We start from the raw sequence: 111,245 nt of genomic DNA, 5'->3' as shown, positions 1-111,245 counted from the left end.
ACGGAGGAGGCGGTGGTCAGCCACTCGGACGCGGTGCGGGCCGCTTCCCGGCCCGGCAGCGGTTCCGGCAGCTCGACGGCGGCCCGCAGGCCGTCCCGGCGTACGACCTCGGCGAGGAAGGCCACCGCGCGCGGCAGGACACCCAGTTCCTCCGCGATCAGCGCGGCGGCGACCGCGCCGTCACCGAAGAGCGCGGTGCGGTGGGCACCGCCGAGCGTCAGGCCGTAGCGGAGCAGCAGGGGAACGTCGAGGGAGCTCAGTTCCGCGTCGGTCGTCCTGTCCGGGGGCATGCGGGGCGTCACTCCTTCACCGTGATGTGGAAGACGGTCTCCGGGCCCTTCTTGCCCGCCTTCGCGGCCTTCTCCTCCTCGCCACCGCACGCGAAGCAGTTCCTGCGCACATGTACCTCGGTGCTGCCCTCGCTCTTCGCGCGGTAGTCGAGGAAGAGGTAGCCGTGCGAGCCCATCCGTTCCGGGGAGTCCGCCTCTTCCCGCTGCCCCGTCTTGACGACGACGGCGCTGTCGGGTTGCGGGTCGGCGAGTTCCCAGTCGTATCCGGCGCCGGGATTGATGCGGATCTTCAGTGAGAAGGTCTCGCCGGGTGCCACCTCGACGTCGGTGTGCTTGGCGTCGAACACCGTCTCCGGGGTGGGCGACGGTGTGGGGGAGGAGGCGGAGGCCGGGCCGGAGGCGGCCGGGGTGGGCGAAGGCGTGGGAGGGCCACCGTCGCCGCCGTCGGCATCGCTGTCGTCGGTTCCGCCGCAGGCGGTGAGGGCCAGCAGCAGTGCGACGGCAACGGCAGCCGGGCCGGTGCGCCGTGCGGGGGTGGGTGTCATGGGCGGACTGCCTGCTTCTGCTCGGGGAGCCGGATGTCGGTGGGCGTGGGGTACTTCTCGCTCGACGCGCCGCCCATGGTGCCGTTGACGAAGTCGTCCTCGCTGACCCAGGTGGTGAAGCCCCAGGGGTTGTAGATCTGCAGTTTGCCGCCGTCCTGGCCGATGATCATCATCTGATGACCGAACTCGTCGCCCTGCCGGGCGCCGAAGGGCACGGGCTGGCCGCTGTCGACCGCTTCACGGATCTTGGGCAGGACTTCCTCCCGGGACTCCTTGGTCCGGGTGGCGATGGCCTCGTAGTCGGTGCCGGTGTGCGAGCCGATCTCGTCGTCCGCGACCATTTCACTCTCCAGGCCGTTCATACCTCTCTTGTCGCCTTCGCGCCGGTCGTAGACCCTGGTCTCCTCGGCCCTCAGACGCTCCTCGAAGGCTGCGCCGTTGTCATGGTCCGGGTCTCCGGGGTGTCCGCCGGTGGTCAGTTCCAGGGCGTACACCGGGTCGCTCTGGGCGTGCATGGTGACCGTGGAGAGAGCCACGCATGTGTCGCCCTTCTGCCGCCACTGGTATCCGTCGAACGTCACCTTCTGGGAGTGGTCTCCCTCCCGCCGGGAGTCGTCCGGGCGGTTGACGATGGGCGTCAGATGCTGCTGGAGCCAGGCCGGCTTGTCGCCGTACGGGTGGATCTTGCGGGCGAAGGTCTGTATACGCGCCATCGGATAGCCGGCGGCCAGTGCCTTGACCAGATACGCGCGCTCCTGCGGTGACTTGGCGCCGTCCAGCAGCTTGTCGTAGGCGGTACGGTCCTTGGCGTCGAGACTGTTCAGGCGCGTGCTGGAGCGTTCCAGGTCGCGGTTGGTGAGAATTTCGTTGTCCGCTGGGTCCCCGCCGTGTGCGGCCGCGTCTGCGAGGACGACCCGGTCCGCGTCCGACAGATGCCTGGTGTCCAGCCTGCCGGAACGGACATCGGCGGCCAGCTCGTTCAGCTTCCGTTCGGCCCGCTCCCCCGCCGCCTCGGCGGCTTCCACGCCGGACTCCAGATATCCGATACCGTCCAGCGCCGCCCGGCGCGCCCGGTCGGCATCCACGGCAGCGGCGAAGTACGCACTGTCTCCTTCGGGGAGCATGCCCCGGGCAGCGCGCAGCGCGTCGAGACCGAAGCCGTGCTTGCGCTGCGCGGTGCCGATGCCCTCGGCCAGCAGGGTCAGTTCCCTGGCCGCCGTACCGAACGTTTCCGACATGTGTTCCGCGTTCCGCGCGGCGGCTTTGGTCACCTCGCTCGCCTTGGAGCCCGCCTCCCCCACCCAGGTGTCGGGCAGGCCGGCGGTGGCGACGGCCCGCACTCCTCCCCGGATCTCGTCGGCCAATCCGGCGGCCCCGCGGTAGTCGGCGGCCTTGCCCTCGACCTCGTCCGGGGAGCCCTCGGGGGCGGGAAAGCCCAGGGCGTCGTCGATGAGTTCCGCGAGCACGAGGTTCGTCTTGTCGCCGTCGAGTCCACCCTTCCCCTCGAAGTGGAGCGCTTCCAACCTGCGTCGCAGCCGCCTCAGCTCCCCCTTGCGGCGTCGGCCCGGCCCGGTCACCGCTCCTTCTCCTCGGGTTCGGAGAGGGCGGAGAGGGAGTCGAGCTTGCTGCGCACGTCGTGGTCGGTGTTCCCGCTCAGAGTGACGCCGTCCCCGATCCTGCGGTGGATCTCCCGCAGCGCCCCGGCGAGGATCTCGATCTCCTTGTGCCACGCCTGGGCGAAGGAGGTGAACGCCTGCTGACCGCCGTACTCGCCGAAGGCAGCGCCGCCGAAAGGATTCAGCACCCATGACGGGAGCTGGGCCCACGGCTCGGCGCCGCCCACCGACTTGCCCATTCCGTCGAGTGCCCGTGCAGCCTCGTCCAGCCGCTCGCCCTGGGTGAGTGTGGGTTGGCGCTGCAGCCCCAGATCCGGCGTTCGCTCCACCACGGCCTACTCCGCCTCCCCGACCCATCTGCCCACCAGGTGCACGTCAAATGGCGGTCATCATAACGAGCCGGGGCAGCGGGCCACGCCGCGGCTGCCCTTCCGCGACCGGTGGCAGACCGCCGATCAGCAACTCACCGGACGGAAGACCCTCCGCGACAGGCTCACGGAGGGCGAGCGGGGCGCGAGCGGGGGGCGGACGATGCGGTCAGTTGATGGGGACGAAGTTGCGCGTGCCGGTTTCCGGGTCGGGTGCACCGAGGTACCGCTGGTCGACGACGCGGTCACTCTTTTCCCCCGCCGTGGCCTCGAGGCCGATGGGGATTCCGTCGATGGTGAACTTTCCGCCCAGTTTCAGTTCGGATGCCCTCCCCCTGTAGGAGACGGCGCTGACCTGCCCGCGATCGTGTGCCAGCCGAGAGAAGAGATCCCCGTCCGGAGCGGGCGGATCGGTAGGGATGGCGGGGCCGGCCAGGGCGGCGGGGGGTGGCGCGCTCAGCCACTTCCGGGCGGCGGCCTGTTCCTCGGACTTCGCACCGATCGGCACATTCACCGTCACCACGTGGGTGTTGGTGCGTCCTTCTTTGTAGCTTCCGGAGACGCCTGCCTTGGCGCCGCCGAGCTCACCGCCGAAGGTTCCACCGAGTTTTCCCTCCACCGTCTGGATGAGCCGAACCGTGGTGATGTTGGTGTTGGGGTCCGGGTTGTTCTTGTCCCGGACGACCTGGATCGTGCCGTTGACGACCGCGCCGAAATCCGCCTTCACCACTTTCCCCCGGGTGAGCGAGGGCTCCACAACGAAGTCCCTGCTCAGGGTCACCGAGGGCCGCTGGGGGTTCAGCGTGCTGGTGATGCGCGAGAGGTTACCGCCGAACTTGATTCCCGGAGTGGCGTTTCCGACGCCGATCGACCCGTCCACCTCCACACCCACCGTCGCGGTTGTGATCTTCGGCTCGCCGATCCGCTTCAGCACGTCCGGGAGCCGCGCCTTGGCAAAGATGACGCCGATGAGGTTCGTGCCGTTCAGCTGACGGTGCAGAAAGTACGCCTCGTCGATGTCCTTCTGCAGCTTCTCCGCCTCGGCCTTGTTCTTGAACACCCAGGTGTCGCCGAGCTCGAATTTCACCGTGCCGCCGATCGATATCCCCTTCTTGTCGGGTCTGGCGGCCTTGGCTCCGACCTGCTCGTTGTCGATCATGGTGACGCGGTAGGTGCCGTCGTTCATCTGCTCGGTGCGCAGTGCGTAGCCGTCACCGATCTCGAAGATACCGATCGAGAGCTTGGTGCCACCCGCGCTCTCGTGGCTGGAAGTCTTGTAGGGCACCACCTTGAAGTAGGCGAGCTGGGTGGCCTGCTGCAGTACATCCGCGGGAAGCCCTTTGAGCGTTTGCAGCGCCTCGGGCTTCAGATACAGATACTGCTCGCGCTGCGCGGGCTTCAGCCCTGCCCACCATTTGGCGATCGCCTGCTCGCCCGCGTTGGGCTTCGGTACGGCGTTGAGGTCGACCAGATCGGCGGCGAGCAGGGCACCCGCATCCAGCTTGACGGAGGACGGAGCTGCCCGCCGGACCTGCTCCAGCCGATCGCACCGGGCCCGGATGTCGGCCGCGGTCTGTCTCAGAAACGGATCGACGGAGCCCGGCAGCGGTCCGCCAGCGAGTGCCTCGCCTTGCGTCCTGGGACCCGGAAGGTAGCCCGTCGGGATCCCGTACACCTTGGCGATCGGAATCCCGCCCGTGGCCATCGGCACTCCCGGGTTGTCCACCAATGGCTGGAGTTCCGGGCTCGTACTCGCCTGCTGCGGCGCCATGTCAGCGACTGCCGCCTCCAGGATCTGTGACAGCTGACGGTGCATCGGCACGATGGAGCCCGCCACCGAGTCCAGATGCCCGGCCAACTCCCGTACTCGTGCCGGGTCGAAGCCTTGGAAGCCACCCATCAGTCACCTCCGGCCGGGGCTGCCGCGGCCTCCCGGTCGAGCAGTTCGGCCTCCTGGTCCCAGCGGTTGGCGGCGGCGCGCACCCCGTCCGCCAAGCCCTCCAGCTCACGCTGACGTCGGCGCAGCTCCCCCGTGACACGCTCGGCGTACGGGCCCAACCACACGTCCTCGGCGGTCGCCTTGGCCACCCCCGTGTCCAGCGTGGAACCCAACGAACCCGCCAGACTGCGTGCCTGCGCCGCGCGCTGCCGCAGCCGCCCCGCCCGTGCCCGCGCCTGCTCCGGCGTCTCCCCCGGCCTCATCGCCCCCACGTCCCCGGTCTTCGACGCACGCGACCGCGTGCGCCTCCGCAGCGCACTCACGTCCGCTGCAGACGGTCCGAACACTGCTCATTCTTGTTCGGACCCCTGCTGCAACGCGTTAGCACAGAGCGACAAGTTGGCCCGCCTTCACACCTCCGCATCCGGGCGCACCCGAAGGAGCCCGCGGCTACGCCCGCTGCGGGATGTGCTCTAACGGCCCTGGAGCGCCTTGACGTTGTCGCCGAACGTCCAGTTCTTCGAGCCGTCCCAGTTCAAGGACCAGGTCATCAGGCCCTTGAGACTGCCGTCGTAGTGGTTCCAGGCCTGGGCGACCAGGGAGGGTGACATATGGCCGCCGCCGGCGCCGGGCTGGGCGGGGAGGCCGGGTACCTGTTTGTCGTAGGGCACGCGGATCGTGGTGCCCTGGACGACCAGGCCCTTGTTGAGGCAGTCGGTCTGGGCGATGAAGCCCTGGACGGTGCCCGCGGAGTACGAGTCGCCGCTGCACCCGTACATGCTGCCGTTGTAGTACTGCATGTTCAGCCACCACAGGCGGCCGTTGTCGGCGTACTTCTTGATGATCGGGAGATAGGCGCCCCAGATCGAACCGTAGACGACGCTGCCGCCCGTGACGTACGCGGTCTCGGGCGCCATCGTCAGGCCGAACTGCGGCGGCATCTGGGCGAGGACGCCGTCGATGATGTGGACGAGGTTGGCCTGCGAGGTCGAGAGCTGGTTGATGTTGCCGCTGCCGACGAGGCCGGTCTCGATGTCGATGTCGATGCCGTCGAAGTTGTACTTCTTCAGGATCGGCACGATGGTATCGATGAACCGGTCGGCGACCGCGCGTGAGCTGAGGTCGATGCCCGCCGTCGCGCCACCGATCGACATCAGGAGGGTCTGCCCCTGGGCCTTGGCCTCGCACATCTCGGCCGGGGTCGCGACCTTGACGGTGGAGTCCATGCCGTCCTCCCACAGCACCGTGCCGTCCGAACGGATCACGGGAAAGGCCGCGTTGAGGACGTTGTAGCCGTGGGCGCGGATGCGGGTGTCGGTGATGGGGGTCCAGCCGAAGGGCGGGTGGACGCCGTTGGCGGCGCCGTCCCAGTTCTCCCAGTAGCCCTGGAGGACCTTTCCGGCCGGCTTGCCCTGCACCGGGCAGGTCTCGGCGGCCTCGGAGGACGGGGCCGCCGCGGTGCGCGGGCGTTCCACCGCCTGCGGGGCTGTCGCGGTGAGGAGCTGGACGACGCACGCCAGCACCACGCCGATACCGAGCAAGTACCAGGGTCGTCGTCTTCGAGCGGACGTTCCGTGCATGCCGTGTCCCTCCGCCTGTGTGTGGGGTCGCTGAGAGCGTTCTGTGGTCCGGACCTCTCGTCAATAGGTCTGGACCAAATCAGTCGCTCGGTGCCCCCGCGGACGCGGCAGCTGTCTCACCCGGCAGTGCGCAACGCTTCCGCGATCTCCTTGTCCGCAACGGCCATGGCGGCCTCGGCGCGGACGTACCAGACCTCGCGTCGCGCCGGGGAAAGCCCCGCCCAAGGGTGACGCTCCGCGCTGAACCCAAGGGTGCTGTACAGGGCCACGGCGTACCGCTCGCGCCGCTCGTCCTCACTCATACGGTTCTCTTCCTTCGGGTCTTCCGGGGCTTTCGGGGCTTTCGGGTCTTTCATGGGTGCCGAGTCATGCCACGTGCTGCACCGGCGCTCGACCGTACGGCCTCGCCACCGCCCCGCCGCACGGGGGCCGCCGAGAGGTGTCCTCAGGACGGCCCAGGGCGGTGCCTCAAAATAATTGCCCTCTTCCAGCTCTCCGTGACGACCTGCCCAATGCGTTCGCACGCTCTCGGCCCCTCACGCCGGGGTGCTTGATCACTGGTGGACCGAAGCGGTGAGGCGGCGCAGCGCGGCGTGGGCGGGTGGGCCCCAGGTGGCCTTGCCTCCGGGGCGGCCGTGGACCCCGGCGTATCCGATGTGGATGCCGACGAGGGCACGCAGCACCGCCCACCCGCGGGCGCGGCGCAGGGTCGCGGCGTCCGGGCTCGGCTCGTAGCACTCGTGGAAGCGGTCGATGGCACCGTCCGGCAGCAGGACCCAAGCGGCGGCGAGGTCGCAGGCCGGATCGCCGGCGAAGAGGTCGCCGAAGTCGATCACCCCGCAGAAGGCACCGTTCGAGGTCAGGATGTTGGCCGGGTGCAGATCGCCGTGCAGCCACAGGCGTGGGCCTTCCCATTCGGGCGCGGCGGCGGCGTCCTCCCAGACCGTGCGGACAGCATCGGGGTCATGCACCAGTCCCAGTTCGATGGCCGAGTCGAGCCCTCGGGTGAAATGGTCAGCCATGTCGGCCAGCGGGTCACCGCGGTCTCGGCCCGCCGGTGCCTCGTCGGGGGCGGGACGGTGGAGGGCGGTCAGGAAGGCGGCCAGGGCGACGGCCGCCTCCTCGGGGCACCTCGCGGGAGCGCGATCGGCGGGCTCACCCGGGACCCAGGTGGTGACGAGCCAGGGCCGCGGGAATCGCACGGAGGGCTCACCAAGGCGCTGCGGGACGGGGGTCCGCAGAGGAAGGTGCGGGGCGAGGAGAGGCAGCCAGGCGTGCTCCTTGCGCAGCAGCGCATCCGCCGACGCCGTCGCCCAGGGCAGCCGGACCGCGAGGTCGTCGCCGAGCCGCCACACTTGGTTGTCCCAGCCGAGCGCTCCGAGCGCAAGGGGACGATCCGCGAGGTCGGGGTGCTGCTCGTGCAGCAGATCCCGGATCAGGTCCTCGGTGATGTCCGTCTCGCAAGCTGTCATATGGAGCAACGGTAGTCGGGTAGCAGCGCGCCGGGCCTCCAGCCAGGCCGTAGCGGCAGAACGCCACGGCGCCGGCGCGCTTCTCGGTGCAACGGCGCCGGCACGCCACGCGAACACGGCAGGCTTCGCTCCGGACTCGGTTCATGGCCGGGCAGCGCAGAACGGGCTACGCCTCCAGGTTGAGGGCGGGGTTCATGATTGAGCAGGCCCGGCGCAACAGCGCGGACGGTTCGCCCGGTGTGCAGTCGGGCAGCCAGTCGTCAAGGGCGCAGCGCCAGGCGGCCACGAAGAACTCGATGAGGAGTCGCAGTTCGAGAGAGTTCTGTGCGTCGAGTCGACGCGCGATCTCGGCCTCGACTTCGGCACAGTGCCGCAGCGTGTACCCGTCGAGTGCGGGCGAGTCGGCGATCAACTGGAGGGTCAGCGGGAAGCGCCGGTACCAGTCCTCGTCCATGCGCTCCAGGGTGGTCAACATGGCGGCGAGGAAGACATCGGCCAGCGGCCCGGTCTTCTCGATCCGGGCCGGGCCGTGTTCGAGTTCATCGTGCAGGCCCTGATGCCCTGGTGCCCTGATCCGGGCAAAGGTACTGAGTCCTCGCCGACGGCCGTGCCCCCGGCCGGACGGCTCGCCACTCCTCGCGTCGAGGGCGTCCGGAAACCCTCGCGCGGCTCGCACCCGCAGCGGTGGTCTCGCGGCGCGCCCGGGATGTGGACCACGCCGGGGGCGCACTACGAATCATGCTTTCCAGTGCGTTTACGGTCAACTGCTGGTGAGTGCCATGAAAGGAGGACGAAACTCGCCCTGTTTCGCCCGGGCTTTCGCCAGGGCGTCGGATCCCACGAGAGGACCTCGCTGATGCCCACTGTCCGACGCACCCTGATCAGCGCCACGGCACTTCTCGGTCTCGCCCTGACGGGCATGGCCACCACCAACGCGACCGCAGCCGGCTCCGCCGAACAGGCACAGCCCGATCAGACCGTGATCATCCACTCCGCCAAGAACCCTCGTCTCGTTCTCGACGTCAAGGACAACTCCACACAGGACGGCGCCCCGATCATCCTCTACAACCGGCACGGTGGCGCCAACCAGCGGTTCGAGGTGTTGCCCGTCCAAGGCGACTGGTTCCAACTGCGCAGCGTCAGGAGCGGCAAGTGCCTGGTCAACGGGTACCACAGCGTGGCCAACGGCCACCAGCTACGGCAGTACGGCTGCAACAGGAACTACGAGGACCAGCTGTGGGCCCGCGTACCGGTGGACAACAGCAACAGGTTCACCCTCGTCAACAAGTACAGCGGCAAATGTGCCGACCAGACGACCGACGGCCGTTCGCTCACCAACGTCATCCAGTGGACCTGTCACGGTTTGCCCCACCAGCAGTGGACGTTCGAAACCACGGCTCGGTGACGGCCCTACGGCCTCACCGGTAACGACGTCGTCGCCCCGCCCCGTCAGCGGCGGGGCGACCCCCTCCACTTGCGGCCCAGGATCGCGTGGCGGCGCCGCCACGGCCCTGCTGCGGCGGAACACAGTGATCCGCCGACGTCCGAGGAGTTCACGGGCGGACGCGAAGGCCGTCCATCACGAGGTCCAGCAAGCGGGTGGCTCGGGCGTAGGCGCCTTCCTGTGCGCCGACGTGCCACAGGCCGGTGATGGCGAGCAGAAAGTCCTCGGTCCGCACACCGGGGCGGATCGTACCGGCCTTCTCGTTGGCGCTCAGCAGTCGGTCGGCCGCCCGGGCCACCGGGACAGGTGCCGGTTTCGCCGGGTCGCCCGGTGCGCTGGTGGCCTCGCGGAGCGCGTCGGACAGGCCCGCCTTTGTCGAGGCGAACCGGGCCAGGTGGTCCATCCACGCGCGCAGCGCCTGCTCCGGTCCCCGGCAGCGCAGCAGCAACTCGTCCGCGCTGTCGGCCACCTGCTGCAACTCGTGCCGGTAGACCTCCAGAAGAAGCGCCTCCCGGTTGGGGAAGTTGCGGTAGAACGTGCCCTGTCCGACGCCCGCCTTCCTGGCGATCCGGCTCAGCGGGGCGTCGGCGTCGCAGGTGAGTTCGGCCAGGGCCGCCTCCAGGAGGCGCTTGCGGTTGCGCTGGGCGTCGCAACGGCGGGGCACACCGGGCGGGCCGGGAACGTCCTTCTGCGTCTGCACTGGTCCTCCTCTTCTCCGACTGCGCGGAGTGCGGGGAGCTCGACGCCGAGCGCAGAATGCTCGGCGCGGAGCATGGAACGCCGCCCGCACGGAACACCCCCACACGGAACGCCGGATGCCGGGGGATGCCACCCGGGCAAGCCCCCCCGGGGCCTATCGAAGGTGCCCCGTGTCATTGAGCAGCCGCACCGATGCGCGCCCGTCAGGGTGGTACGTCACCGCAGACAGCGACGCCGCAGCCAGCTCCATCCGGAACAGCGACTCGGCCGGCGCGCCCAGCGCCATCCGCACCAGCGTCCTCAGCGGGCCGACGTGCGAGACCACCAGCACCGCTCCCCCGGTGTGCCGCGCCAGCAGCACGTCCCGCACCGCCGCCACCCGCCGCGCCACCGCCTCGAACGGCTCGCCACCGCCCGGGGGCGCCACCGCTGCCGACCTCAGCCAGGCCGCCAGGTCGTCCGCGTAGCGCTCGCGCACCTGCGCGAAGGTGAGCCCCTCCCACGCTCCGAAGTCGGCCTCCCGCAGGTCCTCCTCGACATGTGTGCGCAGGCCCAGCCGCGCGGCAACTGCCTGTGCCGTCTCCCGGCAGCGCCGCAGCGGTGAGGTGGCGACCGCCCGTACGCCGCCGCGGGCGGCCAGCAGCGCCGCGGTGGCCTCGGCCTGCCGCCGCCCGGCATCCGACAGCGACGGGTCCGAGCCGCCGCTGCCGGAGAACCGCTTCTCCCGCGTCAGCGGCGTCTCACCGTGCCGCAGCAGCAGGAGTGTCGTCGGCGTGCCGCTGACGGCCGGTCGGCCGGGGGCCGAGCTCACCAGCCGACTATGTTCTTCGCAGTGCGAAATGGTCCCGCACCGAGTCGGCCTGGTTCTCCATCATGCCGATGATCCGCTCGACGACCTCTGGGTCGGCGTCGTCGGCGATCGTCAACTCGCGTGACCACTCGAAGTAGCTGCGATCCCTTTCGTTGGTTATCGGCCGGACGCGAATCGTGGCGACATAGCCGCTGACGCCTGTTGCGGGTGCGACGGCCCGGTAGGTGGAGGACCGCTCCATCTCGTTGCGTCCGGCGACCTCCTGCTGGACGAGTCCGTCGCAGAACGCGAGCGTGAAGTCGTATCGCGAAGGCACCCGCTCGGGTGCGCCGCCTTCTGCCCAGTGCACGTTCTTCGCCGCGGCTCCGGACACGATCTTCACCACCTTCATGGGGTCGCGGACCTCGGCCCATACGGTGTCCGGATCGGCGTCGACGATCGTCGAGTGGTACATCGTGTGCTTCCGCTTGATCTCCACGAGCACTCCTCGTCAGTACTCGATGCGATCGGGCTTGGCCAGCCACGCGTCGAACGGCGCCGTACGGTTCGGCAGGTCCAGCTGCTCGACCGACATCGGCCACATCGACTCGGGCTTCTTTTCGAACAGGTCGTAGAACTTGCGGTCGTCGAAGCCGGCCACGGCCGCGTCGTGCCGATCGGCGGAGTAGACGAGCCGGTCGACCCGGGCCCACAGCGCGGAGGAAAGGCACATCGGGCACGGCTCACACGAAGTGATCAGGACGCAGCCCTCGAGCGAGAAGGTGTCCAGTTCCTTGCAGGCGGCGCGCATCGCGGTCACCTCGGCGTGCGCCACCGGGTCGAGGGTCGCGGTGACCTGGTTGTTCCCGATCGCGACGACTTCGCCGTTCTTGGCGACCAGCGCGCCGAACGGACCGCCGCCGTTCGCCACGCTGTCGGTGGCCAGCGTGATCGCCTTTTCCATCCAGGCGCGCTCGGAGTCCTGGACGCTGGTTTCTTGGATGTGCGTGGTCATGGTCGTTCCTTTTCGGAGAGGTGGGGGATTTCCGGGTGCTGCTCTGCCCGTGCGGGGCTCCGCACCCGGGTGGCACGTGGCGCCCCGCGGGCGCCGCCTTCAGCTCGGCGCTGTCCGGCGGCGCCCGCGGGAGACCGTCACGACTGGACGCCGCAGAGCTGGTCCGGCGCGACCGGAGTGTGGGTCAGCTCCAGTCCCGTCGCGTTGCGGATGGCGTTCACGATCGCCGGGGTGGCGGAGATGGTGGGCGGTTCGCCGACGCCGCGCACACCGTAGGGCGAGTTCGGATCGGCCTTCTCGATGACGTCCACGGCCATCGGCGGCATGTCCAAGATGGTGGGGATCAGATAGTCGGTGAACGACGCGTTGCGGATCTGGCCGTCCGTGACCTTGATCTCCTCCATCACGGCCAGGCCGAGCCCCTGTGCGGAACCGCCGTGGATCTGCCCGACGACGGCATCCGGGTTGATGGCCTTGCCGACGTCCTGCGCACAGTCCAGCTGCACGACCTTGACCAGGCCGAGCTCGGTGTCCACGTCCACCACCGCCCGGTGCGCGGAGAAGGCGTGCTGGACGTGCACCCGCCGGCTCTGCCCGGTCACCGGGTCCATCTCGTATGTCCGCAGGTGGTGGTACTCCCTGGTTTCCTCGATCACGTCGTCGCCGAGCACCTCGACGAGATCGACGATGAATCCGGTGGCCGCGGAAACCACCTTGCCGCCGGAGAGCGACAGGTCAGCGGCCTGCTCACCGAACCGCTGGGCGACCCGCTCGAAGAGCACCTCGCGGACGGCCTCGCACGCGTTCTTGACGGCACCGCCGGTGATGTAGGTCTGCCGGGACGCCGAGCTCGACCCCGCGTCACCGACGTTGGTGTCGTTCGGGTGGATGTTCACCCGTTCCACGCCGAGTTCGCTCCGGGCGATCTGCTGCTGCACGGTGATCAGGCCCTGCCCGACCTCGGCCGCCGCCGTGTGCACCATCGCAACCGGCTCGCCACCGATCACCTGCAGCCGCACCCGCGCCGTGGAGTAGTCGTCGGCACCTTCCGCGTAGGAGACGTTCTTGATGATCACGCTGTAGCCGACGCCCCGCACCACGCCCTCGCCGTGCGTCGTGTTGGACAGCCCGCCCGGCAGGCCCCGGATGTCCATGGGGGTGGAGTGGTCCTCCTGCGGCAGCGGGATCCTTTCGAGCCGTTCCAGCAGCTCGGCGACCGGCGCGGGGTAGTCCAGCACCTGCCCGGTGGGCGTGGTCGAGCCCTCCTCGATGGCGTTGAGCTGGCGCAGCCGTACCGGGTCCATGCCCAACGCCTTGGCGAGCTTGTCCATCTGCAACTCGTAGGCGAACGCCGGCTGCACGGCGCCGAGACCACGCATCGCGCCGCACGGCGGATTGTTCGTGTACAGGCCCCAACCCTCGATCTTGACGTTGGGCACCTCGTACGGTCCCACGCCCAGCGAAGTGGCGTTGCTGACCACGACGGGGGTCTTGGAGGCGTACGCGCCGCCGTCGAAGTACATCTTCGCCTTGACGTAGACGAGCTTGCCGTCCTTGGTCGCGCCGTGCTCGTAGTACATCTTCGCCGGGTGCCGGTGCACATGGCCGTAGAAGGATTCCTCCCGGTTGTAGACCATCTTGACCGGTTTGCCGGTGTGCAGCGCCAACATGCAGCCGTGGATCTGCATGGACAGGTCCTCACGGCCGCCGAAGGCGCCGCCGACACCGGACATGGTGAAGCGCACCTTCTCGACCGGCAGCCCGAGCGCCCGTGCCGTCTGCTTCTGGTCCACATGCAGCCACTGGGTGGCGATGAACAGATCGACGCCGCCGTCCTCGGCGGGGATGGCCAAACCGGACTCCGGCCCGAGGAACGCCTGGTCCTGCATGCCCAGCGTGTACACGTCGGAGACCACGACGTCGGCCTCGGCTTCGGGGTCGCCGCTGGTGATCGGCTGATAGCGCACCACGTTGCCCCCGGGGTGCAGCTTGGGCAGCGTGTCGTCGTGCGCCGCCTGCTCCGGGTCGGTGATCGGCTCCAACACCTCGTAGTCGACCACGATCTTCTCCAGCGCGCGCCGGGCGGTCTCCGGGTGATCGGCGGCGACCAAGGCAACCGGCTCGCCCTTGTAGCGCACGACGTCCTCGGCGAGCACCGGGGTGTCGGCGACCTTCAGGCCGTAGATGTTCTCGCCGGGGACGTCCTCGTGGGTCAGCACCGCGTGGACGCCGGGGTGCTTGAGCGCGGGGCCGACGTCGATGGAGTTGATCCGCGCATAGGGGTGCGGGCTGCGCAATGTCGCGCCCCACAGCATGTCCTCCGCCCACAGGTCCGACGAGTAGGCGTACTCCCCCCGTACCTTGAGCGTTCCGTCCGGCCGCAGCGGGCTGTCACCGATCCCGCCGGTGATCAACTCATTGAGTTCCTGCGGGGTGCGGGCGGGAGAAGTCTGGTTGGGAGCCTGGTTGGCCATCAGAAAGCCTCCACCTTTGTGACGAGACAGTTGCCGAGCATGAGGTGATCGATCTCCGTTCCGAGGAAACAGTTCAGCGCGTCGGCCGGGGTGCATACGATCGGCTCCCCTGCGACGTTGAACGAGGTATTGATCAGGCAGGGGATGTCGGTGAGTGCGGTGAACCGGCGCAGCAGAGCTGCCAACCGCGGAGTGTCCTGATCAGTGATCGTCTGCACTCTGGAGGTACCGTCCACATGGGTCGCGCCCGGGATCACCTCACGGAACTCCGGCCGCACCGGGAAGACGAAGGTCATGTACGGCGAACGCGTTTTGCGTCCCATTTCGAAGACCTTCGGCGCGTCCGATTCGAGCACGAGCGGTGCGAACGGGCGGAAAGGTTCGCGGTGTTTGACCTTGGTGTTGATGAAGTCCTTGATATCCGGGAACCAGGGGTTCGCCAGGATGCTGCGGTGCCCCAAGGCCCGGGGGCCGTGTTCGATCCGCCCCTCGTACCAGCCGATGACGACCTTCTCGGTGAGCAGTTCCGCCACCTCGGCGACGACCTCGTCATCGCTGAGTCTTCTCCACACCACTCGATCGCTGAACTCCCGCAGGGTCTGCTCGACCGTGGCATCGTCGTACTCCGGCCCGAGGTATGGAGTCACAGAAGGAGCGAGCTTCTTCCTGCCGGCACTGTCGGAATGGCCGACCCACGCGTGGACGGCGGCGCCGATGGCGATGCCCGTATCGCTGGCGCCGAAACCGACGTACATGTCGTCGAAACGCGAACTCTCGAAAAGCGGGGTGTTGTTGAGGCAGTTCAGTGCCACGCCACCTTCGAACAGCACATGGTCGAGGTCCGTTCTGGATTCCAGTGCGCGGAGCTGATGGCTTGTGACGACGGTCAGCATCTCCTGTGCCGCGGCAGCCACCCGGGCCTTGTACTCAAGGGCGTCCTGCGCGGGGCCGAAGTACTGCTGGAACAGTGGGTCGAAACTGCGGGGATCGTCCGTCTCAAGGGGTCTGCAGAAGGTGTAGCGCCCGTCCTCGTGCAGTTCGACGATGTGCTCGAGGAACGGGTTCGGGCTCGGTGGCTCGGCGTATCCCGACAGGCCCATGACCTTGTACTCGTCGTTGTTGGGCACGAATCCCAGATATCGCGTGACGGCGGAGAACAGCAGCCCGATCGAATGGTGCGCACCGATGGTCGACGCGTCGAAGACGCGGACCCGGCCGTCGCGGATCTCCCCGGTCAGCGACGAGAATCGCTCAGCGCGGCCGTCACTGACGAGGAAAGCGGCGTCCTTCATACCCGCCATGTAGTAGCCGGTCATCGCATGGGCGAGATGGTGCGGTACGAACACCACCTTGTCCGGATCCGGGGTGTAGCCCGTGCGTTCGGCGAAATCGGCGAGGATCGCTTCGTGGCTGACAGCCCCGGTGAACAGTTCGCCGATTCCGCTTATGAGACCGAGTTTCGCCGTAGGCGACACAGAGGTGGACGTGATGTCGAGCAGCATCCCGTCCAGGACCTCCGCGGAGAAGTCCCACGGCACGGCAACAAGGTCGATGTCGGAGAATTGCAGCCCTGCGTGCTCGAGGCACCATTTCACCGCGTTGACCGGAAAGTCGGAGGTCTTCTTATGCCGGTTCAGCCGCTCTTCCTCCACAGCAGCGACCAGTTCGCCGTCCACCAGCAGTGACGCGCCCGCGTCGTGACCGAGGAGGTAGTGCCTTTCGGTACCGACCGCGCCGAAGTGTTCGGCGAAGATTTCCGAGACGCGAGTGAAACCGTTGCACCCCAGGACAATCATGACAGTTTCAGCTTCCTTCTCTTTTCGAGACCTGCGCCGCCTTCACCCTCACGAAGGCGGCGGCTCCGTGACCGTGGGCGGAGGTCGGCCGGGCGGCAGGTCGCAGGGCGGCTCGGTCCTGGGTCATTCGGCGGCCACGAGGTCGCGGACGATCTCTCCGGCTGCGGGTGCTTGGCACAGTCCCTGACCGGAGAATCCCGCCGCGTAGAAGAAAGGGCGGGAGGGGTGCCGACCGATGAAGGCGGTCCCGTTCGGACTGCCGTCGAAGGCCCCGCTCCACCCGCGGTGCAGGCGGATGCCGTCGAGGGCCGGGTAGACGGTGCTGAGCTGGTGCGACACCCGCTGGAGCCACGCCCTGCGCGGCTCGTCCGGGTCGGGGCGGCCCATTCCGACGAGGATGCGGTCCATCCAGGCCCGGATCCGCAGGCCGGAGGAGGCGTGCAGGGTCATCGGCAGGGTGGTGGCCGGGGCCGCATCGGGAAATCCCGCGCGTGAGCGGAGCCGAACGCTCGGGGAAGGGTCGGTCAGAAGCAGTTCGATGGGGTACGTGGTCACGGGCAGGTCGATGTCGGCCATGGAGGCAACCGTTCTCGACCAGGGGCCGGCCGCGCAGACGAGGGTGTCGGCGAGGATGCTGCCCGTGGGGGTGTGGACCTGCCCGTCGGGGTCGAGGCCGGTGACGGGTGTGTCCGTGCACAGCACGGCACCGGCTTCCTGGGCGGCTGCGGCGTAGCCGCGCACGATCGCGGCCGGGTCGCAGACGTAAGCCTCCGGCGCCCAGGCTGCCGCGAGGACGGCGCGCTCGCTGAGCAGCGGGTTGAGCCGCACCGCTTCGGACGCGGTCACGAGTTCGACGTCCACTCCGGCGGCCTGCTGGGCGGCTTGAGTACGCCGGAAGTCCGCCACCTGTCGGTCGTCGTTGAAGACCACCAGGAAGCCGACCCGCTCCAGCCCGAGCGGGGTGCCGGTCCGTTCGGCGAAGGCGTGATACGCCGCCATGCTGCGTACGGCAAGGCGGCCGGTGTGGGGGTCGCCGGGAAAGTACGGCCGCAGCACACCCGCGGTGGCGCCGGACGCCCCCGAACCGAGCGTGCCGCGCTCCAGCAGGACGGTGTCGACACCGGATTCGGCGAGTTGGCACGCTATCGAGGTGCCGATGACTCCCCCGCCGATGACCAGGGCGTCCGCGCGTGCGGGCAGAGCACTCATGACTGCCGGCTCACTTCGGCGGGGCGCTGTTGGCGCAGCTGGTCCCCGGTGTCCCACGGGAACAGCTGCAGGTTCCAGCCGCCCAAGCAGTTGATGTAGAGGGCCAGCTGGCTCACGACGGCCTGGAAGTCGTCGCGGTCGAGGTGGTCGAGGCAGGCCAGGAACCGCTGGGTGAAGGCCCACAGTCGCTCCAGACCGCAGTAGCCCAGGAACTCGGCCGGGGTACCGACCAACAGGCGGGCCATCTGGCGCAGAGAATCCAGCGGCATGCCATCGACCACGGCCCGGACCAGACCGCCGTAGCTCGCGTATCCCAACGGGCGCGTCTCCCCGTTGACGAACAACAGGGTGGGCAGCACCGTCTCGAAACTCCCCGCCCCGGAGGGGATCCACCCCCGGTGCAGATCAGCGAGCTCGGGTGGTTCGGACAGCCAGCTCCGCTCGGTCTCCGCGTGCACGTCGCCGACCAGGCGGTTCACCTCGGGGTCGGCGGCGGTCAGACGGGGGATGCGGTGGCCGCCTCCCCGTCCTGCCTTGCGGACCTCCACGAGGACCGGTTTCTTCGTGGAATAGACCGAGTCCCACACCGCCTGCCCGGCCTCGGCCAGACCCGCCATGTCCTCCGGCCGGACCTGGCCCACGGGGGACGCCGGCATCGGCTCGGTCAGCGTGCCGTACTTGATGCCCAGGTGCTGCAGCGCAGAACAGAAAACCGTCCCGTCGGGTGCCTCACGTCTGTCGAACCGAGTGGTCGCGGGCAGATACAGCAGCGAGGGCATCGGTGCCACGTGGTACAGATGACTGCCCGCCACCAGCGCGTGTCCCTGCAGGCTCTGGTAGGGCAACGCCTCCCACAGCGCATCAGCCAGCACGGCGTTGCGAGCGTCGAGTTCAGCGGTGACGGTGATGCCCAGATCGGGCCAGGCGATCTCAACATGCCGACCGGACAGCGTCGCAGCCAAGGCTCTCTCCTTCGTTCGGCCACATGTCAGGGGGCGAGCAGAGTGGTCGACCGACGGTGGTCCATGATGAACTCGACCATCACGCCGATACCGCCCGCGATCGGCGTCGCGACCGGATGCTGGGCCGTTACGGCCAGCGCTTCCCCCACGGGGCATGTCGGAGGAAGTCCACGGCACTCATCTCTTGCCTCGTCACAGCGTGGTTGCCGCGTTCGTGGTTGCCGCGTTGTGACTTGCTGAGGAGTACACAGCCAACGGCGTGGGAACAGCTAGGAGTGGAAGACATGAAAGCCCCGGCAGACTGAGACCGGGTCTTTGTGGATTCCTACGAATGCCGGTCCGGCCCCCGGCATGAGGAATCTCCTAGTGCCTCCGTCGGGCTCCCACGTTCACCCTGGTCAACGGCTTGGCGACGGCAACCGGTGGCCTTGCGGGCAAGCCGCCCCGGCTTGCGCACCGTCGTCCGTGCCATCTTTGTGACCCGAGTCCGGAATCGGACTCGAATCCCTTTCATCCCCATCCGGCCACCGCGATCGGCTACCGCGCAGGCGGCTGGCTGTACGACGCGCCGCCTCTTCCCCGGGCTCACCGCCCGAGTCCACGCGGATATCTCCGAAGGCCGCTCAAGTGCGCCGGAGCGTGGCGGTGGCCGGAAACTCCCGCGGGCCCCTCACCGTCACGACGCTGTTGCACCGTGCGCCTGCGCGTCGTGCGACGTCACCTTCTCGGCCACGTGCTCGCGGGTTGCGGCTATCCACCTCCGGACGTCTGCCGCCGTCCCGGCACCGGCGGCCTCGGCCTGGCACGTCTTGCTGGAGACGGCTATGTGGTGGCGGATCATGCGCAGGACCTCGGGATCGGTGCAGTAGGAGGTGTGCACCAGTGCCTTGCCGGAGACGCTCAGCTGTTGGCCTGCGGCGATTCCGGGCAGCCGGGTGCCGTTCATGGCCGCGCGAGCGATCATTTGGCGCACCTCCAGGCCGAGCAACCCGGCGTGCGCCATGGCGTTCCTCTCCAGCGCCGCGTCGATGCGGTCCGGCAGCCCGACAGCACCCGCGTCGATCGGCACGGGCCACGTCGAGACATGGACGAGGTCGGTGTACGGGACGTCACACCCCTGCCCGGTACGGAGCAGCCGCTTGGCCAGTGCTGCGTTGACACCCGGCATGAACCACTTGTTGACGCGGCCGTAGGCGTCCTCGGTCAACGTGGAGCCGGTGAAGTGGTACCCGTAGCCCATCGAGACCTGTGGAGCGAGCGCGACATGCTTCAGCGGAGCGTTCAAACGCAGCAGCGTGGGCACGCGAGGCCACTGAGCGGTCGGCGTCCGCGGTACCCCGCGCTGTGCGGGCGGTACGGACAACTGGGCGTAGCCGGGCGCTTCGGGCGGGCACAGCGCCCGAAGTCCGGTGATCGCTTCGTCCGTCGCGGCGTACAGGCCCAGCCATCGTGAGGAAAAGCGTGCGAACGCGGACCGGGCGAGCCTGGCGCGGGTCGTCAGCGCGTGGGTGACATCTCCACGCACCACGACCTTGAGTGTGTACTTCAGCCCCGCGATCGCCAGCACCAGCCATACCAGGCGGATGATCCACGACAGCTCGAACCAGGAGACAGCGAGCGACAACAGCAGGCTCGGACCGAACACCCCGAGCATGTAGGTGAGAGCGAGCGGGGCGGTCCAGCGCGGGGCTTTGAAGTCCCGAGGACGCACCTCGCCTGCCAAGGAGAACTTTGCGTCCCGCCACCCTCTGGCCAGCAGACCGCCTTGCGGCAGATGGCACAGGAAAGGGGTTCCGAGTGTCGTCCAACTCCGCAGTCGGCCGAGTTCCAGCTCGCTGCTCACCGCCTGGTACTTGCGGGCGAGGGAGCGGTTTCCGACTGCGCCGGAGCCGGATTCGTCATAGGAGAGGACCCCGCGCCGCACGAGTGCGTGGTACAGATGGTCGGCCAGCATGCCCCCGCGCCGAAGAACCTGGCTGGTCAGGAGGGCTTCCCAGATGACCGAGCCACCATGGCTGTGGCCGACCAGGTGGTACGCGCGGCCCTTCCGTTCGAGCTCGACGAGAAGCGCCAACAGCTCCATGGATGCGGACAGCCGCGCCGACTGCGTGTTCGCGCCGCTCCAGTGGAACAGCCTGCCGTCCTGCGGGAGGCTCACTCCTGGCGGCAGGTTGTCCTCCAGCCACCTCCATGTGTCGCTGCCGCGTTGCCACCAGCGGTGTCCCTCGTCGTTGCCGTCCTTGTCACCGGCGAAGGTGCCGTGCACAAGGATCACGATCTCGTCCTGGACCAGCGAGTCCGCACCTGAATCCGTCACCCGTACATCATGGAGCCACGGTCGAACACGCTGTGGCCCGTTCGGCGGCATCGGTCGCCAACCTCCCGCCGGAAGCGGGGGTCGGCACCGCGCCATGGGACTCTCCCGTTCGTCCCCGCAACTACGTGTCCCACCGCCCTCCGCGTGCTAGGAAGAAACCATGCCCGCACGCGAGCGCTATGACGCCGTCATCGTCGGTGGCGGCCACAACGGTCTGGTCGCCGCCGCCTACCTCGCCCGGGCGGGCCGCACCGTGCTGGTGCTGGAACGCCTGGACAGCACGGGCGGCGCCGCCGTCTCCACACGCCCCTTCGCCGGGGTGGACGCCCGTCTGTCCCGCTACTCGTATCTGGTGAGCCTGCTCCCACGGAAGATCGTCCGAGAGCTGGGGCTGAACTTCACCCTCCGTAAGCGCACGGTGTCGTCCTACACCCCGGCCCACCGTGAGGGCCGCCCGACGGGCCTGTTCGTAGGCGGTGGCCCGGACCGTACGCGGGAGTCGTTCGAGCGGCTCACCGGCGGGACCGCCGAGTACACCGCCTGGGAGGCCTTCTACGGCATGACCGGGCGCGTGGCCGAGCGCGTCTTCCCGACCCTGACGGAGCCGCTGCCCACCCGGGACGAACTGCGCCGCCGCATCGACGACGACGCGGCTTGGCGCATGCTCTTCGAAGAACCCGTCGGCGCCGCGATCGAGGCGCACTTCAGCGACGACCTGGTCCGCGGTGTCGTTCTCACGGACGCGCTCATCGGCACTTTCGCCGAGGCCCACGACCCGTCCCTGAGACAGAACCGGTGCTTCCTCTACCACGTGATCGGCAACGGCACCGGTGACTGGGACGTGCCGGTCGGCGGAATGGGAGCGTTCACGGAGGCCTTGACCGCCGCCGCGCGGTCGGCTGGGGCGGAGATCGCCACGGGCCACGAGGTGACCCGCGTCGAGACCGACGGACGGCAGCACGCCGACGTGACGTACCGGACACCGGAGGCCGAAGGCGTCGTCGCCGCCCGCCACGTCCTGGTGGGCGCCTCGCCCCGGGAGCTCGCCGCGCTGCTGGGCGAGGAGCCGCCCGCTCCCGTCGAGGGGTCCCAGCTCAAGGTCAACATGCTGCTGAAGCGGCTGCCGAGGCTCCGCGACCCGGCCGTCGACCCGCACCACGCGTTCGCGGGCACCTTTCACATCGCCGAGGGCTACGACCAACTGGCCGCCGCGTACGCCGATGCCGCCGCCGGCCGGCTGCCCGGGGCCCCGCCCTCCGAGATCTACTGCCACTCGCTCACGGACCCCTCCATCCTCGGACCGGAACTCGCCGCACAGGGCTGCCACACCCTCACGCTCTTCGGCCTGCACACCCCGGCCCATCTGTTCACCCGCAACCACGACGCCGTACGTGACGCGTTGCTGACATCGACCCTGGCCCAGCTCGACGCCCATCTCGCCGAGCCGCTCACCGACTGCCTGGCCACCGACGCCGACGGCAAGCCCTGCATCGAGGTGAAGACCCCGCTCGACCTGGAACGTGATCTCGCCCTCCCCGGCGGCAACATCTTCCACCGCGACCTCGCCTTCCCCCACGCCCAGAACGGCACCGGACGCTGGGGCGTGGAGACGCGGCACGCCAACGTCCTGCTCTGCGGTGCGGGAGCCGTGCGCGGCGGTGGCGTCAGCGGCATCCCGGGCCACAACGCGGCCATGGCCGTACTGGGGCGCTGACGAGCCGACAGCCTGTTCGACGGCGGCCGACGTTCCGCCTGCGCGGACTTCAACGTGCGCTTGGTGCGCGGTCGTACGCCTCGCCTTCTCGCAGGAGGCCGGGCCGACACGCCCATCGCCGCTGAGCCGGCCGGGGACCGGAGTCGGGGCGCGTGCAGGACTTCGGCACCCACTGCCCGGGCCGCGGCGAAGAAGGCGTCGACGGTGTCCCGATCGGCTGCGGCAAAGGCGATGTGCACCTCGCGGGCGGGCGCGGAGTCCGCTGCCGGGACGAGCCACAGCGGGTGCCCGTCGACGCCGAAGCTGATGTCTTGGCCGAACTGCTTCTTGCGTTCGCCGCCGAGCGGGGCGAGTACGGCCTCGTAGAAGGCGGCGCTGGCCGCGATGTCGTCCACCCGGATGGCGATGTGATCGAGCATGTCCCAACCTCGCACGGTCGGGGGAGCCGAAAAGCAGTGGAACCGAACTCCCCTGTGCCGTTACCGTGCTCCGGCCCGCAGTCCCTCTGCCAAGGATGTGCCGTTGTACACCAAGTGAGATCTCCCGAGCGCTGATTCGTCGCGTGTCGCGTCTGTGCGATGCGCTCCTTTCTGCTGCGATCTTCTCACTGGAACCGGTGTATTTCTGTGTCCAAGAACTGGGTAGTCGTACCCACCTGCCTGCCGATCGTTGCCCGCCGTTGCCACGGGTGCGCCTCCGGACGTTTCCGGGCGGACGGAGAGTCCCGCGTCACGGGGGACCACCAGCTCCTCGGCGCCTGGCTCCTCGCGCTGGGCGCCGAAGGCCGGGAGACCGCCGAGCCCGCTGTCCCGGGACCGCTGCACGTGCGGTCCGTACAAGGCGATCTCCGGTGTCCGCTCCACGAGAACGACAACGGCCTCGGCGTGGCCGGTGAACGGCTCCACGACCCGGTCCTGCCGCGCCGCGACGTGGGCGGACCGGGTCGAACCGAGCGGCCGGCCTGGCAGTCGCCTTACGGTCCCCCGCCACGCCGGGCGCGCCGGACGCGGCGGGGCCGGTGGGCGCCTGCGCCGGCTTCGGTCAGGTCCCGGTCCGCTTTGCGGCGCGGGTACTTGTGCGGCCGGTGCCGCTGACCGCTGATGGTTGCGGCTTTCCACCGGCCGGAGCCGAGCGCTGCTCGCCGAGGGCCTTTCCGCGCCGTCCGCATGTCGTCGCGGAGGTCGCGGTCTCCTGACCGACCCGTCGCCTGCGGCTGGTCGGTCAGACGAGCGCCGGTGCGGGACCGTGCAGGTAGGGGGTGATGTTCCGCCAGGCGCGCTCGACGTATTCCCCCTTCTCACCGACCGGGGCGACATAGTGCAGCGCGCCTTCGGCGGCGTCGTGGCCCGCAAGGCGGGCGATGATCCAGGCGGCGAGGTAGTGCGAGGCCAGGCAGCCACCGGCGGTGGCGATGGTGTCCTTGGCGTAGAAGGGCTGGTCGAGCACCTCGACGCCGGCGGCGACGTTCACCACCGCGTCGCACACACCACAGGCGATCCGCCTCGCCCTGGGCTCGACCGATCTGGACACTCTCCGGTCGACGCTGCGCACAGTGCGCCGAGTCGCCGTCGAGGACGCCTACGCGTGAACTCGGGCTCCGGCCCCTCCAGCCGTCGCCAACTCCTCGACCGCCGCCAGGCGCTCGCGGCGGACCGGGGTTGTACGATCATCCGCGCGATGCCCGGCAGTGGGACCGAGGCGCGGAGAGGGGCGGGGAGAACAGCGTGAGCAAGGGTGGGGAAGAGGACGGGGCCTCCATATCGGACGAGGAATTGGAGCGGTTCCTCCGAGAGTCCGAATCCGGGGCGAAGGAGGCTCCCAAAGAGCCCTCGGCCCGGGCGCGGATGGTGGCCAGGAGGCTGCGCGAGGAGCCTGACCGCCCGACCGGCTGGCGAACGTACGAGCTCGGCGGCGGCCCCCGGGGCAAGCAGGCACGGAGCGGTCGCCGGGGGAAGAAGATCTGGTACGGGACAGGGCTCCTGGTCGCGCTCGTGCTGCTGGTGCTGGCGCTGAATCCGGCTGGGGTGGTCGGGTGGTTCCCTGGTGCCGAGGACGAACAACCGCCGAACGCCGAGGAATCGGCCGCACCGTACGCAGTGAACGCACAGCGACCCACGCTGGAAGAGCCGTTCAGGGGATCGCCCGCGCACAAGTGGGACGACGGCCTGGCCGGCATCCGCTTTCCGGAGGCACGGGCCACCGGGTGGATGAACAAAGCGCAGGTCGATCAAGCGCTGAACCGGACCCGCGACTTCTTGTCCGCGTCCAGCCTGGACGCGGCTGTACTGCGCGGAAAGCGCCCCGAGAAGGCGATCGCGCTGATCAACCCGCGTCAGCAGGATGTGCAAAAGCTGTTGAAGACCGGGTTCCGCGATCCGAGCCGGAAGAACAACCCACTCCTGCTGTTCAGTCGCTTCGACCCGGCGAAGGTGAAGCTCGCCGGAGACGTGGTGAAGACACGCGGCCGGGTCACCTACGAGGTCGGCGAGCGTGGGGCCCTTGAGGTCACCGCGGACGTCACCTACGTCTACCCGGTCATTCCGGCCGAGGCGGGAAGCGACGAGGTCGCGCGGACGATCGTGCGGCGGGAAACGGTCATGAGCTGGGACGACCCTGACAAGGTGGTCACCCGGCCGGGGACCTTCTCGGTCGTCTCGTACAAGCTGGACACCACCAACGGCGGCTGCGACATCTTCAACGGCTATCTCAATCCGAGGTTCGGCCACGAGCAGGCGTCCGGCAACGGAAGCGGCCCGGCGGTCGATCCTTACGACCGGAGCCGGCCGATCGACGAGCGGATACGGGAAGCCGAGGGCCAGGGGTGCGGCAGGGCCACCCGAACCTGATCACGCTCCCCTCGGCACGGGCCAGGGCGCGTCGGGGAACCGGAAGTCGTGCCAGGCGCGGTGGTGGCGCAGGCGTCAGGTGACGGCCCGGCGGTAGATCTGTCGCGAACCGCCTTCCGGGCCGGGATCGGTGGCCTCAGCCGCGGTGAAGCCGAGGCTTTCGTAGAAGACGCGTGCCCCACTGGCAACTGCTCCCGGGTGGTCCGCCCCGAAGGTGACCACCTCGATGCTGCCCGGCCCCTGCACGAACCGGCGCACCGCGTCCGCCATCAGCGCACGACCGGCGCCCTTGCCCCGCGCCTGCTCCGAGACGACGAGCCAGTGGACGTGGTAAGTCGGGGCCTGTGCGCCGAACAGCAGGCCACCGAGGAGCGTCGGCCCCGCAACGGCGACGAGCGCCGTGGACCGGCGTATGTGCTGGGCCACGGCACCGTGGAACTCAGGATCCGCAACCATCGGACCGAACCAGTGCTCGACCTGGGCTGCCAGGTCGAGGAAGCCGGTCAGGTCCTGCTCCCGCGCAAGTCTGACGATCACCTGAAGAGTCTGGCAGACGAGGCAAACGGTACCCTCTCGCGGCACCGGCGGAGCCGGGGCACCGCCCTGTCCGCCCCGACCCGTCCGCCCTGGCTCCTCGGCCCTGACTCGGCTTCGTCCAGCGGGCGCCTGCACGCGCCCGGGACCTCAGCGAGCGCCGCCGCCGCACGGCGCCGACAAGGGGCACCTCACCAGCTTGCGGCGGCGCCGAGCCCGTCTCCGATCGAAGTGATCGGACGTCAGGCAGTGGCGTGGGGGCGACTTCGATCGTGGGTGGCCGTCTGGCGGTCGGCCTCGTCCCGCACGAGCCAGGACAGCAGCGAGGCCACCGTAAGGCCGGCTTCGGCAGGGTGACGCAGCACCTTGCTGGGGTCGATCCGGTACGTGTTCGTGCGCCCTTCACGGGTGTGGGAGAGGTAACCGTCCCGCTCCAGGTCGGAAATGATCTTCTGTACAGCACGCTCGGTCAGCCGGCAGTGCACGGCGATGTCACGGATGCGGGCGTTGTGGTTGTCAGCGATAGCTGCCAGCACCCGTGCGTGGTTGGTCAGAAACGTCCATCCGGTGTGTGGCTCGGGCACTCCATCCATGGGCCGATTCTACCGACCCAAGATTCACGCACTCAAAAACCGGTACTAAAGTTCACGTATGATCGGCGCGTGCGGGTCGGGCAAGCGGCCCTGAGACCGAGACGGGCTCCGCGGAAGGGGAGAGAAGCCCATGTCGGAACCTGCGCTCTCCGCGCAGCCTCTCACCGCGCCGGCCACTGCTGAGAACTCGCAGAGCGGCGGCGGCGACATCCCGGAGTCGCCCCCGCCATGCCTGGCGACCATCGGCACGGTGCCGGACCGCGACCGGATACGCGTGAGCCTGCGGGGGGACCTCGACCTCCAGGGGCAGCGTCTCCTGCCTGACCTGTCCCAGGCCCTCCGCCGGTCGGGCAACGGCATCGACCTGGATCTGACCGGAGTCGAATTCTGCGACCGTGCGGGATTCAACGTCCTGCTCGACCTGCGCCGGCAGGCACTCGCACAGGGAAAGACGGTCACGCTTCGCGCCAGCAGTCCACAAGTCGAGCGGCTGCTCGACCTCACAGGAGCCCGGGAATTGTTCGTTCAACTGGACCAGGAAGCCGCGGATGCGGCCGACACCCACGGGTCGCACCAGGACACCGAGCAAGAACTGCGAACCGAGGTGCTTCATCTGCGACGGGCCATGCAGACCCGGCCGACCATCGATCTGGCCCGCGGCATCCTCATGGCCACCTTCCACCTGAGCCCCGAGACGGCCTGGGACGTGCTCGTCGCGACCTCCCAGAACACCAACATCAAACTGCGCCAACTGGCCAGCGACCTCGTACGCACCGTTCACGGGGACCCACTTCCCAAAGCGGTGCAGGAGCAACTGATGACCGCAGTTGCCAAAACGGAGTCCGCCCCGACCGTCTCCGACTCGCCGACCTGACCTGACGGGACGGGGGCGGGACGATGGCCCCACCCGCGATGTGACGCGTACCACTTTCCGGGGGCTTCGGGTCGGGCATGAGCGATCGTGATCGACATGGATACTCGGTTTCTCGGCATCGCCGATCTGGTCGAGGCCCCCTCCGTGGCGGTCGTGGTCGATGTCATGCGTGCCTTCACGGTGGCTGCCTGGGCGTTCGCCCAGGGGGCGGAAAAGATCGTTCTTGCTGAGTCGCTGGACGAAGCCCTGGCGCTCAAGGACCGCCACCCGGATTGGGTGGCGGTCAAGGACGGTCCGTCGGTACCCGGGTTCGACACCGTCAACTCGCCTGGCCTGCTGCGGTCCGTCGACCTCGGCGGGCGGACCGTAGTGCAGAAGACCACGGCAGGGACGGTCGGCGCCCTTGCGGTCAAGGAAGCATCACTGCTGCTGTGCGCCGGCTTCGTGGTGGCGGAGGCAACGGCTCAACTGTTGCGGGCACGCAAGAGTGAGAGCGTCACGTTCGTGGTCACTGGCGAGGACGGTCAGGCCGATGAAGATCTGGCGTGTGCCCAATACATCGCTCGGAGGGCCGCTGATGCCGGAACCGATGCTGCTGAGTTCCTCCGCCGCGCTGCCGAGTCACGCGCCGCCGGCGAACTGGCGGAGGGAGTGCGTCAAGGAGTCCATCCCGATGACGTTGCGCTCTGCCTCGAGCTCGACCGGTTCCCCTTCGCCATGGTGGCGACCTTGGAAGGCTCGCTCATGGTCCTGCGTCCACACACCGCGCCCGAACCGGCCGCACGGCAGGGCCCCGTCCTGCGGGGATCGTCGCCCATTGAAACCGTCGTCGCAACGGGGCCGCCCAGGTCTTTCGGCCCTGCCCGGAACACCTACCGGCGCCGACCAGGCACTACCTAGCCTGCCGTGGTCATGACCGTCAGCAACCGGGAGGCTCACTGTGCGGACACCGCACCTCGCACGCACCGCCGCCGCTGCCGCAGCCCTCGTCGCCGCCGGGGCTCTCGGCTTCACCGTGCCGTCCGCTTCCGCCGACACCGGCTCGATGACCCTGACCGAGGCGAAGGCCCACGCCGAAGCCCGGAGCGGGAGCATGGACTGTTTCGTCGGCAACATCAACAACGGCGACTCCTGGACCGCCTACGCCCAGGCCTCCGTTCACCCCGGATCAGCCACCTGGTACGAGTACGGCGACAGACTCAAGGTCCAGGACTCCCTGTCGGACGGCAACCGGACCATCGGGAGTATCCGCTGGTGCTACGGCGGTGAGTGGTCCAAGTGGCACAACTACGACTCCGGCCCGGACGAGGGCAACACCGACGTCCGGTGGAAGGACTTCGACTTGAAGGAAGGCCGAAAGGTCCAGATCCTCGCCTGCCGGGACAACGGCGCGGACGGCGACCGCTGCGGGGGCGTGGACAAGGCCAACGCCTGACACGGCAGGCGTCACATGGGGGGGTGTGAGTGCTGATGGCGGCGTCCGATTCAGCACCGCCCGCGAACCCCCTCTCCTCCACCGGCGCCCGACCCCGGCGCGGTTGACGACGTGGTCGCAAGCGGCGCCCTCGGCGTCCTCTCGGCGGCCAACAGCAACGGCCCCCCACCTGCCACGGGCGCCACGCGCCGGAAATTCACTACCGGGGTGGCCGGAAAAAAGCGGAGACTCGTCCCATGGCTGACATGGAGTCGTTCCGGGAAGCGGTCACCTCGTGGGCGGCCGGAGGCACCGGCGACTCAGCGCGGGAGCTGGCCGCGCGCTTGTCCGTCCGCGCAGTTGTCCTGCTCGAAGGGCCCAGCGACGCCGCAGCGGTCAGCGCGCTTGCCGCGCGACGCGGCCGGAACCTGGCCGATGAAAGAGTCTGCGTCCTGTCGATGGGCGGTGCCATGAGCGTCGGCCGCTTCGCCCACCTCCTCGGACCGCCCGGCCTGGGCCTCCGTCTCACCGGACTGTGCGACGAGGCGGAACGGCGTTACTACGCCCGCGCCTTGGAGCGGGCCGGTGCGCCACATCCCGGGTTCTTCGTCTGCGCGGCGGATCTGGAGGACGAGCTCATCCGCGCACTGGGAGCGACACGGGTGGAGGAACTCGTCCGGGTGGAGGGCGACCTGCGCGCACTGAAGACCTTCCTGCGCCAGCCCGCACAGCAGGACCGCACTTCACAGCAGCAGCTGCGGCGCTTCTTCGGGACGAAGAAGGGGCGCAAGATCCATTACGGCCGCGTCCTCGTCGAGGCTCTCGACCCCGACCGCGTACCCGCCCCACTCGACGACGTGCTCACCAGCCTTTGACCACTGGACGAGGTCGAGGGTCGGCGTAGTGGGCAATGTGGGAGCGGCCAACTCTGCCGGGCGCACACCCGGACCCCGGAGGCCCGCGCCTTCTACCGTCTCGCCATGGACAAGTCGGACCGTGAGCCGGTCTTCCTCCGCAGCCGCTGGGGAACGAACCGGTACGTGTACAACCCGCACGACCCCATCGGTTGTGCCTTGATCGTCATCTCACTGCTGCTCGCCATCGGCGCCATGTACGGGCTCAGCCGCTCACACAGCCCCGATGCGCCCGGGCCGTCGGGTGGGGAACACACCGCAGTCCGCAGCGACTGAGGCGACCTGCCCGTTGCTCGGTTTCCATGGTCTCTGTGCGAGGGTCACCCCCACGCACCCGTATCCGGAGGGGCGGCGGCGGGCACGGGCTCTGAAACCCGGGGTTGCCGCCGACAACCTCCTGTCTCCTCGGGCAGCAGTACGCTCGCCAGGCGGGACGTGGACGTCACCTCATGAGGGCTGCGCTGCACCCTCATGGAGGTCACCGCTGATCACCCACAGGTGGCCGAACGGGTCCCTCACCCTGCCCTGCCGCTTGCCGTACGGGCGGTCCTCGACCGGGATCACGAGCTCGCCCCCCAGCTGCACCATGCGATCTGCTGTCGCATCCGGGTCCGACACGTTGGCCATCACGAGGACGGGTGAGCCTCCCAGCGACGCGGGATCGTGCCACCCCCATTCCTCGACGCTCTGCGCCAGCGCCAGGACCGCGGAGCCCAGGGTGAGTTCGGCGTGGTTGACGACACCGTGGTCATCGGCCACTCGGATGGTCGGCGTCGCTCCCAGCGTCTTTGCGTAGAAGTCGATTGCCGCGTCGGCGTCGGATACGAGCAGCTTGGGGTGGAGTTCACTGATCATGGCTCCACCATCACGGGGAAGGGTGTCGCCGGCCTTGTAGATTTCGGCCCTCCTCCGCGAGCCAGGCGGTCGGCGTCGTCTGCATCAGGTCGTGGAAGTCCCGCACGAGATGACTCTGGTCGTGGTAGGCGCTCTCGGCCGCGATCCGGGCCCAGGAGTCGGCCCCCTGACCGGCCCGAGAGACAGCAGCCGACAGCCGCGCGACGCGCGAGGCGAACTTCGGGCCGACCCCGAGCGCGCTGCGCATCACATGCCGCAGTCGTCGTGGGCTCAGATGCACCCGGCGGGCCAGCTCCTCGACGGACATCTGTCCCCTGCTGAGACCGATGATCTTCAGCGCCTCGAAGGCGTCTCGGGACACGTCCAGCCGGGCGGCTTCCTCAAGACGCTCAAGGAGGCGAATCCGCAGGAGCGATTCCCGTTGGTCGGCCGGCTGGTCCGCGAGCTCCTCGCACAACCGGCTCACCCACGGCAGGAGCACATCGGCACCGGTACCACCCGCGTCCACCTCACTGAGCGGTACTCCCACCAGACGTTGCGCCGCCATGGGCGACAGGTCGACGTAGACGATCGGCTGGTGCGGCCGCAGGGTGAGGGACGGCGTTGCCACGCCAGGGCGCATCAGTCCGGCAACCACGGCCTGCATGGTCCGGGCATGCCCGCCGTACCGGATGTCCATGGGTGTTCCGAGGCTGACGACCAGGCGCGCCGACAGAGCCGGGAGGGCCCGGTGCAGTCGAGGCCGACCGGTGTGCTCGCTGGCGGCGACCGTGCCGATGCCTGCCGCGCGACATGCCTGACGCAGTTCCACCTCTGCATTGTCCCACCGCTGCGCACCCGACGGCGGACTGATGACGCTGATGCCCCTGGTCACACCCCCTGTTGACGCCCCGTGGCCACGCCGCCACGCGAGGCTGCCGAAGTGCCTCTCGTAGATCGGTCACATCCCTCGGCTTCGATCCGTCATAGGGGTGCAAGCGCAGCGAAGCGCGAAGCGCGGAGTACGGAACACCAAGCCGCGAAGTACGAAGTACGAAGGGAAATCGACCATGGAAGCACGTTCGATCACTGCTGAGGTACCGGTGGGCCCGCGGATGTCCCAGGACCCCTTGGAGCTCGTCCCGGAGCTGGCGGAGGTGTCGGCGGCGCTGTTCAAGGCCACAGGTAACCGTTCGGTGCCGCGGACCACGATCAGTCTCGTCCAGTTGCGCGCCGGCCAGATCGTCGGCAACACCTACCTGACCATCCTGCACACGGGATTCCTCCGCAAGGCCGGCGAATCGGAAGAGCGGATCACCGCGGTGTCGTCCTGGCCGGACGCACCGTATTTCACCGGCGCCGAGCGTGCCGCGCTCGCTCTGGTGGAAGCGGTCCTCCAGCCGTCAGCGCACGGTGAGCGGGTGCCCGACGAGCTGTACGCCCAGGTGTCCGAGCACTACGACGAGAAGGCGCTCGCGACCTTGACCATCGCCATCGGGCAGGTCAATTTCTTCACCGCTGTCGCTCTCATCGCCAAGCCGACTCCCGGCCGGTCGTTCACCGACCCCTGGGCGTGAGACCGACACTTCGCGCCCGTACGAGACGATCCGGCCTGCGCCCCGGAGCGGGGCCGAGGCCGGATCGGCGTGCAGCGCGACCAGCCGGCCGACCCTTGAGGCGGCAACAACCACATGGTCGATGATGAACGGACGAGACTGGTGAACGAACGAGACCTTCTGGCCGAGCGCTTCGAAGAGCACCGCACACATCTCAAAGCGGTGGCGTACCGGATGCTCGGTTCCCTGACCGAGGCCGACGACGCCGTCCAGGAGGCATGGTTGAGGCTCGCCCGCACCGAGGCGGGTGACATCGGCAACCTCGGTGGCTGGCTGACCACGGTCGTCGGCCGGGTCTGCCTGGACATGCTGCGCTCACGCACGCAACGCCGCGAAGACCCTTGGGAATCCCGCCTGCCGGACCCGATCGTGAGCGGACAGGCCACCGACCCCGAACACGAGGCCCTGATCGCCGACTCGGTCGGACTGGCCCTGCTGGTGGTGCTGGAGTCCCTCACCCCACCGGAGCGGCTGGCCTTCGTCCTGCACGACATGTTCGGTATGCCGTTCGACGAGATCGCGCCGGTCATCGACCGCACACCGACCGCCGCGCGCAAACTCGCCAGCCGCGCCCGCCAGCGCGTCCAGGGCGCGGCCCCGGAGCCCGACCCCGATCCGGTCGCACAGCGCCGGGTCGTCGACGCCTTCCTCGCCGCGGCGCGCGGCGGTGACTTCGACGCGCTGGTAGCCGTCCTCGATCCCGAGGTCGTGCTGCGCGCCGACGGTGGAAAGGCGCTGCCCGGTGGCATGAAGGTCCTGCGCGGCATCGACTCGGTGGCCGGTCAGGCCGCCACCTTCCATCGCATGGCCACCGCCTCCACCAGCCGCCCCGCGCTCGTCAACGGTATGGCCGGCCTGGTCAACACCGTCGGGGGCGCGCTGTTCTCGGTCATGAGCTTCACCGTCTCCGGCGAGAAGATCGTCGCCATCGACATCCTGTCCGACCCGGAGCGCCTGGCCGCCGTCGACCTCACCGGACTGGAACGCTGATCCCGTCACGTCCGCCGGGACCGACACGGAGGAGAACGTCTCCTCCGCCCGGCTGGGCGGGATCGTCCGCGCGGCTGAGCGGGATCGGCCGCGCGGCTGGGCGGAATCGTCCCGCTGTGTGATGGCGGCCGCGTCGTCCCTGCCTACGGTTCGACGCATGGCAAGCGAAGCAGGGCGTCAAGTGCGGTGGCCCGGTTGGGCGATGGTGGTGCTGTTCCTCGGGTACGGCCTCGGCAAGGCCGTCTTCGCGGCACAGGGCAAGCTGGGGTTTCCGGGCGGGCCCGTGGTACCCGCCGCTGAGTACGAGAGCTATGCCCGCGATGTGATGGACGTGGCCGCGGCGCAGTGGCTCGCGGCGTCGAACGGCCTGCTGGGCGCGGCGTTGTTCCTGGCGACGGTGGTCAGCGTGGGACGGCGGATACCGCGCCCGCTGATGCTGGTCGCTCTCGCTCTCACGTCCGTCGGCGTCGGCGCGGGCATGGTGGTCCTGATCGTGGACGGTTTCCTCGGCCTCGGCGTGGGCTGGCGGTGGTACCACGGCCTTCTCGGAGTCGTCGTGCTGGGACTCCAGACGGCGGCCTTCTGGTCCTACGCGCGGGCTCCCCGGTGTGCGGCGCGGTCGTCGGCTATCCGGCTGTCATCGCGCGTCGGACGCTCTCGCGGAGCAGTGCGCGACGCTGCTCATGCAGTTCCGAGGGCTCCTGGTCGGTCGCCGCGTAGACATTGCTGACCGGCGACCACGCCATCGACATGGCGATGACCATGGCCATCAGGTCGAACGGGTCACCCTCGCGCACCAGGCCGGCGGTCTGCGCGTCGGCGATGGCACGCAGTTTGCCGTCGTCGAGGCGGTCGGGGTCATCCACCAGGTGTCCCGTCGGGCGGCGCTCCAGACGCGCCCAGGTGGCCAGCCGGATGAGGTCGGGACGGCGGAGGTATTCGTCGTAGAGACGCACGGCCCAGTCCGCGAGGTCGGTGGCGTCGATCGGGACGACGTTGACGATCCGTTCCAAAGAGCCGAAGAAGATGGCGTCGAACAGCCCTTCCTTGCTGCCGAAGTAGGCGTAGAGCTGCGCCTTGTTGGTGCGTGCGGCAGCCACGATCCGCTCGATGCGCGCCCCGGCGATCCCGTGCTCGGCGAACTCCTGGGTGGCCACTTCCAGGATGCGCTTGTACGTCGCGGCTCCGCGCGAGGTCAGGGGCTGGTCGACCATGTCCGCCACCGTACCAAACAGAACAGTTGGTTTGCTTTGCCTCCTGCCCCCGTCTACCGTGAAACAGACCGAACAGTCTGTTTGAGATGAGGCACCGTGCGGACCACAGTTGGCTGGCAAGCGGACCCGGCACCGACACTGCGGCGGGTGCCGGTGGAACGGCGCGCCCTGCGCCCCGACGATCTCGCGGTCCGGGTGGACTACTGCGGTGTGTGCCACACCGATCTGCACGCCCTGGACGCCCATGACGGCGCAGCGCATACGCCCCTGGTGCCGGGGCACGAGTTCACGGGCGTCGTGACCGAGACCGGCTCCGAGGTCACCCGCTTCGCCCCCGGCGACCCGGTGGCGGTGGGCAACATCATCGATTCCTGCGGTGAGTGCGCGATGTGCCGCTGCGGCCAGGAGAACTTCTGCCGTGCCTTTCCGACTCTGACCTACGGCGGCGTCGACCGGCACGACGGATCGACCACCCTTGGGGGCTACTCCCGCGAATACGTCGTCCGCGACCGGTTCGCCCACCCCCTTCCCCCCGGCCTGGACCCGGCCGCCGCGGCCCCGCTGCTCTGCGCCGGGATCACCGTCTGGGAGCCGCTCCACGCGCTCGGCGCGGGGCCGGGAGTCCGCGTCGCGGTGGCAGGGCTGGGCGGCCTGGGCCATCTCGCGGTGAAGCTGGCGGTGGCACTCGGCGCCGAGACCTGGGTCGTCAGCCGCTCGCCGGCCAAGGGCGACGACGCCCGTCGCCTCGGTGCTCACGGCCTGCTGGTCTCCTCGGACCCGGACCAGATGGCCGACGCCCGCGACCGCTTCGACATCGTCATCGACACCATCTCCGCCCCGCACGACCTCGCTGCCTGTCTGCGCCTGGTCGCCATGGACGGGACACTCAGCCTGCTCGGGCACCTCGGTACCGTCACCCTGGAGGTGATGGACCTGCTCGTGGGGCGCAAGAAGCTCAGCTCGGCAGGCAGCGGCGGCCGGCAGGCGACCGCCGCCATGCTCGACTTCTGCGCGCAGCACGACATCACCGCCGACATCGAGCTGCTCCCCTCGGCGCGGGTGAACGAAGCCCTGGACCGGCTCCGGCGCAACGACGTCCGCCACCGCTTCGTACTCGACATGTCCGACCTGGACTGACCGGGCGAGGAAAGCGATGCACGGCGCCCGGGTATGGCTCAGATCACACGAAAGGAGCGATTCAGGCGGAACACCGGGGACCCCGATGCCGTTGTAAAGGGCGTGGCTGCGGAAGGGAACAGTGTCCCCGGGCCTCACCTGTCGCCCATGGGGAAGATCGTTCGGCTGAAGCCCCATGGAGCCCATCGCCGAGAGGCGACCGCCCTTCCGTAGACCACCCCGAACAGGCCCCGGTCGGTATTCCCCCCCACCGGCCAGGGGCCTCCGCCCCGGCCGGTTCCCCCGCTGGCCGGGGCCTTTGCATGTCGGGGGCCCGACTGCATGTCGGAGGCCGACGCGAGCGGTGCCACCGGGGCCGGCGACGGCACGGTCAGCGCAGGCGCAGCTCGACGGCGGTCAGGGCGACCGCCAACGGCCCCGCTACCAGGAACAGCAACGGTGGCAGCGCCCAGACACACATGCCTGCTGTACACAGTGCGAGCAGCACCAGCACGCTGCCCGGCACGTCTCGCACGGCGCGGCCCGCCGCATCCCGGCAGGCCCCCCGCCAGCCGTGGCCCGCCCCGGCCCGGTATCCCGCGCAGGCGCGCAGCCCCACCAGGGCCGCGACGGCCGCTGCGGCGGCGAGGAAGACAGCGAACTGCCCGGCGCCTGGCAGTCCCGCCGCCACCAGTGCCGCGTCGGCGGCCAGCAGGGCGCAGGCCGCCAGCAGCACGGCTCCCGCGGCCAGGTCTCCGCGTCGATCCTCCCTGGCCCGCAGGGCGGCCAGGTAGCGCCTGGCGGTGCACGGTTCGTCGTACAGCCGGCGGCGGCGCAGTACAGCGCAGGCAGTGGACAGCGCGGCCGGTGCCGTGACCAGCGGAAGGGCGGCCACGGCAGTGGCCAGCCCGATGCTGAGCACGTCGGCGAAGAGCTCGAAGCGCGGGCTGAACAGCTCTCCCCGCTCGCGTACGCCCTGGGGTGTGCTCATCGCGTCAGCCCTTCAGTCCGGAGTTGGCCATGCCCTCGACCAGCAGCCGCTGGAAGGCGAGGAAGAACAGCACGATCGGCAGCAGCGCGATCACCGACATCGCGAACATGGGCCCGTACGCGGACTGGCTGGAGGTGTCCACGAAGGTGCGCAGCGCGAGGGTGAGGGTGTATTTGCCCGGCTCGAACAGGTAGATCAGCTGGGTGAAGAAGTCGTTCCAGGTCCAGATGAAGGTGAAGATCGCGGTGGTGATGAGCGCGGGTCTGGTCAACGGCAGGACGATGCGTGCGAAGGTGCGGAAGGGGCCGCAGCCGTCGATCTTCGCGGCCTCGTCGAGCTCACGCGGCAGGCCCCGCATGAACTGCACCATGAGGAAGACGAAGAACGCGTCGGTGGCCAGGAACTTCGGCAGCACCATCGGCCAGAAGGTGTTCACCATGCCGAGCTGGTTGAAGACGATGTACTGCGGGATGAGCACCGCGTGATGCGGCAGCATGATGGTGGCGATCATGAACGCGAACAGCGGCCCGCGCAGCCGGAAGCGGAGCCGGGCGAAGGCGTAGGCGGCCAGTGAGCAGCTGAGCACATTGCCCAGTACGGCGCCGAGCGAGATGGTCAGCGAGTTGCCGAACAGCTGGAGGAGGCTGACGCCCTCGATACCGTCCGCCGCCGTCGAATAGTTCTCGGTGGCGAGCCGGGAGGGCAGCAGGGCCAGGCTGGAGAGCACCTCGTCCGCCGGTTTGAACGAGGTGGCCACCAGCCAGGCGAGGGGGTAGAGCAGCACGATGAGCGCGGCCAGGCATCCGGCGTGCAGTGCGACGCGGGGCCAGTCGACCCGCCCGCGAGCCCTTCGAGCAGGGGGTACGTCCCTACCGGACGGGGGACTCGCGGTGGCGTGCGCGGACATCAGTGGCCCTCCTCGTTGGCGTAGAAGACCCAGGAGCGGGAGGTGCGGAAGAGCACCGCGGTGACGATGCCGATGGCCAGCAGCAGCATCCAGGCCATCGCGGAGGCGTAGCCCATGTGGGAGGCGGTGAAGCCGCGGTCGTAGAGGTAGAGGGTGTAGAAGAGTGTCGAGTCGGCGGGACCGCCCCGGCCGCCGCTGACCGCGAAGGCGGGGGTGAAGACCTGGAACGCCTGGATGGTCTGGAGCACCAGGTTGAAGAAGAGCACCGGGGAGAGCATCGGCAGGGTGATGGAGGCGAACTGCCGCCACCGGCCCGCGCCGTCCACCGCCGCGGCCTCGTAGAGCTCGCCGGGTATCTGTTGCAGCCCGGCGAGGAAGATGACCATGGGCGCCCCGAACTGCCAGACGGTCAGCAGGGCGACGGTGAGCAGGGCCCAGCCGGGCCGGTTTACCCAGCCTCCGGTGTGCACACCGAACGTGCTCAGGAAGTTGTCGACGGTGCCGCCGTCGTTGAAGAGCGCCCGCCAGACCAGTGCGATGCTCATGGAGGCGCCCAGCAGGGAGGGCGCGTAGAAGGCCGAGCGGTAGAAGTCCTTGCCTCGCCGCATCGACTTGAGCGCGACGGCTGCTGCCAGCGCCAGGGCGAGTTGCAGCGGCACGGCGACCAGTACGTACAGCAGGGTGTTGCCGACCGAACGCAGCAGCCTGGGGTCCTCGGTGAACATCTGCACGTAGTTGCGCAGCCCGATCCAGGACGGCGGGTCGAACAGGTTGTAGTCGGTGAACGACAGATACAGCGAAACCGCCATCGGCAGCAGTGTCAGCACGGCCGCGCCCAGCACCCACGGTGAGAGGAAGATCCAGGCGGGGCCCTGCGGTTCCCTGCGGGGCGGGCGTCCGCCGCTGCGGCCGAGACGACGGCCGGGGCCTCCGGCCCGGGGCCGCCCCGCGGCAGCGCCCGCGCCATCGGCGCCCGGTGCGGCGGCTGCTGCGGGTGATGTGGTGGGAGTAGGGGGCATCACGGCCTCAGCTCCGCTCTGGCCTCGGTGAGGAATTGCTGTGCCATCCGGCGCGGGGAGGCCTTCTCGAAGGCCACCTGGTCGTAGTCCTTCTGGAAGACCGACTGGAGAGCGTTGTCACCGCGCGGGGGCGCTGTCGGCGGGGCCTTCAACTTGCCCTCGAGCGACTTCTGCAGATCGGCGACGGCCTTCTGGAAGCCGGTGAGGTTCGGCAGCATCCGCTCGCGCTGTCGGTTGTTGACCGGCGTGCCGCGGTCGACGGTGAGGATGTCGGCGGCCTTGTCGGAGTTGAGGAGGAAGTCGATGAAGCGGGCGGCCTCACGCGGGTGCGAGCTCTTGGCGGAGATACCGATGAGCATCGAGGGCTTGTAGTACTGGCCCATGGTGCCGTTCTCACCTGCCGGCATCGGCGCCAGGGCGAGCCGGTCACCGTAGACCGACTCGAAACCGGCCGAGGGCGCGTCCCAGTTGAACTCCGCCATCGCCTTCTTGCGGCCCATGGGCGAGTTCTCCACGGAACCGTCCAACTGGGTGGTGCCTTCAGCCGGGCTGACCAGCCCCTCCTTGCGCAGCTTGCTCGTGTACGTCCAATAGCGCGTCAGGTCGTCCTCACTGAAGGCGACCTGGCCGTTCTCGTCGTAGAGGCGTTTTCCCCGGGAGCGCAGCCAGACCTCGAACCAGTCCTCCATCGAGCCGGGGTCCGTCATCACCGGACTGTCGTGCTCGCGCTTCACCTCGCGCAGGACGCTCTCCAAGTCGTCCCACGTCCAGCCGGGACGCGGCGGCGGCACACCCGCCTCGCGCCACGCCTCCTTGTCGTACGCGAGTGCCTGGGTGCCCACGCCCATCGGGATCGCGTACTGCTTCCCCTCGAACTGGCCGGTCCTCAGCAGCGACTTGTCCATCTGCCCGGTCGGCAGGGCCTTGCGCTGCTCGGCGAGGTCGAGGAGGATTCCGGACCCGGCGTACTGGCTGATCTGCCGGTAGTCGAGCTGGACGATGTCGGGCGCGTCCCCGCCCGCCGCCTGGGTGGCGAGCTTCTGCTTGTAGGCCTCGTACGGGGAGTAGGACGTCCGGATGTCGACGTTCGGGTGAGCCTTTTCAAAGGCGGCAACGGCCTTCTCGGTGCGGGCCGCGCGATCGGCGTTGCCCCACCAGGTGAACCGGAGCACGACCTTGCCGTCGCCCGCCGCTGAGGCGCCCTGGCTGCAGCCGGCCAGAGCAGCGCACAGCGCGAACGCGGCGGCTGCGGCACCGAACGCCCGCGTTCTGGGTCGGTACATGAGGAAGGGCCTTTCGTGGACGGGGGGAGGGAGGGGACGCGGTGTCGAGGGGGTCAGTAGCGGTGTTGGACACGCGCCGGAGGACGGCGCCGGGCGCTGATCCGCCACGAGCCGGGCACTGACCCGCCAAGCGGCGCGGACACTACTCGCCGTAGTACGGCAGGGTGGTGCCCACGAGCGCGTACTCGTCGCGGCGTCCGCACATCCCGTAGCCACCGCGCCGGGTGGGGCCGGCGGCATACGCCTGGGCGGCGGCCAGGTGGGAGGAGTCGCCCTCGGCGAGCGCGTCCAGTTGCTCCCCGGTGCGCTCGGCCGCCGCCAGGGCCCCGTGCCGCCAGCGCTCCCGCCAGGCGGCCACCTTGGGGGCGACGATCCGTGCGGCGGCCCGGTGGAAGGCCCGCAGCGCTCCCGTGTCACCGTCCGCCAGGGCCTCGCGCAGCAGCAGAAAGCCCTCGACGGCCAGGTCGCGCCGTCTCAGCGCGGCGCTGTCCGTCGCGGGTCCGGCCGTGCCGGGCAGCGAGGCGGCAGCGGCGTAGGCGTCCGGGTCGTCGAGTACATGCGGCGGGAAGGTGAAGACCGCGTCACCGGCCTCCGGCAGACCGCTGTTCTGCATCAGCACGGTGACCCGCAGCCCGGAGCCGTTGACCATGCGGTGCACGGTTCCCGGTGTGAACCAGGCGAGCGAGCCGGGCTCCAGCGGTGTCTCGGTGAAACCGTCGTCGAGGGTCAGGGTCTGCACCGCCCCCTCCCCCTGGGTGACGACGTACGCCTCGGTGCAGGCCAGATGGATGTGCGGGCTGCCGCCGCACACACCGTCGACTGCCTGCCAGGTGTAGGCGCTGATATGGGACAGGCCGATGCCGCCCGGCAAGGGTGCGTCCAGCACGGCGGGTCTCCCTTCGTCGGTGGGTGCGCTCCCTGGTGCCCGTCACCAGGGCAGAGCGGACAGATACCGGTCGACGGCGTCCGCTTCCCATGCCCCGTCGGCGATCAGCACGCGGTAGCGGTAGCGGAAGCTGTCGCCGGGCGGCAGCTCGAACTCCTCGAAGAACGCCCAGGAGAAGGCGACGGTGGGTGTCGGTTCGGAGCGGACGAACCAGTGGGAGGGGTGTACGGCCTCGGCGTTCTCCGGCGCGTGCGCGAAGACGACGGTCGCGTGTCCGTCCACGTCGTCGTGCTCGCCGACGAAGCCCAGCCAGGGGTGATCGGCGGCGGACTGCCCCATCATGGCCTCGTCGGTGCTCGGCCCGCCCCGGACCAGCACCTGCCCTCCGGTGAAGGCGCGGGGGCCCCGCCAGTGCAGACCGGTGTACCCGGCCATCTCACGGCCGTGCGTGGTGGGCGAGCCGAAGTGCAGCGGCTCATCGCGGGTGTTGGTCAGCTCGATCGACCAGTCCAGGGCGTAGGCGCCGGCCTCGGTGTCCACGGAGTGCAGCGCGACGGAGCGCGTCTCGCTCGCCCACTCGGCGCCGCCGTTCTCCACCCAGGTCAGCCGTTCGGTGAAGTGCAGCGCGGCGTCGCCGACCTCGAACGCGTCGAAGCCGTCGTGCCGCATGGACCCCACCCGGTCACGCAGCGGCAGATAGCCCTCCCCGTGCACATAGCTGTTGCCGCCCCAGAAGTTCTGCCCGGACAAATGGCTGGCTGTCATCTGCAGGCCCTTGTGCCACCGGTGGTCGTTGGGCCGGTAGCCGGTCACCGTACGCCCGCCGAGGGTCCGCAGCGGGTGTGCGTACGGCTTGCGGGACTCGAACGGATCCGGGTCGGGCGCGTACACATACGCCATCAGCTCGCTTCCGCCGGCAGCGCGCACACTGACGCGTTCGCCGTGTACGTGAGTGACGGTGAGGGTGCCGGCTGCGGTGGTCGGTGCGCTCGTCACTGTTCGGTCCGCTCCTTCGGTGCCCAGTCGGGGTGGTTGCCGTGCATGGCGCGGTAGTACGGGTCGCCAGGGGTGATCTCTCCCGCGCCGACAGGCCGGCCGGTGAAGGCCGATTTGTAGACGGCGGCGGCGAATTCCAGGGTCCGGCGCGCGTCCTGGCCGCTGCCGGGCGGTCGGACCCCCTTCTCCCGGGCATCCAGGAAGTCACCGAGCTGGGCGGCGTGCGAGCTGGGGACATCCGCCGCGGGAGTGCGCCAGCGGGTGGTGCGCGGCCCGCGGTCGTCCACATGCGGCGCCGGGGTGTAGGTCCAGTCGTCGTTGCGGTGGCCGTACAGATGGGTCAACTCCACGGTGGCGTCCGCACAGTCGATACGGAGACGGCTGACCTCGTCGGGGCTCAGCACGCTGTTGACGACGGTCGCCATCGCCCCGCTCTCGAACCGTACGAGGGCCGTGGAGACGTCCTCGCTCTCCACGGCGTGCACCAGCCGGCCGGCCATCGCCCGGACCTCGCTCCAGTCGCCCAGCAGATGCAGCAGCAGGTCCATCTGGTGGATGCCGTGCCCCATCGTGGGGCCGCCACCCTCGGTGCTCCACCGGCCGCGCCAGGCAACGCCGTAGTAGGCGGCATCGCGGTACCAGGTGGTCTGGCAGTGAGCGACCAGAGGGCGCCCCAACTCCCCGGCGGCCAGCAGTTCACGGGCGTGGACGGCGCCAGAGCCGTAGCGGTGCTGGAAGACGACCGACGCATACGGCCCGCCCGGCCCGCCGCCATGTCGGCCGCCGCCGGCGCCGGAGTACTTCTCGCCGCACCGCTGCTCGGCGGCGGCTATCTCGTCGTACTCGGCGAGCGAGAGACACAGCGGCTTTTCGCACAGCACCCAGGCGCCGGCCTCCAGCGCGGAGCACACCTGCTCGGTGTGGAGCGAAGGCGGTGTGCCGATCAGCACCAGATCGGGGCGCTCGGCGGCGAGCATCCGCGCGGTGTCGTGGTAGCCGGCCACATGCTCTCCGGCCTGGTCACGGAAGACGGCAAGCCGTCTCTCGTCCACGTCGACGGCGGCAACGAGGCGCACCCGGTCGGCGTGCGCGCGCAGCGCCGGCAGATGGCTACCGGTGACGATTCCACCGGTGCCGATGACGGCAGCACGGACGAGCGAGGTCTCGACAGGCATACGGAAGCGGCTCCTTGTGGGGACAGAGGGGCGGGGCACGGAGGAGCACGGACGCGCGCGGGTGCTGGGGCGACGCGCACGAGCGCCGGAGCGACGCGCACGCAAACAGCGGTGGCGAGCACGGGCAGGGCAGGAACAGGGGAGGCGGCAGAGGACAGAAAGCGCTTTCCTCGCGAGGGACACTAGGCCCGCCCCCGACGGCAGAACAAGACCCGGGCAACAAGAGATTGAAACGACTCAACACACTCCTGGCCCGGCCCCGTCGCCCCCACCCCTCGGGCCCCCTCCGGCCCGACTCCCCCTCCCGCCACGGCCCACCCCCGGCTCCCCCCGGCCCCCTCACGGACGCGAGCGGCCCCCCGTCGCGGCGTATCGTCCGGCCGTGCTATCCGTGGAGGCCGCTGCTGGACGGATCAGGGAGGACGGCTCAGAGGACGGCCCATGGGGCCGCTCTTCCCTCCCTGCTCCCCCACCGACCGAACCGACAGGAGTCACACGTGCCCGTATGGAGCTTCCCGGCCACAGCCCCGGCCACAACCCCGGCGGGCACCGCTCCGCCGGGCCCGTTGCCGTTGGCCGTCGGCCGGGACGACGCCCGGATGCAAACGTACGGCGTGCCCCCGAGGAGCGCGCAGTGAACCGTTCCGTGCTCCGCGCGACCGGGCAGCGGCCCTGCACTCTGGTGGTGTGCCGGGGCTGCTGCTGCGGCAACCCGGCCAAGCACCCCGGCACCGACCACGCCTGGCAACTCGACCGACTACGCACGGGCGCCGCCGCATCCGGCGGACGCTTCGCCGTCCGTACGACGGACTGCCTCGGCCCTTGCGGCCAGGCCAACGTCATCGTCGTCCAGCCCTCCACAGCCGGGCGCCGGGCCGGCGCGCGTGCCGTCTGGGTCGGTTTCGCCATGGACGACGACTGCACCGATGACCTGCTGCGCTGGGCCGCCGCCGGTGGGCCGGGCGTCGCCGAGCCGCCGGTCGCACTGGAGCTGCAGTTCATCCCCCCACCGCGGGAGGCCCGCGCTCGCGCCCGCCGGTGAGCGGATTTCTCAGCCGTTTCTCATCGAGCGCGGGAAGGTCCCGAAGCTCCCCTTTCTTAGTCTGGAGAGGTGAGGAGGTCGCGATGGTCAGGGACAGCGGTGGTGGGCCGGGCGGTGACGGGCAGAGCAGCCGCGGCCCCGAGGACGGAGTTCCGCCCGAGGACACGGCTGCTTCGTCGCAGACCTCTCGACCGTCCGAGGCGGACGCTCCAGAGAGAACGGACGGTTCCCAGGCTGCAGCCACAGCCCCCGGGACCGACCCCTCCGACAGGAAACCCGACGAGACGAACCCCGACGAGACCGGCCCCGATGAGACCGGTCCCGTCGAGTTCGACGAAGCGTTCATCCGCGCCGCCAGCGTGACGGAGCCGGCGGCCCGCACCCGGGCGCTGGCCGCCCGCTGGCAGCAGGAGGGATACCCCGAGCGGGAGCCGTGGCGCTCCGACGAGCCGCCGGCCGGCTGGTTCTGGAGCCGGGCCCGGCAGGGTGACAACGGGCGAAAACGTCGACGCAGACTGCGCCGCCGGCCCTGGAGACGCAAGCCCGAGGACTGACGCACGGATACGTACGACTGTGCACTTCACCGGACCGGGCCACCGGGCCCGGGGCCACCGGACCCGGGCCAGTCCACGCGGGCCATTCGCACCGGGTCCCCGGCAATGGCGACCAGGTCGGACAGCGCTCCTCCGGCGTAGTCGGACACCCCGTCCACCCCGGCCGGTGCGAGCGCGTGGGCCCGTTCGGCCAGCCCCTCCCCGTAAGTTGTCGGCTCGGCACCGAGGGAGCGCAGGAAGTCGTGGCTGTGCTCACTCGCCGTGCCGATGACGGTGCCACCGCGGGCGGCCGCGAGCTGGACGGCGATCGTGCCCCCCCCCCGCGCGCCGCACCAGCACGGTGTGTCCTGCGCCGACGGCGAGCCGGTCGAGGTCCCGGGTGGATGTCCCGGGGCGCCCAGGTGGGCGTCGCGACCGTCTACCGGCGCTTCCCGATCAAGGAAGCGCTGCTGACCGAGGCCTTCGCCGAGGAGCGTGATCGCACGCTGCAGCTGCTGCTCGACCTCGTACGACGTGCCCAGGAAGCGGGCGCCCTGCGGCGGGACTTCGTGCTGGAGGACGTCGGCCTGGCGTTGATGGCGAACGCGGGCATCCGCGCGCAGTCGCCCGAGGTGCGGGCGGAGGCCTCACGGCGCTTCGCTGCCTGATGATCCAGGTGGACGCAAACGCCCACCGTCCCACCGGTGGTGGCGACCGCATCGACCTCCGGGGGCCGGAGAGCGCTGCGGACTCAGGCGCCCACGGTGCCGTCGACACCTTCGCGCAGGAAGTCCGCGTGCCCGTTGTGGCGGCCGTACTCCAAAAGCACGTGCACCATCACCATGCGAAGCGACACCTCTTGGCGCCACCTTGGTTGATACCCGGTCCGTTCCAGGGACTCGGCCTCACGCTCGATGCGACGTGAGTGGCGCACCTCCGCCTCCCAGGCCGTGAACGCTTCGTGCCTGGTCGACGTGCTCGCGTCGTACGCCGCCTGGAAGTCGACCTTGTCGGACCAGACCATGGGCGCGTCGTTGTCCTCGAACACACGGCGGAACCAGGCCCGTTCCACCTCCGCCATGTGCCGTACGAGCCCGAGCAACGAGAGCGTTGAGGGTGGCATCGACTGCTTCCGCAGCTCCTCATCGGTGAGCCCTTCGCACTTCATGGCGAGGGTCGCACGGTGGTGGTCGAGAAAAGCCCGCAGCGTGTCGCGTTCGCTTCCGAAGCGGGGCGGTTCTGCGCGATTGTCACCGGTCACTGGTCTCGCTCCTCATCCGCGCTTGAAAAACGGGGCTGCTGTCGACGCCGGTCGGCTCGCCCCGGACGTGGACCGTACACCGGGCCCGAGCGCCGGCAAGAGGGCGAGCGCGCGATGGCCGTCGGTCGGCCGGCAGTGACTGCGCCGGGGAGCCGATCTCGGGAGAACCGGCGGGAGGCGGGGTCGAGGAAAGTCAAGCCTGATGACGACTTGATGGTCCGTCAGGCGGCTGGTGGGATTCGCGGCACCAAGGAACCGAGGAACCGACGACCCAAGGAACCGACCGTACGACCGTGCCGGAGGTCCGCCCGTGTACCGACGTCTGCTCGCCGCCCTCGCCGCCTTCACCATGCTCGTCGGCTCCCTCCTGCTCGGCGCGGTGTCCACTCCCGCGGTCGCGGCCGGTGCGGACACCGGGCCGCCGCAGCCGCCCCGTCTCACCGACGACCGCGGCCGGGTGCTCACCCTGCGCGGCTGGAACATCGAGGACAAGAAGCACCGGGGTGAGCAGGCGCTTTCGGCCATCACCGAGCGCCATTTCAGGGATCTGCGCGATCAGGGCTTCAACTTCGCCCGGTTGCTGGTCTTCTGGGACGACCTGGAGCCCCGGCGCAGCCACTACAGCACGGACTACCTCAAGAAGATCGAGCGCATTCTGGACTGGGCGCGCCGCTACCGCGTCCATGTTCTGATCGACGCCCACCAGGACGTCTTCGGGCCCGCCTTCGGACACCGTGGAATTCCCGCGTGGGCCACCAGGACCGACGGCCTGCCCTTCGAGCCGCGTCCCGACGACTGGTTCTCCGAATACTTCGAGCCGGCCGTGCAGCGCGCGTTCACCCACCTGTACACGGACGCCGATCTGCAGCGGGCCCAAGCACGTATGTGGCGGGTGCTGGCGGCCCGGTTCGCCGACCATCCCGCCGTCATCGGTTACGACCTGATCAACGAACCGATGGGCGAGATCCGGGCGGGCGAGGAGCTACCGACGGCGGCCCGGCGCATCGAGGCGGAGCAGCTCACCCCGATGTACAACCGCCTCGCGGACGCCATCCGTTCTGTCGACGACGACAATTGGATCTTCTTCGAGCCGACCCCGATCGTGGGCGAGGGCGTCCCGACCGGCCTCGGCCGCATCGACGACCCCAAGAGCGTCTACGCGCCGCACTTCTACAACAGCGCGATGGAAGCGGGCGACGACTACGACCCCGCCGCGGGCTGGATCGAGGCCTACGAGGCGGCCGTGACCGACTACCCGGCGCGGTACGGCGTCCCGGTGGTCGTTGGTGAGTGGGGGCCGCTCAACAACGCCCTGCCCAACATGGGCCGCTTCTACCGCGACGCGCTCGCCTCGTTGAACCGCTACAGCTCGGGCTGGGCGAGTTACGTCTGGTGCTACGGGGGCGGCTACTGCGCCGTCGACGAAAAGGGCCGCTTCCGCACCAACAAGGAGCAGACGGCGGCCCCGTACGCCCCGGCCGTGGTGGGCGAGCCCACGGCGGAGGAACACACCCCGGAAACCGGCGCCTACCGGCTGGAGTACCGAGCGGGGCACGGCATCACCGAGGTGCGCGTACCGCCACGCCCCGGCGGATGGCAGGTCCGGGTGGCGGGACCGGCAGGGACCGCGACGCCCGTACTCCCGTCGGACCGGACGGCGGTGGCACGGGTGCACGCGCGGCCGGGGGCGACGGTGACGGTGGTCGTCACGCCCCGGAACCGGCGCTGATGCCGGTAGCGGAAGGACGGGCACCTGACAACCCGGCGCCCCGGGGAGACGGGCAGCGAAACGGTGCTCCGCAGGGCCCGGGACAGGCGGGTGCTCCACAGGGGCCGGGGAACCGGCCTGCGGCCCGGGACGAGGGAGAGTTCCGGCGCGGAGACGCCTTCCACGCCTGGAGCGGAGCAATCATTAGGCTTGCCGCATGTTGAGGCTCGGGTTCCCCGTCATCGGAGTTACGGACCTTCCGCGCGCGGTGGCCTTCTGGACGGAGGCTTTGAACCTGGTCGCCACGGAGGAGTGGAAGAGCGAGACCTGGCGGACCCTCAACCATGCGGACGGCTCCGGTCGGGCCCTCGCCCTGCTGTGCAGCGCATCCCCGGTCGAGCCGCGCCCCCGTCTCCACCTGGACCTCTTCACCGATACCGCGGAGGAACAACAGGCCGAGGTCCGGCGGCTGGTCGACCTCGGTGCGCAGGTCGTCGACTGGGACCTCTACCCGCCCGAACCCGACTTCGTGGTTCTCGCCGATCCGGACGGCAACCGCTTCTGCGTCGTCGATCTGAGCCATGCGCCGTCCGGGCCGGGCGGCACTGTGGCCGAAGAATGACCGACTGTCTCAGGTGGCCGGGGCTGGACCGAACTGGCGCGGGCGGCCCCGGCATGGCGGCTACTCGGGTCGGCTGTGCAGCAGATCGGTCGAGACCGCCCAGAGGCGCTCGGCCACGGCGGGATCGAGCGCCCACTCCTTGACACCGTGGGGGTGCTGCGCGAGGTCGGCGTCGTTCGGCACGGTGTAGGCCTCTTGCCCGTCGTCGAGGTAATGGCCACCGGAGTGCGCGAAGGCCGGGAAGACAGCCGCGACGACGGTGGTCGCGGCCCCCTGCTCAACTGTCTTGTATGTGAAGACGCCGGCGGCCTCGGCTGCGTCGAGGGACCGCTTTTGCTGTGGCGTGAAGTTCCGTTGCAGTCCCGTGGCGACGCCGCCGGGGTTCACGGCATTCGCGACGATCCCCTCCGATGCCCACAGTCGGGTGGCCTCGACGGCGAACAGGGAGTTCGCCGTCTTCGACTGAGCGTAGGCGATCTGCGGGTCGTAGCGGCGGCGCTCGAAGTGAAGGTCGTCGAAGTCGATGCCTGAACGCATGTGCGCTGTCGAACTCACCGAGACGATCCGAGCGCCGTGTCGGTCGGAAGCTCCCAGGGCGAGGGCGCCGTGCAGGCCGACGGCGAGGGCGAAATGGCCGAGGTGATTGGTTGCGAATTGTAGCTCCCAGCCCTCACGGGTTCGTTCGAGACCGCCGGTGACCACGCCTGCGTTGTTGATCAGAAGGTGCAGCGGGCCACGCCACGCGTCGACGAATCGTGCGACGGCCGCCCTGTCGGCGAGGTCGAGCCGGGCGACGCGGGGGCGGACTCTTCCGGTGGACTTCCCGATCGCCTCGGCTACGGCGTCGCCCGCGGTGGTGTTCCGGACGGCGAGGGTGACCTCGGCCCCGGCAGCGGTCAACGCGCGAGCGGTCTCGGAGCCGATTCCGGAGGAGCCTCCCGTCACGATGGCGCGGACGCCGGTCAGATCGAGGCCTCGCAGCACGTCTTCCGCGGTGCTGGTGGCGGTGAAGGGCGTGGAGATGAGCGCGGATTCTGCCATGGTCAGGACTATACGCGGTAGACATAATTTGTATAGCTCGAAGCCTGCTCGTATGCTCGGCCCATGAGTAGTCCTGATGTCGGCCGCCCGCCCTCGGCAGTCGCCGATACCAGCCGGCGGGCCATGGTCCTGGACGCCGCCTTGACCACTTTCGCGCGCTTCGGTTACCGGAAGGCCTCGATGGAGGAGGTGGCGCGGGCGGCGCACATCTCCCGGCCCGGGCTCTACTTCCTCTTCTCCTCGAAAGAGGAGCTGTTCCGGGCCGCGGTCACCCAGGCGCTGGAACGCGACATCGCAGCGGTCGAACGCGTCCTGGCCGATACCGGGCGCCCCCTGCCGAAGCGTCTCGTCGAAGCGTTCGACCAGTGGGCGGGCCGCTACATCGGCCCGTTGACTCGCGATGTAGCGGAAGTCGTCGAAGCCAACCCCGGCCTGCTCGGCGAGATCGTCGAGACCGCGCCACGGCGTTTCGAAGAACTGATCACCGATGCGATCGCTGTGGAGACAGGACGCGCGGCGGCGCCGGATGTCGCCCGGACGATGATCAGCACATCGATCGGCCTCAAGCATCAAGCTTCGTCGCGGGAGTTCTACCTCGAACGACTGAAGGTCGCCATCGCTCTTCTGACGCGCTGAGCGGACCCGGCTGCCTTCCCCATCGATGTGGAAGGGGCCGACTCCTTCCGGAGCCGGCCCCTCGGGGTTCGGGGACGTGTCACAGCAGTCGCTTGCGGCCCCAAGGGATGACGAAGGCGACGACGGCTGCGGTGACGGCGAGCATGATGCCGGCTCCGAGCCACTGCATCGTGTGCATCTGGGAGACGGGGAGGTAGTCGATGGACCAGCCGATGACGTGCTTCGACTCCAGGCAGGCGGTGTGTGCCTTGGTGTGTTCCGACTGTGCGACGCACGTCGTCCAGTCCAGCTTGTCCCCGGAGCTGGTGAGGAAGTACGCGCCCTGCCCCTGCTGCACCGCCTGGTCGGGCAGCTTCGGAGGCGCGGCACCGGAACCGACGCCGTTGTGGGTGCTGACCGACAGGACATTCCCCAGGTCCAGACGGAAGCGGTCCCAGACGAGCCCGATCGCCCCGACGATGCCGAGCGTGACCACCATCGACACCAGCGTGCGGCGCAGGACCATGCCGACCGCCACGCCCACGGTGAAGGTGAGCAGGGCGTAGGCCACCGGCATGATCCCGGTGCCGTCGAAGAACACGCTGCTGGTCCATTCCAGGGTGTCGGAGCGCCCCCTGAGCGGGCTCCACCACCAGTTGAACACCGCGCCGAGCACAGCGGTGGACAAGGCGATCAGCCCGGCGGTCATGGCCAGCTTCGTGGTGAGCCAGCGCAGCCGGCTGACGGACTGCGAGGTCACCAGCTTTACGGTGCCGGACTCCAGATCACCCGCGATGAGCGGGGCACCGAGGAAGACACCGACCAGGATGGGGAGGTAGCCCAGATAGCTCCCGAAGCTGAACAGACGGCTGGTGTGCATCTCGAAATCGGGCGGAAGGCTGTCCGACTTCTTCGGGGACGAGTCCAGGGCGTTCAGTTGGTCCATCATCTGCCCGCGCAGACAGACCATGACGGCCACGCCGAGAAGGGTGACGGCGACGAGGGTCCAGTACGCGGCGCGGTGCTGGCGCCAGACGAGCCAGGACGTACCGCCGAGCCCGGGGCCGGCCAGCCGGGAGCCGCGTCCGTCGCGAGGGCGCCCGGCGGACACCGAGTGGGCCGGGTCGTGAGTGAGCGTGGTCATGCGGTCACCGTCTTGTTCCGGTCGCGGGCGATGACGTCGTGGATGTCGCCGACCTGGGCGCCGGGGGCGATCAGCGAAGGCGCGTCGGGTGACCTCAGATAGGCGAGGAGAAGCTCCTCCAGGGTGGGATGCTCGGCCTGCCCGCCGTACTCGATCGGCCCGCCGAGGCGTACCAGGGCACCCTGCCGGCCCTCTTCGCCGCGGAACTCGACGACCCTGTGCGGTGCGAGAGCGGGCGACGGGCCGCCACCCGGGGCGGCGAACCAGGCGTGTGCGGCGCGCAGTTCGTTCACCTCGCCCGCGAGCCGCAGACCGCCGTTCGCGATGACGAGGAGGTAGTCGCAGATGTGCTGGAGCTCGGCGAGCATGTGCGAGGACACCAGCACCGTCGTGCCGTGCTGGGCGGCCTCCGCCGTCAGCGTGGCCATGAGCTCGCGGCGGACCAGCGGGTCCAGGTCGGACATCGGCTCGTCGAGGATGAGCAGGTCGGGGCGCTTGCCGAAAGCCAGGGAGAAGGCGACGCGGGTACGCTGCCCGCCGGACAGGGTCCCGATCCTCGCTGACAACGGCACCTGGCCCGCGCTGACGAGACCTTCCGCGACACCCTGGTCCCAGCGGGGGTTGAGTTCGCGGCCGAGCCGCAGGGTCTCGGCCACGGTGAAGCGCCGGAACAGCGGCTTTTCCTGGGACAGGAACGCGGTCCGCAGGATCGCCTCCCTCGACCCCGGCGCCGCGTCGAACACCCGCAGGGCCCCGGTCGTGGGCTGGATCATGTTGGTGGCCAGGCCCATCAGGGTGGTCTTGCCGGCCCCGTTGGGGCCTACCAGGCCGCACACCCGCCCGGCGGGCAGCCGGAAGGAGACATCCTGCAGCGCCCAGCCACGCCGGTACCTCTTGCCGAGCCCATAGGCTTCGATCGCCGAGTATCCGACGGGGGGTGCGTACCTCGTTCCGCCTGGGTGGTGCATCCCTGAGTGGTTCATGTGTGGCTCCTGTGCGTGGGAAAGGGACGGCCGTGTATGCGTTGGGGCAGAGAGGCCGGTCGTCGTTCCGTGCGGCTGCCGTCGCGTGCCGTCGAGGCCGGGAGCCCGCGGCGCGCCGCGGGCTCCCGGCAGCTGCGGGGTCCCACCGAGCTGAGGTCGGCCGTGATCATGACATGCTCCTCGGGTGAGGGAAGGCGAACGCCGCCCGGTGAGCACGACTCTTCCCCGTCGCGTCCCGCGGCGGATCGGGCGAAAGGCAGATCTTGCGCGGCCGACTCCGACTTTCGGCCGGTCGGCGGGAGGGACGGTGAGGAAGATGGCGGAAGCGGCGGACGAGGCGAACGCACCCCCGACCGCACCCATGGCCCCCAGGGGCACACATGGGAAGGGAGGTGCGCAGCTACTGCCTGTCCCGGTGTGGGCGCTGCTGGCCGGCGGCCTGGTGGGGCTCGTCGTGCTGGACTGGGCCGGCGGCTTCTACGGGGTTGCCGGTTTCTCCAGGATCGCGGATCAAGGTCCCCCCAAGCTGACCGGCGCGCTGCTGGCCGTCGCCCTTGTCGTCGCCTCGCCCCGGCTCGGCAGCCGGACGCTGCCCAAGGCCGCCTGCGTACTCTCGGTCGTGTCGCTGTGCCTCTCGGTATGGCTGCACCTGGAGATGCGGGCCAGTTCGCAGGCCATGGGATTCGCCGAGCCGGCGGCGCTGACGTGGCTCCTGCTGATCGTCGCCCGGCGAGGGCAGCCCTCGTGGGCGACGGCTGCCGTCCCCCTGCTGTGCATGGCGATCGTGCTGCGGCCTGTGTCGGTCTCGGTGCGGCAGTCCACCACCATCATGGCGCTGCTCTTCGCGCTCGCAGCGGTCACGGCGTTGGGTATCGGCCTCGGGATGCGACTGCTCCTGGCGGACCGGCGGCGGCAGGCGGCGGCCCTCAGGCTGGAGCAGCGGACAGAGTTCGCCAGGGACCTGCACGACTTCGTCGCCCACCACGTGACCGGCATCGTCGTACAAGCACAGGGAGCCCAGGTGGTGGCGGACCGACGGCCCGAACTCGTGCCACCCGCGCTGCAGCGGATCGAACAGGCGGGGGCGGAGGCGCTGACCTCCATGCGGCACATGGTCGGAATGCTGCGCGACGCCGACGCCGAAGTGGCGCTGACGCCGCTGGCGGGCATCGACGAGGTGCGTACGCTCGTCGAGGAGTTCTCGGCGATCGGTGGCGCCAGGGCCCGGCTCGAACTGGAAGGGACCTTCGACGACCTGCCGGTGGAGGTGACCACCACCGCCCACCGGGTGGTGATGGAAGCCCTCACCAACGTACGCAAACACGCTCACGGATGCACCGAGGTGCGGGTGCGCGTGGACCGCTCGGGGGACCGGATCGCCGTACGGGTCAGCGACGACGGACGGCCGCGCCACGTCTCCGACAGCGGCTTCGGGCTGAAGGGCCTGGCCGAACGGGTGGGCATGATCGGCGGAAGTGTCCAGGCGGGCCCTGTGTCTGCCGGCGGCTGGGGCGTCGAGGCGACACTCCCGGTGACACCTGTGCCACCGGTGACACAGGTGTCACCGGCACGGGTGGTGGCCTCGTGACGATCCGCATACTGATCGCCGACGACCAGGCCATGGTCCGTGCCGGGTTCGCGATGTTCCTGGCCGCGGAGGACGACATCGACGTCGTCGCGGAGGCCGCGGACGGGGTGCACGCCGTGGAACTCGCCGAGCGCCACCGGCCCGACGTGGTGCTGATGGACATCCGTATGCCCCGCATGGACGGGTTGGAGGCACTGCGCAGGCTGACTCGCCCCGGCACCGTGAATCCGCCGAAGGTCGTCGTGGTCACGACGTTCGACGACGACGAGTATGTGCAACGCGCCCTGAGCGAAGGAGCTTCCGGCTTCCTGATCAAGGACTCAGGACCGGCCCTCCTCGTCGAGGCCATCAGAGCGGCGGCCTCGGGCGAGGCCCTGGTGAGCCCGGCCATCACGGTCCGCTTGTTGCAGCGCCTCAACAGCACCGTCCCCGCACCACGCAAGCCGCACACCGCGCTCTCCGCGCGGGAGGAGGACCTGGTGCGGCTGGTGGCCAGGGGTCTCACCAACGCGGAGATCGCCACCGAACTGACCATCTCGGTGGGCACGGTGAAGACCCATCTCACCAACGTGCAGACCAAGTTGACCGCCCGCAACCGCGTGGAGATCGCCGCCTGGGCCTGGGAATCCGGCCTGGTGGACGGACGGGGCCTCTAGGATCTTGCGTGCGGACCAGGCTGGGTCCGGTTCTGTGCGGGTCTGTGGCGTCCGTAGCGTCCGGTGGGGAGGTACGGGATGAGTTTCCGGCTGGCGGCGTATGCCGTGTGCGTGGAGGGCGGACGGGTGCTGCTCGCCCGTCACGTACCGCCGAACGGCGAGGCCAACTGGACTCTTCCGGGCGGCGGAGTCGAGCACGCGGAGGACCCGTTCGACGCTGTGATCCGGGAGGTCGCCGAGGAGACCGGTTGCGACGCGGTGGTCGAGCGCCTGCTGGGTGTGGACTCACGGGTCGTCCCGGCGGCCGAACGCACCGTCCCCGGTGGACCGGACCACCAGAACGTCGGCGTCTTCTACCAGGTCCGCATCACCGGCGGCCGGCTCCGGCCCGAGCCCAACGGTGAGATCGTCGAGTCGGTGTGGACTCCGATCCCCGACATCGCCGGCCTACGCCGGTCCTCCCTGGTCGACGTCGGCCTCGCCCTGGCTCGGACCCTTCCGGCGACCGGCCACGTCGCTCCCGTCCCGGTCGGCGGTCTGATCCAGCACTGAGGCAGCACCGACCTCCATCTGGTCTGCTCGATCGTCGTCCGGCCCAGGTGATCGGCCGGACGATCAGTCGGAGTAGCCGATTGATCAGTCGGAGTAGGCGATCGATGCCGCCAGGTCCTGCTGGGATTCCAGTGCGGTGAGCCGCTCGGTCAGCGCGGCGTGCACGGCGTCGTAGGTGTCGGAACCGAGAGTGAGGCGCAGGGGCGGGTTCGGGTGCCGGGTGGTGTCGTAGATGGCGGCGGCCAGTTTGGCCGGATCGCCGGTGAAGACGCTCTCGTCAGCGGTCTCCAGATAGCGCCGTGTCCGACCGACGGCGTTGTCGCGGTAGGCAGTGGATTCGGTGGTGTAGTGCAGGGCCGAGGCGAAGCCGGTGCGGGTGGCGCCGGGTTCGACCAGGGTGAGGCGGACATCGAAGTCGCAGACTTCGCGGCTGACGCTCTCGGTGAAGCCCTCCAGCCCCCACTTGCCCGCATGGTAGGAGCTGTGCGTGGGGGTGCCGACCTGGCCGCCCAGGCTGGAGATCTGGATGATGCGGCCTCCGCCCTGCTCGCGCATCGGCTTCAGGAACGCCCGGGTGATCAGCATCGGAGCGAGCAACAGGACTTCGATCTGGTCGCGGATCTGCTCGACCGTCATCTCCTCGGCCGCGCCGACGACCGCGTATCCGGCGTTGTTGACCGCGATGTCCACCGGCCCGGATCGCAGGGTCCGGTCGACCACCTCGTGGACATCGGCCTGCCGGGTGAGATCGAGGATCTCGACGGTCAGCCGGTCGCCGTACGTCTCGCACAGCTCTTCCAGCGCCGTGCGGCGGCGGACGGTGGCCGTGACGCGGTCGCCGTATCGGAGGGCATGCTCGGTCAGGTGGCGGCCCAGGCCACCGGAGGCGCCGGTGATGAACCAGTGGCGTACGGGCTTGTCGGAGGGAGTGGGCATGGGCGTCTCCTGGAGTAGAGTGTTACCGGAATACGTTCCGGTAAGCAGTTAAGCGGAACGTATTCCGGATTGCAATCGGCCCGAGACAGGCACAGAAGGAACGCGCATGCCCGCCACCCCCCGTCGGCCCAGAAGCGATGCGCTGCAGAACAGGGAACGCCTGCTGGAGGTCGCCGCCCGGGCCTTCGCCGAGCAGGGGCTGGACACCGCGCCGGCCGCCATCGCCAAGCAGGCCGGTGTCGGTGTGGGTACGCTCTACCGGCACTTCCCGACGCGCGAAGCCCTCATCGACGCCGCCTACCGACGCCAACTCACCCGCGTGTGCGACAAGGCGGCCGACCTCGTCGCCCGGCACCCGGCCGCCGAGGCCACCCGGACATGGATGGCCCACTTCATCGACTACGCCACGGCCAAGAGCGGTATGTCCGCAGCGCTCAACACGGTCATCGCCTCCGGGGTCGACCCGTATGCCGACAGCAGGGCGCTACTGACCGACGCCGTCGCCACCCTCCTCGAAGCAGGCGCCCGGGACGGCAGCCTGCGACCCGATGTGACTGCTGACGATGTCCTGCTGCTGATGGGCGGCATCGCCTACTCCGTGCAGCACGGCACCAAGGAGCAGGCCGGCCGACTTGTCGACCTCCTCATGGACGCGTTGACCAAGAAGTCGACCGAGTCGACGACGAGTTGAACTCCGCTGCCGGACCGCCGGGTCGCCGACCCTGCGTCCGGGATTTGCACGCCGCGCCCCGCGTCCCCCGGCCCAACGTCCTCCGGTCCCGCGCCCAGCGCCTCGCGGTCCGTCGGCGACGACCTACCGGTGCAACATCGGCAGTACGTCGGCACGGCACACTTCGAGCGTCTCGGGCAGCCCCAGATGGAAGTCGAGGTCGTGCGGCGCGGATCCGCTCCTCGTAGATCTCCTGGATGGAGCGGCCGGTCACCCGCCGCACGACCTCGCCCGTCAGTGCACCGATCACAAAGCCGTGGTAGCCGTAGGCCGCTCCCGGCTCCCAGAACGGCCGCTGCCCCGCGAGCCGCGCGGCCGTCAGCCGGTCGTCGGCCTACTCCTCGGTGGTGAACCCGCCGTCGACGCCGACGACTCCGGAACGGTGCGCAAGCAGCTCGCGCAGGGTGACGGAACAGCGCAAGAGCGCATCCGTCCGGAGCTCAGCCCTTGTCCAGCACCCGGTGCGCGGCGGCCATCCATGCGCGCTGCGCACGCAGCAGCTCGGCGAAGGCGGCGGAGTTCTTCTCTGTCGCCGCACGCTGGATGCGGTTCTCCGCCGCGTTCCACACCGGCACCAGGTCGGTGCTCTTCTTGCAGCGCACATCCGCCCGGGCCTGCCGGATCTCCCCCTCGGAGACCTGGTCGCCGTTCAGCCGGCGCTCTTCCGCGAGGGGCTCCAGCGGGTGGGCGTAGCGGTAGCCGGCCTGCCGCATGCAGGCGCTCCAGGCCCGGAAGACCCGCACCAGCACCCGGTCCTTCATGGACTGCTCGTAGGTGGCGCCGATGGTGTCGTTCAACAGGCCGAAGTCCGCGTCGGGGACCTCTTCGAGGAGCGTCTCCTCGGCCTTCTTCAGACAGCCTCCGGAGGTTTTGCCCGGCGGCCGCCCTTCCGATCCGTAAGCGGCCTTCTTCTCCATGCCGTCGAGCCCCTTCCGGCGCTTCTCCTCGGCCGCCTCCCGCCGTGCGACAGTGGGCCGGTCGGGAGGCAGGTGGTAGCCGTAAATCCGGGCGATCTGGGGCTCCACGACCCCGTAGCGGCGCCGGTTGCGCGGCTCGGCATCCTTCGCGGCGGCTCTCGGAAGCCGCTTCCAGGACAGCCCTTGGCGCCGCATGCACTCGCCGACCAGGACGTCCTCGGCGGCGTCGATGACCTCCAGTTCGGCGGGTGAGGGGTCGTAGCGGTCCAGCGGCACACTGATCGACACGGCCTCGTCCCCGGGCGGCGGCACGGGGGCGGTCGCCCCGCCCGCCGCAGCCGGCTTCGACCTCGATGCGGAGTCCACCTCCGCTGCGCAACCGGTGACCACACAGAGCAGCATCAGCACGGGGACTGCCCTGGAACACAGTGACACTGTCGGCCTCCAGCGAGGAGAGGGCGCGGCGCCGTGGACCGCCGGGCCACGCCCTTCGTGTGATCACGTTCATGAGCTCTCATGCCGATGAGCTCTGCGATGCGGCGCTGCTAGAACTTGAACCGCACCGAACTGGCCTTGTTGTCGAAGCGGTTGTTGGTCAGGTCCTTGTCCTCGCTCTGCTTCCTGGCGACGTAGCGAGCACCGCCGTAGTTCTTGTACTGGTACAGCGTCACGCTGTAGCCGGTGTTGTTCGACATGGAGCTGGCCTTGTTGTCGAACCTGTAGTCCGAGGCCGCCAGGTTGGGGACGTTCTTGAGCAGGATGCGGGCGCTGCTGCCGCGGTAGTTGTCGTGCTCGTACAGACAGAACTGCCAGTTCGGGCATTTCAGCCTCTTGAGTTCCGCGTCGGCCTGCTGGGCCTGCGCGGCGGAACCCGACCCCAGCACGGCAACGGCCCCGAGGGACAGCGCGCCGAGCAGTCCGCCGATTCTGAGCTTCACTTGGACATCCTCCCAGTTGCACAGGAAAACTCGCGGAGTAACGGCAGTGCGCATGCCGCGAGTTACCGGCAAACTGCTCGTCACAAGAGCGAAGTAAAGCATGTGCGACCGGTGGGTGTACACGTTTCCGCTCGGTCGTCCCGGGCACCGCGGCCGGTGCCCGGGGCGGCCGAGCCCGGTGGCCGCGCTACGACTGCTGTCAGCGGCGCAGGGTGGTCTCCCGCTCGACGCGGGAGAGTTTCTCGGGGTTGCGTACGGCGTACAGGCCCGTGACGAGCCCACCGTCGATGCGCACCGCCATGACGGTGTCGATCGCGCCGTCGAGCCGGAGTATCAGCGCCGGGTAGCCGTTGACCTGCACCGGCTGCAGCGACGCCGTGGCGCCGAACCTGCCCAGTCCGGCCATCAGCGCAGCCACCGGGTCGGCTCCCACGACGGGGTGCAGGACGGCCTGCACGACTCCCCCGCCGTCACCCAGGAGGACGACATCGGGTGCCAGGGTGTCGAGCAGACGCTGCAGATCGCCGGTCTCGATCGCCCGCCGGAACGCCTCGAAGGCCTCCTGGGCCTCGGCGGGAGACACGGCCTCCCGTGGTCGGCGGGCCGCGACGTGTGCCCGCGCCCGGTGTGCGATCTGGCGGACGGCGGCCGGGTTCTTGCCGACGGCCTCCGCGATCTCGTCGTACTCCAGACCGAACACCTCGCGCAGCACGAACACCGCGCGCTCGGTCGGGGACAGAGTCTCCAGCACCAGCAGCATCGCCATCGAGACGCTGTCGGCCAGCTCGACGTCGTCGGCCACATCGGGAGCGGTCAGCAGCGGCTCGGGCAGCCAGGGGCCGACGTAGGACTCCTTGCGCCGGCGCAGCGTACGCAGCCGGGTCAGCGCCTGACGCGTGACGATCCGGACCAGGTAGGCGCGCTCGTCCTGCACGGCGGCGTGGTCGACACCCGCCCACCGCATCCAGGTCTCCTGCAGTACGTCCTCCGCGTCGGCAGCCGAACCGAGCATCTCGTAGGCGACGGTGAACAGCAGATTGCGGTGGGCGACGAATCCCTCCGTGGCGGACTCCATCCGCACGCCTCGAGCGGGCGACGCGGCCGCGTCCCTCGGATGCTCGCTGCGCTCCCCCATGGATGGCTCCTGCCTGCTCGCCGTCGACCGTTCCGCACACAAGACACCGGTCCCGAGCAGCCTGTGACACGCCTGGCCTGTGGCGTACGTCACACCACCGCGCTGTCACAGGGGTCGGGACCGCGGCATCTCCATGTCCGTAACGACGCCGTGCGAACGCTCGCCGCCGCACGCGACCCACGAGGAGAGGACGAAGCCATGGAACCCCGTTTCCATCTGTTCGACAGCCCCACCGCCGCGAAGATCGTTAAGCGGTTCTACAACGTCTCGTCGGTGCTGGAACAGTCGACGCTGCCCAGGGCGCTGCGGGAACTGGTGGAGCTGCGGGTCGGCCAGCTCAACGGCTGCGGCTTCTGCGTGGACATCCACACCAAGGAGGCCGCAGCCGCCGGTGAAACCACCCTCCGGCTCAATCTGGTGGCCGCATGGCGCCACAGCACCGTGTTCACCGAGGCCGAGCGGGCCGCGCTGGCGCTGGCCGAGGAGGGCACCCGGCTCGGCGACCTGGGCGTGTCCGACGAGACCTGGGCCGAGGTCCGCAAGCACTACGACGACGACCAGGTCGGTGCACTGGTCTGCCTGGTCTCGCTCATCAACGCGGCCACCCGGATGAACGTGATCGTGCACAACCCGGGTGGCTCGTACGAGCCCGGCGCCTTCGCCTCGCTCAACTGACCTGCATAAGTGGCCGGCGGGCCCCGGGTTCGTTGACTGGGGCCCGCCGGCGTTTGTACGCGACACTCGACGATCAGCTCAGCACTCGCCGCCCCACTTCGCGTAATCCAGGATGACGGTCACGCCGATCGATTTCGCAGTGGTCGGGCTGTCGCCCGGGTAGTGCAGACAGCCCTTGTAGTGAGGGCTGGTGCTGTGGCGATAGGTGTACTGGTAGCGGATGTGGTCCCCGCCCGGGTAGCGCACACCGTTGTTGAAGATCGAGATACCGTTGTACGACTTCAGGTCGTACAGATTGCCCTGAGATTTCCACTTGGGCTTTCCCGAGAAGCTGGTGTTGTCCCACACGCACACGTACGACCTGGGGCATGCGTCCTTGCCGGTGAGCTGCGAGCCGTCGACGGCGGTAGCGACACCGGCCGTGGCGACGGTCAGGAGCCCCGCAGCAGCGAGCATCATCGCCTTCTTGATCATAAATTCTCCTCCCGTGTCATCACTCGGACACCCGACGTCAGCACTCGCCGCCCCACTTCGCATAGTTCAAGGTCACGGTCGTATCGATTGCGGTCACGCTGTTCGGGGTGTCGCCGGGGTAATGGAGACACCCGTAGTGGGTTCTGCCGTTGATGGCATACGTGTACTTGTAGCGGATGTGGTCGGCACCCGGGTGCCGGACGCCGTTGTTGAAGACCGACAGGCCGTGGGCGGACTTGTGCGCGCCGAGGTTTCCCTGCGACTTCCAGCGCGGTTTCCCTGAGAACGAGTCGTTGTCCCACACGCAGACGTAAGAACGGGGGCAGGACGACTTTCCCGTCAGCGCCGGTCCGCTCGACGCGGCGGCGCTCGCGGCGCCCAGGGTCAATGAGACCCGCAACTGCGAGCGTGAGCGCCTTCTTCAGCATGGGCATTCTCCCGTTCAGCCGTGGACGCTGTGCACGGGACGCTAGAAGGTGGTAGCCGAACCCTGGAAGGCATTTCGGCGCTGCCCGAAACAGCAGAACCCGGCCCGGGCCTCCGTTTTCGGGCCGGGCCCCGCACTCACCGGGGCCCGAGGCGGCGGCCGACCTGTTCGAGTCGGGGCAAGAGCCTTTCGGTGAACTGCCACAGCAGTGACGAGTCGTGCGTCTGGAAAGCGGCGCCGTTGTAGAATGTGCGGTTGCGGCCCTGCAGGGAGTACAGCCTGCGGTAGAAGCCGTCGGCGATGTCGTCGCGGCTGACGGTCAGCGCGTACGGGCTGTGGCTCTTGAGTGTCTCCAGTTCCACCGTGGTCCTGGGAAGGGTCCCCGCGGCCACGAGGCGCCTGATGTCGGCGAGGACACGCGCCCGCACCTGCGCGTGGGTGAGGGCGACCGTACTGCCGTACTTCACCTTGTGCAGACCCGTCACGCCACTCGGCTCGATGAAGTAGGTCACCGGCATCGCCGGTGTGTGGAACGGTGGTTCGGCGGTGGCGTTCTGGACCATGAGGTTGTCAGGGACGCCCGGCAGCCGCAGCAGGCCGGTGTAGAAGAACGTGGAGCGGAAGCGGCCGAAGAGGGCGCGCTCGGTGTCGTCCAGATCGAACGGCGCCAGGTTGCCCGGCACCGGGGGTGCGGTGAAGACGATCTGCTTCGCACGGATGGTGTGCTCGCCCTGCGGCGTAGCGGCCCGGAGCGTGACACCACCGTCCTCTCGGGCGACACCGGTCAGCTCGGCGCCGAACAGGACGGCATCGCCGAGGTGTGCGGTGGCCTTCTCGTACAGCCCGCCGTTGTTCCGGGCCTTCGTCGCGAGAAAGGAATTCCCTTTGATGATCCGGGAGGTCCCGTCGATGTCCAAGCCCTTCATGATGTAGAGCGTGGGCAGGTCGAGCAGGTTGCCGAATCCGTCCAGAGCACGGAAGACAAAGGGAACGAGACTTCCGAGATTGTGTTTGGCGGCGAACTCCCGGAATGGCATGAGCAATTCGGAGGGGACCGGGTCGGGCAGGTCGAAACCGGCTTCCAGGAACGGGTACTTACGACGGATCCGCAGGTAGGCGGACATCACGGTGTTCGGTGGATACTGGTAGTCGATCAGGCGCCCGGTCCTGAAGTCGGCGAATTTCGGCGGCTCCTGCTGGCCCGCGGAGATCTCGACGGGAACGTCGAGCTTGTCGAAGAAGTCACGGACGATCGGCAGATCGCGCCAGATGAGCAGGCCCACTTCGGCGGTACGGCCGGTGACGGGGTCACGGTAGGTCTCGGTGTGGCCGCCGAGCCTGTCGGTACGCTCGACGACGAGAACGTCCCGGCCGAGTTCGCGGAGCCGCATGGCGGTGTACGTTCCGGACGCCCCACCGCCGATGACGCAGACATCGCACTCGATGATCCGCCCGCGGCCGACCGACGCGTTGGCGATTCCCGGGGAGAGACCCACCGCCGCGGTGGTCCCGGCCGCCATTGCTTTGATCAACTGCTTGCGTGACAGGCTCACTGGACACCTTTCCCGTGGCGGGGAGAATTCCCGTGCGCTTCCTGGGCGACGAGATGCCGGAGATGAGAGGTGCGGTCGCGTTCTTCCCGACCCGGATTCCCTCCGGATTTCGAGCATAAGAGCTGGCAGGTGCACGCAACCATACGCGTCACCCGGTTTTCACTCCTACGGGTTCCGCGTTCCGAAATCCGCCTCCATCACCCGGCGGTCGACGCGAATACGGTCCGCGTCCTTCGCGGGAAACAGCACCGGGAAGGCCGGTGCACTCGACTCCACGTTCCCGCTGCTGCCTGCCGGGACGTATGAGGGGGCGTGGCGGGGGCCGCTTGCCTCCCGCCCGCCGTAACTACCCGCCATATCTGCTCGCTCTACCGCCCGTCCATGGCGCGGGCCAAGGTCGCAGGGCGCATATCGGTCCAGGTGCGTTCGACGTAGTCCAGACACGCCTGCCGGGTGTCGCGGGGATGGACGACGCTCCAGCCGTCGGGGACATCGAGGTGCGCCGGCCACAGCGAGTGCTGGTTCTCGCTGTTGGCCAGAACGAGATAGGTGGCGTCGTCGTCTTCGAACGGGTTGCTCATCTCAGCTTTCCTTACTGGTCGGGTGAGGGTGAGGTGCGGGGCGTGCGGTCCGGTCGAGGTGTGTGGCGAGGACCGGACCGATCAGGGCCAGCGCTTCGGGCCGGGTCATCTGATGGTGGCCGACGGCGACCTCATGGGTCTCGACCCTTCCGGTGACATACGGCTGCCAGGCTCGCGGATCCCAGCGCTGGGCGTCGCCGTCGAGCGTTGCTGCGAAGACCAGCAGGTCCCCGTCGTACGGCTCCGGAACGAAGTCGGGCATCAGCCGGGCCAGGTGCGTTGCCGTATCGAGGACGGTCCGCAGTTGCTGCGGCGCCAGTCCGCCAAGGGCGCTGCCCTGGACGCGGAAGGCCTCGACGATCCGCTCCGGTGTGAGCGGCTCGGCGGCGAGCGTTTCCTCGTCGCAGCCGAGGACACGGACCAGCACGTCCTGCTCGGACAGTGGCGCGCGCTCGTCGGGGGCGAGTCCGGTGAGCGGGTAGGAGTCGAGGACGGCGAGCAGGGCGGTTCGCTTGCCGCGCCGTGCGAGTTCGGCCGTGAGCGCGTGTGCGATCAGCCCGCCGGCGGACCAGCCGAGCAGTTGGTACGGGCCGTTCGGCTGCACCTTGAGAATCTGGTCCGCGTAGTCGGCGGCGACCTCCTGGAGCGACGCCGGCCTGGCCGTGGGGTCCGTGAGCCCGCGAGCCTGGAGCGCGTACAGCGGCTGGTCCTCGCCGAGGTGTTTGGTCAGACCCTGGAAGGACCAACTGATGCCCGTGGCGGGGTGGACGCACCACAGCGGCGTGCGCCTGCCCTGCGGGTGCAGCGGGAGCACCACTTCGAACCCGTCGTCGGGCGTCGTCCGCCCGCCGAGTCGTTCGGCGAGGGCGGCCACGGTCGGCGCCTCAAACACGGTCGGCACGCCCACCTCCGCGCCCAAGGTCTCACGCACGCGTGTCACGAGACGGAGGGCGAGGAGGGAGTGTCCGCCAAGGTCGAAGAAGGAGTCCTCCGCCCCGACCTGGGGGACTCGAAGAACCTCCGCGAACAGTTCTGCCAGCAGCCGCTCGCGGGAGTTGCGCAGCGGACGACCGGCAGCGCTGGTGGTGCTGAGCTCCGGCTCGGGGAGGGCGGCGCGATCCAGTTTCCCGTGCGCGGTCACCGGGAGCGTGTCGATCGGCACGAACGCCGAGGGCACCATGTAGCCGGGCAGCCTGGAGGCGGTGTGCGCGTGCAGGTCCGGCAGGGGCGCACCGTTGCGGGCTGCGGGTACGACGTACGCGACGAGCCGGTTGTCCCGGGCCACGACAGCCGCGTGGCCGACCTGAGGGTGCGCACTGAGGACGGTCTCGATCTCACCGGGTTCTACGCGGTGGCCGCGGACCTTGACCTGCTCATCGGCACGGCTGACGAACTCCAGGTCGCCGTCCGCGTTCCAGCGGACCAGATCGCCGGTCCGGTACATCCGCGTCCCGGAGGGCCCGTACGGGTCGGCCACGAAGCGCTCAGCTGTGAGGGCGGGCCGGTCGAGGTAGCCGCGTGCCAGGCCGACACCGGTGATGTACAGCTCTCCCACCACCCCGGGTGGCGTCGGACGCAGCGCCGCGTCCAGGACGTACACCCGTGTCCCGGCGACCGGCCGTCCGATGGGCGGAGGTGCCGCCGCCGGCGTCAGCGGCTCGCTCATGGTGGCGCACACCGTGGCCTCGGTCGGGCCGTAGGCGTTGACCAGTCGGCGCCCCGGCGCCCACCGCGCCACCAGCTGCGCGGAACACGCTTCGCCGCCGACGGTGAGCGTCGAGGCGGACACCCGCGCCGGGTCGGCTGCCGCGAGCACGGAGGCCGGGACGGCCGCGTGGGTGACCTCGATGTCCGGGTCCGTGAGGGCGGACAGCAGATCGGCGCCTGGGGCCTGCACCAGCGTGGCCCCGGTGAGCAGGGCGCCGCACACGTCGCTGATGGACACGTCGAAGCTGGGCGAGACCAGTTGCAGGACACGGCTGCCGGGGGTGATGGCCAGTGCCCGTGCCTGTGTGGCGGCCATGGCGGCGATACCTGTGTGGGAGACCACGACGCCTTTGGGGCGGCCGGTGGATCCGGAGGTGTAGATCACGTACGCGGGGTGCCGCACCGACAACGGCACGGAGCGCTCGGCGTCGGTGGGATCGGCACTGTCCATGGCCGCCAGTTCGGCCGAGACCGCGGGATCATCGACCGGTACCACGGACAGATCGGCTTCTTGCGGCAGCCGTGGTGCCGCTGCGCTGTCGGTGAGCACCACGACAGGGGCGGTGTCCCGCAGCATGAACGCGATGCGCTGTGCCGGATACGCCGGGTCGACCGGCACATGGCCGGCTCCCGCCTTCGAGATCCCCAGCAGCGCGACGATCCATCGCACGGAGCGCTCCATCACCACGGCGACCAGCGACTCCGGACCCGCGCCCCGCTGCAGCAACAGGCGCGCCAGCCGGTTCGCCCGCTCGTTCAGCTCCGCGTACGACACCTTCTCGTCGCCGCACTCCACGGCCACCGCATCCGGTGAACGCTTCACCTGCTCCTCGAACAGCTGCGGCAGTGTCCGCTCCGACACCGCCTCCCGGCCTGCGCCCCATTTCTCCAGCAGCCGACCGCGCAGTGCCGTATCCAGCACCTCCAGCCGGCGCAGGGGCGTCTCCGGCGCCGTCTCCAGCGCGGTGAGCAGGCCTTCTGCCGCAGTGAGCAGCATGTCGCACACTGTTGAGGCGTCGGCCGGTTCGGCGGCGTCGACCGTGATGTCGAACCCGGTCCCGGTGGCGTCGACGGAGGCCGCCAGCGGCATATCGGTGGCCTCGCCTGCATACAGCCATTCAGCTCCGGCCAACTGGGCGTGCACGGCCAGCTCTTCGGCCGAGACGTGCCGGAAGTTCAGCAGCGAGGTGAACAGCGGCCTCCGACCGACGATTCCGCTCGACCGTACGGCCAACGCGAGCGGCGCATGCTCGTGCACGAGGAGATCGGCCAGTTGTCGGTGCATGCCCCGGACCGCGTCCTCGACGCCGACCCCGCCGTCGCGTACGCGTGCGGGCAGTGTGTTGATGTACAGGCCGGGGCCGCGGTCGGAGCCCGCTCCGCCCTGCAGTCGTCCGAACAGCACCGTTCCGAAGACGACGTCGTCGTGGCCGGACGCCGCCGCGACCACTCGTGCCCACGCCACGTGGAAGAGAGTCGCCGCACTCACTCCGAGCCGGCGCGCCTGTTCGTGGAGCCGTTGGACCACCTCCGGCGCCACGATCCGCCGCACGCTGCTCACCGCGGTGCGGTCGCCCATCTCCACCAGCCCGAACGGCGTGGTCGGCTGCTGCACGTCGCCGAGCAGTGCGTCGAAGAAGCGCTCGTACTGCTGCGTCGTCATGCGCAGGCGGGCCTGTCCCACGTAGTTCCGGAACGACAGCGGAACGGGCAGCTCCGCCTCCCTCCCTTCGAGGAGGGCCCGCACCTCCTGCAGCATGACCTCGAGCCCCTTGTGGTCCTGCACCAGGTGATGAACCTGCAGCAGCGCGAGCCGACGGCCCTCGCCGGCCGGGTCGGGTGCTGTGAACACCCGTACCAGTGGCGCCCGTCCCAGGTCGAAGGCGCCGCTGCCCTTGGCGAGGAGGGAGGGGACCGGGTCCGACCCGCTCTCCAGCGTGACCTCGTGCACCGGCAGGGTTGCCCGGCGTGCCACAACCTGCACGGGCTCGCGCAGGCCCTCCCACAGCACCGCGACCCGCAGACAGTCATGGCGTTCGATCACCCGCTGCAGTGCGGCCAGGTAGCTGTTGAGCCGCTGCTCGGATGCGAAGCCCAGCACTACCGAGAGGACATATGCCGCGCCGTCGCGCGAGGTGGCGTGCTGCCCGTCCGGATGGCCTTCCTCGGGCAGATCGACGTCGTCCGGGCGCATGAGGTCGTGGAAGAGAAAGCCTTCCTGGAGGGGCGCCAGGGGATAGATGTCCTCGATGTTCGCAGCACCGCCCGGCACCTTTGCGACGATCTGCTGCAACTCCTGCGCGGTCAGCCCGGCCAGGGGGACCATTTCCGGCGTGATCGCCTGTGCCCCTTCCGGAATCAGGCACGGCGGAACAGCAACCTCTTCCTCACCGATCGCGGCTGCCAGATCGCCCACCGTCGGGGACGTGAACAGCGTGCGTACGTCGATGGCCACGCCTTCCTGACGCAGCCGTTCCACCAGCGCGACCGCCAGCAGGGAGTGCCCGCCGAGTTCGAAGAAGTTCTCGTCCACACCGACGGTCTCCAGGCCGAGCACTTCGGCGAAGCCCGCGCACAGGGACTGCTCCCTGGGCGTGGCGGGAAGGCGTCCGGATCCCGCGGCGTCCGCCTCCCGACTCGGCGCGGGCAGGGCCTTCCGGTCCAGCTTGCCGTTCACCGTCAGCGGCAACGCGTCCAGGAAGACCACGGTCGAAGGCACCATGTGCCGAGGCAGCTGGCCCGCCAGGTCCTTCCGCAGCCGCGCGGCGTCCGGTCGGCCGGAGCCCGGCTCGCCGGTCACCTGGGCCCCAGCCCTGGGGACGACATAGGCGACCAGCCGCTTGTCGCCGGGCGTGTCGCCAAGTGCGAGCACCGCCACCTGGTCCACCTGCTCGTGCTCGGCAAGAGCGGCCTCCACCTCCCCCAGCTCGACCCGGGCGCCGTGCACCTTCACCTGGTCGTCCGCCCGCCCCACGAACTCCAGCTGCCCTTGGCTGTTCCACCGCGCCAGGTCCCCCGTGCGGTACATCCGGTCGCCGTTACCGAACGGGCAGGCGACGAACCGCTCGGCTGTCGGTCCCGCACGCCCCACATAGCCCCGCGCGACGCCCGTACCCGCCACATAGAGCTCTCCCGCGCTCCCGGGCGGCACCGGCTGCAGATACGCGTCCAGTACGTAGGCCCGCATGTTGGCGATCGGGCGGCCGATCGGGACGTCCCCGTCGGTGAGTTCTTCGCCCGGAGCCACCTGGTGGGCGGTACATCCGACGGTGGCCTCCGTCGGGCCGTACTCGTTGGTCACCTCCACCTCGGGGTGGGCCCGGCGCCACTCGTGCAGCTGCGCCGCGTGGAGCGGCTCCGCGCCCAGGAGGAGTTGGGCCGTGGGCGCGCAGGCTTCGGGTGCCGCCTTGAGGAGCGGAAGGTGGCTGGGGGTGATGTCGAGGAATGCCGCGCGGCTCCCACCCAGCATGTCGGCCAGTTCGGTGCCCAGTTGAGCGAGGTAGATCCGACCGCCGCAGGTGAGCAGGGCGTGGAAGGCAGTGGCCATGGCGTCGAAGGAGATGGTGTGATGCAGGACCGCGCTGTGCCGTAGCTCGGGGAAGACGTCCTTGCACCGCTGCACGTAGTTCACCAGGCTGCGGTGTTCGACGGCGACGCCCTTGGGCCGTCCCGTCGAGCCCGAGGTGTAGATCACGTACACGGTGTTCCGGGGCCCCAACGGAGCGCACCGTTCGGCGTTCGTCAGCTCGGAGTCGGGGTAGCCGGCCAGCTCGTCGGCTGTTGCGGCATCGTCCAGCACCAGCACCGGTCCGCCGATGCTCTCGGGCAGCACTCCGGCTGACGCCCTGTCGGTCAGCACCGCTGCCGGACGGGAGTCCTCCAGCATGAAGGCCACTCGCTCGGCCGGGTAGGCGGGATCGACCGGCACATAGCCGCCCCCGGCCTTCATGACGCCCAGCAGCGCGACCACCACGTCCACCGAGCGCTCCATCACCACGCCCACCAACGCCTCGGGCCCCACCCCCTGTGCCGTCAGCCACCGCGCCAGCCGGTTCGCCCGCTGGTCCAGTTCGGCATAGGTCACCTCGTGGCCGCCGCCCACCACCGCGACCGCGTCGGGGGAGCAGGCAACCTGCGCCGCGAACAGCCGGGGCCATGTCGTGTCCGGAAAAGGGCTGCTGGTCGCGTTCCACTCCTCCAACAGCCGCCGCCGCTCCCCCTCGTCCAACAGCTTGAGCGTTCCCAGGTTGTCGTGGGGTGCGGCAGCCTCCATCCACTCCAGCACCCTCATGAACCGCTTCGCGTGACTGCGGGTCTCCTGCGGGGTGTAGCGGTGCGGGCTCGCGTCGAAGTTGAGTTCCGCACTCCCGTCGAAGGACCTGTCGTAGAGGGTGAGGGCGAAATCGTCACACGGGCCGAAGGAGAGGAGGTGAGCACGCGTGACACAGTCGTCGAAGGCCACCGCGTCGAACGACTGGAGGTTGACGGTCATACCCACCAGGTCGCCGCCCTCCCCCACCCGCTTCAGGTCGCGGCGCATCTCCTCGTACCGGTACCGCTGGTGCCGCAGCGCCGCCCGCACACGCGTCGAGGTCTGCTCCAGCAGTTCTCCCAGCGACATCCGAGGACGCACTGTCAGACGCAGCGGGAGAACGTTGGCCGTCGTCCCGGCCGCACGCCGCTGCCTGCCCCTGTCCCTGCTGAGCACCGGAAGTCCGATGAGCAGGTCCTCCGCGCCGGTGCTCCGGTGCAGAAAGACCGCCGCCGCAGCGATGAACAAGCCGGACAGCCGGGTTCCCAGCCGTTCTGCCGCAGCGCGCAGGGCGGCCATTTCCTCGTGCGCCAGATCGCGCGTGTGGCGGAGAGGAAGCGAGGAGGAAGTCGTCACCTCCCGCCCGCTCAGGCTGGTCGCGGACGGTGCGTCCCGGAGCGTCTCCAACCAGAACTCCCGGTCCTGCGCGTACGCGGACGAGGAGCGGTAGGCGGCATCGGCGTCCAAGAGCACCGACACCGGCTCCAGCGGGCCGTCCGTCTCCTGCACCGCTGCACCGCGCAGGATCTCCGTGTAGAGCTCACCGACCCGCCGAGCGACGAGCGACGAGCCGAAGGCGTCCAGCACCAGATGGTGAAAGCCGTTGAACCAGAAGAAGCGGTCCGGCGCCGCCGTGAACAGCGCTTGCACGAAGAGAGGTTGCTCCTCCAGATCGAGAGGCTTCCGCAGTGTCGCCCGCATCCATTCCTCGGCAGCGCTGCGGGGCTCGGACGTACCGCTGACGTCGACGAGATGCAGCCTCCAGTCCTCGCAGGGCTGCACGCGCTGGCGTACTCCCCCGCTGTCGCTCGTGCGGAAGCGCAGGTGCAGGCCCTCCGCCTCGCTCACGGCCCGGCGCAGCGCCGACTCGAAAGCCCCCACGTCCAACGGCCCGAGGATTTCCAGATACTCGCCCGTGAAATATGCCGAGCTGCTGCCGGGGTCGAGCCGTTCCGCATGCCAGATACCAAGCTGTCCGGCCGTCAACTCGTAGGAAGTGGGTTCAGGCATGCCTCTTCAACCTCTACTGTTCTCTGCTTCGGACGAGGGACGTGTCAGCCGGGCAGCGCGGCCGAGATCGGTTGCCGGACGGATGAACGGCGCAACTGCGCGGCTTCTCGCGTGTCTTCCCGCGCTGAGGGTGCTCGTGCATCCGGCGGCTTCGCGCTGTCGGTCGAGGTCGCGCTGCCGGTGGTTTCAGGCTCTTCCGCCCGCCCTGTCAGCAGCCGCCCACGACCTGGTGCACCGGCAGTCCGCCGAAGAGGGGTGCCGGTTGCGCCGGTTGCCCGCTGTCACGGCCCTCCCACCGCGTCGCGGTGACCACTGCCGGTGCAGAACTCTTCGCATCCGGGCGTCGAGGACAAATGCGTTCTCTTTTCCTGTTCTCTTTCCGCGCAGATACGCGAGTCTCTTTCTGCAGTCTCTTTCTGCGCGCATATCCATCGGCCACATCCCGCATCCCGCAGGCGGAGAGGACGCGGGCGAGCATCGGCCGTCGTCCCCTACCGACTTTCACGTACCGCGTGAAATGTCCGGTCCAAGAAGCTGCCCCACGCGACGCATACGTTCCCCCACCGCCCCCTTCCGCCCCAAGAATCCCCGTCAACCCCCGCTCCGGCCTTCTGGATCAACGCTAGCGAGAGAATCGAGCAGCGAGGACAGCGGTGTTCATTTCTCACCCGATCGAGAGGCGCCCGGCGATAATCGGGTCGGCCGGCCGTCGGGACTGCCCCGCGCAGGGCGTGGGACAGACAACTGCCGCGCCCTTCCCCGGGCGCTCGCCCACCGGCCCCACAAGGTGCGCCTCCCGGGACGCCGACGCTCCCCGGGCGCACCCGCTGGAGCCGTGACGTGGATCACATTAAGCCCCGTGAACAATCCCCGGCCGACCGCCATCTCAGTGGACGACCGACCAGTGACCGCGGCCGGGCGCCCCAGGGGAGAGGGGCCCGCGCCGTGTCCGACACCAATGGGGGGACCTCATGAAGACCACTCGCCGCGCTCGCCGTACCGTCCGTACCGTCGGCCTCGTCGCCGCCGCTGCCGCCGCCGCGTTCTCGCTGACCGCCTGCCAGGACGGCGGCGGCAAGGATGACGACGCCGGCTCCTCGTCCTCCGCCGGCACGTCGAAGGACTCCGCAGCACACGACTTCCGCCCGGCCGACTCCGACGCGGAGAACTCCGGCTCGACCGGCTCAGGCTCGACCGGCTCGGGGACAGCGGGCGGCGGCGCGCAGAGCGGCAACCAGGACGACAGGGGCAATGGTGACGCGGGCGCACAGACCGGCGCAGCGGGCCAGGGTGCCAAGAGCTCGACGTGCACCGTCGGCAAGGTCTCCGTCGGGCTCAAGGAGACCGGCGGCAGCGCGCCGGTCATCCTGCTCAAGGCCACCAACAACGGCAGCACCCGCTGCGACCTGTACGGCTACCCGTTCGTGGGCTGCCCGGACGCCCAGGCCCCGATCGCGGTCGGCGGCGGCAAGCCTCAGGCCGTGGTCTCCCTGGAGCCGGGCGAGTCGGCCTACGCCTCACTCGGCCTGGAGAAGGGCGACGGCGGCAACATGCACCGCGAGAAGCACCTCACCGTGCAGCTGGCCAACCGCAGCATGCACGGCACCGGCGCCACCGCCACCCTCACCGCTCCCGGAGCGGGTCTCGCGATCAGCGACAACTCCACCGTCTCCTACTGGAACACCACCCCCGAGTCGGCGATGCAGTAAGGCGGCACCGTCTCCGCGCGGAAACGGCCGGCAGGCCGTTCCGCGGGGCGTCGCCCTGAGCCCGGAGCTCAACCGGGCGGGGCCGACGCCATCTCCTTTCCGGTGATCCAAGCGTGCGCGCGTGGAGCAGCACCGGCACACATCCCGACCAACCGCAATGACAGACGAGGAGTCCCTAGATGTCTCGTACACGCACACGGTGGATCGCCGCACCGCTCGCGGCGGCAGCCCTGACCCTGACGTACGCCGGCTACCAGGCCGGGGCGGCCGAGCCGTCGGCCCAGGGCGCGGACCCGTCCGGCCGCGCCGCCGGAGCGGCAGCCCCCTGTCTGGCCGACGCGACCACGCTGGTCGGCGACCTCGACGGCGACGCCCGCCCGGACAAGATCACCGACCCGGAGCACACCGGGACCGGGATGACGGTCCAGTGGGGTGGCACGAACGGCTCGTTCGGCGAGAAGATCCCCGTCAGGAACCTCCTCGGTGCGGAAAAGGGTGAGATCGCGGCCGCCGCGGTCGCCGACTTCGACAACGACGGCACCCTCGACATGGTCGTCAACATCGTGGAGCCGTCCGGCGGAGACGACCCCTCCACCGCTCGCCTCGCCGAGTACCGCCCCGGTCCCCTCGACCGGACGAACCTGCGGTCCTCCGATGCCCGGCACTCCGACATCGGCGAGCACGGCGAGGTCCAGCAGCTGAGCGTCGCCCGCTACAACGACGACCAATATCCCGACCTCGCCGTCCTCAACAACTCCGGTGACGGCCAGATGGACCGGGACGTGCGCCTGTCCCGGCCGGGCGGCGGCCTGGGCGACTACGACTACGAGGCGAAGAAGAAGTACGGCGAATTCGGCACGTGGGCCGAGCCGCCGGCCATGCCCGGCGACGGCTGGAAGCAGTTCTACAAGCCCTGCTCCTGACCACCGCCGGGGGCCACCGGTTCTCAGCAGAGCGACGGCGCCGCTGTGGCCACAGCGGCGCCGTCCGCGTGCCGCCGCGTACACCGTCTCCCCCGAGCGAGGTGGAGTCCGGGTACAAGACCGCTGCGGCGGGGACTTACTTGCTGTGCAGGATCTGGATCAGATTGCCGCAGGTGTCGTCCAGCACCGCAGTGGTGACCGGACCGGCCTCCAGCGGCTCCTGGGTGAAGTGCACCCCCAGTTCGCGCAGCCGGTCGAACTCGGCAGGCACGTCGTCCACGGCGAAGGAGGCGGCCGGAATGCCGTCCTCGGCCAGCGCCGCCTTGTACGGCCTCACCGCGGGATGGCCGTCGGGCTCCAGCAGCAGTTCGGTCCCGTCGGGGTCCTCGGGGGAGACCACGGTCAGCCACCGGTCCACGCCCAGCGGCACCTCGGTCTTCTTCACGAACCCCAGCACCTCCGTGTAGAAGCGCAGGGCCTTGTCCTGGTCGTCGACGAAGACGCTGGTCAGATGGATTCTCATGGGTTGCTCTCCGGAGCTCGGGGCCTGAGCCACCGGGTCACGATGTGCTCAAGGGGTTCGCTGTTCAGGTCGTGGTACTTGTAACGACCCTGGCGCCGCGAACGGACCAGATCTGCCGACTCCAGCACCGCCAGGTGCTGGCTGACCGCCTGACGGGACAACCCCAGACCGTGCCTGGTCACCAGCCGTGCGCAAATCTCGAACAGGGTCTGGCCGTCCCGCTCCACCAGCTCATCCAGGATGCGCCGGCGGGTGGGGTCGGCCAGGGCCTTGAAGACATCCTCCGCCACAACCCCACCATAGGCAAGTGGTCACTTGCCTATCAAGTGGGAGCCGGGCATCCCTGGCCGAGGGGCCGCACTGCGCTGCCGGCTGCCTCATGGGACGTCATAGTGGCGCCGCATCTGTCGGCGCTGCTCCCATGCGTCCCGCGTGAGTGCGTACTCGACCTCGCCGTGCTCGGAGCCGGGAATCGCCTCCGGCCAGTCTCCGGTGAAGTTCCGGACGAAGGACAGTCCGCACTTGTCCATCACACGCCGCGACGCCTGGTTGACCGCCATGGTGTTCGCGGTCACCCGCTCCACCGCGAGCTGGGTGAAACCCTTGTCGATGAGCGCACGTGACCCCTCGGTGGCATGGCCGCGGCCCCAGGCGGACCTGCCGAGCCGGTAGCCGAGTTCGACCACGGCCGGGCTGTCCTCCTCCAGCGGCCGGAACTCGAACCAGCCCAGGAACTCCCCGGCGTCCTTGCCCTGCGCGGCCCAGTATCCGCGAGTTCCGAAGCACGGGTGGACGTGCAGAAGCCGTGGCAGGGTCCGCTCCAGGAGGGCAGCGCGGCTCGTGGGCCGACCGCCGTTGATGAAGCGCATGACCTCAGGATCGTTGTGCAGCGCAAGCAGGTCGTCGGCATCGTCGGCGGTCAACGGCCGCAACACGAGCCGGTCGGTCTCCAGGAACACGCCCATGCAGCGATCCTGACCGGCCCCGAGCGGGAACGCCACCGGGTTTCCACTGCGGTCGCCACCCGTCCGGCTCGCGGCGTCCACGAGCCCCGAGCGGGCGCAGAGCCGGCCGTGTGCTGCGGTGTGCTAGGAGTTGCGCACATGGACCTGGACGACCGACTGATGGGCCACTGGAGCAGCGTCCCGTTCTCCTACGGCGCCATGGAGGCTTCGGAACTCGGATTCCTCGATGACGGACGGGGGTGGAGTGCGTGGTTCAACGGCGCCGACGCGCTGTGCGTCACGCGCTTCACGTGGGGGTGTCCGGAACCAGGAGTTCTGGAACTTCGGGCGCAGTGGCTGGTGCAGGGCACCCTCAGCCAGGCGGCGGGCCGCACGGCGTTCTTCTCCGCAGAGCCGGCCGAGCGGCTGGACGATGTCACGCGCCATCCCTACGCCATCGGGTCGGCCGTGCCGATGCCAGGTGCCGATGCGCTGATGGCGGTCAGCTTCGAAGAGCCGGTGGAGTTCAGCCACCAGTACGCCCGGGGAGCGACACTCATCCGGCCCGAGGAGGACCCCACCCATCTCGTGCTGCCCCCTCGGTAGCCCGGCTCGTCCTTACACTGCGGGAATGCTCAGCCCGCTCCCCCGCCTGCCCGCGCCCTACGCCCCCGCGCACGCGTGGGTGGAGTACGACCTGGCCGTCCGCCGCGAGCGGTACTGGACACCAGGTCCACAGTGGACACCGGGCCCGCGTCGCGTCCCCGAACAGCCCTCGGACCCCGCGGTGGCGCTCTGCCACGGCGACGGGCGCGTGCGCGAAGCGGCGCTGCACGCCGGGGCGCCCGATGACCTGCTGCCACTGGTGGTGTTGCGCTGCGCCGATTGGGCCGGGCCCGTACGGGAGGCGGCACGGCTGGTCCTCGAACAGGCCGCACCTGAGGCGCTGGTGGGCACAGCAGCTGTTGTGCTCCACGCCGCCGCCCGCAAGCGCGGCGGTGCCGCGCTCTCCCTGCTGGAGTCGCGACTGGCCGAAGGCGGCCCGGAGCTGTGGGAACGCGCCTGCGCACACCCGCTGCGCGAGGTGCGGCGCTGGGCTTACGGACGGGCGGTGCGCAACGGCCGGCTCACGGCTGAGCAGTTCGCGCGTGGCGCTGCACGTGACCCGGATGTCGTCGTCCAGGAACGCTGCGCGGAGGCGGCGCTCGCCGCCTGCCCGTCCCCCGTACCGCCCGAAGTACTCGAGATGCTGCTGGGTGCGCGCAGCGCGCGCGTCCGTGCCGTCGCCGTCACCGCGCTGCGGCGACTCGGGCAGCCGCTGCGAGGGGCCGACTGGCTGATCGACCGGTCGCCGAGCGTACGGGCCTGCGCGCAGTGGGTCGTACGGCAGGGAGGCGGAGACCCCCTTGCGTACTACCGACGGGCCGCCGCCGAGGCTCCTGGCCGCACGCGACCATCGGTTGTCGCGGGTCTCGGCGAGTGCGGCGGACCGGCCGACGCCGAGCTGGTACTGCCCTGCCTGGCCGATGCGCGGCCCGGTGTGCGCGCGGCGGCGGTCGGCGCGCTACGCGCGCTGGGAGCCGCGTCCCCCCAGCGCGTGGCGCCGTTGCTGGACGACCCGTCGCCCGCCGTCGTACGCCGCGTCTGCGGCGCACTCCTGTCCGACGCGGAAGTGCTGTCGCAGGACGCGTTGCGGGCCCGGCTGGAGCCGGACCGGCCCCGGCACATCCGGCTGGCCGCTCTTCGGCTGCTCGCGGTCCACCGCGGCCTGGCTCCGCTCCGGGCCGGGCTCGCGCTGGTGGAGGACCCGGATCGCGAGATACGCGTCCGGGCCCGCGCCCTGGTGACCCGCTGGGCGCCGCCCGACTCGGCGATCCTCGCAGCCGCGCTTCCCGCTCCCGAACGCTCCCGTCTCACCGCCGAGATCGACCACGCGGCCCCCGCCCTCGGGCCGTCCGCCGTGCGCTTCCTGCACTGGATCCTGCGGTAGGCCCTGCCCTCGGCAGGTACCGGGGCGACCGGGCGGCGGCGGGGGTCGCGTGGCTCGATCCGGTCGCCGGGTCACACCCGGGACTGCGCGTGGGCGGGCGAGTCGGCCTGGGCCCGCTCGCGCGGGACGCGGCGGCGCCGGGTCGGCATCGCGAGCGTCGGGTTGGCGACGCCCCAGGCCGCGCTCTTGCAGACCAGTTCCTTGTAGACGGCGGCGATCCGGCCGGTCAGTGCGGCCCGCAGGGCGCGGTCGTCCGCGGTGACGTACTGGATCAGGCCCTCCCTGCGGCCCAGCGAGATGCACTGGTTGAAGTAGCGGAGCGGCACGTTGGGGAGCTTCCCGTCGGTCAGCCGCGCCGCGATGGCGTCGGCGGCCTGCCACGCGGTGGGGGTGCCCGTGGCGCAGGACATGCGCAGCGGCTTGTCGCCGGGGCCCATCACCATGGCCGCGTCGCCGACGGCGTACACGTCGGGGTGCGAGACCGAGCGCATGGTGTTGTCGACCACGATCTGGCCGGTGCCGGTGACTTCCAAGGCGGAGGCCTCGGCGATCGGGTGGACAGCGAAGCCGGTGGTCCAGACCGTGACCGAGGCCGGGATGGTGTTGCCGCCCTCGGTGGTGACGCAGTCGGCTCGGACGCCGGTGACGGCGGCCCACTCGTGCACGGTGATGCCGAGCTTGTCGAAGACCTTCCGCAGGTGCCGACGGCCTCGGGGTGAGAGCCAGTCGCCGAGGCCGTCGCGCGCGACCAGGGCGACATCGAGGTCCGGGCGGGCCTCGGCGATCTCGGTCGCGGCCTCCAGACCGGTGAGGCCGCCACCGACGACGGCCACGGGCTGTCCGGCCTCCAGTCGGGCCAGTCGGGCACGCAGCCGGAGCGCTCCGGGACGACTGGCGATCTCGTGGGCGTACTCGGCGGTGCCGGGGACCTCCTGGTGGTTCCAGCCGCTGCCGAGGGCGTAGACAAGCGTGTCGTACTCCAGTTCCTCGGGACCGTCGGCGCCGAGGACGGTGACGCTCTTGCTGTCGGCGTCGACGCCGGTGACCTTCGCGAGCTTCAGTTCGACGCCCGTACCGGCGAACATGTCGCCGAGCGGCCGCGGTTCAAGGTCCTGGCCGACTGCCAACTGGTGCATCCGGACGCGCTCGACGAAGTCGGGCTCGGCATTGACGAGGGTGATGGTGACGTCCTCACGGTGCAGCCGCTTGGCGAGGCGCCCGGCTGCGGAGGCTCCGGTGTACCCGGCTCCGAGGACGATGATGCGGTGCTGCATGTGTCTGCTCCTGTCTGGCGTGGACTCGCCCCTTGAACCGGGCAGCCCCACGTTTTCTGACAGGAACGCGATGTGAACCACGTCACATCGTGGTCAGAAGGCCTTGAGCAGGGGTTCTCCGCGATCGGCTGCCGCCCACCGCTCGGTCGCCCGCACGAGCTTGTCGGGGTTGATCTGGTTGCGGAACGCGGCGATACCCTCGGCGTTCACCTCCAGACACATGACACCGACGACCCGGCCGTCGACCACCGCCACGATGGCAGGGTCGCCGTTGGCGGTCGTGGCGTAGACGTCGGGTGAGCCGCCGATCAGCGCGCGCTTGGCCTCGCCGGGTTTGAACAGGCCCCGCATGAACTTCGCGACAGCGAGGGCACCTTCGAACGCCTTGGCACGGGCCGGGACCTTGCCACCGCCGTCGCCGATCGCGAAGGCGTTGTCGGTGAGCAGTTGCACGAGCGGTTCGGTCCGGCCGCTGGTGGCGGCCGCGAGAAACCCCTCGACGACCCGTCGGGCGGCGGCCTCGTCGATCTCGGTACGGGCCTTGCCGTCCGCGACCCGCCTCTTGGCACGGTGGAAGAGCTGCTGACTGGATGCCTCGCTGATGTCGAGGATCTCAGCGATCTCCCGGTGCGGATACTCGAATGCCTCCCGCAGCACATACACCACGCGCTCCTGGGGGGAGAGGCGCTCCAGGAGGGTGAGGACCGCGTACGAGACCGATTCACGCTGCTCGGCGGTGTCGGCCGGGCCGAGCATCGGGTCCCCGGGGAGCAGGGGCTCGGGGAGCCATTGGCCGACGTAGGTCTCGCGTCGCGCGCGGGCGGAGGTGAGCTGGTTGCGGCACACGTTGGTGAGCACCTTCGTCAGCCACGCCTCGGGGACCTCGATCCGGTCGACGTCGGCCGCGTGCCAGCGCAGAAAGGTCTCCTGCACGGCGTCCTCGGCCTCACCTGCGGAGCCGAGGAGCCGGTAGGCGATGGCCTCCAGCCGGGGCCTGAAGACCTCGAACCGCTCCACGTCGTCCATGGTCACGGGCATGGCCCCGATCCTAGCGCCCGCGACCGGCGACGACCGCTCCGCTGCGGCCCCCGAGGCCTGCCGGGCCGTGCGGGCGCGGCCCTTCGGACCGGGAACCGGCCCGCCCGGAGCAGATGGAGCCGGAGCGGTCCTGGCCGAGGGCGACGCACGATGGTCCCGCGTTGCGGCTCTGCGTAGGTTGACGGCATGACACCCACAACTGCCACAGGCACCGCCTTGGTCACCGGAGCCTCCCGCGGCCTGGGAGCCGTCATCGCTCGACGTCTGGCGGCCGACGGCCACCCCGTCGCCGTCGGTCACCGGTCCGGGACCGAAGCAGCCCGCAGAGTGGTCGCGGACATACGGGCATCGGGTGGGACCGCCCACGCGTTCGCCGCCGATGTGACGGACGAGGCCGCCGTCACGGATCTGGTCGCCGACGTCACCGCCCGCCTCGGTCCCGTCACCACGCTCGTCGTCAACGCGACCGGCCCGCAGCCCGAACTGGACCCGGCCCAGGTGACCTGGGACGACCACCTCGCCCAACTCACCTTCTTCGTCAAGAGCCCCACCCTGCTGATGCAGGCGGTCCTGCCGACCATGCGGGAGCGCGGTGGAGGCCGCATCGTCCAGATCGGTTCCGACGTGCTCGAACGCGTCCTGCCCGCGATGTCGGCGTACACCGCCGCCAAGGCCGCCCAGCACAGCCTGACCGAGTGCTGGGCCCGCGCACTGGGCCCGTACGGGATCACGGTGAACACCGTCGCGCCGGGCTGGATACCGGTCGAGCGGCACGCCGGAGCCAGCCGTGAATCACTCGCCGCCTACACCTCCGACGTACCGCTGGGGCGGATGGGCCGTCCGGAGGATGTCGCCGCCGCCGTGGCCTTCCTCGCCTCGCCGGAAGCAGCCTTCGTCACCGGTGAACGCGTCAAGGTCAACGGCGGCCACACCCTCGGCTAGCTTCTGCCTCGCCCATTCGGCCGGCGTCGGATCCGACGAGATCGGCAACAGACCGCCCGCACCAGCTGCGCCGACTCCTGGCAGCGGCACTCGGAGGGTACGGTGAGCGCGATTCCCTCCGACGGGGGACCAACACCGAACCGGCGGTGCGGCAGCCGCCGGAACGAAGGGGGACAGACGTGACGCGGTTCGGCAGCCGGGTCAGGGAGTTGGCACTGTGCGTGGCCGTCGCCGGTCTGCTCAGCGGATGCGGCGGCGGTGACGACGCGGACGGTGAGGAGACCAAGCGCAAGAGCGGCAGCGATTCCCGGAGCAGCGCCGCAGACTCGGCACCGGACGGGAAACAGAAGGAGAGCGCCCCACCCAGGCGACCCGCCACCCAGCTCAAGGCCGCTCCCGTCTACGACACCGGTGCCGGCTGGGAGCGGCGCTGGCACGGCGATCCGCTGGTCCTGCCCCGGACGGACGCCGTGGCCGAGTTCTCCGGACAGGACGCGCCCCAGGGCCGGTTCACGGTGGTCGACGCCGCAACCGGTAAGGTCCGCTGGATCTCCCGGTCCCTGTCCTCCGTCGCTCCGGCGGACGACTCGGAGATGGACTCCGCGGTACTGACCACCGGCGGCAAGGACTATCTGGCGGCCTGGTCCTCGGGGCGGACCGGTGAGGACGTCGTACGGCGCGGCGAACAGGTCCTCGCCGTGGACCTCTTCGACGCCGACGCGTCGGGTGACTCGGTGCCGCCCGCTCACCACGTCGAGATCAAGAACCCGCGGCGGGTATGGCACGGCACGGGCGCGCTCATGGTCGAGCTGAAGGACGAGGTGGTGGCCATCGACCCCGCCACCGGGAAGAAGACCACCTACGACCCGGAAAAGCTGAAGCCGCCGCGCGGCTGCGCCGATTGCTCCCCGGGCGGCACCGTGGAGGCGATCACCACGGCGGGTCCCGTCGCCCGCACGTACATCAATGATTACGACGGCTTCTGGGTGCCCGGTAAATGGGCGAGCGCCGACATCGCTCCCTCCGGTGCCGTCCCCGAGGGAGCACGGACGCAGCCTGTCTCGGACAAGCTGCTGATCGCGCAGTGGGAACGGAAGGGAGACAAGGAAGAGACGGTGTGGGCCGTCGTGAACGCCGCCGACGGCAAGGTGCGGGCATCCGCACGGTGCGGGAGGTACGGCTGGCAGGCCGCAAAGAAGACCACGCCGCGGCTGTCCGCCAACGGCCGCTTCGTCAGCTACGGCACGGCCGTCTTCGACGTCGAGAAGGGCGACGGACACTGCTTCCCGGACACCGACAAGTCCAAGGAAGTGATGTTCGATCAGGTGACCGACAAAGGCCAGGCCTTCGGCTACACGAAGGCCGCCGGGCAGGGGCTGATCACCGAACGAAAGCCGGTGCTGATCGACATCACGTCCGGGAAGGCCGAGCCACTCGCCGAAGGTACCGCCGTCCCGGAAGCCGACCTCGCGGGCATGGGGCTTTTCCTGGTCGAGAGGGAGGACAGACTCGTCGCCTACCGGCACGCCGACTGACCGCGCGACGTACGCACACGAGCGCGCTCAGGCCCGGATCGGACCGACCGTGACCGGCCCGGACGCGGCGGACCCGGAGGCCGCGTCTTCCTCGCGTGACCGGCCGACACCGACGGGAGACGCGGGTCACATCCGCTCATGTCACAGGGGGCCGAGCTGCCCCGTCTCAGAGAAGGGAGCAACCACCACCACGAAGGGAAACACCATGGACGCGCGACTCGACTACTTCGCCGACCCGACCGCCGGCAAGGCCCTCAAGCACTTCATGTCGGCGGGCAAGATACTCAAGGAATCGTCGGTGCCGGCCGCGACGCAGGAGTTGATCGCGCTGCGCATCAGTCAGATCAACGGCTGCGCCGTCTGCATCGACATGCACACCAAGGAGGCCGCCGCCGCAGGAGAGAGCGCGGTGCGACTGCACCTGGTCTCGGCGTGGCGGGAGGCCACGGTCTTCACCGGCGCCGAGCGTGCCGCGCTGGAGCTGGCGGAGGAGGGGACCCGGGTCGCGGACGCGGCCGGCGGGGTCAGCGACGAGGCGTGGGCACGGGCAGCCGAGCACTACGACGAGCAACAGCTCACCGCCCTGGTCGTCATGATCTGCTTCATGAACGCGGCGAACCGGCTCAACATCATCGCCCAGCAGCCGGCCGGCGACTACGAGGTCGGGCAGTTCCACTGAACCGCACCGGCCGGCAACCGGCCCGGGGCACCGGCAGCGTGCCCCGGGCCACTGGGCCACCGCGCACGGGTCACCGGGCACCGGGCACCCGGGACGGCGAGTGGGCATCGTGCGTCTTCACCGCGACGGGACGCTCGTCGAGGACGCGGTGCTTCCAGGCACTGGGCCGACCGATCAGCCGCGCAGGTCGGACGGGTCCTCGCCGCCGAGAGCCAGATCGATCGCGGCGAGGTTCTCCTCAAGGTGGTCGAGCGAGCCGGTACCCGGTATCGCCAGCACCGACGGCGACATGGCCAGCAGCGAGGCGATCCGCACCTGCGCGGCGGTCGCGCCCAACCGTGCCGCGGCCTCGCCGAGTTGTTCGGCATCGAGCGAGTCACGGCCATCGCCGCCGCCGAGCGGGAAGTACGGCACGTATGCGATGCCCGCATCCTCGCACTCCGCGAGGAGCTCCATGGCACCGGTGTACTGGTTCTGCACCGCCGTGACGGGCGCGATCGCCCGCGCCTCGGCGAATTGAGCAGCGTCCACGTTGCTGACTCCCAGGTGCCGGATCAGCCCCTCCGCCCGAAGCTCGGCCAGCACCGCGAACCGGTCGGCGATCGACTCGCCGCCCGGCCCGGTGACCCCTCCCACCCGCAAATAGACCAGGTCGAGCCGGTCCAGCCCGAGGGCACGCAGATCCGCCTCGACCAGTGCGCGCAGTTGATCAGGCGTCGCCTGACCGCTCGGCACACCGTCCGGACCGAGCAGCGGCCCGACCTTCGTGGCGATCACCAGATCGTCACGGTAGGGGGTCAGTGCCGTACGGATCAGCTCATTGGCCCACACCGCTCCCCTGCCGTAGAAGCCGGCCGTGTCGATGTGGTTCACGCCCAGTTCAACGGCGCGCCGAAGCACCGCGATGCCGCTTTCGGGGGCTCGTGCCGGACCGTTGAAAGTGCTCATCGCCAGGCGCATTGCGCCGAAGCCGAGCCGGTTGAGGGTCAGGTCTCCGCCGAGGGAGAAGGTTCTGCTCGTCATGACTCGATGGTGTCCACCTGCACCGTGCCGGGCGAGGAGATGGCAGCTTGCTGCCAGACTTGCCGGGTGCGGAACGAACAGGTGTTTTCAGTCCGAGGGGACGAGGAGCTGGTCGCGCGCGCCGGTCATCTCTTCGCGTCTGTACAGAACGAGTTCCTGTGCGCCGCCCGGGACCTGGGGACCTGGTCGCAGCCGGAAGCCAGAGCAGCGGTCCAGGGCCGGGTGCGCAGCAGCACTGCCGCGGACCTCGCCCCTCGCAAGCTGCTCAGCCCGGTGGCGCTCGCCGATGAGGAAGCCCGCGCCCACCTGCGGTCCGTGCAGAACATGGGGGCTCTCGTGCGGATCAGCGGCTCTCCGCTGCCGCACGAGACCATCCTCATCGACCGGCGCGTGGTGATCCTGGCCGGCCAGGAGACCCCTGTCGGCCGGGAATACACCGTGTCGACGTCGCGGGTCCTGGTCGACAGCGTCCATTCGCTGTTCCAGGCGATCTGGCACACTGCCGTCGATCTGGACACCTATCTGCGCAGCGACGTCCCCCACCTGGACACGGAAGGCCGCAGAGTCCTCGAAGCGCTCGGCTCGGGACTGACCGACGAGTCGGCGGCCAAACGGCTCGGCGTCTCGCTCCGCACCTATCGCCGGCGCGTGGCCGAGCTGATGGTCACGCTGGAGGCCGACTCCCGCTTCCAGGCCGGGCTGCGCGCAGGCGAACTGGGACTGTCCCCTTGAGCTCCTGGATCTTTCGTGACGGGCCACCGACGGAGGCGTCTCGTGGCCACGGGCCGGGAGCGTCGAGGACGCTCCGTCACCGTGCGGCTTCCTCGACGTCCGTTCGGCATCACTGCGCGGACAACCGCTCCAATGCCGACCGGCTGCGGTCGTCCGCGGCGCGGAAGATCATCAATCGCTGGTCCGGGTCTTGGAGCGGTACGAGCACTTCGACATCCACGGAGATCACACCGGCGACAGGATGCCGCATCACCTTGTGCCCGCGGCCGTTGACCTTGATGTCCTGCTCGGCCCACAGCCGTGCGAATTCCTCGTCACCGGTGGCGAATTCGGAAATGAGGTCGGACAACGCCTGATCCTCCGGGTGCGCGGCCCAGGCGGCGCGCAGATGGGCGACGCCCTCCCGTACGACCCGTTCCCGGTCGAGGTAGAAATCGCGTATCTCCGGATGCATCAGGCACAGCCATACCGCGTTGCGCTGCGGCACGGGCAGAGTGTCGAAGTCCAGCAGCAGCCCCGACATCTCACGGTTCCAGGCCAGGATGTCGTAGCGGTGGTTCAGCAGCATGGCCGGCAGCGGCGACAGGTCGGTGACCAGCCGGACCAGCGGTGGCGCTGCAGTGGTGGCGGGCCGGTCGGTGTTGCGGGGGCGCTGCTGGGCCAGGTCGTAGAGATAGGTGCGTTCGACGGGGGCCAGGCGCAGCGCTCGGGCCAGTGCCTCCACCACGTCCGCCGAGGGCCGCAGCCCGCGTCCCTGCTCCAGCCGCACGATGTAGTCGACGCTGACCCCGGCCAGTTCGGCCACCTCTTCGCGGCGAAGTCCCGGGGTCCGCCGAGCCTGCCGGCGCGACGGCAGACCCAGATCGCTCGGGTTCAGCCGGTCGCGTCGGGCCCGCAGGAACGCGGCCAGCTCCTGTGTCGTGTCCACGGTGTGGGTCGTCATGTTCGTCCCAACACGCAGGGTAGGACCGGCGTTCCCAGGAACCTCCTTCCCTTACCCCCGGCTCGCGGCGGTCACAGTCTTGTTCTCGACGACGGATCACGAGCACAGGAGGACACGATGTCGCTCACTCTGGACACCTACCGGCTGCTGGGCCGCTCCGGGCTGCGGGTCTCACCGCTGGCGTTGGGCGCGGCGACCTTCGGCACCGATTGGGGCTGGGGAGCCGGGCAGGACGAGGCGCGCCAGCTGTTCGACGTCTACGTCGAACGAGGCGGCAACTTCATCGACACCGCCAACACCTACACCAATGGCACCTCCGAGCGCCTGCTGGGCGAATTCGCCCGCGACAAGCGTGAAAGCCTGGTGCTGGCGACGAAATACACGACGCTGCGCCGGCCCGGCGACCCGAACTCCGGGGGCAGTCACCGCAAGAGTCTGTTCGCTTCGGTCGAAGCGAGTCTGCGACAGCTGAATACGGACTACATCGATCTGCTCTATCTGCACGTGTGGGACTTCACCACACCGGTCGAGGAGATTCTGCGCGGCATGGACGATCTGGTCCGGCAGGGCAAGGTCTTGTACGTGGCGATCTGCAACGCACCGGCCTGGCAGGTGTCGCGCATGCAGGCAGTCGCCGACCTGCGCGGCTGGTCGCCGCTGGTCGCGCTGCAGATCGAATACAACCTGATCGAGCGCACCGGGGAACGCGATCTGATCCCCATGGCACAGGAGATGGGGCTGGGCGTCGTCCCGTATTCGCCATTGGCCGGCGGGATACTCACCGGCAAGTACAGCCGCGACGACCTGACCGCGCCGCACGTCGCCTCCGACGACGGCACCCGCAGAAGCTTCAACCTCGCCTTGGGCACGCTCACCGAACGCAACCTTGCCATTGCTGATGCCGTGCAGGAGGTCGCCACGGAACTGGGCCGCACACCCGCCCAGGTCGGGCTGGCCTGGACCCTGCAGAATCCGAGCGTGACGACGCCCATCATCGGCGCCCGCACCCTCGCGCAGCTGGAGGACAATCTGGGCGCCCTACAGGTCGACTTCACCGCCGCCCAGCTGGCCCGTCTGCACGAGGTCAGTGCGACAGTACTGGGCTTCCCGCACGACATGCTCGCCAGTGACCACATCCGCAAGGTGGCCACAGGCGATCTGAAGCTCGAAGACCGCCGCTGATTATCGGGCTGGCCAAGGGGCTGTCGTATGAGTGTGCCCGGCTGAAGCTGTTGCTGCCGAAGGACAACGAAACCGGGCCGGGTGTGGGGGTCGCCGGACCGGTTCCACGCCTCTTGCGGCGCCGACAGCCCGCCGGCGCCCGGGCCGCCGGGGATCGTCACCCGGCTCGTACCGGGGAGATGGTGCCGGGCCGGTCCGGCAGGTGCTCACCGGGGGGCTCGGGCGCCGCCGCCCTGCCGCAGCAGGTCGACGATCTGGGCGTGGAGGGCGGCCAGCCCTTCGGGCGGCAGCGGCGCCGGGCTGCCGGTGAGGGTGTACCACTCCTCCGCGCCGGTGTACTGGACCTCGATCGCTGCCCGTCCGCCGGGCGCCGACCGGGTCACCACGGTCACGTCGCCCGTGATGACCCCCACCTCGTCGGTCATGATCCCGCCCGGCCCTGCCTGGACGCGCTCCTCGTACCGGCCCGGAGCGCGGTCGGTGTCACGGCTGGTCATCGGCCGCAGGTCGCCAGCATCTCGTCGAGCTCGTTCTTCTCCGCGCGTGTGACGGTCAGCTGGTAGGTGGCCTTCACCGAGGTCCAGGCGCGGGCGTAGACGCACCAGGTGGCCTTGACCGGGGGCTGCCATTCCTCGGGCCCCTGGTCGCCCTTGGTCCGGTTGGTGGACGCGGTCACCGCCAGCAACTGGGGGTGGGTCAGGTCGTTGGCGAACGCCTCGCGCTTCTTCTGCGGCCACTTGTCGGCCCCGGAGCGCCAGGCATTGGCGAGCGGGACCATGTGGTCGATGTCCAGCTCGGAAGCGTCGCCGACTTTCTTGCCGTCGTAGAGGCTGGTCCAACGGCCGGAGACCGCCCGGCACTCCTCGTCCCGCTCCACATCGGTGCCGGAGCGGGCGAGGACCTTTTCGCGGGTGTCGCAGCTGTCGCCCTGCGCGCTCCAGTGCGGGAACCGCTCCCGGCTGTAGCCGGACATCGAACGGTGCGCCGCGACCTCCAGCTCATCCAGTTGCTGCCGGGCCTTGGCAGCCGTCGGCAGGCCGGGCAAGCGCCCTTCGCCACCCGGGTTCTTCCCGTCGGCTGAGGGCTCGTCGGCGGACGGCTTGTCCTGCTCCGGTGACGACGTGTCCGAGGGCGAGCAGCCCATCGCGGCGAGGAGTACGGCCAGCGCCAGCGCCTTCGGTCCCCACCACCCCTTGCGCCGCATAGCTCTCCTGTATCGCCTTCGAGAGTCCGTTTTCGAGAGTCCGCCCGGGCGCAGCCTACCCAGGTCGGACCATGCCCCACGCCTCCCCCCGTCCGGCGAAGCCGTGACCGACGCCGGCTCGCGCACCCCGCGACGGCCGCCCACGCCCGAAATCGCCCCGTTGCCCGGTCGCCTGGGCCGCCACCGCTGTCGAGTCCGTACAACATCCTGCTCCACCCCTCGCGGATTGCACACTGATGCCTTCTTATGGCGGAAGGCAGCGAGGGCCCGGCCATGGTCGGGTGGAGATGGGCGAAGGTGGCAGCGCGCCGTCGACGTTTCGTCGGCGGCGGGGGCGATCATCACGCCGAGGCGGGAACGATCAGGTCGAGGAGTCGCACATCATGGTCCCAGGAGAGGACGGCCACGGCGGTCAGCGATCCCCGCACGGGTTGCCCGAGTTGTGCTCCTCCGGGATGCTCCTGCTGGATCAGCAGGCACGCATCGTCCACGTGAATCGCGAGGCCGAGGCCCTGCTCGGTGTCGAGGCGGCGTACCTGCTCGACCAGGATGCCCACGACCGGCTCCATCGCGACCGGCACGGGCACACGATCCCGCGGAGCAGCTGCCCCCTCCAACGGGCCTTCCACAGCTCTCGGCCGGCTCAGGGGCAACTCGGCTGGTACGAGCGCGGGGACGGCACGCTGCTGCCGGTCTGCTGGTTCATCACCCCGTGCCGGATCAGTGCGGAGACGGACGGCGCGATGGTGCTCTTCTACCCGGGCGCTCCGGGTGGCGGCACCGCCGAACAGGAGCGTCGCGCGGAAGTGACGCTGCCGGAGCTGGATCGGCTGGCTCTGCTGGCCGAGGCCACCACCTCTTTGACCTCGACCTTCGACGTCCATGAAGCGCTGCACCGGCTCACGCGGCTGCTGGTGCCCCGCCTGGCGGACTGGGCCGTCATCGATCTGCTCACCGAAGGTGACGAGGTGTGGCGTGCCGCTGTGGTGCACCACGAGGGCGAACGCCTGGTCGACCGCAAGGACCTGCAGGGGCCGATGCCTCCCCTCCCCCAGGAGTCCGTGATGCCACTTTCACGGGCGCTGCGGGGAGCGGCGTCGACACTGGCGGTGCCCGAGACGTATCAGGGGCCGCCGGATGCGGGGATCGCGGTGGCACAGCGCAAGCTGTTCGAGGCCACCGGGATGCACTCGGCGGCCATCGCCCCGATCCGGGGGGTACGGGAGGTGCTGGGAGCCTTGACGCTCGGTCAGGCCGAGCGGGCCGAGCGCTTCTCCGACCTGCCCCTGCTGGAGGACATCGCGCGCCGGGCGGGCCTGGCGCTGGAGAACGCACGTCTGTTCCAGCGGCAGCGGCGGGTCACCGAGACCATGCAGCGGCACTTGCTGCCGCAGCTGCCCCGAGAGCCCCGGCTGGAGATGGCGGCCCGGTATGTGGCCGCGCCGGAGGCTTCCGAGGTGGGGGGCGACTGGTACGACGCCTTCTTCCTCCAGGACGGAAGACTCGCTGTGGCGACCGGTGACGTCCTGGGGCACGACGCCGACGCGGCGGCTGCCATGGCGCAGGTCCGCAACATGCTGCGCGCCTACGCCTGGTCCTACCAGGAGCCGCCCAGCGCCATCGTCGACCGGCTCGACCAGGCCGTGCAGCACATGACCGACGCGTCGTTGGCCACGCTGGTCTTCGCCCGGGTCGAAAGCGATACCGAGGGCCGGCAGGGGGGTCAGGTGCGCTGGACGAATGCCGGACATCCGCCGCCGCTCCTGGTCACGCACGACGGGCGGGCCCGGTTCCTGGACAGCGTCGTGGATCCGCTGATCGGTGCGGGCTTCCCGGCCTCGCGGCAGGACGCGGCCGTGGACCTGCCACCGTTGTCGACCCTGGTCTTCTACACCGATGGTCTGGTCGAGTCGCGCGGCCACTCCCTCGGTGAGGGGCTTGATCGACTGAGCGAGCACGCCGCCGCTCTGGCTCGTCGTCCTCTCGACACCTTCTGTGATCTGCTGCTCGACCGTGTCCGGCCCACCGACAACGACGACGACGTCGCCCTGCTCGCTCTGCGCAGGCCCGCCCGCACCCCGTGAAACAGGTGAGCGGAAGTCCCCCGGCCTGCGGTCCGAGGGGCCCGAGGGGGATCAGTCCTCGGGCCCCTCTCGCCGAGTCGACGGGGATCACGGCCGGCGAGCACCGGCCCCCTTGCGGCTGAAGGGTGTGGTGTTGCCGTCGTCGCACCGGGCCGTGCCGGTGGGGACCGCGCTGTGGAGCAGGTGGTTCTGGGTCCAGCGCCGGCTGCAGTCGGTGGGAACACCGTGTCCGAAGCCGTTGATGACGACGAGACCGCGCTGACCGAGGGCGTGGGTCATGTTCCGGGCCCACCTGAGGGGTGTGGACCAGTCCGACTGCTGGTTCATCACCAGGATGGGCGTCTTCGCCCTGTCCCAGGGACCGGTGTGGCGGGGCAGCGCTGCGCGATACTTCTCCGGCCAGTCGCGGCAGGTGATGTCCGTGACGACCTCTGCGGGCCCGAAGACGGGCGCCTCGGCGCGTGCCGTCTTGAAGCGCTTCAGCCAGGGCCCGTGCTGCTTGGGCAGCGGAGGAAGGTCGAGACAGTCAGTTGTTTCGAGCACGTCCTCCTCGTTGTTGTTCTCCGGCGGGTTGGTCTTCGCCGGTTCCGCGTTCTTGGGGGCGGCAGTGCCCTTGGCAGGGGGGAAGGTCTTCTCGTAGAGGCGCTGCAGACCCTGCGCCGCCTTTCCGGCGCTGCCCGGTGCCTTGAAGGCGTACGCGAGGTCGACGAACCGGTTCCAGGTGTCGAACGACGCGGCGTCGGACGAGCGTGCGGCGCCCAAGTGGTGCGCGAGGCGCTGGAACTTCTTCTCCGCGTGCCCGTGGAACGCGCAGTGCTTCGCGTCCAGGTCACACGCCTTCAACATCGCCTTGACGGTCTTCTCACCGCCCTTCGCCTCCGACAGGCTGAAGGCGGCGGCGTTGTTCATCTGCGTCCTGGCGTCCACCACTCCGTGCAGGATGAGCGAGCGCACCCGCTTGGGGTACATGTTGGCGTAGACGGCGCCGATGGTCGTGCCGTACGAAATACCGAGGTAGTTGAGCTTCGCGTCCCCGACGGCCCGGCGGAGCCGGTCCAGGTCGTGGACGTTGTCGACGGTGGACATGTACGGAACGAGCCAGCCGGCGTTCTTCACGCAGTCCGCACCGGTGCTGTCCTTGTCCTTCAGCTGGTCGAGCATTTCCTGCTCGGTGCGCGGGCTCTCGTGCTCGCTGTCGGCTTCCTGCAGGACGCGGGGGCGCGGAGTTTGCTTTTTGCAGTTCAGCGGGGGACTGCTGTGCCCTACACCGCGCGGGTCATATGTCACCAGGTCGAACCGCTTGGTGACCTCGTTCGTGGCGTAGGTGGGCCAGCCTTCGCTGTCCGCGTCCTCGATACCGGAACCGCCGGGGCCACCGGGGTTCATGATGAGGGAGCCGATACGCTTCTTGGGGTCGCCGGCGGGCAGTTTCGCCACCGCCAGTTTCAGAGTCCCCTTGCTCGGGTCCCTGTGGTCCAGCGGCGTCTCGAGCGTGCCGCACTTCCACTTGCTTCCCACATCCCAGTCGGCGGCGCATTTGTGCCAGCTGATGACTGGTGGTGTACCGCTGCCGGTGCCGCCAGGGCGCGGCGTGCTCTGTGCGGATGTGTTCTGCTGGGGGAAGGCAGCCTGCGCCGACGCTGCCGGGGCGGATGCAGTCCCCCCCAAGGACAGCAGTACCGACGTGGCCAGCACCACGCGTGAGACGCCTCTTCGCCGCCCCGAGCGTCTCCGGTGTTTCACAGTGCGACTCATGAATCACTCCCTTAGCCATGGCGAGTCAGCACCACCATGAACCAGGGCCGGGAGCGCCCATCCGGTGACACGTCAGCCGACCGCCATGATTACCCGATTGCTTCGCCGGGGCTCAACGGGTGAATACGGCGTACGGCTGGTGACCCGTTCGGCTTCGTCCGGCCAACGGCTCGGGACATCGCCGTCTGCCGGGCAGTCGGACGACGAGGCTGCCGCCCGCAGCGGGACAGGGTGCTCGTGATGGCCATCTGCGGGTGGCGTCGGGCGGGAGACCTGTCACACGGTGGGACGTCTCAGCCTTCGTCCAGCACCGCCCGGATCACATGCCGGGCATTGCGCGCCATCGCGGGGTTCGTCTTGCGGTAGTACGGCAGGGCGATCAGCGCCTGCGACAGTGTCCGCCCCCGGCCACGACGCCAGGTGGCATCGTCCACGCCGAGCGCGGCGCGGAAGACCTCTCTCGCGTCGGTCGGCAGTACGTTCCACGCCGGGAACAGGTCGCAGGCGGGGTCGCCCATCCCCGCGCACCCGAAGTCGATCACGGCAGTCAGCCTGCCGCCGCCGTCCACCAGCAGATTGCCCGGCATCAGGTCGGCGTGCAGCCACACCGGCGGCCCTGTCCATCCGGGCGCCCGGAGCGCGTCCTCCCACGCGGCAGTCGCGGCGTCGCAGTCGACGCCCTCCTCCGGGATGCCGCGCAGCTGCTCGATCGCCGCCCTGGTCTCCGCGTCGAGCGAGGCGACCGGGCCGCCTCGGTGCGCCTTCGGTCCAGCCGGCAGGTCGATGCCGCGCATCGCCGCCACGAATGCGGCCAGGTCCTCGGCGAGGCCCGCGGCGTCACCCGGTGCGCCCTCCTGGGGGTGCTCCCCCGGCAGCCACCGGTACACCGACCACGGCCATGGATACCCGTGGGCGGGCTCACCGGCTCCCAGCAGCTCGGGGACGCCCGTGGGCAGATGGGGTGCCAGTCGCGGCAGCCACTCCTGCTCCCGCAGCACGTCCCCCGCGCCGTTCCGTGCCAGCGGCAGCCGTACGACCATCTCGTCGCCCAGCCGGTACATGGCGTTGACCGTCCCGCCGGACGGCCACCGTTCCACCGCCGGCCCCGCCCACTGGGGGAACTGTCCGGCGATCAACCGCCGGACAAGTCCGACGTCGACGGGATGCGCACCGTCACGCATCTGCGCTGTGCTCATGGACGTCATCCGAACACCGGCGCCGATGCGCGTCAAACGCCTTTCCGCGGCGGCGCAGCGGTGGCTACACGCTGTGCACCAGGTGCTTGATCTCCTGGAACTCCGCCAGTGCACGCGGCCCGTTGAGCCGTCCCATGCCGCTCTGTTTGAAGCCGCCTTCCTCCATCTGATCGCGGATGACGGCCCAGGTGTTGGTCCATACCGTGCCCGCGTCGAGCTGCCGGGCCACCCGAAGCGGCCGGTCGACATCCCGTGTCCACACGGAGGCGGCGAGGCCGTATTCGGTGGCGTTGGCCCGACGCACGGCGTCGGCCTCGTCGTCGAACACCTCGAACGTCGCGACGGGGCCGAAGACCTCGCGCTGCACCAGCGGCGCGTCCACATCCTCGATCTCGACCAGGGACGGCCGCAGCAGGGCGTCGGCCCCCTCGGGCCGCAACAGGCCACCGCGTACCAGGATCTTTCCGTACGCCTCCGATTCGGCGACCAGCGCGTCTATGCGCAGCGCCTGCTCGCGGTCCACGACCGGGCCCATATCGGTGTCCGGCCGGTCGCCGGGCCCGGGGCGCACGGCCTCCAGGGCGGCCACCATCCGCCGGCGCAGTTCGTCGGCGACGGGCGCGTGGGCGAGGATGCGGCTGCCCGCCATGCAGAACTGGCCCGAGAAGGTGGTGACGGCAGCCGTCAGGACCGGTACGGCGGCCTCCAGGTCGGCGTCGTCGAAGACGAGCATCGGTGTCTTCCCGCCCAACTCCAAGGAGCAGGGCTTCAGTCTGCGCGCCGCCTCCGCCATGATGGCCCGGCCCACGACCGTGGAGCCGGTGTAGCTGACGACATCGGTGCCCGGATCGGAGACGAGTAGCGGTGCCCCCTGGTTGCCGGACTCGGTGAAGGCGTTGAGGACTCCGGGAGGCAGGGACTCGGTGGCCGCGACGATCTCGTAGAGCAGGCCGTTGGTGAGGGCGGTCTGGGCCGGCATCTTCATCGCCACGGTGCAGCCCGCTGCCAGTGCCGGGGCGAAGGAGCGCACGGCCAGGACGACCGGGGCGTTCCACGGCACGATGATTCCGGCGACGCCCATCGGCTGATGCAGCGTCATGGAGTAGCTTCCCGGTGCCATCTCACCGGCCCGCCCGGCGTCGGTGAGGGCCAGCGCCGCGTTGTAGCGGAGCTTGGGGATCGCGTCATCGAGCTCCAACTCGGCGTCCGCACGCTTCTTGCCGTGTTCCCGGGACAGCAGCGACACCAGCTCGTCGCGTCGCGCGGCCATCCGGTCGGCCATCTCCAGCAGGGCACGCGCCCGCAAGGTCCGGTCCCGGGCCCATCCGCTGCCGGTGTCCGCGAACGCGCGCCGCGCCGCGTCGACAGCGGCCCGGGCCGAGGCCGCGTCCCCGTCGGCGAAGGTGCCGATGACCTCGCCGGTCGCCGGGGCGCGGGACTCACCGACAGCGGCTCCGTCGCTCCATGCGCCGTCGATCAGGTTGCGTACGTGTGCACGGTTCATCGTCCAGCCTTCCCGGTCGAAGCGGATCACGGGCGCGGTTGTGCTGTCCGTTCGGTTCCCCCGGGAGTCCCGTCTACTACAACTCCGGGCGGAACGGCAACAAGCCGCCGCCCGTCGGTGGCGGCTGCCGGGCGAGATCAGTCGGGCAGTTTGGCCAGTTGCGCGCGCACGACCTCAGGGGCGGGTTCTGTCTTGTCCGGCTCGATGAGGTTGGTACCGAAGAAGATGGCGAGTGTGGAGCCGGAGCGGACCACGGTGAAGGTCAAAGGCATACGTTGGCCGTCCACGGTGCTCTTCATGGAGTAGGACACCCCCTCGTCGCCCTCCGTGGGGTCCGGGAGCGGGACGACGTCCTGGTAGCTGCCGGACTCGTCCCGGAATCCGCCGGTGCACTTGTTCACCGCCGCTTCGACATCCGCGACGATCTTCGCCGCGTCCCCCTCCCTGTGACCCAGCAACCCGACGGAGGTGACGAGTCCGTCGTCCCGGCTGGTCGTGACGGACCCACGGGACTCGGGCGCGGGCACCGAGGTGTGTGCGGCCATGTGGACCAGCGGCGAACATGCCGCGGGTTTCGCGCCCCCTCCCGCCAGCGCGAGCCGGGCCGTGGCCTCGTCGCCCGGCAGGGGTTCGACATCGACGCCCTTGACCTCACCTTTGCGCAGCAGCGCCTTCTTCAGCGCCGCCTTGCCGAGCGGGGGCCGCGCGGACCGGGTGTTCTCCGGCGTGTGGTCGCCCCCCGACGTCTCGGGGGTCTTCTTCCGGGCGCCGTTCGCCGCGTCGTCGTCCCCGGAGGAGGAGCATCCGACGAGCAGCGTGGCTGCGAAGGACAGGGCGACCGCCGCGACGACGGCCTTGCGCGGTTCGTGGGACACGGCGGTGGTCCTTCCGCTCACAGGCCCGACCACTTCGGGCATCTAGGTGACCGCTGTGCGGGCCCGGAGGTTGCCCTCTTTTCCCGGTTCCACAGCCGTCCGCAACGAACGGGGCGCACCAGGGGTGTTGACACCGTGATTGGCATGGACCTGTTCATGATCCCTGGTTAAGGTGCGCAGCGGCATGTCCCGGGACCGCTCCCAGGCTCTGCTGTTCCACCCCCACCACACTGGAACAACGAAAGGCCGATCCCATGAGACGCACCAGAACCCCGCGTGCCATCCTGTCCGCGCTGCTGCTCAGCGGTGCACTTGTGACGGCCGGATTCCTCCCGGCCTCGGCAGCAGGCGCGGAGCCACAGGGCGAGAAGGCTCCCGCTTCCGACGGCATACTCGCCGCCATGCAGCGGGACTTCGGTCTCAGCAAGCAGCAGGCCGCAGCCCGGCTGGCCGCGGAGAAGCGTGCGACCGCGGTCGAGAAGAAGGCGCGACGAGCGGCCGGGGCGGCGTACGCCGGCTCCTGGTTCACCCCCAAGAGTCAGAAGTTGACCGTCGCGGTGGCCGACCGCGAGAAGGCCGCAGCCGTCCGGGCCACCGGCGCCACCGTCGAACTGGTCGACCGCAGCGCGCGGCAGCTCGACGCCACCAAGAAGCGCATCGACGCGCTCGACGCACCCGACGGCGTGACCAGTTGGCGCGCCGACTGGAAGACCAACCGGGTCGTCGTCGAAGTCCTCGCCGACAAGCAATCCGACAACGATGTCAAGGACTTCCTGGCCCGGGCCCGCAAAGCAGGCCCGCTGACGGTACGGACCACCGACCACGCCCCCGAGACCTTCGCCGCCGGTACGGTCGGTGGCGACCCCTACTACACCGGTAACGTCCGCTGCTCCATAGGCTTCTCGGTACATGGCGGATTCGTCACGGCCGGCCACTGCGGCGGGACCGGCCAGGCGGTCAACGGCTGGGACCGCTCGTACATCGGCAACTTCCAAGGCTCCTCGTTCCCCGGCAACGACTACGCATGGGTCAACGTCGGCAACGGCTGGTGGACCGTCCCTGTCGTCCTGGGCTGGGGCACGGTCTCCGACCAACTCGTCCGCGGCTCGGCGGAGGCCCCGGTGGGCGCCTCCATCTGTCGCTCGGGGTCGACCTCCCACTGGCACTGCGGAACCGTGCTCGCCAAGAACGAGACCGTCAACTACAGCCAGGGCGCCGTCCATGAGATGACCAAGACCAGCGCGTGCGCCGAGGGCGGCGACTCGGGCGGCTCCTTCATCAGCGGCGACCAGGCCCAGGGCGTCACCTCCGGCGGCTGGGGCAACTGCAGCAGCGGCGGCGAGACCTGGTACCAGCCCGTCAACGAGATCCTCAATCGTTACGGCCTGACCCTGCACACCGCCTGACCTTCCTGCCCCACCGGTCCGATGCGACGGTGCGCCCCCGCACGACACCGCCGCATCGGACCGCGGACCAGCGAGGAACCCGGCCGGCTCGACAGGTCCGGATCACTCGTCACCGAGCGGCGTCAGGCCCTGGTCCTGACTTGGGCCCCGGCCCTGGTCCTGGCCCTCGTGGTCCTCGCCCTGGTCCTGGCCGTGGTCGTGGTCCTGGTTGTGGCGCAGCGCGTCCAGCACCACATGCACCGCCGCGCGGGTCGGTGAGCCCCGGCGGATCGCCGCCGTGATCGTGCGCGTCACAGGAGTCGCCAGGTCCCTGGTGGCGACGCGATAGCGGCGGTCGACCGCCAACCCGGGCAGCAGCGCGATCGACAACCCGGCCTCGACGTGCTGCAGGGTCATCATGTAGTTGCTGAACCGGCACACCACACGCGGCTCGAACCTCGCTTGGCGGCACAGTCGCAGTGCGAGGTTCGCCATGTAGGACTGCGGCATGTCCAGCGCCCACGGCTCGTCCGCGTAGGCAGCGAGATCCGCCGGGCCACGCCCGGCCGCAGGGTGCTCGGGCGGGGCCACCAGCAGGATCGGGTCCGTGGCCAGCGGTACGAGATCGAGGTCCGGCCCCAACGGCAACTCGTCGAAGTCCGTGGTCGTGATGATGATGTCCACGTCGCCGCCCCGCAGCGCGGGCATGCTCTCGTGCGGCTCCAGCTGCAGCAGCTCGACGTCGAGGTGCGGATGCTCGCGCGCGAGGCGGGTCACCGCCGGCACGGCCATGGTGTGGATCGCGCTCTGGAACGCCCCCAGGCGCACCAGCCCGGCCGGTTCTTCGCCGAACCCGCGCAGTTCCGCCTCGACGGTCTCCATATGGTCGAGGATGGCCCGCGCCCGCCGCGCGAGGATCAGACCGGCCGGGGTCAGCCGCACCCGGCGTCCCGTCCGTTCCAACAGCTGGGTGCCTGTCTCGGTCTCCAGCACGGCGAGCTGCTGAGACACGCTGGACGGGCTCAGATCGGCGGCTTGGGCGACCGCCCGCACGGTGCCCAGTGTGTCCAGCCGGCTGAGCAGCCGCAGCCTCCAGGGGTTCATCACATGGCCATTGTTGTACGGACTTGCCGAACAGGACAGCCGGCATTGTTTGATGGACGTGTCGCTCGGCTGCGCCTTACCGTCGGGGCATGGCTGCTTCGACCACCGCCGCACCGTCCGCCGGAACCTTCTGGGCCGATGCCGACAAGCACCTCGTCCGCTACGGCGGCGAGTTCACCGACGAGATCATCGAGCACGCCGCCGGGAGTTTCGTGTTCACCGCCGAGGGCCGGAGGCTCCTGGACTTCACCTCCGGGCAGATGAGCGCGATCCTCGGCCACTCGCACCCGCGGATCGTCACCACCGTCCAGCGGCAGATCGGCACCCTCGACCACCTCTTCAGCGGCATGCTCAGCCGCCCGGTGGTCGACCTCGCCCGGCGGCTGGCCGACACCCTGCCCGCGCCGCTGGAGAAGGCGCTGCTGCTGACGACCGGCGCCGAGTCGAACGAAGCCGCGATCCGGATGGCGAAACTCGTCACCGGCAGGCATGAGATCGTCTCCTTCGCACGGTCCTGGCACGGCATGACGCAGGCCGCCGCCTCCGCCACCTACAGCGCGGGGCGCAAGGGCTACGGCCCGGGCGCTCCCGGAAACTTCGCCCTCCCGGTGCCGAACGCGTACCGGCCCGACTTCACCACGGCCGACGGCTCGCTGGACTGGCGGCGTCAGCTGGACTTCGCCTTCGACCTGATCGACGCCCAGTCGACCGGCAGCCTGGCCGCCTGTCTGGTCGAACCGATACTCAGCTCAGGCGGCATCATCGAGCCGCCGGCCGGGTACTTCGCCGCCCTGCGGGTAAAATGCCGGGAACGCGGCATGCTGTTGGTCCTCGACGAGGCCCAGACCGGCCTGTGCCGCACCGGAACCTGGTACGCGTTCGAGCGCGACGGTGTCGTCCCGGACATCCTCACCCTGTCCAAGACCCTCGGTGCCGGGCTGCCCCTGGCGGCGGTGGTCACCAGCGCCGAGATCGAGCAGGAGGCGCACGAGCGCGGGTACCTGTTCTTCACCACCCACGTCGCCGATCCGCTGGTGGCCGCGGTCGGCAACACGGTTCTCGACGTGCTGATCGACGACAGGCTCGACGAGCGCGCGCGGACGCTCGGCACGTTCCTCCACGACGGCCTGAGCGCCCTCGCCGACCGTCACGCGGTCGTCGGGGACGTCCGCGGCCGGGGCCTGCTGGCCGGCCTCGAACTCGTCGCCGACCGCGAGACGAAGCGGAGCTCCAACGAGTTGGGTGCGCGGGTCACCCGGCGCTGCCTCGAACTGGGCCTGCACATGAACATCGTCCAGCTGCCCGGTATGGGCTCGGTGCTGCGGATGGCACCGCCACTGACCGCAACCGAGGAAGAGCTGTCGCTGGGCCTGACGATTCTGGACCAGGCGATCGGCGACACCTGTCGCTGATCGTGCTGACCTCGCTGACCGCCGGCCGCACCAGAGGCACCTTGGGCGGCTCGGCTTCAGCGGCTCCGGCGGCGCCGAACAGCTCCGGCGATGGAGGCCGGTCAGCCCATGACGGCCGCGATCTCCTCCGCGCAGTCCAGCAGCGCGGGCACATGAGTGCGCAGCTCCTCCGCCGAGGTCAGGACGACCGTCGCGCCCAGTGACACCGCCAGCCGGGGGCTCCCGTGGCCGTCCGGGTCGGGGACGGCGGCCGCGATCGAGCGGACGCCGACCTCGTTCTCCTCGTCGACCTCCGCCCAGCCGCGCGCTGCGACCCGGGCCAGCTCCTCCCGCAGCGCTCCCGGTTCCGTACGCGTCCGGTCCGTCACGGCCGGCAGGCCGCCTGCGAGCAACCGTTCGCGCTCCCGCTCGGGGAGGGCCGCGGCGAGCGCCTTGCCCAAGGAGGTGGCGTGCCAGGGGTTGCGGGTGCCCTCGGCACTGCGCAGTTGGAGGTGCTGGGTGCCCTGGACCGTGAGGACGAGCAGGACGTCGGCGCCGTCGAGGATCCCGGCGATCGCCGGGAGGCCGGTACGTGCGGCGAGGCGGCGCATCGGGTCGGCCGCCGCCGAGTAGCCGGCGGGGGAACGCTGGAAGGCGCGGGAGAGCTCCAGGACGCGGACCCCGAGCGCATAGCGGCGGGTGTCCTCGTCGTATGCGACGAAGCGGTCGGCCGCCAGCCGTCCCAGCAGCCGGTGCGCACTGCTGACGGGGAGCCCGGCCGTACGGGCGACGGCGCTGACCCCGAGACCGGCGGGGTGGTCGGCCAGTACGGTCAACAGCCGCAGACCACGGCTGAGCATGTCGTCGCCCGACGGTGCGCTCACCCTCGCCGCTCCCTCGCCTCTCGTCACCGTGTGCGGCACATCATCCCCGCACCGCGGGCTTCACCGTACCGGCACCGTCGATGGGCCGGGCGGCCGAGGCGTCCGGCCGCGGCTCGCGGATGGTCAGCATCAGCGCGGAGGAGATCAGCGTGCACACCGCCATGAAGCCGAACGCGCCCCCGTCGCCCAGCGAGGTGCCGCGCACCCAGCCGACGAGGTAGGTGCCCGCGAAGGAGCCGAGCGCGCCGAAGGAGTTGACGCAGGCCACCGCAGCGCCCGCGACACCCGCCGGTGCCAGCTCGGAGACGAGGGCGAAGTAGGGGCCGTACGGGGCGTACATGCACAGGCCCGCGACGACCAGGAGGGTCAGGGCGAGCGGGAAGTGGGGGCCCGCGAGGTAGGAGCCGAAGAGGGCCAGGGCGCCCAGCCCGAGCCATGGCCACACGGCGGCGCGGCGTCGGCCACTGCGGTCGGAGATGCGGGAGTTGACCAGCATGGCGAGCGCGGCGAAGACGTACGGCACCGCCGTCAGCAGCCCGGTCGTCCCGATGCCCTCACCGGAACCCTTCTTGACGATGGCGGGCAGCCAGAAGATGAAGCCGTACATGCCGAACGACCAGAAGAAGTACTGCGCGGCCAGGATGACCACGGGGCGGGAGCGCAGCACCTTGCGGTACTCGTCGGCGGTGGCGGGCGGGGCGTCGGCGGTGGTGGCGCCCACCTCGGCGGCGGCGGTGACGGTTGCGGTGACTGGGGCACCGGCGGCGGCGCGGTGTTCGACGGCGAGTTCGGCGCGCAGTTCCCGGCGCTCCGCCTCGGGCAGCCAGCGGGCGTCGTCCGGGCGGTCCTTGATCAGCTTCAGGCAGACCAGGCCCCACAGGACGGACGGGATACCCTCCGCGACGAACATCATCCGCCAGTCCGTCACCGCGATCAGCCAGCCGGAGACGACCGACAGCCACATGACGGTGATCGGGTTGCCCAGGATCAGCAGTGTGTTGGCCCGGCCTCGCTCGCCCTTGGTGAACCATCGGCTGAGCAGCATCACCATCGAGGGCAGTACCGCACCCTCGACGACGCCCAGCATGAACCGTACGGCGATGAGCTGACCGGGGCTGCTGAGGACGCCCTGCAGCACGGCCAGGACGCCCCAGGCAACCGTCGACCAGGCGATGAGGCGGCGGGCGCTGCGCTGCTCGGCGTAGATGGTGCCGGGGATCTGGAAGAAGAAGTAGCCGAGGAAGAAGGAGGCCGCGATGAGCGAGTCGAGACCGGCGGACAGCTGCAGGTCCTCGGCCATACCGCCCGCCGACGCGATCGCGTAGTTCGACTTGTCGAGATAGGCGAGCGAGTAGGTGACGAAGGCGACCGGCATCAGATACCGGGCACGGGCCGAGGACCAGAAGCCCCGGGCGTCGGTGCGGGGAGGTGACGCCACTGTCATTCCCGGACCCCCTTTTTTCCGTGGGATGGAAAGTGTTTCACTGGGCGGGAAGGACGTTACGAGCGTGTGGCGTACAGGTCAATGGTTCCGAAGGTGGCCGAGCCCATGGTCCGAGCCCACCGCCCGCGACCCACGACCCACGACCCGACCGACGAGAGGCCGCAGCGATGATGTCCGACAACCGCGAGAGCACCGCCCCCGACACCGTCGATGTCCTTCTGCCGTGGAGCGGCCTCGACGAGAGGCACGGGCCCTGGCCCCCGAACGTCCGCGTCCACGTCTGGGACGGACTGTCCCCCGAGGACGAGTTGCCGCCCGAGGTGCTCGGGCGCGTCGGCCTCTGGGTGATGCCGTATGCCGTACCGGGCGCGGAGCGGCTGCTTCCGCGTCTGACGCGGCTACGGGCCGTACAGTCACTGAGTGCCGGTGTGGAGAAGCTGCAGCCGCTGCTGCCGGAGGGCGTCGCGCTGCACAACGGCCGCGGTCTGCACGACTCCAGCACCGCCGAGCACGCGCTCGGCCTCGTTCTCGCCGCTCAGCGCGACCTGCCGCAGTGGGTCGTCGACCAGCACGCGGGGCGCTGGGAGCCGCACTTCACCCGCTCGCTCGCCGACTGCAAGGTGGCGGTGATCGGCTACGGCTCCATCGGCGCCGCTGTCGAAAACCGGCTGCTGGCGTGCGAGGCGGAGGTCGTACGGGTCGCCCGCCGCGCCCGTCCCGCCGAGGGTGTGCACCCTGCGGAGGACCTGGTCCGGCTGCTGCCGGACGTCGACATCGCAGTGCTCGTCCTACCGGAGACGCCCGCCACGGTGGGACTCCTCGGCAAGGAGGAGCTGGCCGCCCTGCCGGACGGAGCGCTCGTCGTCAACGTCGGCCGGGGCCGCACCCTCGACACCGAAGCGCTGCTCGCGGAGGTACGGAACGGACGGCTGCGGGCCGCCCTCGACGTCACCGACCCCGAACCCCTGCCGGCCGACCACCCGCTGCGCACGGCCCCGGGCGTGCTGATCACCCCGCATGTGGCGGGTGGCTCCGCCTCCTTCCGCCCCCGCGCCGAACGCCTCGTCGTCGACCAGGTCCACCGCTTCGCGGCGGGAGCGCCGCTGCGGAATCCGTTCGAGTAGCGGGAGCCGGCCCCGCGATGCTCGGCATCGCGGGGCCGCTCAGTCGAGACAGAACTCGTTGCCCTCGATGTCCTGCATCACGATGCACGACTCGTTCTCCTCATCGGCGGGCAGCAGTCGCACACGTACCGCGCCGAGTGCGACCAGTCGTGCGCATTCGGCCTCAAGCGCGGCCAGGCGCTCCTGACCCACGAGTCCGGTGCCGACCCGTACGTCGAGATGCAGCCGATTCTTGGCCACCTTCTCCTCGGGTACGCGCTGGAAGTACAACCGCGGGCCCACACCCGAGGGATCACTGCAGCCGAACCACGAACCCTGCTCCTCCGGAGGCTGGGAGCGGTCGAACTCTTCCCAAGTGGCGACCCCCTCCGGCGGCGGAGGTACGACATACCCCAACACCTCGCACCAGAAACGAGCGACGCGCTCAGGTTCTTTGCAGTCGAAGGTGACTTGAAACTGCCTGATCGATGACATCGGCGCACCATAGCAGGGGCGCTGTCGCTCATTTCCCGGCGCGGGCCCGCCAGTTGCCGACTCGCCGCCTGGTGCCGCCTGCTCTAGTAGTCGAGTGCGGCGTACCAGTCGCCCCGGCCCGGGCGGGTGAGGTCGAGAAGGTGCCATACGGGGCTGAGCAGGTCGATGCCTCGCTGGTCGATGTCGTCGGACATCCGGGGGTGCGCCGAGTAGAAGTGGCGTACCGATCCGTTGTCGTCGCGGGTGAACACCGACACCGTCGAATCCTGGTTGCCTTCGGCGTCCTCGCTGCCCAGGTCGTACTTGAAGGTGCTGGACCCGGCGCCGAGCAGCCGCAGTGCGGTCCACTTCCGGTTCCGGGCGTGGGTACGGAGTGCGGGCAGGTCGGCCGCCGCGACGATTGCGAGGTCGGCGTTCTGTGCGACGTGGTGCGCCACCGCGTTGAAACCGTCGAGCCACATCGTGCACATGGGACACGGCTCGGTCTGCGTCTTGCCGTACATGAAGTGGTAGACGATCAGGTCGCGGCCGGGCCCGGTGAACAGTTCGCTCAGGCGCACGCTCCGCACCGGGGCGTCGCCCGCGTGCAGATCGGCAGGACCTTCCTCGAACACGTAGTCATCGACGACGGGTCCCAGCGGCAATCGGCGGCGCAGCTCGGCCACGCGTTCGCGATGGCGCATCAGCGCGATCTCGGCTTGCCGCAGCTCCTCACGGGCGCCGGCGTATGCGGCCGACTCTTCGGTGAGGTTGGTCTGGCGCATCGCTGCTCCCGGTCCGACTGCTGGGTGGTCGCCCACCATCTGCCCTGCTCCGGCAGCATATGTCTGCGGCATGCGTATGCGGAGCAGAACGGCGGGCGCCTGGCCAAGTGCACCCCGCTGGATCAGCCGGGCCGGTGGCCGGCCCGGGTGCGGACGCGGACTCGGACGCCGGGCGGTCACGAAGGACGCCCGGTCAGCTCCTTGTCCCGGGGGAAGACCCGTACCAGCGTATTGACCAGGTGGTCCACCGCATCCGCCCCGGGACGGTCCGACAGGTTCGACAAGAGCCGCACCATGGCGCCCATCACCACCGGCGATCTGACCGCGTTCCGGGTGACCAGCGAGGTGAACAGTGGGCGCGCCATCAGCGAGGAGAAGACGCGGCCGAACCGGTAGTAGCGGCCCAGCCGGGTGGCGATCTCCCGGGGGTACCGCTCCAGCACCCGCTCCCGGGAGGGACCCGCGGGACGGCTCAGGGCTTGGGGTACCAGATCGGCGACGAGTTCGCCGGCTTCCATGGCGTAGGCGATCCCCTCGCCGTTGCACGGGTTGACCATGCCGCCCGCGTCGCCGATCAGCAGCAGTCCCTGGTGGTAGTGAGGGAGCCGGTTGAACCCCATGGGCAACGCTGCGCCACGCAGCGGCCCGTCCGCCTGCTCCTCACCGTGCAGCCCCCACTCCCCCGGCGTCCGCTCCAGCCAGGGGGCGAGCATCGCACGGACGTCGGTGGTGCCGGTGCGGGAGTCGTTGAGGACTCCGAGGCCCACGTTGACCCTGCCGTCGCCCAGGGGGAAGATCCAGCTGTAGCCGGGCAGGATCTGGCCGTCGGCTCGGCGCAGATCGAGCCAGGACTCCAGATACGGGTCCTGGTGTTTGGCGGGGCTGCGGTAGTAGCGGCGCACCGCCGTGCCCACGGGGCGCTTCCCCAGCCGGGTGACGCCCATGGCCAGCCCGAGCCGCGACGCGACGCCGTCGGCGGCGATCACCACGGGGGCCGAGAAGTCCCGTGCCGCCCCGTCGGGGCCGCAGGCCGCGCTGACCCCGGTGATCCGGCCCGCCGCGTCCCGCAGCGGTGCCGTCACCTTCGTCCCGGTGTGCAGTACGGCACCGGCGGCAGCCGCCCGTTCGGCGAGCAGCTGGTCGAAGTCGTGGCGGGTGCGGGTGAGGCCGTAGCCCGGGAAGCTGTGCCCCTCCGGCCAGTCCACCTCCAGGGTGACTCCGCGCGAGACGAAGCGCAGCCCGCGGTTGCGGCTCCACCCGGGAGCGGAGGTGTCGACGCCCATCCGTACGAGGTGCCGTACCGCCCGCGGCGTCAGACCGTCCCCGCAGACCTTCTCCCGGGGAAAGCCGGACTTCTCCAGCAGCGCCACCTCGATCCCCTGGCGGGCCAGGTGGTAGGCGGCCGTGGACCCGGCCGGTCCCGCACCGACGACGAGCACCTGGGCGGTGGGGCGCGGCCCCGTCATACGGCGGGCTCCATGCGCGGGCCCTCGTGCCGGTCGGCACTGTGCGGCCCAGGGCCGTGGGCCGGGGCCGTGGCGCGGTGCAGCGCGACGATGCCGCCGGTCAGGTTGCGCCAGCCGACCCGCTGCCAGCCCGCTTCCTGGAGCAGTGCCGCGAGTGAGGGCTGGTCGTGCCAGGCGCGGATGGTGTCGGAAAGGTAGGTGTAGGCATCCGGGTTGCTGGAGACGCGGTTGGCGATACGGGGCAGGCCCCCCATCAGATAGCGCAGATACACGGTGCGGAAGGGCTCCCAGGTGGGGTGGCTGAATTCGCAGACGACCAGCCGTCCGCCGGGGCGGGTCACCCGCGCCATCTCCCGCAGGGCCGCGCCGGGGTCGACGACGTTGCGCAGGCCGAACATGATGGTCACCGCGTCGAATGCGGCCGCCTCGAAGGGGAGCTGCAAGGCGTCGCCGACCCGCAGGTCGAGGGAGCGGGCGGCGCCGCGGGCCACCATGCCGGGCGACCGGTCGACGCCGATGACGGTGGCGCCGGACCGGGCGAGTTCCTCGGTCGAGACACCGGTGCCGCAGGCGACGTCCAGACAGGTCTCGCCCGGCTGGAGTGCGAGCGCCGCGCGGGCGCGGGCCCGCCAGCGTCTGTCCTGCCCACCGGAGAGCAGGGTGTTGGTGCGGTCGTAGTGGTCGGCCGCTTCGTCGAACATGCGGGTGACCTCGTCCGGGTGCTTCGCGAGGGTCGCACGGCTCATGGGCAGCTCCTTGGTCCGACAGCGGTTCGGCCCGCGGCTGGACCCGCGGTTCGTCGACGGTTCGGTCAGCGGCGTGGCGGTGGCATGGCAGCGGCTCGCGGTCAGAGGTTTCCTCGTCGGTCCTGCTCCCGCTCCACCGCTTCGAAGAGGGCCTTGAAGTTGCCCTTGCCGAAGCCCTGGCTACCGTGCCGCTCGATCAGTTCGATGAAGAACGTCGGCCGGTCGACGAGGGGGCGGGTGAAGATCTGCAACAGGTATCCGTCCTGGTCGCGGTCCACCAGTACGCCGCGCTCCCGCAGCTCGCCGACATCCACCCGGACGTCCCCGATACGGGCCCGCAGTTCGGGGTCGTCGTAGTAGGCGTCCGGAGTCGTCAGGAAATCCACTCCCGCTGCCCGCAGGACATCCGTCGCGGCCAGGATGTCGTGTGTCTCCAGTGCGATGTGCTGGACTCCGGGGCCGCGGTGGTACTGGAGGTATTCGTCGATCTGCGAGCGCTTCTTTCCGGGGGCGGGCTCGTTCAGCGGCAGTTTGACCTTGCCCGTGCCGTCGGCGACGACCTTGCTCATCAGCGCCGAGTATTCGGTGGCGATGTCCTCGCCGACGAATTCGGCCATCGTGGTGAAGCCCAGCACGCGCCGGTAGAAATCCACCCACTTGTCCATGAGGCCGTGTTCCACACAGCCGACCGTGTGGTCCACCTGGTGGAAAAGCGGCGGGCACGAGGGCTTGGGGACGACGGGTGGCGGACCGAAACCCGGCAGAAAGAGGCCGTCGTAGGAGTCGCGCTCCACCAGGGTGTGCCGCAGTTCGCCGTACGTGGCGATCGCGGCCGTCCGGACCCGGCCGGACTCGTCGGTGTGCACCGTGGGCTCCTGGAGCACGGTGGCGCCGGCCTCGGCCGCGTATGCCAGACCCTCGTCCAGGTTGCTCACCTGGAGGGCGACGTCGCTGACCCCGTCCCCGTGGGTGGCGGCCCACCGCGCGGCACCGCTGTCAGGGGAGGCGCCGCCGGTGATGAGGAAACGCACCCGCCCCGAGGTGAGCAGATACTCCGAGAGCCCGGTGCGGGAGGTCTCGTTCCCCCGGTAGGCGGTCACCTCCATGCCGAAGGCGTTGACGTAGAAGTGCGCCGCCTGCCGTGCGTTACCGACGCAGAGCCGAATGTGGTCGATACCCAGTAGATCGCACGGACGATTCCCGGCAGTTTCCTTCCGAGGCTGCGAAACCTCTCCTGCGGGAACGGTTTCCTGGAGTTCCATAACCGAGGTCCTTTGCACTGCGTCACGTGGCACGGCGGTGCCGGACGGCGTGGAGCTGCCGCGCGGAACCAAGCCACACTGCGAGAGACGTTACGTGCCACCGGGCAGCACACAGGTCACCACGCGTGTGTCAGCCCCGTCCGGTCACTCAGCCAAGTGAATATTTGACGCCGCAGGCCCATCGGACGCTTATCTCCGGCTACGTGCGGCACCTATTCGCCGGGCCGCGGAATGCGGCCCCCGCTGTGTGTTCGCCTCCATGATCCTGAGCATTGAGCCCTGAGAAGAAGGATTCCACGTGACCTCCTCGATGACCACGCGGCCGAGCGATGTGGGCCAGGTCGCCGCCCCGTCGGTGCCCCCGCTGACCATGGACCGCCTGTCGTTCATCCTGTTCGGCCACGCCGCCTTCCAGTATCTGAACGCCGCCTGCGAGCTGGGAGTGCTCGACCTGTTGGCGGAACGGGGGCCCCTGCCGGAAGAGGAGATCCGCACCCGGCTCGAACTGGAGGAGCGGGCCTGCGCGGTGCTGCTGCTGGGGTGCACCGCGCTCGGGCTGACGGTCAAGGAGGGCGGCCACTACCGTGTCGCCGACCTGGTGGCATCGCTGCGGGCCGGCGGCACCTGGCAGAACATCAAGGACACGGTCGCCTTCGAGCAGCACGTCGTCTACGAGGGGCAGGCCGACTTCACCGAATCGCTGCAGCGGAACAGCAATGTGGGACTGCGCCGCATCCCCGGGGACGAGCCCGACCTCTACCAGCGACTGAGCGGCAATCCGCGGCTGGAGTCGGTCTTCTACCGCTATATGAAGTCCTGGTCCGAGTTGGCCAACAGCCACCTTGTGCACACGCTGGACCTGGGGAACGCCCATCGGCTGCTGGACTGCGGCGGCGGTGACGCGGTCAACGCCCTCGCGCTGGCCCGGCACAATCCCGCCCTGCAGATCACCGTGCTGGAGATCCCGTCATCGGCCGAGATGACAGCTGCCCGCATCGCCCGGGCCGGGCTCTCGGACCGGGTCGGCGTGCAGCCCGGCGACATGTTCGCCGATCCCTTCCCCACCGGTATGGACTGTGTGCTGTTCGCCCATCAGCTCGTCATCTGGACACCGGAGCAGAACACGGCGCTGCTGCGCAAGGCATACAGCGCCCTCGAACCGGGCGGCCGTGTGGTGATCTTCAACTCCATGTCGAACGACGAGGGGGACGGTCCACTCGTCGCCGCGCTGGACAGCGTCTACTTCGCCGCGCTGCCTGCCGAAGGCGGCATGATCTACCCCTGGCGGGTGCACGAGCGGTGTCTGCGGGACGCCGGATTCACCGCCGTCGAGCGTCATCCCGTGCCCGGCTGGACCCCGCACGGGATCATCGTCGCCACCAAAGAGGCAGCGTGAGTCCGCCTCGGCCGACCAGCGGGGCCACGGCGTCCGGGACGCTGACCGCCTTTTTGAAGCTGGCGCGCGTCAAGTTCCTGTTCCAGAGCATGATGGTCACCGGGTTCGGTGTCACCCTCGCCGTCCACACGGGTGGGGCCTTCTCACTCCCCTGGTATCTGCTCACCTTGGGCTTCGCCTGGTCGACGCACCTGATGACGCACTTTTGCAACGAGTACTTCGACCTGGAGGCCGACCGGGCCAACCCCTCCCCCACCTCGTGGACCGGTGGCAGCCGCACCCTGGTGGACGGACTGCTCAGCCCCACGGTGAGCCTCGCCTCCGCCTTCGTGGCCCTCTTCGTCGGCATCGCGCTCACTGCCGCGATGCCGACACTGCCCACCCGGCTGCTCGCCGTCGCGCTGATGGCCCTGGCGTGGTTCTACACGGCGCCGCCGCTCCGGCTGAACTACCGCGCGCTCGGGGAGGTGACGTGTGCGACCGTGCTGTACGGCATGGGGCCGCTGCTGGCCGCGCTGCTGCAGCCGGGCGGGCTCTCGGCGCTGCTGCTGTGGTGCACCGCCGTCGTCTGTGTGCTGCAGGTGCTCCGCTGCCTGATCATGAACTTCGCCGACATGGAGGGCGACCGGCTCGTCGGCAAGAACACTCTCGCCGCAGCTCTCGGCCCCGTCAGAGTGGCCCGCCTGTACGCCTGCGGCCAGGGCGTGCTGTACGCCGGGGTGCTGGCGCTGGCCGCGGCGGGAGAGCTGCCGTTCCTGGTGGCGGTCGCTCAGCTGGCCTGTGCTCCGGCCGGACTCCATGTGCTCCGGGGGCTGCTCAACGGGGCGATGGCGGAGCCGCGCAAGGCCGACGGCGTCACCTTCTGGGCGTCCATGCAGTTGCCGCTGACCACGTGCGGAACCATGATCGCGCTGCTGGTCGATCTCGCGCTTCGGGGCACACCGGCGCCGACCCCGTGGATCGTCATCGCCGTGGGCACCACGGTCGTGTTCGCGGGGTGGCTGACGCGTACCGCACTGGTCTCCCGGCGTCCGACGGCGGCGGACGGGACGCGGACGCGGCCCGCGGAGCCGGCGCCGGTCGAAGGGCAGGCGGAACGGGCATGACCTCCGTGGCAGGAATGACTCCCGCCGACATCCAGGTCGCCCAGCAGCTGTGCGAGCACGCCCGCCGACGGACGCAGCCGGCACTTCTCAAGGCCGTCAGCCGCCTGCCCGGTCCGCTGGCTCCGGCCGGCGCCTACCACTTCGGATGGCACCGGTCGCCCAGCGGCGCGGAAGACGACGTCCCTCACCGGCCGGATGACGACCTCCCGGGTGCTCCGGGGGAGCGTGCAGACGGGGCCCCGGACACCGCGTCGACGCCGGAGCCGGACAGTGGGAAGGCGGTGCGGCCCGCCCTGGTGTATCTCGCCGCCGAGGCGCTGGGCGCGCCGAGCGAGCGCGCGATCCCCGGAGCCGTCGCTGTCGAACTGGTGCACAACTTCACGCTGGTGCACGACGACATCACCGACGGGGACGCCACCCGCCGCGGCAGGCCCGCGCTGTGGAAGCGGTTCGGCGTCGGCCCGGCGCTGCTGGCGGGGGACGGCCTCCACGTACTGGCCATGGACGCCCTGCTGAGGCCGCTCGACGAGCGCTCGGGCACGGCAGCCGCGCTGCTCAACCACGCCCTCATCGCGACCATGTACGGGCAGGTGCGGGACCTCAGCTTCGTCCAGCGGCCCTGGGCCGGCCCGTCGGCGGTCTCCGTGGCCGAGTACCGGGCCGCCGCCAAGGGCAAGACGGGAGCGCTGCTGGCCTGTGCGACGGCGCTGGGCGCCCTGCTCGCGGGCGGCCGGCCGCGGCAGGTGGCACGGTTCGCCGCGTTCGGCCGCCATCTGGGCGTGGCGTTCCAGTGCGCCGACGACATCCTCGGCCTGTGGGGCGATCGGCGGTGTACGGGCAAACCCGTGGGCAACGACCTGCTGCTGGCGCGGAAGACCATTCCGGTGCTCCTCGCGCTCTCCGCCGACACACCCGCGGCTGCGCGACTGCGGGAACTCCTCGGCCGCAAGGACAGCCCGCTCACCCCGCAGGTGGTGCCCGAGCTCCTGGGGCTGATCGGCGAGGCCGGCGGCGAGGAGGCCACCCGGCGGGAGGCGGAACACCAGACGGCGCTGGCCCTTCGGATGCTGGCGACGGTGCCGATGTCCGAACGCACGCGTCGCCGGTTCGCCGCCATGGCCACCTATCTGACACGGCGGAGCTCCTAGGGATGCTGCGTCACTGGTGGCGGAGGACAGGTGCCGACCTGCCCTGGGGCGATCCGCTGCCCTCGCACCGGTCACCGATGGAGGGCTACCTGTGGCGGTTCACCGATACCGCCCGGAGCCGGGTGCTGCTGGTGGCCTGCGGCGTCAACCACCGACCCGGCCGCCCCTGGGGGACCGTGGTGGTGGCCGCGAGTCCCCTCTCGCTCGTACGGTCGACGACGCTGGACGGCGCGCGGGCGGACAGCGACCGCTTCGCCGTACACGCCACTCCCGCACTGACCTTCGCCCAGAACCGGTTGCGGGTCTCCCTTGCGGACGTGGACCTCGAGGTGAGCGTCCTTCCGCCCGCACGGCGTCGTACCGTCCTGCCCGCCGCGAGTGTCTTCTCGTTGGTTCCGGGACTCAACCACTACTGGCACCCCTATCTCTTCGACGGCCGGGTCGAGGGTGCGGCGCGGCTCGGGGACGAGCACTGGGACCTGACGGGGTGCCAGGTGTACGCGGAGAAGTCGTGGGGGCGCGGCTTTCCTCCCGCCTGGTGGTGGGGCCAGGCCCACGGCTTCGACCGCCCCGACGTCCGGGTGGCCTTCGCCGGCGGACTGCTGGGGAGGGGCCGCGCCACGGTGCCCGTCGGGGGCCTGGTCCTGGGCCTGGGCGACCGGCGCATCGAGCTGTTTCCCCCCGCGGCGATCGTCCGCGGCAGTGCCCGGGCCGACCGCTGGTGGCTCACGGCCGCCGGCCCGCGCTACCGGGTACGCCTCACCGGCGAGGGCGCGGGAGGTCCACCGCTGCGGCTGCCCATTCCCACTCTGATCCCCCACCACCTGGGCTTCTCCGAGCAGCACTTGGCGGGTGAGATCCGGTTGGAGATCGACCGCGCCGGCCGGCCGCTGTATGCGGGCACCTCCCGCCTCGCCGGGCTGGAGACCGGCCCGGCGCCCCGGTCCCCATGAGAGGGCCGTCCCTCCGGACCCGGATGTGTGTGGCTTCGTCGCGGGGTTGAGGCGGCGGCGGGACGCTGTTGCGCCATCGTCCAGCAGGGTGGGTGGAGTGGAGGTCAGCGCGAGGGCGCGGCGAGCCGGGTGCGGTACCAGTCGAGCGTCGCGTCCAGGGTGCGCCCCAGCGGGGTTGGCCGGACGCCGAAGGTCTCCTCGAAGTCCGAGGAGTCCATGACCTGCGGTTCGGTGTGCTGGTAGAACAGCTCGGCGTAGGAGTCCACGAAGACCTGGTCGAACGGGCCGAAGGGCCGGATGCGCTCGAGGACGACCGTCTCAAGGGGTCTGCCGACCCGCTCCTCGATCATCCGGTGCACCTGGCGGGTGGTTTCCGCGGGGGCGGTCGGCAGATGCCAGACGCGACCGTCGGCTTCGGGGTGCTCGCCCAAGGTGGCCAGTCCGGACGCGACATCGGTGATGCCGGTGTAGCTGTGCGGCAGGTCGATGTTCCCCAGGGCGACCACCTCTCCGCCGGTCAGTGCGCCGGGGAAGACGCCCGCGCCCAGCGTCGAGTTGAGCACGCCGGGGCCCACGAAGTCGGCCGAGCGTCCCAGAGTCACCCGCACCCTGCCTGCCCGGTGGGCGTCCAGATAGGCGCGGTCCAGCTCGGCCCGCATCCTGCCCTTGGCGCCGGTGGCCCGCCAAGGGGTGGCCTCGGTCATGACCTCGCCGTGTGTTTCGCCGTACGGGTAGAGGGTGTCCAGTACGA

The 111,245-nt window shown here is 69.9% G+C and carries 105 protein-coding genes and 4 pseudogenes (2 of these 109 only partly in view); 39 read left to right on the top strand and 70 right to left on the bottom strand.

Annotated features, from left to right (window positions below):
- The 10 genes from JW613_RS09085 to JW613_RS09040 all read right to left on the bottom strand — a co-directional run.
- Positions 1–290, bottom strand: the 5' portion of a protein-coding gene (locus tag JW613_RS09085) for a hypothetical protein (RefSeq protein ID WP_209210187.1). The gene continues 106 nt to the left of window position 1, outside the view; only the first 290 of its 396 coding nucleotides appear in the window; it begins with the start codon at positions 288–290; the stop codon falls past the left edge of the window.
- Between the two features lie 8 nt (positions 291–298).
- Positions 299–835, bottom strand: a complete 537-nt coding sequence (locus tag JW613_RS09080) for a protease inhibitor I42 family protein (protein ID WP_209210186.1) — start codon at positions 833–835, stop codon at positions 299–301.
- On the bottom strand, positions 832–2,412 hold the full coding sequence (locus JW613_RS09075; RefSeq protein WP_209210185.1) for a peptidoglycan-binding protein: 1,581 nt from the start codon (positions 2,410–2,412) through the stop codon (positions 832–834). Before JW613_RS09075 ends, JW613_RS09080 begins: the two co-directional genes overlap by 4 nt.
- Positions 2,409–2,783 (bottom strand): hypothetical protein, encoded by a 375-nt coding sequence (locus JW613_RS09070; RefSeq protein ID WP_209210184.1) that lies wholly within the window; start codon positions 2,781–2,783, stop codon positions 2,409–2,411. Before JW613_RS09070 ends, JW613_RS09075 begins: the two co-directional genes overlap by 4 nt.
- 205 nt (positions 2,784–2,988) lie before the next feature.
- Positions 2,989–4,590 (bottom strand): hypothetical protein, encoded by a 1,602-nt coding sequence (locus tag JW613_RS09065; protein WP_209210183.1) that lies wholly within the window; start codon positions 4,588–4,590, stop codon positions 2,989–2,991.
- 128 nt (positions 4,591–4,718) lie between these two features.
- On the bottom strand, positions 4,719–5,030 hold the full coding sequence (locus JW613_RS09060; RefSeq protein WP_209210182.1) for a hypothetical protein: 312 nt from the start codon (positions 5,028–5,030) through the stop codon (positions 4,719–4,721).
- Between the two features lie 201 nt (positions 5,031–5,231).
- Positions 5,232–6,338, bottom strand: coding sequence for a chitinase (locus JW613_RS09055; protein WP_209210181.1), 1,107 nt, complete (start codon positions 6,336–6,338; stop codon positions 5,232–5,234).
- 116 nt (positions 6,339–6,454) lie between these two features.
- On the bottom strand, positions 6,455–6,640 hold the full coding sequence (locus JW613_RS09050) for a hypothetical protein (RefSeq protein WP_209210180.1): 186 nt from the start codon (positions 6,638–6,640) through the stop codon (positions 6,455–6,457).
- 252 nt (positions 6,641–6,892) lie between these two features.
- Positions 6,893–7,810 (bottom strand): aminoglycoside phosphotransferase family protein, encoded by a 918-nt coding sequence (locus tag JW613_RS09045; protein WP_209210179.1) that lies wholly within the window; start codon positions 7,808–7,810, stop codon positions 6,893–6,895.
- A gap of 166 nt (positions 7,811–7,976) precedes the next feature.
- The gene (locus JW613_RS09040) at positions 7,977–8,486 is read right to left on the bottom strand and encodes an acyl-CoA-like ligand-binding transcription factor (protein ID WP_307865842.1); all 510 of its coding nucleotides are present in this window, start codon (positions 8,484–8,486) and stop codon (positions 7,977–7,979) included.
- A gap of 180 nt (positions 8,487–8,666) precedes the next feature.
- On the opposite strand from JW613_RS09040, the gene JW613_RS09035 reads away from it, so the two are divergent.
- Positions 8,667–9,215: an RICIN domain-containing protein gene (locus tag JW613_RS09035; protein WP_209210177.1), complete on the top strand. Its 549-nt coding sequence runs from the start codon at positions 8,667–8,669 to the stop codon at positions 9,213–9,215.
- A 148-nt stretch (positions 9,216–9,363) separates the two neighbouring features.
- On the opposite strand, the gene JW613_RS09030 is transcribed toward JW613_RS09035, so the two are convergent.
- From JW613_RS09030 to JW613_RS08990, 9 genes and pseudogenes are all read right to left on the bottom strand, one after another.
- Positions 9,364–9,954 carry a TetR/AcrR family transcriptional regulator gene (locus tag JW613_RS09030; protein WP_209210176.1) on the bottom strand — a complete coding sequence of 197 codons (591 nt, stop codon included), beginning with the start codon at positions 9,952–9,954 and terminating at the stop codon, positions 9,364–9,366.
- A gap of 153 nt (positions 9,955–10,107) precedes the next feature.
- Positions 10,108–10,734 (bottom strand): annotated as a pseudogene (locus JW613_RS09025) (histidine phosphatase family protein); the annotation flags it as partial.
- Between the two features lie 37 nt (positions 10,735–10,771).
- On the bottom strand, positions 10,772–11,242 hold the full coding sequence (locus JW613_RS09020; RefSeq protein WP_209210175.1) for an SRPBCC family protein: 471 nt from the start codon (positions 11,240–11,242) through the stop codon (positions 10,772–10,774).
- 12 nt (positions 11,243–11,254) lie between these two features.
- Complete coding sequence (locus JW613_RS09015; RefSeq protein WP_209210174.1) at positions 11,255–11,758, bottom strand: nucleoside deaminase; 504 nt, start codon at positions 11,756–11,758, stop codon at positions 11,255–11,257.
- 137 nt (positions 11,759–11,895) lie between these two features.
- Positions 11,896–14,232 carry a xanthine dehydrogenase subunit D gene (pucD, locus tag JW613_RS09010; protein ID WP_209210173.1) on the bottom strand — a complete coding sequence of 779 codons (2,337 nt, stop codon included), beginning with the start codon at positions 14,230–14,232 and terminating at the stop codon, positions 11,896–11,898.
- Positions 14,232–16,028: a carbamoyltransferase family protein gene (locus tag JW613_RS09005; protein ID WP_209210172.1), complete on the bottom strand. Its 1,797-nt coding sequence runs from the start codon at positions 16,026–16,028 to the stop codon at positions 14,232–14,234. The genes pucD and JW613_RS09005 overlap by 1 nt, the downstream gene beginning before the upstream one ends.
- A gap of 123 nt (positions 16,029–16,151) precedes the next feature.
- Positions 16,152–17,237 carry an NAD(P)/FAD-dependent oxidoreductase gene (locus JW613_RS09000; RefSeq protein WP_209210171.1) on the bottom strand — a complete coding sequence of 362 codons (1,086 nt, stop codon included), beginning with the start codon at positions 17,235–17,237 and terminating at the stop codon, positions 16,152–16,154.
- On the bottom strand, positions 17,234–18,199 hold the full coding sequence (locus tag JW613_RS08995; protein ID WP_209210170.1) for a cucumopine synthase-related protein: 966 nt from the start codon (positions 18,197–18,199) through the stop codon (positions 17,234–17,236). The genes JW613_RS09000 and JW613_RS08995 overlap by 4 nt, the downstream gene beginning before the upstream one ends.
- 676 nt (positions 18,200–18,875) lie before the next feature.
- A complete protein-coding gene (locus JW613_RS08990; RefSeq protein ID WP_209210169.1) occupies positions 18,876–20,516 on the bottom strand; it encodes a hypothetical protein in 1,641 nt (546 codons plus the stop codon).
- Between the two features lie 160 nt (positions 20,517–20,676).
- Between JW613_RS08990 and JW613_RS08985 the strand changes: the two genes are divergently transcribed.
- Positions 20,677–22,230, top strand: coding sequence for a phytoene desaturase family protein (locus JW613_RS08985; RefSeq protein WP_209210168.1), 1,554 nt, complete (start codon positions 20,677–20,679; stop codon positions 22,228–22,230).
- Positions 22,231–22,382: 152 nt separating this feature from the next.
- Here the strand turns inward: JW613_RS08985 and JW613_RS08980 are convergent.
- Positions 22,383–22,649 (bottom strand): annotated as a pseudogene (locus JW613_RS08980) (VOC family protein); the annotation flags it as partial.
- Positions 22,650–23,451: 802 nt separating this feature from the next.
- Entirely contained in the window at positions 23,452–23,760 is a 309-nt protein-coding gene (locus tag JW613_RS08975; RefSeq protein WP_209210167.1) for a hypothetical protein, read from the bottom strand.
- A 194-nt stretch (positions 23,761–23,954) separates the two neighbouring features.
- On the opposite strand from JW613_RS08975, the gene JW613_RS08970 reads away from it, so the two are divergent.
- Entirely contained in the window at positions 23,955–25,076 is a 1,122-nt protein-coding gene (locus JW613_RS08970; protein WP_209210166.1) for a hypothetical protein, read from the top strand.
- A gap of 75 nt (positions 25,077–25,151) precedes the next feature.
- On the opposite strand, the gene JW613_RS08965 is transcribed toward JW613_RS08970, so the two are convergent.
- Positions 25,152–25,613 (bottom strand): GNAT family N-acetyltransferase, encoded by a 462-nt coding sequence (locus tag JW613_RS08965; protein ID WP_209210165.1) that lies wholly within the window; start codon positions 25,611–25,613, stop codon positions 25,152–25,154.
- 239 nt (positions 25,614–25,852) lie between these two features.
- The gene (locus JW613_RS08960) at positions 25,853–26,203 is read right to left on the bottom strand and encodes a helix-turn-helix transcriptional regulator (protein WP_209210164.1); all 351 of its coding nucleotides are present in this window, start codon (positions 26,201–26,203) and stop codon (positions 25,853–25,855) included.
- 130 nt (positions 26,204–26,333) lie between these two features.
- Here JW613_RS08960 and JW613_RS08955 point away from each other — a divergent pair, with 130 nt between their 5' ends.
- The 5 genes from JW613_RS08955 (at position 26,334) to JW613_RS08935 (ending at position 29,681) form a co-directional block, all read left to right on the top strand.
- Positions 26,334–27,077: an ANTAR domain-containing protein gene (locus tag JW613_RS08955; RefSeq protein WP_209210163.1), complete on the top strand. Its 744-nt coding sequence runs from the start codon at positions 26,334–26,336 to the stop codon at positions 27,075–27,077.
- A 96-nt stretch (positions 27,078–27,173) separates the two neighbouring features.
- Positions 27,174–27,977 carry a 2-phosphosulfolactate phosphatase gene (locus JW613_RS08950; protein WP_245225281.1) on the top strand — a complete coding sequence of 268 codons (804 nt, stop codon included), beginning with the start codon at positions 27,174–27,176 and terminating at the stop codon, positions 27,975–27,977.
- A 40-nt stretch (positions 27,978–28,017) separates the two neighbouring features.
- Entirely contained in the window at positions 28,018–28,512 is a 495-nt protein-coding gene (locus tag JW613_RS08945) for a hypothetical protein (RefSeq protein ID WP_209210162.1), read from the top strand.
- 236 nt (positions 28,513–28,748) lie between these two features.
- Entirely contained in the window at positions 28,749–29,366 is a 618-nt protein-coding gene (locus JW613_RS08940) for a TOPRIM nucleotidyl transferase/hydrolase domain-containing protein (RefSeq protein ID WP_209210161.1), read from the top strand.
- Positions 29,367–29,471: 105 nt separating this feature from the next.
- The gene (locus tag JW613_RS08935) at positions 29,472–29,681 is read left to right on the top strand and encodes a hypothetical protein (RefSeq protein ID WP_209210160.1); all 210 of its coding nucleotides are present in this window, start codon (positions 29,472–29,474) and stop codon (positions 29,679–29,681) included.
- A gap of 171 nt (positions 29,682–29,852) precedes the next feature.
- Here the strand turns inward: JW613_RS08935 and JW613_RS08930 are convergent, their stop codons facing one another.
- Both JW613_RS08930 and JW613_RS08925 read right to left on the bottom strand, forming a co-directional pair.
- The gene (locus JW613_RS08930; protein ID WP_209210159.1) at positions 29,853–30,260 is read right to left on the bottom strand and encodes a VOC family protein; all 408 of its coding nucleotides are present in this window, start codon (positions 30,258–30,260) and stop codon (positions 29,853–29,855) included.
- Between the two features lie 10 nt (positions 30,261–30,270).
- Positions 30,271–31,071: a helix-turn-helix domain-containing protein gene (locus JW613_RS08925; protein WP_209210158.1), complete on the bottom strand. Its 801-nt coding sequence runs from the start codon at positions 31,069–31,071 to the stop codon at positions 30,271–30,273.
- A gap of 238 nt (positions 31,072–31,309) precedes the next feature.
- Here JW613_RS08925 and JW613_RS08920 point away from each other — a divergent pair, with 238 nt between their 5' ends.
- Positions 31,310–31,816: a carboxymuconolactone decarboxylase family protein gene (locus tag JW613_RS08920; RefSeq protein WP_209210157.1), complete on the top strand. Its 507-nt coding sequence runs from the start codon at positions 31,310–31,312 to the stop codon at positions 31,814–31,816.
- 141 nt (positions 31,817–31,957) lie between these two features.
- On the top strand, positions 31,958–32,845 hold the full coding sequence (sigJ, locus tag JW613_RS08915; protein ID WP_307865841.1) for an RNA polymerase sigma factor SigJ: 888 nt from the start codon (positions 31,958–31,960) through the stop codon (positions 32,843–32,845).
- A gap of 626 nt (positions 32,846–33,471) precedes the next feature.
- Here the strand turns inward: sigJ (JW613_RS08915) and JW613_RS08910 are convergent.
- Positions 33,472–34,059, bottom strand: a complete 588-nt coding sequence (locus tag JW613_RS08910; RefSeq protein WP_209210155.1) for a TetR/AcrR family transcriptional regulator — start codon at positions 34,057–34,059, stop codon at positions 33,472–33,474.
- 96 nt (positions 34,060–34,155) lie between these two features.
- Here JW613_RS08910 and JW613_RS08905 point away from each other — a divergent pair, with 96 nt between their 5' ends.
- A complete protein-coding gene (locus tag JW613_RS08905) occupies positions 34,156–35,196 on the top strand; it encodes an NAD(P)-dependent alcohol dehydrogenase (RefSeq protein WP_209210154.1) in 1,041 nt (346 codons plus the stop codon).
- A 370-nt stretch (positions 35,197–35,566) separates the two neighbouring features.
- On the opposite strand, the gene JW613_RS08900 is transcribed toward JW613_RS08905, so the two are convergent.
- From JW613_RS08900 to JW613_RS08870, 7 genes are all read right to left on the bottom strand, one after another.
- Positions 35,567–36,166 carry a hypothetical protein gene (locus tag JW613_RS08900; protein WP_209210153.1) on the bottom strand — a complete coding sequence of 200 codons (600 nt, stop codon included), beginning with the start codon at positions 36,164–36,166 and terminating at the stop codon, positions 35,567–35,569.
- Positions 36,167–36,170: 4 nt separating this feature from the next.
- On the bottom strand, positions 36,171–37,073 hold the full coding sequence (locus JW613_RS08895) for a carbohydrate ABC transporter permease (RefSeq protein ID WP_209210152.1): 903 nt from the start codon (positions 37,071–37,073) through the stop codon (positions 36,171–36,173).
- Complete coding sequence (locus tag JW613_RS08890) at positions 37,073–38,092, bottom strand: carbohydrate ABC transporter permease (protein ID WP_209210151.1); 1,020 nt, start codon at positions 38,090–38,092, stop codon at positions 37,073–37,075. Before JW613_RS08890 ends, JW613_RS08895 begins: the two co-directional genes overlap by 1 nt.
- Positions 38,092–39,375 carry an ABC transporter substrate-binding protein gene (locus tag JW613_RS08885; RefSeq protein ID WP_209210150.1) on the bottom strand — a complete coding sequence of 428 codons (1,284 nt, stop codon included), beginning with the start codon at positions 39,373–39,375 and terminating at the stop codon, positions 38,092–38,094. Before JW613_RS08885 ends, JW613_RS08890 begins: the two co-directional genes overlap by 1 nt.
- 142 nt (positions 39,376–39,517) lie before the next feature.
- Positions 39,518–40,261 (bottom strand): cupin domain-containing protein, encoded by a 744-nt coding sequence (locus JW613_RS08880; protein ID WP_307865840.1) that lies wholly within the window; start codon positions 40,259–40,261, stop codon positions 39,518–39,520.
- A 42-nt stretch (positions 40,262–40,303) separates the two neighbouring features.
- Positions 40,304–41,257, bottom strand: a complete 954-nt coding sequence (locus JW613_RS08875) for a DUF6807 domain-containing protein (protein WP_307865839.1) — start codon at positions 41,255–41,257, stop codon at positions 40,304–40,306.
- Positions 41,254–42,432: a Gfo/Idh/MocA family protein gene (locus JW613_RS08870; RefSeq protein ID WP_209210149.1), complete on the bottom strand. Its 1,179-nt coding sequence runs from the start codon at positions 42,430–42,432 to the stop codon at positions 41,254–41,256. The genes JW613_RS08875 and JW613_RS08870 overlap by 4 nt, the downstream gene beginning before the upstream one ends.
- Positions 42,433–43,066: 634 nt before the next feature.
- Between JW613_RS08870 and JW613_RS08865 the strand changes: the two genes are divergently transcribed.
- Both JW613_RS08865 and JW613_RS36560 read left to right on the top strand, forming a co-directional pair.
- On the top strand, positions 43,067–43,474 hold the full coding sequence (locus JW613_RS08865; protein WP_209210148.1) for a thioredoxin domain-containing protein: 408 nt from the start codon (positions 43,067–43,069) through the stop codon (positions 43,472–43,474).
- An 83-nt stretch (positions 43,475–43,557) separates the two neighbouring features.
- Positions 43,558–44,028, top strand: a complete 471-nt coding sequence (locus JW613_RS36560) for an SGM_3592 family protein (protein ID WP_209210147.1) — start codon at positions 43,558–43,560, stop codon at positions 44,026–44,028.
- Between the two features lie 74 nt (positions 44,029–44,102).
- On the opposite strand, the pseudogene JW613_RS35670 reads toward JW613_RS36560, so the two are convergent.
- Positions 44,103–44,409 (bottom strand): annotated as a pseudogene (locus JW613_RS35670) (zinc-binding dehydrogenase); the annotation flags it as partial.
- A 2-nt stretch (positions 44,410–44,411) separates the two neighbouring features.
- On the opposite strand from JW613_RS35670, the gene JW613_RS08855 reads away from it, so the two are divergent.
- Positions 44,412–44,675 (top strand): SbtR family transcriptional regulator, encoded by a 264-nt coding sequence (locus JW613_RS08855; RefSeq protein ID WP_209210146.1) that lies wholly within the window; start codon positions 44,412–44,414, stop codon positions 44,673–44,675.
- Positions 44,676–44,758: 83 nt separating this feature from the next.
- On the opposite strand, the gene JW613_RS08850 is transcribed toward JW613_RS08855, so the two are convergent.
- Positions 44,759–45,268: a DinB family protein gene (locus tag JW613_RS08850; RefSeq protein WP_209210145.1), complete on the bottom strand. Its 510-nt coding sequence runs from the start codon at positions 45,266–45,268 to the stop codon at positions 44,759–44,761.
- Positions 45,269–45,578: 310 nt separating this feature from the next.
- Here JW613_RS08850 and JW613_RS08845 point away from each other — a divergent pair, with 310 nt between their 5' ends.
- Positions 45,579–46,997 carry a cellulase family glycosylhydrolase gene (locus JW613_RS08845; protein WP_307865838.1) on the top strand — a complete coding sequence of 473 codons (1,419 nt, stop codon included), beginning with the start codon at positions 45,579–45,581 and terminating at the stop codon, positions 46,995–46,997.
- Positions 46,998–47,193: 196 nt separating this feature from the next.
- The gene (locus JW613_RS08840) at positions 47,194–47,598 is read left to right on the top strand and encodes a VOC family protein (RefSeq protein ID WP_209210144.1); all 405 of its coding nucleotides are present in this window, start codon (positions 47,194–47,196) and stop codon (positions 47,596–47,598) included.
- Positions 47,599–47,658: 60 nt separating this feature from the next.
- Here JW613_RS08840 and JW613_RS08835 read toward each other — a convergent pair whose 3' ends face one another.
- Entirely contained in the window at positions 47,659–48,639 is a 981-nt protein-coding gene (locus JW613_RS08835) for an SDR family NAD(P)-dependent oxidoreductase (protein WP_209210143.1), read from the bottom strand.
- A 63-nt stretch (positions 48,640–48,702) separates the two neighbouring features.
- Between JW613_RS08835 and JW613_RS08830 the strand changes: the two genes are divergently transcribed.
- Positions 48,703–49,275, top strand: a complete 573-nt coding sequence (locus JW613_RS08830; RefSeq protein ID WP_209210142.1) for a TetR/AcrR family transcriptional regulator — start codon at positions 48,703–48,705, stop codon at positions 49,273–49,275.
- A gap of 79 nt (positions 49,276–49,354) precedes the next feature.
- Here the strand turns inward: JW613_RS08830 and JW613_RS08825 are convergent, their stop codons facing one another.
- On the bottom strand, positions 49,355–50,398 hold the full coding sequence (locus JW613_RS08825) for an ABC transporter permease (RefSeq protein ID WP_209210141.1): 1,044 nt from the start codon (positions 50,396–50,398) through the stop codon (positions 49,355–49,357).
- Positions 50,395–51,381, bottom strand: coding sequence for an ABC transporter ATP-binding protein (locus tag JW613_RS08820; protein WP_209210140.1), 987 nt, complete (start codon positions 51,379–51,381; stop codon positions 50,395–50,397). Before JW613_RS08820 ends, JW613_RS08825 begins: the two co-directional genes overlap by 4 nt.
- Positions 51,382–51,697: 316 nt before the next feature.
- Here JW613_RS08820 and JW613_RS08815 point away from each other — a divergent pair, with 316 nt between their 5' ends.
- From JW613_RS08815 to JW613_RS08805, 3 genes are all read left to right on the top strand, one after another.
- The gene (locus JW613_RS08815; protein ID WP_245225242.1) at positions 51,698–52,969 is read left to right on the top strand and encodes a sensor histidine kinase; all 1,272 of its coding nucleotides are present in this window, start codon (positions 51,698–51,700) and stop codon (positions 52,967–52,969) included.
- A complete protein-coding gene (locus JW613_RS08810) occupies positions 52,966–53,625 on the top strand; it encodes a response regulator (RefSeq protein WP_209210139.1) in 660 nt (219 codons plus the stop codon). The genes JW613_RS08815 and JW613_RS08810 overlap by 4 nt, the downstream gene beginning before the upstream one ends.
- Before the next feature lie 78 nt (positions 53,626–53,703).
- On the top strand, positions 53,704–54,177 hold the full coding sequence (locus JW613_RS08805) for an NUDIX hydrolase (protein WP_209210138.1): 474 nt from the start codon (positions 53,704–53,706) through the stop codon (positions 54,175–54,177).
- Positions 54,178–54,261: 84 nt separating this feature from the next.
- Here the strand turns inward: JW613_RS08805 and JW613_RS08800 are convergent, their stop codons facing one another.
- On the bottom strand, positions 54,262–55,113 hold the full coding sequence (locus JW613_RS08800) for an SDR family oxidoreductase (protein WP_209210137.1): 852 nt from the start codon (positions 55,111–55,113) through the stop codon (positions 54,262–54,264).
- A 106-nt stretch (positions 55,114–55,219) separates the two neighbouring features.
- On the opposite strand from JW613_RS08800, the gene JW613_RS08795 reads away from it, so the two are divergent.
- Positions 55,220–55,804, top strand: a complete 585-nt coding sequence (locus tag JW613_RS08795; protein WP_209210136.1) for a TetR/AcrR family transcriptional regulator — start codon at positions 55,220–55,222, stop codon at positions 55,802–55,804.
- A gap of 135 nt (positions 55,805–55,939) precedes the next feature.
- Here JW613_RS08795 and JW613_RS35665 read toward each other — a convergent pair.
- The 4 genes and pseudogenes from JW613_RS35665 to JW613_RS08780 form a co-directional block, all read right to left on the bottom strand.
- Positions 55,940–56,255: pseudogene (locus JW613_RS35665) on the bottom strand (serine hydrolase domain-containing protein); the annotation flags it as partial.
- 28 nt (positions 56,256–56,283) lie between these two features.
- Positions 56,284–57,048, bottom strand: a complete 765-nt coding sequence (locus tag JW613_RS35660) for a hypothetical protein (RefSeq protein WP_245225241.1) — start codon at positions 57,046–57,048, stop codon at positions 56,284–56,286.
- A gap of 257 nt (positions 57,049–57,305) precedes the next feature.
- A complete protein-coding gene (locus JW613_RS08785; protein ID WP_180289850.1) occupies positions 57,306–57,698 on the bottom strand; it encodes a peptidase inhibitor family I36 protein in 393 nt (130 codons plus the stop codon).
- Between the two features lie 199 nt (positions 57,699–57,897).
- A complete protein-coding gene (locus JW613_RS08780) occupies positions 57,898–58,833 on the bottom strand; it encodes an RNA polymerase sigma-70 factor (RefSeq protein ID WP_209210135.1) in 936 nt (311 codons plus the stop codon).
- A gap of 198 nt (positions 58,834–59,031) precedes the next feature.
- On the opposite strand from JW613_RS08780, the gene JW613_RS08775 reads away from it, so the two are divergent.
- Positions 59,032–59,508: a carboxymuconolactone decarboxylase family protein gene (locus JW613_RS08775; protein ID WP_209210134.1), complete on the top strand. Its 477-nt coding sequence runs from the start codon at positions 59,032–59,034 to the stop codon at positions 59,506–59,508.
- A gap of 78 nt (positions 59,509–59,586) precedes the next feature.
- Here JW613_RS08775 and JW613_RS08770 read toward each other — a convergent pair whose 3' ends face one another.
- From JW613_RS08770 to JW613_RS08750, 5 genes are all read right to left on the bottom strand, one after another.
- A complete protein-coding gene (locus JW613_RS08770) occupies positions 59,587–59,982 on the bottom strand; it encodes a peptidase inhibitor family I36 protein (protein WP_209210133.1) in 396 nt (131 codons plus the stop codon).
- A 37-nt stretch (positions 59,983–60,019) separates the two neighbouring features.
- Positions 60,020–60,382, bottom strand: coding sequence for a peptidase inhibitor family I36 protein (locus JW613_RS08765; RefSeq protein ID WP_209210132.1), 363 nt, complete (start codon positions 60,380–60,382; stop codon positions 60,020–60,022).
- A 164-nt stretch (positions 60,383–60,546) separates the two neighbouring features.
- Complete coding sequence (locus tag JW613_RS08760; RefSeq protein WP_209210131.1) at positions 60,547–61,962, bottom strand: FAD-dependent oxidoreductase; 1,416 nt, start codon at positions 61,960–61,962, stop codon at positions 60,547–60,549.
- 368 nt (positions 61,963–62,330) lie between these two features.
- On the bottom strand, positions 62,331–62,543 hold the full coding sequence (locus JW613_RS08755) for an MbtH family protein (RefSeq protein WP_209210130.1): 213 nt from the start codon (positions 62,541–62,543) through the stop codon (positions 62,331–62,333).
- A gap of 1 nt (position 62,544) precedes the next feature.
- On the bottom strand, positions 62,545–69,792 hold the full coding sequence (locus JW613_RS08750; RefSeq protein WP_209210129.1) for a non-ribosomal peptide synthetase: 7,248 nt from the start codon (positions 69,790–69,792) through the stop codon (positions 62,545–62,547).
- Between the two features lie 971 nt (positions 69,793–70,763).
- Between JW613_RS08750 and JW613_RS08745 the strand changes: the two genes are divergently transcribed.
- The gene (locus JW613_RS08745; RefSeq protein WP_209210128.1) at positions 70,764–71,501 is read left to right on the top strand and encodes a DUF4232 domain-containing protein; all 738 of its coding nucleotides are present in this window, start codon (positions 70,764–70,766) and stop codon (positions 71,499–71,501) included.
- Between the two features lie 179 nt (positions 71,502–71,680).
- On the top strand, positions 71,681–72,424 hold the full coding sequence (locus tag JW613_RS08740; RefSeq protein WP_209210127.1) for an FG-GAP repeat domain-containing protein: 744 nt from the start codon (positions 71,681–71,683) through the stop codon (positions 72,422–72,424).
- A 136-nt stretch (positions 72,425–72,560) separates the two neighbouring features.
- On the opposite strand, the gene JW613_RS08735 is transcribed toward JW613_RS08740, so the two are convergent.
- The 3 genes from JW613_RS08735 to JW613_RS08725 all read right to left on the bottom strand — a co-directional run bounded on the left by JW613_RS08735 (position 72,561) and on the right by JW613_RS08725 (position 73,912).
- On the bottom strand, positions 72,561–72,947 hold the full coding sequence (locus JW613_RS08735; RefSeq protein ID WP_209210126.1) for a VOC family protein: 387 nt from the start codon (positions 72,945–72,947) through the stop codon (positions 72,561–72,563).
- Complete coding sequence (locus JW613_RS08730) at positions 72,944–73,237, bottom strand: ArsR/SmtB family transcription factor (protein WP_209210125.1); 294 nt, start codon at positions 73,235–73,237, stop codon at positions 72,944–72,946. Before JW613_RS08730 ends, JW613_RS08735 begins: the two co-directional genes overlap by 4 nt.
- Before the next feature lie 87 nt (positions 73,238–73,324).
- Positions 73,325–73,912, bottom strand: coding sequence for a GNAT family N-acetyltransferase (locus JW613_RS08725; RefSeq protein WP_209210124.1), 588 nt, complete (start codon positions 73,910–73,912; stop codon positions 73,325–73,327).
- 138 nt (positions 73,913–74,050) lie between these two features.
- On the opposite strand from JW613_RS08725, the gene JW613_RS08720 reads away from it, so the two are divergent.
- The gene (locus JW613_RS08720) at positions 74,051–74,497 is read left to right on the top strand and encodes a hypothetical protein (protein ID WP_209210123.1); all 447 of its coding nucleotides are present in this window, start codon (positions 74,051–74,053) and stop codon (positions 74,495–74,497) included.
- Positions 74,498–74,522: 25 nt separating this feature from the next.
- Complete coding sequence (locus JW613_RS08715) at positions 74,523–75,881, top strand: hypothetical protein (protein WP_209210122.1); 1,359 nt, start codon at positions 74,523–74,525, stop codon at positions 75,879–75,881.
- A 71-nt stretch (positions 75,882–75,952) separates the two neighbouring features.
- Here the strand turns inward: JW613_RS08715 and JW613_RS08710 are convergent, their stop codons facing one another.
- Positions 75,953–77,155 carry an NAD(P)/FAD-dependent oxidoreductase gene (locus JW613_RS08710; RefSeq protein ID WP_209210121.1) on the bottom strand — a complete coding sequence of 401 codons (1,203 nt, stop codon included), beginning with the start codon at positions 77,153–77,155 and terminating at the stop codon, positions 75,953–75,955.
- A gap of 93 nt (positions 77,156–77,248) precedes the next feature.
- Positions 77,249–78,193 carry an RNA polymerase sigma factor SigJ gene (sigJ, locus tag JW613_RS08705; RefSeq protein WP_209210120.1) on the bottom strand — a complete coding sequence of 315 codons (945 nt, stop codon included), beginning with the start codon at positions 78,191–78,193 and terminating at the stop codon, positions 77,249–77,251.
- 186 nt (positions 78,194–78,379) lie between these two features.
- On the opposite strand from sigJ (JW613_RS08705), the gene JW613_RS08700 reads away from it, so the two are divergent.
- The 3 genes from JW613_RS08700 to JW613_RS08690 all read left to right on the top strand — a co-directional run bounded on the left by JW613_RS08700 (position 78,380) and on the right by JW613_RS08690 (position 81,349).
- On the top strand, positions 78,380–79,135 hold the full coding sequence (locus JW613_RS08700) for an SDR family NAD(P)-dependent oxidoreductase (RefSeq protein ID WP_209210119.1): 756 nt from the start codon (positions 78,380–78,382) through the stop codon (positions 79,133–79,135).
- Positions 79,136–79,314: 179 nt separating this feature from the next.
- On the top strand, positions 79,315–80,670 hold the full coding sequence (locus tag JW613_RS08695) for a hypothetical protein (protein WP_209210118.1): 1,356 nt from the start codon (positions 79,315–79,317) through the stop codon (positions 80,668–80,670).
- Between the two features lie 205 nt (positions 80,671–80,875).
- The gene (locus JW613_RS08690) at positions 80,876–81,349 is read left to right on the top strand and encodes a carboxymuconolactone decarboxylase family protein (protein ID WP_209210117.1); all 474 of its coding nucleotides are present in this window, start codon (positions 80,876–80,878) and stop codon (positions 81,347–81,349) included.
- 174 nt (positions 81,350–81,523) lie between these two features.
- On the opposite strand, the gene JW613_RS08685 is transcribed toward JW613_RS08690, so the two are convergent.
- On the bottom strand, positions 81,524–82,372 hold the full coding sequence (locus tag JW613_RS08685; protein WP_209210116.1) for an aldo/keto reductase: 849 nt from the start codon (positions 82,370–82,372) through the stop codon (positions 81,524–81,526).
- 39 nt (positions 82,373–82,411) lie between these two features.
- Here JW613_RS08685 and JW613_RS08680 point away from each other — a divergent pair, with 39 nt between their 5' ends.
- The gene (locus JW613_RS08680; protein WP_245225269.1) at positions 82,412–83,104 is read left to right on the top strand and encodes a helix-turn-helix domain-containing protein; all 693 of its coding nucleotides are present in this window, start codon (positions 82,412–82,414) and stop codon (positions 83,102–83,104) included.
- A gap of 109 nt (positions 83,105–83,213) precedes the next feature.
- On the opposite strand, the gene JW613_RS08675 is transcribed toward JW613_RS08680, so the two are convergent.
- Positions 83,214–84,047: a helix-turn-helix transcriptional regulator gene (locus JW613_RS08675; RefSeq protein WP_209210114.1), complete on the bottom strand. Its 834-nt coding sequence runs from the start codon at positions 84,045–84,047 to the stop codon at positions 83,214–83,216.
- 117 nt (positions 84,048–84,164) lie between these two features.
- On the opposite strand from JW613_RS08675, the gene JW613_RS08670 reads away from it, so the two are divergent.
- Complete coding sequence (locus JW613_RS08670; protein WP_209210113.1) at positions 84,165–85,229, top strand: aldo/keto reductase; 1,065 nt, start codon at positions 84,165–84,167, stop codon at positions 85,227–85,229.
- A 206-nt stretch (positions 85,230–85,435) separates the two neighbouring features.
- On the opposite strand, the gene JW613_RS08665 is transcribed toward JW613_RS08670, so the two are convergent.
- Together JW613_RS08665 and JW613_RS08660 are read right to left on the bottom strand one after the other, a co-directional pair.
- On the bottom strand, positions 85,436–85,726 hold the full coding sequence (locus tag JW613_RS08665) for a hypothetical protein (RefSeq protein ID WP_209210112.1): 291 nt from the start codon (positions 85,724–85,726) through the stop codon (positions 85,436–85,438).
- Complete coding sequence (locus JW613_RS08660; RefSeq protein WP_245225239.1) at positions 85,723–86,433, bottom strand: HNH endonuclease family protein; 711 nt, start codon at positions 86,431–86,433, stop codon at positions 85,723–85,725. Before JW613_RS08660 ends, JW613_RS08665 begins: the two co-directional genes overlap by 4 nt.
- Before the next feature lie 383 nt (positions 86,434–86,816).
- Between JW613_RS08660 and JW613_RS08655 the strand changes: the two genes are divergently transcribed.
- On the top strand, positions 86,817–88,517 hold the full coding sequence (locus JW613_RS08655; protein ID WP_209210111.1) for a SpoIIE family protein phosphatase: 1,701 nt from the start codon (positions 86,817–86,819) through the stop codon (positions 88,515–88,517).
- Positions 88,518–88,604: 87 nt separating this feature from the next.
- Here the strand turns inward: JW613_RS08655 and JW613_RS08650 are convergent, their stop codons facing one another.
- The 4 genes from JW613_RS08650 to JW613_RS08635 form a co-directional block, all read right to left on the bottom strand.
- The gene (locus JW613_RS08650) at positions 88,605–89,954 is read right to left on the bottom strand and encodes an alpha/beta fold hydrolase (protein ID WP_209210110.1); all 1,350 of its coding nucleotides are present in this window, start codon (positions 89,952–89,954) and stop codon (positions 88,605–88,607) included.
- A gap of 611 nt (positions 89,955–90,565) precedes the next feature.
- A complete protein-coding gene (locus JW613_RS08645) occupies positions 90,566–91,468 on the bottom strand; it encodes an aminoglycoside phosphotransferase family protein (protein ID WP_245225238.1) in 903 nt (300 codons plus the stop codon).
- Between the two features lie 64 nt (positions 91,469–91,532).
- The gene (locus tag JW613_RS08640) at positions 91,533–92,972 is read right to left on the bottom strand and encodes an aldehyde dehydrogenase family protein (RefSeq protein WP_209210109.1); all 1,440 of its coding nucleotides are present in this window, start codon (positions 92,970–92,972) and stop codon (positions 91,533–91,535) included.
- A gap of 137 nt (positions 92,973–93,109) precedes the next feature.
- Entirely contained in the window at positions 93,110–93,847 is a 738-nt protein-coding gene (locus JW613_RS08635; RefSeq protein ID WP_209210108.1) for a hypothetical protein, read from the bottom strand.
- Positions 93,848–94,101: 254 nt separating this feature from the next.
- On the opposite strand from JW613_RS08635, the gene JW613_RS08630 reads away from it, so the two are divergent.
- The gene (locus tag JW613_RS08630; protein WP_209210107.1) at positions 94,102–95,253 is read left to right on the top strand and encodes a S1 family peptidase; all 1,152 of its coding nucleotides are present in this window, start codon (positions 94,102–94,104) and stop codon (positions 95,251–95,253) included.
- A 102-nt stretch (positions 95,254–95,355) separates the two neighbouring features.
- On the opposite strand, the gene JW613_RS08625 is transcribed toward JW613_RS08630, so the two are convergent.
- The gene (locus JW613_RS08625; protein ID WP_209210106.1) at positions 95,356–96,336 is read right to left on the bottom strand and encodes a LysR family transcriptional regulator; all 981 of its coding nucleotides are present in this window, start codon (positions 96,334–96,336) and stop codon (positions 95,356–95,358) included.
- 89 nt (positions 96,337–96,425) lie between these two features.
- On the opposite strand from JW613_RS08625, the gene JW613_RS08620 reads away from it, so the two are divergent.
- The gene (locus tag JW613_RS08620; protein ID WP_209210105.1) at positions 96,426–97,748 is read left to right on the top strand and encodes an aspartate aminotransferase family protein; all 1,323 of its coding nucleotides are present in this window, start codon (positions 96,426–96,428) and stop codon (positions 97,746–97,748) included.
- A 101-nt stretch (positions 97,749–97,849) separates the two neighbouring features.
- On the opposite strand, the gene JW613_RS08615 is transcribed toward JW613_RS08620, so the two are convergent.
- Complete coding sequence (locus JW613_RS08615) at positions 97,850–98,611, bottom strand: IclR family transcriptional regulator (RefSeq protein WP_307865837.1); 762 nt, start codon at positions 98,609–98,611, stop codon at positions 97,850–97,852.
- A gap of 40 nt (positions 98,612–98,651) precedes the next feature.
- Positions 98,652–100,055, bottom strand: a complete 1,404-nt coding sequence (locus tag JW613_RS08610) for an MFS transporter (RefSeq protein ID WP_209210104.1) — start codon at positions 100,053–100,055, stop codon at positions 98,652–98,654.
- 167 nt (positions 100,056–100,222) lie between these two features.
- On the opposite strand from JW613_RS08610, the gene JW613_RS08605 reads away from it, so the two are divergent.
- On the top strand, positions 100,223–101,179 hold the full coding sequence (locus tag JW613_RS08605) for a 2-hydroxyacid dehydrogenase (RefSeq protein WP_245225237.1): 957 nt from the start codon (positions 100,223–100,225) through the stop codon (positions 101,177–101,179).
- Between the two features lie 39 nt (positions 101,180–101,218).
- Here JW613_RS08605 and JW613_RS08600 read toward each other — a convergent pair whose 3' ends face one another.
- The 5 genes from JW613_RS08600 to hppD form a co-directional block, all read right to left on the bottom strand.
- Positions 101,219–101,653 (bottom strand): VOC family protein, encoded by a 435-nt coding sequence (locus tag JW613_RS08600; RefSeq protein ID WP_209210103.1) that lies wholly within the window; start codon positions 101,651–101,653, stop codon positions 101,219–101,221.
- Positions 101,654–101,736: 83 nt separating this feature from the next.
- A complete protein-coding gene (locus JW613_RS08595; RefSeq protein ID WP_209210102.1) occupies positions 101,737–102,417 on the bottom strand; it encodes a DUF899 family protein in 681 nt (226 codons plus the stop codon).
- A gap of 176 nt (positions 102,418–102,593) precedes the next feature.
- On the bottom strand, positions 102,594–103,883 hold the full coding sequence (locus JW613_RS08590; RefSeq protein ID WP_209210101.1) for a geranylgeranyl reductase family protein: 1,290 nt from the start codon (positions 103,881–103,883) through the stop codon (positions 102,594–102,596).
- Positions 103,880–104,629: a demethylmenaquinone methyltransferase gene (locus JW613_RS08585; RefSeq protein ID WP_209210100.1), complete on the bottom strand. Its 750-nt coding sequence runs from the start codon at positions 104,627–104,629 to the stop codon at positions 103,880–103,882. The genes JW613_RS08590 and JW613_RS08585 overlap by 4 nt, the downstream gene beginning before the upstream one ends.
- A 101-nt stretch (positions 104,630–104,730) precedes the next feature.
- The gene (hppD, locus tag JW613_RS08580; protein WP_209210099.1) at positions 104,731–105,891 is read right to left on the bottom strand and encodes a 4-hydroxyphenylpyruvate dioxygenase; all 1,161 of its coding nucleotides are present in this window, start codon (positions 105,889–105,891) and stop codon (positions 104,731–104,733) included.
- A gap of 310 nt (positions 105,892–106,201) precedes the next feature.
- Between hppD and JW613_RS08575 the strand changes: the two genes are divergently transcribed.
- Genes JW613_RS08575 through JW613_RS08560 form a run of 4 tightly spaced genes read left to right on the top strand, consistent with a single transcriptional unit; the run spans position 106,202 to position 110,494 of the window.
- A complete protein-coding gene (locus tag JW613_RS08575; protein WP_372447927.1) occupies positions 106,202–107,287 on the top strand; it encodes a methyltransferase in 1,086 nt (361 codons plus the stop codon).
- On the top strand, positions 107,284–108,393 hold the full coding sequence (locus JW613_RS08570) for a prenyltransferase (RefSeq protein WP_307865836.1): 1,110 nt from the start codon (positions 107,284–107,286) through the stop codon (positions 108,391–108,393). The genes JW613_RS08575 and JW613_RS08570 overlap by 4 nt, the downstream gene beginning before the upstream one ends.
- On the top strand, positions 108,390–109,541 hold the full coding sequence (locus tag JW613_RS08565) for a polyprenyl synthetase family protein (protein WP_209210098.1): 1,152 nt from the start codon (positions 108,390–108,392) through the stop codon (positions 109,539–109,541). Before JW613_RS08570 ends, JW613_RS08565 begins: the two co-directional genes overlap by 4 nt.
- Before the next feature lie 2 nt (positions 109,542–109,543).
- A complete protein-coding gene (locus JW613_RS08560; RefSeq protein WP_209210097.1) occupies positions 109,544–110,494 on the top strand; it encodes a tocopherol cyclase family protein in 951 nt (316 codons plus the stop codon).
- Positions 110,495–110,598: 104 nt separating this feature from the next.
- Here the strand turns inward: JW613_RS08560 and JW613_RS08555 are convergent, their stop codons facing one another.
- Positions 110,599–111,245, bottom strand: partial view of an NAD-dependent epimerase/dehydratase family protein gene (locus JW613_RS08555; protein ID WP_209210096.1) — the 3' portion only. It continues 307 nt past the right edge of the window; the window shows 647 of its 954 coding nt (coding positions 308–954); its start codon lies beyond the right edge, outside the window; its stop codon occupies positions 110,599–110,601.

Source organism: Streptomyces smyrnaeus (assembly GCF_017676345.1).
Lineage (GTDB): Bacteria > Actinomycetota > Actinomycetes > Streptomycetales > Streptomycetaceae > Streptomyces > Streptomyces smyrnaeus.
The sequence above is the reverse complement of the archived record's forward strand: the minus strand, read 5'-3'. Positions and strand labels throughout refer to the sequence as shown.

What these genes read in the sequence shown, in the direction of transcription:
- JW613_RS08745 (WP_209210128.1), top strand. Translation starts at nt 70,764, where the DNA reads ATGAAGACCACTCGCCGCGCTCGCCGTACCGTCCGTACCGTCGGCCTC.
- JW613_RS09035 (WP_209210177.1), top strand. Translation starts at nt 8,667, where the DNA reads ATGCCCACTGTCCGACGCACCCTGATCAGCGCCACGGCACTTCTCGGT.
- JW613_RS08955 (WP_209210163.1), top strand. Translation starts at nt 26,334, where the DNA reads ATGTCGGAACCTGCGCTCTCCGCGCAGCCTCTCACCGCGCCGGCCACT.
- JW613_RS08560 (WP_209210097.1), top strand. Translation starts at nt 109,544, where the DNA reads ATGCTGCGTCACTGGTGGCGGAGGACAGGTGCCGACCTGCCCTGGGGC.
- JW613_RS09065 (WP_209210183.1), bottom strand. Translation starts at nt 4,590, where the DNA reads ATGGCGCCGCAGCAGGCGAGTACGAGCCCGGAACTCCAGCCATTGGTG.
- JW613_RS08565 (WP_209210098.1), top strand. Translation starts at nt 108,390, where the DNA reads ATGACCTCCGTGGCAGGAATGACTCCCGCCGACATCCAGGTCGCCCAG.
- JW613_RS08840 (WP_209210144.1), top strand. Translation starts at nt 47,194, where the DNA reads ATGTTGAGGCTCGGGTTCCCCGTCATCGGAGTTACGGACCTTCCGCGC.
- JW613_RS08795 (WP_209210136.1), top strand. Translation starts at nt 55,220, where the DNA reads ATGCCCGCCACCCCCCGTCGGCCCAGAAGCGATGCGCTGCAGAACAGG.
- JW613_RS08655 (WP_209210111.1), top strand. Translation starts at nt 86,817, where the DNA reads ATGGTCCCAGGAGAGGACGGCCACGGCGGTCAGCGATCCCCGCACGGG.
- JW613_RS08595 (WP_209210102.1), bottom strand. Translation starts at nt 102,417, where the DNA reads ATGCGCCAGACCAACCTCACCGAAGAGTCGGCCGCATACGCCGGCGCC.
- JW613_RS08625 (WP_209210106.1), bottom strand. Translation starts at nt 96,336, where the DNA reads ATGAACCCCTGGAGGCTGCGGCTGCTCAGCCGGCTGGACACACTGGGC.
- JW613_RS08985 (WP_209210168.1), top strand. Translation starts at nt 20,677, where the DNA reads ATGCCCGCACGCGAGCGCTATGACGCCGTCATCGTCGGTGGCGGCCAC.
- JW613_RS08720 (WP_209210123.1), top strand. Translation starts at nt 74,051, where the DNA reads ATGGACCTGGACGACCGACTGATGGGCCACTGGAGCAGCGTCCCGTTC.
- JW613_RS08715 (WP_209210122.1), top strand. Translation starts at nt 74,523, where the DNA reads ATGCTCAGCCCGCTCCCCCGCCTGCCCGCGCCCTACGCCCCCGCGCAC.
- JW613_RS08605 (WP_245225237.1), top strand. Translation starts at nt 100,223, where the DNA reads ATGATGTCCGACAACCGCGAGAGCACCGCCCCCGACACCGTCGATGTC.
- JW613_RS08830 (WP_209210142.1), top strand. Translation starts at nt 48,703, where the DNA reads ATGAGTAGTCCTGATGTCGGCCGCCCGCCCTCGGCAGTCGCCGATACC.
- JW613_RS08610 (WP_209210104.1), bottom strand. Translation starts at nt 100,055, where the DNA reads ATGACAGTGGCGTCACCTCCCCGCACCGACGCCCGGGGCTTCTGGTCC.
- JW613_RS08725 (WP_209210124.1), bottom strand. Translation starts at nt 73,912, where the DNA reads ATGGGCGTGTTCCTGGAGACCGACCGGCTCGTGTTGCGGCCGTTGACC.
- JW613_RS08920 (WP_209210157.1), top strand. Translation starts at nt 31,310, where the DNA reads ATGGAAGCACGTTCGATCACTGCTGAGGTACCGGTGGGCCCGCGGATG.
- JW613_RS08640 (WP_209210109.1), bottom strand. Translation starts at nt 92,972, where the DNA reads ATGAACCGTGCACACGTACGCAACCTGATCGACGGCGCATGGAGCGAC.
- JW613_RS09000 (WP_209210171.1), bottom strand. Translation starts at nt 17,237, where the DNA reads ATGAGTGCTCTGCCCGCACGCGCGGACGCCCTGGTCATCGGCGGGGGA.
- JW613_RS08675 (WP_209210114.1), bottom strand. Translation starts at nt 84,047, where the DNA reads ATGACGACCCACACCGTGGACACGACACAGGAGCTGGCCGCGTTCCTG.
- JW613_RS08805 (WP_209210138.1), top strand. Translation starts at nt 53,704, where the DNA reads ATGAGTTTCCGGCTGGCGGCGTATGCCGTGTGCGTGGAGGGCGGACGG.
- JW613_RS08835 (WP_209210143.1), bottom strand. Translation starts at nt 48,639, where the DNA reads ATGGCAGAATCCGCGCTCATCTCCACGCCCTTCACCGCCACCAGCACC.
- JW613_RS08930 (WP_209210159.1), bottom strand. Translation starts at nt 30,260, where the DNA reads ATGATCAGTGAACTCCACCCCAAGCTGCTCGTATCCGACGCCGACGCG.
- JW613_RS09045 (WP_209210179.1), bottom strand. Translation starts at nt 7,810, where the DNA reads ATGACAGCTTGCGAGACGGACATCACCGAGGACCTGATCCGGGATCTG.
- JW613_RS08740 (WP_209210127.1), top strand. Translation starts at nt 71,681, where the DNA reads ATGTCTCGTACACGCACACGGTGGATCGCCGCACCGCTCGCGGCGGCA.
- JW613_RS08660 (WP_245225239.1), bottom strand. Translation starts at nt 86,433, where the DNA reads ATGCGGCGCAAGGGGTGGTGGGGACCGAAGGCGCTGGCGCTGGCCGTA.
- JW613_RS08900 (WP_209210153.1), bottom strand. Translation starts at nt 36,166, where the DNA reads ATGAGCACACCCCAGGGCGTACGCGAGCGGGGAGAGCTGTTCAGCCCG.
- JW613_RS08600 (WP_209210103.1), bottom strand. Translation starts at nt 101,653, where the DNA reads ATGTCATCGATCAGGCAGTTTCAAGTCACCTTCGACTGCAAAGAACCT.
- JW613_RS08950 (WP_245225281.1), top strand. Translation starts at nt 27,174, where the DNA reads ATGGATACTCGGTTTCTCGGCATCGCCGATCTGGTCGAGGCCCCCTCC.
- sigJ (WP_209210120.1), bottom strand. Translation starts at nt 78,193, where the DNA reads ATGCCCGTGACCATGGACGACGTGGAGCGGTTCGAGGTCTTCAGGCCC.
- JW613_RS08885 (WP_209210150.1), bottom strand. Translation starts at nt 39,375, where the DNA reads ATGTACCGACCCAGAACGCGGGCGTTCGGTGCCGCAGCCGCCGCGTTC.
- JW613_RS08775 (WP_209210134.1), top strand. Translation starts at nt 59,032, where the DNA reads ATGGAACCCCGTTTCCATCTGTTCGACAGCCCCACCGCCGCGAAGATC.
- JW613_RS09005 (WP_209210172.1), bottom strand. Translation starts at nt 16,028, where the DNA reads ATGATTGTCCTGGGGTGCAACGGTTTCACTCGCGTCTCGGAAATCTTC.
- JW613_RS08630 (WP_209210107.1), top strand. Translation starts at nt 94,102, where the DNA reads ATGAGACGCACCAGAACCCCGCGTGCCATCCTGTCCGCGCTGCTGCTC.
- JW613_RS08680 (WP_245225269.1), top strand. Translation starts at nt 82,412, where the DNA reads ATGGCAGCTTGCTGCCAGACTTGCCGGGTGCGGAACGAACAGGTGTTT.
- JW613_RS08590 (WP_209210101.1), bottom strand. Translation starts at nt 103,883, where the DNA reads ATGACGGGGCCGCGCCCCACCGCCCAGGTGCTCGTCGTCGGTGCGGGA.
- JW613_RS08710 (WP_209210121.1), bottom strand. Translation starts at nt 77,155, where the DNA reads ATGCAGCACCGCATCATCGTCCTCGGAGCCGGGTACACCGGAGCCTCC.
- JW613_RS08820 (WP_209210140.1), bottom strand. Translation starts at nt 51,381, where the DNA reads ATGAACCACTCAGGGATGCACCACCCAGGCGGAACGAGGTACGCACCC.
- JW613_RS08670 (WP_209210113.1), top strand. Translation starts at nt 84,165, where the DNA reads ATGTCGCTCACTCTGGACACCTACCGGCTGCTGGGCCGCTCCGGGCTG.
- JW613_RS08665 (WP_209210112.1), bottom strand. Translation starts at nt 85,726, where the DNA reads ATGACCAGCCGTGACACCGACCGCGCTCCGGGCCGGTACGAGGAGCGC.
- JW613_RS08700 (WP_209210119.1), top strand. Translation starts at nt 78,380, where the DNA reads ATGACACCCACAACTGCCACAGGCACCGCCTTGGTCACCGGAGCCTCC.
- JW613_RS08940 (WP_209210161.1), top strand. Translation starts at nt 28,749, where the DNA reads ATGGCTGACATGGAGTCGTTCCGGGAAGCGGTCACCTCGTGGGCGGCC.
- JW613_RS08770 (WP_209210133.1), bottom strand. Translation starts at nt 59,982, where the DNA reads ATGATCAAGAAGGCGATGATGCTCGCTGCTGCGGGGCTCCTGACCGTC.
- JW613_RS08870 (WP_209210149.1), bottom strand. Translation starts at nt 42,432, where the DNA reads ATGCCTGTCGAGACCTCGCTCGTCCGTGCTGCCGTCATCGGCACCGGT.
- pucD (WP_209210173.1), bottom strand. Translation starts at nt 14,232, where the DNA reads ATGGCCAACCAGGCTCCCAACCAGACTTCTCCCGCCCGCACCCCGCAG.
- JW613_RS08645 (WP_245225238.1), bottom strand. Translation starts at nt 91,468, where the DNA reads ATGAGCACAGCGCAGATGCGTGACGGTGCGCATCCCGTCGACGTCGGA.
- JW613_RS09015 (WP_209210174.1), bottom strand. Translation starts at nt 11,758, where the DNA reads ATGACCACGCACATCCAAGAAACCAGCGTCCAGGACTCCGAGCGCGCC.
- JW613_RS08960 (WP_209210164.1), bottom strand. Translation starts at nt 26,203, where the DNA reads ATGGATGGAGTGCCCGAGCCACACACCGGATGGACGTTTCTGACCAAC.
- JW613_RS08690 (WP_209210117.1), top strand. Translation starts at nt 80,876, where the DNA reads ATGGACGCGCGACTCGACTACTTCGCCGACCCGACCGCCGGCAAGGCC.
- JW613_RS08780 (WP_209210135.1), bottom strand. Translation starts at nt 58,833, where the DNA reads ATGGGGGAGCGCAGCGAGCATCCGAGGGACGCGGCCGCGTCGCCCGCT.
- JW613_RS08620 (WP_209210105.1), top strand. Translation starts at nt 96,426, where the DNA reads ATGGCTGCTTCGACCACCGCCGCACCGTCCGCCGGAACCTTCTGGGCC.
- JW613_RS08585 (WP_209210100.1), bottom strand. Translation starts at nt 104,629, where the DNA reads ATGAGCCGTGCGACCCTCGCGAAGCACCCGGACGAGGTCACCCGCATG.
- JW613_RS09050 (WP_209210180.1), bottom strand. Translation starts at nt 6,640, where the DNA reads ATGAGTGAGGACGAGCGGCGCGAGCGGTACGCCGTGGCCCTGTACAGC.
- JW613_RS08910 (WP_209210155.1), bottom strand. Translation starts at nt 34,059, where the DNA reads ATGGTCGACCAGCCCCTGACCTCGCGCGGAGCCGCGACGTACAAGCGC.
- JW613_RS36560 (WP_209210147.1), top strand. Translation starts at nt 43,558, where the DNA reads ATGGTCAGGGACAGCGGTGGTGGGCCGGGCGGTGACGGGCAGAGCAGC.
- JW613_RS08750 (WP_209210129.1), bottom strand. Translation starts at nt 69,792, where the DNA reads ATGCCTGAACCCACTTCCTACGAGTTGACGGCCGGACAGCTTGGTATC.
- JW613_RS08895 (WP_209210152.1), bottom strand. Translation starts at nt 37,073, where the DNA reads ATGTCCGCGCACGCCACCGCGAGTCCCCCGTCCGGTAGGGACGTACCC.
- JW613_RS08800 (WP_209210137.1), bottom strand. Translation starts at nt 55,113, where the DNA reads ATGCCCACTCCCTCCGACAAGCCCGTACGCCACTGGTTCATCACCGGC.
- JW613_RS08935 (WP_209210160.1), top strand. Translation starts at nt 29,472, where the DNA reads ATGGACAAGTCGGACCGTGAGCCGGTCTTCCTCCGCAGCCGCTGGGGA.
- hppD (WP_209210099.1), bottom strand. Translation starts at nt 105,891, where the DNA reads ATGGAACTCCAGGAAACCGTTCCCGCAGGAGAGGTTTCGCAGCCTCGG.
- JW613_RS08685 (WP_209210116.1), bottom strand. Translation starts at nt 82,372, where the DNA reads ATGACGAGCAGAACCTTCTCCCTCGGCGGAGACCTGACCCTCAACCGG.
- JW613_RS08855 (WP_209210146.1), top strand. Translation starts at nt 44,412, where the DNA reads ATGTCCCGGGGCGCCCAGGTGGGCGTCGCGACCGTCTACCGGCGCTTC.
- JW613_RS08575 (WP_372447927.1), top strand. Translation starts at nt 106,202, where the DNA reads ATGACCACGCGGCCGAGCGATGTGGGCCAGGTCGCCGCCCCGTCGGTG.
- JW613_RS08815 (WP_245225242.1), top strand. Translation starts at nt 51,698, where the DNA reads ATGGCGGAAGCGGCGGACGAGGCGAACGCACCCCCGACCGCACCCATG.
- JW613_RS08890 (WP_209210151.1), bottom strand. Translation starts at nt 38,092, where the DNA reads ATGCCCCCTACTCCCACCACATCACCCGCAGCAGCCGCCGCACCGGGC.
- JW613_RS08755 (WP_209210130.1), bottom strand. Translation starts at nt 62,543, where the DNA reads ATGAGCAACCCGTTCGAAGACGACGACGCCACCTATCTCGTTCTGGCC.
- JW613_RS08735 (WP_209210126.1), bottom strand. Translation starts at nt 72,947, where the DNA reads ATGAGAATCCATCTGACCAGCGTCTTCGTCGACGACCAGGACAAGGCC.
- JW613_RS09080 (WP_209210186.1), bottom strand. Translation starts at nt 835, where the DNA reads ATGACACCCACCCCCGCACGGCGCACCGGCCCGGCTGCCGTTGCCGTC.
- JW613_RS09055 (WP_209210181.1), bottom strand. Translation starts at nt 6,338, where the DNA reads ATGCACGGAACGTCCGCTCGAAGACGACGACCCTGGTACTTGCTCGGT.
- JW613_RS08825 (WP_209210141.1), bottom strand. Translation starts at nt 50,398, where the DNA reads ATGACCACGCTCACTCACGACCCGGCCCACTCGGTGTCCGCCGGGCGC.